Source organism: Pseudomonas sp. PDM20 (assembly GCF_014852575.3).
Taxonomy (GTDB): Bacteria; Pseudomonadota; Gammaproteobacteria; order Pseudomonadales; family Pseudomonadaceae; genus Pseudomonas.
In genome coordinates this window covers 1,866,019-1,979,297 of sequence record NZ_CM181224.1, presented here as the reverse complement: position 1 = coordinate 1,979,297, position 113,279 = coordinate 1,866,019, and the positions used below count along the sequence as shown (strand labels likewise).

The 113,279-nt window shown below is 64.8% G+C and carries 107 protein-coding genes, 1 tRNA gene and 1 pseudogene (2 of these 109 only partly in view); 51 read left to right on the top strand and 58 right to left on the bottom strand.

The annotated features are described in order from the left end of the window. The 5 genes from rplT to IB261_RS09365 all read right to left on the bottom strand — a co-directional run. On the bottom strand, positions 1-46 hold the 5' portion of the coding sequence (rplT, locus tag IB261_RS09385) for a 50S ribosomal protein L20 (RefSeq protein ID WP_003099086.1). 311 nt of this gene lie to the left of the window's left edge; only the first 46 of its 357 coding nucleotides appear in the window; the start codon lies at positions 44-46; its stop codon lies off the left edge, out of view. 21 nt (positions 47-67) lie between these two features. Then, positions 68-262, bottom strand: coding sequence for a 50S ribosomal protein L35 (gene rpmI / locus IB261_RS09380; protein WP_017516491.1), 195 nt, complete (start codon positions 260-262; stop codon positions 68-70). A 60-nt stretch (positions 263-322) separates the two neighbouring features. Then, positions 323-874, bottom strand: a complete 552-nt coding sequence (gene infC, locus IB261_RS09375) for a translation initiation factor IF-3 (RefSeq protein WP_174824622.1) — start codon at positions 872-874, stop codon at positions 323-325. Further along, positions 874-2,796: a threonine--tRNA ligase gene (thrS, locus tag IB261_RS09370; RefSeq protein WP_192382099.1), complete on the bottom strand. Its 1,923-nt coding sequence runs from the start codon at positions 2,794-2,796 to the stop codon at positions 874-876. Before thrS ends, infC begins: the two co-directional genes overlap by 1 nt. Positions 2,797-3,037: 241 nt before the next feature. After that, a complete protein-coding gene (locus IB261_RS09365) occupies positions 3,038-3,871 on the bottom strand; it encodes an alpha/beta fold hydrolase (RefSeq protein ID WP_192382097.1) in 834 nt (277 codons plus the stop codon). Between the two features lie 254 nt (positions 3,872-4,125). Between IB261_RS09365 and IB261_RS09360 the strand changes: the two genes are divergently transcribed. Both IB261_RS09360 and IB261_RS09355 read left to right on the top strand, forming a co-directional pair. Beyond that, on the top strand, positions 4,126-4,479 hold the full coding sequence (locus IB261_RS09360; protein ID WP_081518110.1) for a histone-like nucleoid-structuring protein, MvaT/MvaU family: 354 nt from the start codon (positions 4,126-4,128) through the stop codon (positions 4,477-4,479). Between the two features lie 443 nt (positions 4,480-4,922). After that, positions 4,923-5,147 carry a hypothetical protein gene (locus IB261_RS09355; protein WP_045217792.1) on the top strand — a complete coding sequence of 75 codons (225 nt, stop codon included), beginning with the start codon at positions 4,923-4,925 and terminating at the stop codon, positions 5,145-5,147. Positions 5,148-5,217: 70 nt separating this feature from the next. Here IB261_RS09355 and IB261_RS09350 read toward each other — a convergent pair whose 3' ends face one another. Further along, a complete protein-coding gene (locus IB261_RS09350) occupies positions 5,218-5,739 on the bottom strand; it encodes a DUF4946 domain-containing protein (protein ID WP_081518189.1) in 522 nt (173 codons plus the stop codon). Between the two features lie 734 nt (positions 5,740-6,473). Between IB261_RS09350 and IB261_RS09345 the strand changes: the two genes are divergently transcribed. Continuing rightward, complete coding sequence (locus IB261_RS09345; RefSeq protein WP_081518109.1) at positions 6,474-6,788, top strand: hypothetical protein; 315 nt, start codon at positions 6,474-6,476, stop codon at positions 6,786-6,788. A 286-nt stretch (positions 6,789-7,074) separates the two neighbouring features. Here IB261_RS09345 and IB261_RS09340 read toward each other — a convergent pair. Then, positions 7,075-7,151 (bottom strand) — tRNA-Val (locus IB261_RS09340). Between the two features lie 186 nt (positions 7,152-7,337). Here IB261_RS09340 and IB261_RS09335 point away from each other — a divergent pair. Beyond that, positions 7,338-8,621, top strand: coding sequence for an NAD(P)/FAD-dependent oxidoreductase (locus IB261_RS09335; protein ID WP_045217794.1), 1,284 nt, complete (start codon positions 7,338-7,340; stop codon positions 8,619-8,621). Positions 8,622-8,655: 34 nt separating this feature from the next. Here IB261_RS09335 and IB261_RS09330 read toward each other — a convergent pair whose 3' ends face one another. From IB261_RS09330 to moaA, 7 genes are all read right to left on the bottom strand, one after another. Continuing rightward, complete coding sequence (locus IB261_RS09330; RefSeq protein ID WP_192382095.1) at positions 8,656-9,615, bottom strand: formate/nitrite transporter family protein; 960 nt, start codon at positions 9,613-9,615, stop codon at positions 8,656-8,658. A 73-nt stretch (positions 9,616-9,688) separates the two neighbouring features. Next, complete coding sequence (locus IB261_RS09325; protein WP_192382093.1) at positions 9,689-10,633, bottom strand: PA2778 family cysteine peptidase; 945 nt, start codon at positions 10,631-10,633, stop codon at positions 9,689-9,691. Positions 10,634-10,644: 11 nt separating this feature from the next. Next, positions 10,645-11,040: a PA2779 family protein gene (locus IB261_RS09320; protein WP_192382091.1), complete on the bottom strand. Its 396-nt coding sequence runs from the start codon at positions 11,038-11,040 to the stop codon at positions 10,645-10,647. A 131-nt stretch (positions 11,041-11,171) separates the two neighbouring features. Then, entirely contained in the window at positions 11,172-11,657 is a 486-nt protein-coding gene (locus IB261_RS09315) for a hypothetical protein (RefSeq protein ID WP_192382089.1), read from the bottom strand. After that, positions 11,654-11,989, bottom strand: a complete 336-nt coding sequence (locus IB261_RS09310; protein WP_192382087.1) for a low molecular weight protein tyrosine phosphatase family protein — start codon at positions 11,987-11,989, stop codon at positions 11,654-11,656. Before IB261_RS09310 ends, IB261_RS09315 begins: the two co-directional genes overlap by 4 nt. 59 nt (positions 11,990-12,048) lie before the next feature. Further along, positions 12,049-12,813, bottom strand: a complete 765-nt coding sequence (locus IB261_RS09305) for a transporter substrate-binding domain-containing protein (RefSeq protein WP_192382238.1) — start codon at positions 12,811-12,813, stop codon at positions 12,049-12,051. A 131-nt stretch (positions 12,814-12,944) separates the two neighbouring features. Further along, complete coding sequence (gene moaA, locus IB261_RS09300; RefSeq protein ID WP_081518103.1) at positions 12,945-13,940, bottom strand: GTP 3',8-cyclase MoaA; 996 nt, start codon at positions 13,938-13,940, stop codon at positions 12,945-12,947. Between the two features lie 210 nt (positions 13,941-14,150). Between moaA and IB261_RS09295 the strand changes: the two genes are divergently transcribed. After that, a complete protein-coding gene (locus IB261_RS09295; RefSeq protein WP_081518102.1) occupies positions 14,151-14,804 on the top strand; it encodes a TetR/AcrR family transcriptional regulator in 654 nt (217 codons plus the stop codon). A gap of 113 nt (positions 14,805-14,917) precedes the next feature. Here IB261_RS09295 and IB261_RS09290 read toward each other — a convergent pair whose 3' ends face one another. Then, complete coding sequence (locus IB261_RS09290) at positions 14,918-15,349, bottom strand: GlcG/HbpS family heme-binding protein (RefSeq protein ID WP_081518101.1); 432 nt, start codon at positions 15,347-15,349, stop codon at positions 14,918-14,920. 357 nt (positions 15,350-15,706) lie between these two features. On the opposite strand from IB261_RS09290, the gene gcl reads away from it, so the two are divergent. From gcl to IB261_RS09235, 11 genes are all read left to right on the top strand, one after another. After that, positions 15,707-17,482 carry a glyoxylate carboligase gene (gene gcl, locus IB261_RS09285; protein ID WP_081518100.1) on the top strand — a complete coding sequence of 592 codons (1,776 nt, stop codon included), beginning with the start codon at positions 15,707-15,709 and terminating at the stop codon, positions 17,480-17,482. A gap of 132 nt (positions 17,483-17,614) precedes the next feature. Beyond that, positions 17,615-18,397, top strand: coding sequence for a hydroxypyruvate isomerase (gene hyi, locus IB261_RS09280; protein ID WP_192382085.1), 783 nt, complete (start codon positions 17,615-17,617; stop codon positions 18,395-18,397). 69 nt (positions 18,398-18,466) lie between these two features. Then, the gene (locus tag IB261_RS09275; protein ID WP_192382083.1) at positions 18,467-19,357 is read left to right on the top strand and encodes a 2-hydroxy-3-oxopropionate reductase; all 891 of its coding nucleotides are present in this window, start codon (positions 18,467-18,469) and stop codon (positions 19,355-19,357) included. A 284-nt stretch (positions 19,358-19,641) separates the two neighbouring features. Then, positions 19,642-20,913, top strand: a complete 1,272-nt coding sequence (locus IB261_RS09270; RefSeq protein WP_151186445.1) for a glycerate kinase type-2 family protein — start codon at positions 19,642-19,644, stop codon at positions 20,911-20,913. Further along, positions 20,910-22,340 (top strand): pyruvate kinase, encoded by a 1,431-nt coding sequence (pyk, locus tag IB261_RS09265; protein ID WP_192210239.1) that lies wholly within the window; start codon positions 20,910-20,912, stop codon positions 22,338-22,340. The genes IB261_RS09270 and pyk overlap by 4 nt, the downstream gene beginning before the upstream one ends. A 408-nt stretch (positions 22,341-22,748) precedes the next feature. Then, positions 22,749-23,666 carry an urea transporter gene (locus tag IB261_RS09260; protein WP_192382081.1) on the top strand — a complete coding sequence of 306 codons (918 nt, stop codon included), beginning with the start codon at positions 22,749-22,751 and terminating at the stop codon, positions 23,664-23,666. Between the two features lie 33 nt (positions 23,667-23,699). Next, a complete protein-coding gene (gene dapF / locus IB261_RS09255; RefSeq protein ID WP_192382079.1) occupies positions 23,700-24,536 on the top strand; it encodes a diaminopimelate epimerase in 837 nt (278 codons plus the stop codon). Between the two features lie 217 nt (positions 24,537-24,753). Beyond that, positions 24,754-25,998, top strand: a complete 1,245-nt coding sequence (sstT, locus tag IB261_RS09250; protein WP_081518093.1) for a serine/threonine transporter SstT — start codon at positions 24,754-24,756, stop codon at positions 25,996-25,998. 89 nt (positions 25,999-26,087) lie between these two features. Continuing rightward, positions 26,088-26,939, top strand: a complete 852-nt coding sequence (locus tag IB261_RS09245) for an ion transporter (RefSeq protein WP_081518092.1) — start codon at positions 26,088-26,090, stop codon at positions 26,937-26,939. A 147-nt stretch (positions 26,940-27,086) separates the two neighbouring features. Further along, positions 27,087-28,742, top strand: coding sequence for a mucoidy inhibitor MuiA family protein (locus IB261_RS09240; RefSeq protein WP_225605996.1), 1,656 nt, complete (start codon positions 27,087-27,089; stop codon positions 28,740-28,742). A 188-nt stretch (positions 28,743-28,930) separates the two neighbouring features. Then, a complete protein-coding gene (locus tag IB261_RS09235; protein WP_151186440.1) occupies positions 28,931-29,929 on the top strand; it encodes a sulfate ABC transporter substrate-binding protein in 999 nt (332 codons plus the stop codon). 165 nt (positions 29,930-30,094) lie between these two features. On the opposite strand, the gene IB261_RS09230 is transcribed toward IB261_RS09235, so the two are convergent. Both IB261_RS09230 and eutH read right to left on the bottom strand, forming a co-directional pair. Next, positions 30,095-30,451, bottom strand: coding sequence for a DUF1937 family protein (locus tag IB261_RS09230; RefSeq protein ID WP_081518089.1), 357 nt, complete (start codon positions 30,449-30,451; stop codon positions 30,095-30,097). A 67-nt stretch (positions 30,452-30,518) separates the two neighbouring features. Then, entirely contained in the window at positions 30,519-31,751 is a 1,233-nt protein-coding gene (gene eutH / locus IB261_RS09225) for an ethanolamine utilization protein EutH (RefSeq protein ID WP_081518088.1), read from the bottom strand. 376 nt (positions 31,752-32,127) lie between these two features. On the opposite strand from eutH, the gene IB261_RS09220 reads away from it, so the two are divergent. The 4 genes from IB261_RS09220 (at position 32,128) to IB261_RS09205 (ending at position 37,118) form a co-directional block, all read left to right on the top strand. Continuing rightward, positions 32,128-32,904: a DeoR/GlpR family DNA-binding transcription regulator gene (locus IB261_RS09220; RefSeq protein ID WP_081518087.1), complete on the top strand. Its 777-nt coding sequence runs from the start codon at positions 32,128-32,130 to the stop codon at positions 32,902-32,904. 222 nt (positions 32,905-33,126) lie between these two features. Continuing rightward, positions 33,127-34,461 carry an NAD(P)/FAD-dependent oxidoreductase gene (locus IB261_RS09215; protein ID WP_230986138.1) on the top strand — a complete coding sequence of 445 codons (1,335 nt, stop codon included), beginning with the start codon at positions 33,127-33,129 and terminating at the stop codon, positions 34,459-34,461. Continuing rightward, positions 34,448-35,680, top strand: a complete 1,233-nt coding sequence (locus IB261_RS09210) for an NAD(P)/FAD-dependent oxidoreductase (RefSeq protein WP_192382077.1) — start codon at positions 34,448-34,450, stop codon at positions 35,678-35,680. The genes IB261_RS09215 and IB261_RS09210 overlap by 14 nt, the downstream gene beginning before the upstream one ends. 22 nt (positions 35,681-35,702) lie before the next feature. Continuing rightward, the gene (locus IB261_RS09205) at positions 35,703-37,118 is read left to right on the top strand and encodes a glycerol kinase (RefSeq protein WP_192382075.1); all 1,416 of its coding nucleotides are present in this window, start codon (positions 35,703-35,705) and stop codon (positions 37,116-37,118) included. 253 nt (positions 37,119-37,371) lie between these two features. Here the strand turns inward: IB261_RS09205 and IB261_RS09200 are convergent, their stop codons facing one another. Next, positions 37,372-38,469 (bottom strand): DmpA family aminopeptidase, encoded by a 1,098-nt coding sequence (locus IB261_RS09200; protein ID WP_192382073.1) that lies wholly within the window; start codon positions 38,467-38,469, stop codon positions 37,372-37,374. 20 nt (positions 38,470-38,489) lie between these two features. Beyond that, the gene (locus IB261_RS09195; RefSeq protein ID WP_192382070.1) at positions 38,490-39,854 is read right to left on the bottom strand and encodes an APC family permease; all 1,365 of its coding nucleotides are present in this window, start codon (positions 39,852-39,854) and stop codon (positions 38,490-38,492) included. Positions 39,855-40,066: 212 nt separating this feature from the next. On the opposite strand from IB261_RS09195, the gene IB261_RS09190 reads away from it, so the two are divergent. The 3 genes from IB261_RS09190 (at position 40,067) to IB261_RS09180 (ending at position 43,159) form a co-directional block, all read left to right on the top strand. Then, on the top strand, positions 40,067-40,870 hold the full coding sequence (locus IB261_RS09190) for a helix-turn-helix transcriptional regulator (RefSeq protein ID WP_081518081.1): 804 nt from the start codon (positions 40,067-40,069) through the stop codon (positions 40,868-40,870). 171 nt (positions 40,871-41,041) lie between these two features. Beyond that, positions 41,042-41,626 carry an HD domain-containing protein gene (locus tag IB261_RS09185; RefSeq protein WP_081518080.1) on the top strand — a complete coding sequence of 195 codons (585 nt, stop codon included), beginning with the start codon at positions 41,042-41,044 and terminating at the stop codon, positions 41,624-41,626. 141 nt (positions 41,627-41,767) lie between these two features. After that, the gene (locus tag IB261_RS09180) at positions 41,768-43,159 is read left to right on the top strand and encodes an adenylate/guanylate cyclase domain-containing protein (RefSeq protein WP_081518079.1); all 1,392 of its coding nucleotides are present in this window, start codon (positions 41,768-41,770) and stop codon (positions 43,157-43,159) included. 462 nt (positions 43,160-43,621) lie between these two features. Here IB261_RS09180 and IB261_RS09175 read toward each other — a convergent pair whose 3' ends face one another. Next, positions 43,622-44,923, bottom strand: coding sequence for a dicarboxylate/amino acid:cation symporter (locus IB261_RS09175; protein ID WP_081518078.1), 1,302 nt, complete (start codon positions 44,921-44,923; stop codon positions 43,622-43,624). 365 nt (positions 44,924-45,288) lie between these two features. Between IB261_RS09175 and IB261_RS09170 the strand changes: the two genes are divergently transcribed. After that, complete coding sequence (locus IB261_RS09170) at positions 45,289-46,290, top strand: AraC family transcriptional regulator (protein WP_192382068.1); 1,002 nt, start codon at positions 45,289-45,291, stop codon at positions 46,288-46,290. A gap of 181 nt (positions 46,291-46,471) precedes the next feature. Here IB261_RS09170 and IB261_RS09165 read toward each other — a convergent pair whose 3' ends face one another. The 5 genes from IB261_RS09165 to IB261_RS09145 form a co-directional block, all read right to left on the bottom strand. After that, positions 46,472-47,815: an ATP-binding protein gene (locus IB261_RS09165; RefSeq protein WP_192225009.1), complete on the bottom strand. Its 1,344-nt coding sequence runs from the start codon at positions 47,813-47,815 to the stop codon at positions 46,472-46,474. Next, on the bottom strand, positions 47,812-48,489 hold the full coding sequence (locus tag IB261_RS09160; RefSeq protein WP_151186432.1) for a response regulator: 678 nt from the start codon (positions 48,487-48,489) through the stop codon (positions 47,812-47,814). The genes IB261_RS09165 and IB261_RS09160 overlap by 4 nt, the downstream gene beginning before the upstream one ends. 56 nt (positions 48,490-48,545) lie before the next feature. Next, entirely contained in the window at positions 48,546-49,157 is a 612-nt protein-coding gene (locus IB261_RS09155; protein WP_192225008.1) for an outer membrane beta-barrel protein, read from the bottom strand. Positions 49,158-49,340: 183 nt separating this feature from the next. Continuing rightward, positions 49,341-50,549: a lytic murein transglycosylase gene (locus tag IB261_RS09150; RefSeq protein ID WP_192382066.1), complete on the bottom strand. Its 1,209-nt coding sequence runs from the start codon at positions 50,547-50,549 to the stop codon at positions 49,341-49,343. After that, positions 50,546-51,217: a polysaccharide lyase family 7 protein gene (locus IB261_RS09145; RefSeq protein WP_192382064.1), complete on the bottom strand. Its 672-nt coding sequence runs from the start codon at positions 51,215-51,217 to the stop codon at positions 50,546-50,548. Before IB261_RS09145 ends, IB261_RS09150 begins: the two co-directional genes overlap by 4 nt. Before the next feature lie 207 nt (positions 51,218-51,424). On the opposite strand from IB261_RS09145, the gene IB261_RS09140 reads away from it, so the two are divergent. The 3 genes from IB261_RS09140 to IB261_RS09130 all read left to right on the top strand — a co-directional run bounded on the left by IB261_RS09140 (position 51,425) and on the right by IB261_RS09130 (position 54,779). Then, positions 51,425-52,225, top strand: a complete 801-nt coding sequence (locus IB261_RS09140) for a dienelactone hydrolase family protein (protein ID WP_081518071.1) — start codon at positions 51,425-51,427, stop codon at positions 52,223-52,225. A 237-nt stretch (positions 52,226-52,462) separates the two neighbouring features. After that, positions 52,463-53,185: a 4'-phosphopantetheinyl transferase family protein gene (locus tag IB261_RS09135; RefSeq protein ID WP_192382062.1), complete on the top strand. Its 723-nt coding sequence runs from the start codon at positions 52,463-52,465 to the stop codon at positions 53,183-53,185. 220 nt (positions 53,186-53,405) lie between these two features. After that, entirely contained in the window at positions 53,406-54,779 is a 1,374-nt protein-coding gene (locus tag IB261_RS09130) for an OprD family porin (RefSeq protein WP_192210216.1), read from the top strand. A 139-nt stretch (positions 54,780-54,918) separates the two neighbouring features. Here the strand turns inward: IB261_RS09130 and modC are convergent, their stop codons facing one another. The 3 genes from modC to modA are packed head-to-tail and all read right to left on the bottom strand — an operon-like array spanning position 54,919 to position 57,483. Continuing rightward, entirely contained in the window at positions 54,919-56,022 is a 1,104-nt protein-coding gene (gene modC / locus IB261_RS09125) for a molybdenum ABC transporter ATP-binding protein (RefSeq protein WP_192382059.1), read from the bottom strand. Positions 56,023-56,029: 7 nt separating this feature from the next. Further along, the gene (gene modB, locus IB261_RS09120; RefSeq protein ID WP_138212850.1) at positions 56,030-56,716 is read right to left on the bottom strand and encodes a molybdate ABC transporter permease subunit; all 687 of its coding nucleotides are present in this window, start codon (positions 56,714-56,716) and stop codon (positions 56,030-56,032) included. 11 nt (positions 56,717-56,727) lie between these two features. Beyond that, a complete protein-coding gene (gene modA / locus IB261_RS09115) occupies positions 56,728-57,483 on the bottom strand; it encodes a molybdate ABC transporter substrate-binding protein (protein ID WP_192210214.1) in 756 nt (251 codons plus the stop codon). 126 nt (positions 57,484-57,609) lie between these two features. Here modA and IB261_RS09110 point away from each other — a divergent pair, with 126 nt between their 5' ends. Continuing rightward, complete coding sequence (locus IB261_RS09110) at positions 57,610-58,038, top strand: TOBE domain-containing protein (RefSeq protein ID WP_081518066.1); 429 nt, start codon at positions 57,610-57,612, stop codon at positions 58,036-58,038. Positions 58,039-58,256: 218 nt separating this feature from the next. Here the strand turns inward: IB261_RS09110 and IB261_RS09105 are convergent, their stop codons facing one another. The 3 genes from IB261_RS09105 to IB261_RS09095 all read right to left on the bottom strand — a co-directional run bounded on the left by IB261_RS09105 (position 58,257) and on the right by IB261_RS09095 (position 61,383). Then, a complete protein-coding gene (locus IB261_RS09105) occupies positions 58,257-59,882 on the bottom strand; it encodes an ATP-binding protein (RefSeq protein WP_225605995.1) in 1,626 nt (541 codons plus the stop codon). Positions 59,883-60,120: 238 nt separating this feature from the next. Continuing rightward, positions 60,121-60,675 carry a GNAT family N-acetyltransferase gene (locus tag IB261_RS09100; RefSeq protein ID WP_151186426.1) on the bottom strand — a complete coding sequence of 185 codons (555 nt, stop codon included), beginning with the start codon at positions 60,673-60,675 and terminating at the stop codon, positions 60,121-60,123. A gap of 3 nt (positions 60,676-60,678) precedes the next feature. Continuing rightward, positions 60,679-61,383, bottom strand: a complete 705-nt coding sequence (locus IB261_RS09095; protein WP_081518063.1) for a response regulator — start codon at positions 61,381-61,383, stop codon at positions 60,679-60,681. 770 nt (positions 61,384-62,153) lie between these two features. Between IB261_RS09095 and IB261_RS09090 the strand changes: the two genes are divergently transcribed. From IB261_RS09090 to IB261_RS09075, 4 genes are all read left to right on the top strand, one after another. Further along, positions 62,154-65,042, top strand: a complete 2,889-nt coding sequence (locus tag IB261_RS09090) for a ribonucleoside-diphosphate reductase subunit alpha (RefSeq protein ID WP_081518062.1) — start codon at positions 62,154-62,156, stop codon at positions 65,040-65,042. Positions 65,043-65,280: 238 nt separating this feature from the next. Then, the gene (locus IB261_RS09085; RefSeq protein WP_081518061.1) at positions 65,281-66,528 is read left to right on the top strand and encodes a ribonucleotide-diphosphate reductase subunit beta; all 1,248 of its coding nucleotides are present in this window, start codon (positions 65,281-65,283) and stop codon (positions 66,526-66,528) included. Between the two features lie 232 nt (positions 66,529-66,760). Further along, the gene (locus IB261_RS09080; RefSeq protein ID WP_192382058.1) at positions 66,761-68,821 is read left to right on the top strand and encodes a P-loop ATPase, Sll1717 family; all 2,061 of its coding nucleotides are present in this window, start codon (positions 66,761-66,763) and stop codon (positions 68,819-68,821) included. Positions 68,822-69,188: 367 nt separating this feature from the next. Then, positions 69,189-69,656, top strand: a complete 468-nt coding sequence (locus IB261_RS09075) for a BRO-N domain-containing protein (protein ID WP_192382056.1) — start codon at positions 69,189-69,191, stop codon at positions 69,654-69,656. A 576-nt stretch (positions 69,657-70,232) separates the two neighbouring features. Here the strand turns inward: IB261_RS09075 and IB261_RS09070 are convergent. Then, positions 70,233-70,586: a hypothetical protein gene (locus tag IB261_RS09070; protein ID WP_427871367.1), complete on the bottom strand. Its 354-nt coding sequence runs from the start codon at positions 70,584-70,586 to the stop codon at positions 70,233-70,235. A gap of 89 nt (positions 70,587-70,675) precedes the next feature. Next, a complete protein-coding gene (gene ycaC, locus IB261_RS09065; RefSeq protein WP_192289130.1) occupies positions 70,676-71,305 on the bottom strand; it encodes an isochorismate family cysteine hydrolase YcaC in 630 nt (209 codons plus the stop codon). A 355-nt stretch (positions 71,306-71,660) separates the two neighbouring features. Here ycaC and IB261_RS09060 point away from each other — a divergent pair, with 355 nt between their 5' ends. Further along, a complete protein-coding gene (locus IB261_RS09060; RefSeq protein WP_024763117.1) occupies positions 71,661-71,882 on the top strand; it encodes a DUF1654 domain-containing protein in 222 nt (73 codons plus the stop codon). Between the two features lie 55 nt (positions 71,883-71,937). On the opposite strand, the gene IB261_RS09055 is transcribed toward IB261_RS09060, so the two are convergent. Beyond that, a complete protein-coding gene (locus tag IB261_RS09055; protein WP_081518058.1) occupies positions 71,938-72,261 on the bottom strand; it encodes a hypothetical protein in 324 nt (107 codons plus the stop codon). 157 nt (positions 72,262-72,418) lie between these two features. Between IB261_RS09055 and IB261_RS09050 the strand changes: the two genes are divergently transcribed. From IB261_RS09050 to IB261_RS09035, 4 genes are all read left to right on the top strand, one after another. Beyond that, positions 72,419-72,691 (top strand): hypothetical protein, encoded by a 273-nt coding sequence (locus tag IB261_RS09050; protein WP_081518057.1) that lies wholly within the window; start codon positions 72,419-72,421, stop codon positions 72,689-72,691. An 82-nt stretch (positions 72,692-72,773) separates the two neighbouring features. Beyond that, positions 72,774-73,658 (top strand): LysR family transcriptional regulator, encoded by an 885-nt coding sequence (locus IB261_RS09045; protein ID WP_151186421.1) that lies wholly within the window; start codon positions 72,774-72,776, stop codon positions 73,656-73,658. 187 nt (positions 73,659-73,845) lie between these two features. Continuing rightward, positions 73,846-74,682 (top strand): bifunctional allantoicase/(S)-ureidoglycine aminohydrolase, encoded by an 837-nt coding sequence (locus tag IB261_RS09040; RefSeq protein WP_151186420.1) that lies wholly within the window; start codon positions 73,846-73,848, stop codon positions 74,680-74,682. Positions 74,683-74,865: 183 nt separating this feature from the next. Next, on the top strand, positions 74,866-75,387 hold the full coding sequence (locus tag IB261_RS09035; protein WP_192382054.1) for a hypothetical protein: 522 nt from the start codon (positions 74,866-74,868) through the stop codon (positions 75,385-75,387). A 4-nt stretch (positions 75,388-75,391) separates the two neighbouring features. Here the strand turns inward: IB261_RS09035 and IB261_RS09030 are convergent, their stop codons facing one another. Continuing rightward, the gene (locus tag IB261_RS09030) at positions 75,392-76,240 is read right to left on the bottom strand and encodes a CAP domain-containing protein (protein ID WP_081518053.1); all 849 of its coding nucleotides are present in this window, start codon (positions 76,238-76,240) and stop codon (positions 75,392-75,394) included. Between the two features lie 244 nt (positions 76,241-76,484). Between IB261_RS09030 and IB261_RS09025 the strand changes: the two genes are divergently transcribed. Next, complete coding sequence (locus tag IB261_RS09025; RefSeq protein ID WP_318653048.1) at positions 76,485-77,924, top strand: sensor domain-containing diguanylate cyclase; 1,440 nt, start codon at positions 76,485-76,487, stop codon at positions 77,922-77,924. A gap of 7 nt (positions 77,925-77,931) precedes the next feature. On the opposite strand, the gene IB261_RS09020 is transcribed toward IB261_RS09025, so the two are convergent. After that, on the bottom strand, positions 77,932-78,225 hold the full coding sequence (locus IB261_RS09020) for a putative quinol monooxygenase (protein ID WP_192382052.1): 294 nt from the start codon (positions 78,223-78,225) through the stop codon (positions 77,932-77,934). 164 nt (positions 78,226-78,389) lie between these two features. Here IB261_RS09020 and mdaB point away from each other — a divergent pair, with 164 nt between their 5' ends. Further along, positions 78,390-78,980, top strand: a complete 591-nt coding sequence (gene mdaB, locus IB261_RS09015; RefSeq protein WP_192210195.1) for an NADPH:quinone oxidoreductase MdaB — start codon at positions 78,390-78,392, stop codon at positions 78,978-78,980. A 172-nt stretch (positions 78,981-79,152) separates the two neighbouring features. Then, complete coding sequence (locus IB261_RS09010; RefSeq protein WP_017516439.1) at positions 79,153-79,434, top strand: peptidylprolyl isomerase; 282 nt, start codon at positions 79,153-79,155, stop codon at positions 79,432-79,434. A gap of 70 nt (positions 79,435-79,504) precedes the next feature. On the opposite strand, the gene IB261_RS09005 is transcribed toward IB261_RS09010, so the two are convergent. Both IB261_RS09005 and IB261_RS09000 read right to left on the bottom strand, forming a co-directional pair. Continuing rightward, complete coding sequence (locus tag IB261_RS09005; RefSeq protein ID WP_081518050.1) at positions 79,505-80,137, bottom strand: LysE family translocator; 633 nt, start codon at positions 80,135-80,137, stop codon at positions 79,505-79,507. 205 nt (positions 80,138-80,342) lie between these two features. Beyond that, entirely contained in the window at positions 80,343-81,002 is a 660-nt protein-coding gene (locus IB261_RS09000) for a response regulator (RefSeq protein ID WP_192382050.1), read from the bottom strand. 27 nt (positions 81,003-81,029) lie between these two features. Between IB261_RS09000 and IB261_RS08995 the strand changes: the two genes are divergently transcribed. The 4 genes and pseudogenes from IB261_RS08995 (at position 81,030) to IB261_RS08980 (ending at position 85,482) form a co-directional block, all read left to right on the top strand. Beyond that, a complete protein-coding gene (locus IB261_RS08995) occupies positions 81,030-82,799 on the top strand; it encodes a hybrid sensor histidine kinase/response regulator (protein WP_192382048.1) in 1,770 nt (589 codons plus the stop codon). 79 nt (positions 82,800-82,878) lie between these two features. Continuing rightward, positions 82,879-83,664: pseudogene (locus tag IB261_RS08990) on the top strand (PAS domain-containing protein); the annotation flags it as partial. A gap of 9 nt (positions 83,665-83,673) precedes the next feature. After that, positions 83,674-84,252, top strand: a complete 579-nt coding sequence (locus IB261_RS08985; RefSeq protein WP_435674020.1) for a methyl-accepting chemotaxis protein — start codon at positions 83,674-83,676, stop codon at positions 84,250-84,252. A gap of 114 nt (positions 84,253-84,366) precedes the next feature. Further along, positions 84,367-85,482, top strand: coding sequence for a PilT/PilU family type 4a pilus ATPase (locus tag IB261_RS08980; RefSeq protein WP_081518047.1), 1,116 nt, complete (start codon positions 84,367-84,369; stop codon positions 85,480-85,482). A gap of 84 nt (positions 85,483-85,566) precedes the next feature. Here the strand turns inward: IB261_RS08980 and IB261_RS08975 are convergent, their stop codons facing one another. Beyond that, the gene (locus IB261_RS08975; RefSeq protein ID WP_192382046.1) at positions 85,567-86,799 is read right to left on the bottom strand and encodes an SGNH/GDSL hydrolase family protein; all 1,233 of its coding nucleotides are present in this window, start codon (positions 86,797-86,799) and stop codon (positions 85,567-85,569) included. Between the two features lie 105 nt (positions 86,800-86,904). On the opposite strand from IB261_RS08975, the gene IB261_RS08970 reads away from it, so the two are divergent. Both IB261_RS08970 and IB261_RS08965 read left to right on the top strand, forming a co-directional pair. Continuing rightward, a complete protein-coding gene (locus tag IB261_RS08970) occupies positions 86,905-87,813 on the top strand; it encodes a LysR family transcriptional regulator (RefSeq protein WP_192382044.1) in 909 nt (302 codons plus the stop codon). Between the two features lie 88 nt (positions 87,814-87,901). After that, positions 87,902-88,453 (top strand): hypothetical protein, encoded by a 552-nt coding sequence (locus tag IB261_RS08965; RefSeq protein ID WP_192382043.1) that lies wholly within the window; start codon positions 87,902-87,904, stop codon positions 88,451-88,453. Here IB261_RS08965 and IB261_RS08960 read toward each other — a convergent pair. Then, positions 88,450-89,355 carry a YihY/virulence factor BrkB family protein gene (locus IB261_RS08960; protein ID WP_151186412.1) on the bottom strand — a complete coding sequence of 302 codons (906 nt, stop codon included), beginning with the start codon at positions 89,353-89,355 and terminating at the stop codon, positions 88,450-88,452. The two genes, IB261_RS08965 and IB261_RS08960, sit on opposite strands and share 4 nt — an antisense overlap. 156 nt (positions 89,356-89,511) lie before the next feature. Beyond that, complete coding sequence (locus IB261_RS08955) at positions 89,512-89,946, bottom strand: PGDYG domain-containing protein (protein ID WP_192382041.1); 435 nt, start codon at positions 89,944-89,946, stop codon at positions 89,512-89,514. A gap of 206 nt (positions 89,947-90,152) precedes the next feature. Here IB261_RS08955 and IB261_RS08950 point away from each other — a divergent pair, with 206 nt between their 5' ends. The 3 genes from IB261_RS08950 to IB261_RS08940 all read left to right on the top strand — a co-directional run bounded on the left by IB261_RS08950 (position 90,153) and on the right by IB261_RS08940 (position 91,003). After that, a complete protein-coding gene (locus IB261_RS08950) occupies positions 90,153-90,590 on the top strand; it encodes a hypothetical protein (RefSeq protein ID WP_081518042.1) in 438 nt (145 codons plus the stop codon). Between the two features lie 21 nt (positions 90,591-90,611). Beyond that, the gene (locus IB261_RS08945) at positions 90,612-90,800 is read left to right on the top strand and encodes a hypothetical protein (protein ID WP_081518041.1); all 189 of its coding nucleotides are present in this window, start codon (positions 90,612-90,614) and stop codon (positions 90,798-90,800) included. A 74-nt stretch (positions 90,801-90,874) separates the two neighbouring features. Then, on the top strand, positions 90,875-91,003 hold the full coding sequence (locus IB261_RS08940; RefSeq protein WP_017516671.1) for a hypothetical protein: 129 nt from the start codon (positions 90,875-90,877) through the stop codon (positions 91,001-91,003). Between the two features lie 161 nt (positions 91,004-91,164). On the opposite strand, the gene IB261_RS08935 is transcribed toward IB261_RS08940, so the two are convergent. From IB261_RS08935 to edd, 10 genes are all read right to left on the bottom strand, one after another. Further along, positions 91,165-92,001 carry a D-hexose-6-phosphate mutarotase gene (locus IB261_RS08935; RefSeq protein ID WP_081518040.1) on the bottom strand — a complete coding sequence of 279 codons (837 nt, stop codon included), beginning with the start codon at positions 91,999-92,001 and terminating at the stop codon, positions 91,165-91,167. Between the two features lie 180 nt (positions 92,002-92,181). Continuing rightward, positions 92,182-93,540 (bottom strand): carbohydrate porin, encoded by a 1,359-nt coding sequence (locus tag IB261_RS08930; RefSeq protein ID WP_192382039.1) that lies wholly within the window; start codon positions 93,538-93,540, stop codon positions 92,182-92,184. A gap of 52 nt (positions 93,541-93,592) precedes the next feature. After that, positions 93,593-94,753 carry an ABC transporter ATP-binding protein gene (locus IB261_RS08925; RefSeq protein WP_192382037.1) on the bottom strand — a complete coding sequence of 387 codons (1,161 nt, stop codon included), beginning with the start codon at positions 94,751-94,753 and terminating at the stop codon, positions 93,593-93,595. A gap of 11 nt (positions 94,754-94,764) precedes the next feature. Then, a complete protein-coding gene (locus IB261_RS08920) occupies positions 94,765-95,610 on the bottom strand; it encodes a carbohydrate ABC transporter permease (protein WP_192382035.1) in 846 nt (281 codons plus the stop codon). After that, positions 95,603-96,529 carry a carbohydrate ABC transporter permease gene (locus IB261_RS08915; protein WP_192224989.1) on the bottom strand — a complete coding sequence of 309 codons (927 nt, stop codon included), beginning with the start codon at positions 96,527-96,529 and terminating at the stop codon, positions 95,603-95,605. Before IB261_RS08915 ends, IB261_RS08920 begins: the two co-directional genes overlap by 8 nt. Positions 96,530-96,631: 102 nt before the next feature. Next, positions 96,632-97,894 carry an ABC transporter substrate-binding protein gene (locus IB261_RS08910; RefSeq protein WP_081518035.1) on the bottom strand — a complete coding sequence of 421 codons (1,263 nt, stop codon included), beginning with the start codon at positions 97,892-97,894 and terminating at the stop codon, positions 96,632-96,634. 164 nt (positions 97,895-98,058) lie between these two features. Beyond that, entirely contained in the window at positions 98,059-99,480 is a 1,422-nt protein-coding gene (locus IB261_RS08905; protein WP_139791564.1) for an ATP-binding protein, read from the bottom strand. Between the two features lie 19 nt (positions 99,481-99,499). Further along, positions 99,500-100,234 carry a response regulator gene (locus tag IB261_RS08900; RefSeq protein ID WP_081518033.1) on the bottom strand — a complete coding sequence of 245 codons (735 nt, stop codon included), beginning with the start codon at positions 100,232-100,234 and terminating at the stop codon, positions 99,500-99,502. A gap of 47 nt (positions 100,235-100,281) precedes the next feature. Beyond that, positions 100,282-101,280: a glucokinase gene (locus tag IB261_RS08895; protein ID WP_225605994.1), complete on the bottom strand. Its 999-nt coding sequence runs from the start codon at positions 101,278-101,280 to the stop codon at positions 100,282-100,284. 116 nt (positions 101,281-101,396) lie between these two features. Then, positions 101,397-103,223, bottom strand: a complete 1,827-nt coding sequence (edd, locus tag IB261_RS08890) for a phosphogluconate dehydratase (RefSeq protein ID WP_081518031.1) — start codon at positions 103,221-103,223, stop codon at positions 101,397-101,399. 128 nt (positions 103,224-103,351) lie between these two features. Between edd and gap the strand changes: the two genes are divergently transcribed. Then, the gene (gene gap / locus IB261_RS08885) at positions 103,352-104,356 is read left to right on the top strand and encodes a type I glyceraldehyde-3-phosphate dehydrogenase (protein ID WP_192382033.1); all 1,005 of its coding nucleotides are present in this window, start codon (positions 103,352-103,354) and stop codon (positions 104,354-104,356) included. 262 nt (positions 104,357-104,618) lie between these two features. Here gap and IB261_RS08880 read toward each other — a convergent pair whose 3' ends face one another. Next, positions 104,619-104,801: a DUF1289 domain-containing protein gene (locus IB261_RS08880; protein ID WP_081518029.1), complete on the bottom strand. Its 183-nt coding sequence runs from the start codon at positions 104,799-104,801 to the stop codon at positions 104,619-104,621. A 176-nt stretch (positions 104,802-104,977) separates the two neighbouring features. Between IB261_RS08880 and IB261_RS08875 the strand changes: the two genes are divergently transcribed. Further along, entirely contained in the window at positions 104,978-105,757 is a 780-nt protein-coding gene (locus IB261_RS08875) for a hypothetical protein (protein WP_192382031.1), read from the top strand. Positions 105,758-105,816: 59 nt separating this feature from the next. Here IB261_RS08875 and bglX read toward each other — a convergent pair whose 3' ends face one another. From bglX to IB261_RS08845, 6 genes are all read right to left on the bottom strand, one after another. Beyond that, positions 105,817-108,114, bottom strand: coding sequence for a beta-glucosidase BglX (gene bglX / locus IB261_RS08870; RefSeq protein ID WP_318653055.1), 2,298 nt, complete (start codon positions 108,112-108,114; stop codon positions 105,817-105,819). 217 nt (positions 108,115-108,331) lie between these two features. Continuing rightward, positions 108,332-109,390 (bottom strand): SMC-Scp complex subunit ScpB, encoded by a 1,059-nt coding sequence (gene scpB, locus IB261_RS08865; protein WP_192382027.1) that lies wholly within the window; start codon positions 109,388-109,390, stop codon positions 108,332-108,334. An 84-nt stretch (positions 109,391-109,474) separates the two neighbouring features. Further along, positions 109,475-110,491, bottom strand: coding sequence for a segregation and condensation protein A (locus IB261_RS08860; RefSeq protein WP_192210162.1), 1,017 nt, complete (start codon positions 110,489-110,491; stop codon positions 109,475-109,477). 204 nt (positions 110,492-110,695) lie between these two features. Beyond that, on the bottom strand, positions 110,696-111,871 hold the full coding sequence (locus tag IB261_RS08855; protein WP_494515529.1) for a tryptophan--tRNA ligase: 1,176 nt from the start codon (positions 111,869-111,871) through the stop codon (positions 110,696-110,698). A 100-nt stretch (positions 111,872-111,971) separates the two neighbouring features. After that, complete coding sequence (locus IB261_RS08850) at positions 111,972-112,601, bottom strand: L-threonylcarbamoyladenylate synthase (RefSeq protein ID WP_081518024.1); 630 nt, start codon at positions 112,599-112,601, stop codon at positions 111,972-111,974. Continuing rightward, on the bottom strand, positions 112,598-113,279 hold the 3' portion of the coding sequence (locus tag IB261_RS08845) for a PHP domain-containing protein (RefSeq protein ID WP_192382023.1). Its footprint extends 194 nt past the window's final position; the window shows 682 of its 876 coding nt (coding positions 195-876); the start codon falls outside the window, past its right edge; its stop codon occupies positions 112,598-112,600. Before IB261_RS08845 ends, IB261_RS08850 begins: the two co-directional genes overlap by 4 nt.

Below are 113,279 nucleotides of genomic sequence, written 5' to 3'. Positions count from 1 at the left end.
TTTTGTGACGACGACGGGCAATCACGCCACGCTTAACACGAGCCATTTATTTATCCTCTACCAGAAATCAACGCAGACGCAGGGAGCGCGCTACACGGCGAACGTCGGAAGCAGCGAGCATCGAAGTGCCGCGCAGCTGACGCTTACGCTTGGTGGTCATTTTGGTCAGGATGTGGCTCTTGAAAGCGTGCTTGTGCTTGATGCCACCAGCAGTCACTTTGAAGCGCTTTTTGGCGCCACTCTTGGTTTTCATCTTTGGCATGTTTGGTACTCCGCATTCGTTAACAACTGATAACCATCAGGCCTGCCAGTGCCCGGGAGGTTATTTACGCTTCTTGGGAGCGATGACCATCATCAGCTGGCGTCCTTCCAGCTTAGGATGCTGTTCCACGGTGCCGACTTCGGCGAGGTCGGTTTCGACTCGCTTCAGCAGCTCCATGCCCAGCTCCTGGTGGGCCATCTCACGACCACGGAATCGAAGCGATACCTTGGCCTTGTCCCCTTCATTAAGGAAACGTACCAGGTTGCGTAGTTTTACCTGGTAATCCCCTTCTTCCGTCCCTGGACGAAACTTGATTTCTTTGATCTGTTGCTGGTGCTGGTTCTTCTTCGCAGCAGCGGCTTGCTTCTTCTTCTCGAAGAGGTGCTTGCCGTAGTCCATGATGCGGCAGACAGGGGGCACCGCATCAGCAGAAATTTCCACCAGGTCCAGCTTGGCTTCGTCAGCCAGACGGAGAGCCTCATCGAGGGAGACCACACCAATCTGCTGACCGTCAGCACCAATCAGGCGAACCTCACGGGCGGTGATGTTCTCGTTGATCGGCGGTTTCGGGACAGCCCGCTTATCCTGTCTCATTTCACGCTTAATAATGATTACTCCGAGTCTTGGCGACCACGCCGGGAAACCGCCTGAGCGAGCAGCTCAGCGAACTGGGCGACCGGCATCGAGCCGAGGTCTGCCCCTTCGCGCGTACGTACGGCGACGGCCTGCGATTCAACTTCTCTATCGCCGATAACCAGCAGATAGGGAACCTTGAGCAAAGTATGCTCGCGGATTTTAAAGCCAATTTTCTCGTTTCTCAAGTCAGACTTGGCACGGAATCCGCCTTGCTCGAGCTGACGCACCACTTCTTCAGCCCATTCGCCCTGCTTGTCAGTGATATTCATCACTACTGCCTGGGTCGGTGCGAGCCACGCCGGGAACAGGCCGGCATAGTGCTCGATGAGCATGCCGATGAAGCGCTCGAAGGAGCCTAGGATCGCGCGGTGTAGCATGACCGGGCGGGTACGGCTGTTATCCTCGGCGATATAGCTGGCATCCAGACGCTCCGGCAGGTTCGGGTCGTACTGCAGGGTGCCGCACTGCCAGTTACGGCCGAGGCAGTCCTTCAGGGTGAACTCGATCTTCGGACCGTAGAAAGCCCCCTCCCCCGGCTGGTATTCCCACTCCAGGCCGGATTCGTTCAGAGCGTCGGCCAGCGCACTTTCGGCGCGGTCCCACAATTCTTCGGAACCGACTCGCTTGGCCGGACGAGTGGACAACTTCATGGAAACATCGGTGAAGCCGAAGTCCGAGTAGACCTGCAGGGTCAGCTTGATGAAGTCGGCCGCTTCCTTCTTCACCTGTTCTTCGGTGCAGAAGATGTGGGCGTCGTCCTGGGTGAAGCCACGCACGCGCATGATGCCGTGCAGCGCGCCGGACGGCTCGTTGCGGTGGCAGGCACCGAACTCGGCAAGACGCAGCGGTAGGTCGCGGTAGGATTTCAGGCCCTGATTGAATATCTGCACGTGACATGGGCAGTTCATCGGCTTGACCGCGAAGTCACGGCTTTCCGACGAAGTGGTGAACATGTTCTCGGCGTAGTTGGTCCAGTGGCCGGAGCGCTCCCAGAGGATGCGGTCGACGACCTGCGGGGTGCGGACTTCCACATAACCGTGGTCGCGCTGCACCTTGCGCATGTACTGCTCGAGCACCTGGTAAACGGTCCAGCCGTTCGGGTGCCAGAAGACCATGCCAGGAGCTTCTTCCTGGAGGTGGAAGAGGTCGAGTTGCTTGCCGATGCGACGGTGATCGCGCTTCTCGGCTTCCTCGATGCGCTGGATGTAGGCAGCCAGTTGCTTCTTGTCCGCCCAGGCGGTGCCGTAGACGCGCTGCAGTTGCTCGTTCTTCGAGTCGCCACGCCAGTAGGCACCGGAAATCTTGGTCAGCTTGAAGGCCTTCAGGAAACGAGTGTTCGGCACGTGCGGGCCGCGGCACATGTCCACGTACTCCTCGTGGAAGTACAGGCCCATGGCCTTCTCGTCCGGCATGTCGTCGATGAGGCGCAACTTGTATTCCTCACCACGAGCCTTGAAGGTCTCGATGACTTCGGCACGCGGCGTCATCTTCTTGATGACGTCGTAGTCCTTCTCGATCAGCTCGGCCATGCGCTTTTCGATCGCAGCCATGTCTTCCGGCGTGAAGGGGCGCTCGAAGGCGATGTCGTAATAGAAGCCTTCGTCGATCACCGGGCCGATAACCATCTTGGCGGTCGGGTACAGCTGCTTGACCGCATGGCCCACCAGGTGAGCGCAGGAGTGGCGGATGATTTCCAGCCCGTCCTCGTCCTTCGGGGTAATGATCTGCAGGGTCGCGTCGCTGTCGATGATGTCGCAGGCATCGACCAGTCGGCCGTTGACCTTGCCGGCCAGGGTGGCTTTCGCCAGTCCCGCGCCAATGGATTGCGCCACCTCGGTCACGCTGACCGGATGATCGAAGGAACGCTGACTACCGTCGGGAAGAGTAATGATGGGCATGGCGCCTCCTCTCCTAGTGGTGACCCCTACGAAAGGCCACATGGGTTGGGATGTGCCAGTAAGCGTCGCCCGCCGGGTAAGCCTGCCTCACAGTGGCAGGCGCCTTGTCGGCACCCTGCGCATTCGCGCGCGGACGTAGATCACTGGAAGAAATCGAAAACCTGCCCGCAAACGATAGCGGGCAAGGCGTGGGATGTTACTGCAAGTTAAGGAAGCTGACGAGCGGCAAGCCTGACTTCGCTCAGTACTGCTCGACAAATTCCAACACGCTGCGATTGAACGACGCAGGGCGGATCACATTCATGCCGTGGGACGCACCAGGAATCGTCACCGAGCGCGCATCCACCAGTGTCGATTGCAATGCCTGGATGATTCGCGGAAACGGCTCCGGACTTTTTGCCCCGCCGATCAGCAATACCGGCAACTGCAATTGCAGGATCTGCTCATGTCTTATAGGCACGGGATGATCGGCGACCTGCCCAACCAATGTCATGGCATTAGCTGTCGCCATTTCGCGGAATTGCCGGGAAGACCGCGACCAGACTCCCGCACCACTGACAGTATCGACGAAGAGTTGCAGCCCCTCTTCCACCGCCCCTGCTCGAATCATCTCCAGCGCCTGCTGACGAAACTGATTACGCGCCACGGGAGATACTGGCGCTTCGATATTTACCCCCGCAAAAACATCATCGGCAAAGTCGCCGCCGGGATCGGCGAGCGTCAACGAGAGCAATTTCTGCGGAGCCGCCAGCGCCACACGCAGACAGATATTACCGCCCCGCGAATGCCCCAGCAGATGAACCGGACCGGGCAACTGATCGAGCAACGCCAACAGATCATCGACATGCTGCTGCGTTGTAAAACCCGGCCCCGCGCCATCCCACTGCTCGGGAAAATAGTGGCGCAGGCTGGGCACCAACACACGATAACGGGCAGACAACGCCTGAACCTGCCCCTGCCAGTAGCGGTAGTCACAGAGTGACCCATGCACAAGCAGCAGCGGCACGCCCTGCCCGGCGACCTGGCACGTCAGTTCATAATCATTGACCCGGTATTGCACTATCTCGTTATTCATCCAGCACTCGCACGCAACGCACCACAATAAAGCACACAGATTTCGCAGGGGTTATTGATCGACAAAAAATACCGCCACACCCTTTAGCCTGGGCATTATCCCTCATTGATCAATTAATCGACCAACCCTTCATGCGCCCTTAACATTTAAAGCGTGCCTCCCAATCGCAACAATTCATATATTCAGTTGACGCGAACAATCACAAGAACACAGAATCGCGCCGTACTAATCACCCTGCATACGGGAGCACCCAGATGTCCAAACTTGCGGAATTCCGCGAAGCCGAGCGCAAACTCCAGGAACAACTCGCCCTGCTCGAGAAACTCAAGAGCGATGGCGGCCTGAAGAAAGAACTGGAGTTCAAGGATCAACTGCAAGCCTTGATGGACCAGTACGGCATGAACCTGCGCAACGTCATCAACATTCTCGACCCGCAGAATTCCACCGAGCCGGCTGCCGCACAACAGCCGCGCCGCACCCGCCAACTGAAGGTCTACAAGAACCCGCACAACGGCGAGACCATCGAGACCAAGGGCGGCAACCACAAGACCCTGAAAGCCTGGAAACAACAATACGGTGGCGATACCGTGGAATCCTGGCTGCAGTAATGCTGATGTTCCGCGGAGCGCTCCCGCTCCGCGGAATCTCTCCCTCGCTCGGCGACTTCTGACAGACGGCTGTATAAAAACTAGCCATCGTTAGAAGAAATCCTTATACTGGCTGACAGCGAGCACCAAACCCAAGGTCGCCCCTCCCAGCACTCCCTACCTGATCCAGGGCAGAAGCTGGGCTCTACAGGGCCACGGCCAGCGCATCCTCCGCATCGATTCCAGAGCACGCCAACCGCGCCAGGAACATTTGCCCGAGCGATCAGCGCCCCACGTCAGATCCTCTGCTTTCACCCAACATCGCAGCCTGACGCGAACAGACCCTCAAGTTTCCAATCGCTGCCATATTCCGGTCATACGTTTTCTGCATTCTCAGATCGCACCCGGAGCTTTTGACGATTTCGACGGTCATAGGACCGTTACCTATTTGGAAAGACAAGACAATGAAAACCTCCCTGCAAATCCAGGAGGCGATTCGCACCCTCTCGGCGGCTTTCGCCCCTCTGAACTGCGTCATCCAGGCCAAGCGCAAGCACGGCTTCAGCTTCACCCTGGTGAACGAGCATGGCATCGCCAAGCACACCGAACGCCTCTACCCTCAGCAGTACCAGGGCGAGGCACCGCTGAGCGCGGTGATTCAGCGAGTGCAAGCCACTATCGCTGCCTGAGCCTGAAAACGAAAAAAGCCCCGCATGAGCGGGGCTTTTGCTTTTCTGCCTCTCCTATAGAGGCAGCACCTCAATTCAGACTGATGCCCGCCTTCACCGCTTCGATCTCCGCCATCAGTGCCGCATAGCGCTCCGATGGTGCCGCATAGGTCAGCGAGTACGCCGCCCCATCACCCAATGCGACCTGAACGGTCTGCTTGAGCACCTCGGTGCCGTTCTGGCTGATGCCGCAATGCACTTCCAGCCCCGCCAGCCCACCCAGCTTTGCATCCAGAGGCTTGCTGCACGCTGCCTGGAACCCCTGGCGCATGAAGTCCTTCTGGAGCGCCTTGCGCATCTCGACGATAACATTCTCGACACTGACCTGGGCGGCAGAGCCAAGTCGACTGCGGGTAACCTCCATGATCAGGTCCTGGGAGCCATCCTCCGCCATGCGCACCCCACGCTGACGAACCACGGGCGCATCAGCTGCCGCATCCATTGGCGAGCGCGAAACTTCCCAACCCTGCGGCCAGATCACCTGCATTTCCGCCAACGCCGGTAGCGGCACCCACAACACGCTGAGCAACAACCAGGATCGCAGACCGCTCATCACCACCTCCGGGCACACCTCAACGGACACCATAGCAGGCTCCCCTGTCATTTCGCGGGCCAGCCGCCCTTCGGAGAACCAACGGAAGGGCGACCCTACCGAACCGCCCATCCAGCGCCAAGTGCCACTGACGACACCTGACGAGCCAACCACTGGAAGGACGCCAGGCCGGAGCTACAGTCCACAGTGCAGCCGAAGGACCGGCCAGCTCGCAATCCCCTGAGTTGCCGTCTTGAAGCCCCGCTCTCTCCAGGTGCGGGGCTTCTCGTTAGTGCCGCCGGCACAATCCCTTCCATCGCCGCCGGTCATGCATCGGCGCCGACACAATACTTACCTTGCCGATACCAAATTCTTCGAGACACCCGCGCCGCCTGCGGGTCTACTTTGCGCCGTTTTTTCCCGCCTCATGGTGTCTCGATGTTGTCCAAGCTGACCAAAGCCGCTCTGCTCACCACCTTAGTATTGCTCTCCGGCTGCTGGCCGTTCTTCCCACCCTTCGGCGGCCCGGGCGGCGGCCCAGGAGGCGGAAGCAACCATGGAGGTGGCGGTCACGGCGGCGGCCCCGGCTTTGAAAACCACCGATAAGACGACGCCCGATGCACAGCATCGGGCGTTTTTTGTTTACGACCCGCCCCGCCCGATCCCCCTGAAGATGAGCCCCGCCGGACGAGCAGAAGACCGCAGCAGACTCCATACTGACAGGCAGAACCAAATTGCAGGCTCAGTGAGGCCAAATGAACAAGCTCACAGCGATGCTCCTGCTCATGACCCTCGCCAGCAGCGCTCAAGCGTCTGACTTCTGCACCGGCATCGGCTTGTTTGCACGTGCGGGAGCGCTGTACCGAAACGAGGGGAAAACCGAACAGCAGGCCATCGCAGCCATTCACGAGGGTAGCGCCAAGCTTGACGCTGATACGCAGGTGATCGTCAGGTACTTCGTGCGCTTCGGCTACCACGGCAACCAGACTCCCGATCAGGCGTCCGCCAACGCCGAACAGAAGTGCCGACAGTACGAAGCCTCCAGCGAACGCAGGAACGCCATGAACTAGGGCCGGCACCTTTAACCCTCGCCCCACACTCCTACTGCCGAAGAGCAGCACGGGCACACACACGAACTGCACGCGAATGAATTCAGGCTCTCTATATAAGGAAGGCTTGCCAAGCGAACAGACAGAAGCTCCGCCAAGCCGTACCAACCCAAATCAGAAGCAGCAGGCGCGCCAAGCCGAAGCAACGGAGCATGCAGGCGCTTCCCGACTCAGAAAAGAAACGCGCAAAACAAAAAGGGCGACCCTTTCGGATCGCCCTTTCTGAAATCGCCGAAGCGATTATGTTTGGTAGGCACAATTGGACTCGAACCAACGACCCCCACCATGTCAAGGTGGTGCTCTAACCAACTGAGCTATGTGCCTGTCGTGTGGGGCGCATTCTACGCGATCGTTTTAGAGCGTCAAGCACTTTTTTCAGCTAAGCCACTGAAAAAGTGAATTTTTTTATGTTCGACCGTCCGTAAATTATTTTGCACGGGCACTAGCCGGTCTGATTCGACTCAGGTAGCATCCGCACATCTCGTAAAAAATAACAAACACAGGTGCATTATGCCGCACACCTCCTACCCCTCCTCCTATTACGCAGCTTCGGCCAACCCGGTCCCGGCCCGTCCTGAACTGCAAGGCGAGGTGGAAACCGATGTCTGCGTGATCGGCGCAGGCTACACCGGCCTGTCGACCGCCCTGTTCCTGCTGGAAAACGGTTTCAAGGTCACCGTACTGGAAGCCGCCAAGGTTGGCTTCGGTGCCTCGGGCCGCAACGGCGGTCAGATCGTCAACAGCTATAGCCGCGACATCGACGTCATCGAACGCACCGTCGGCGCCAAGCAGGCCAAACTGCTGGGCGACATGGCCTTCGAAGGCGGCCGAATCATTCGCGAGCGCATCGCCAAGTACAACATCCAGTGCGACCTGAAGGACGGTGGCGTGTTCGCTGCCCTCAGCGCCAAGCAGATGGGCCACCTGGAGTCGCAGAAGAAGCTGTGGGAGCGCTTCGGCCATACCCAGCTGGAACTGATGGACGCCAAGCGCATCCGTGAAGTCGTCGGCACCGACAGCTATGTCGGCGGCATGCTCGACATGAGCGGCGGCCACATCCACCCGCTGAACCTCGCCCTGGGCGAAGCCGCCGCCGTCGAGTCGCTCGGCGGCGTGATCCACGAGCAGTCCCCTGCCGTGAAGATTGACCGCGGCGCCAACCCGGTCGTGCACACCCCGAAGGGTCGTGTGAAGGCCAAGTTCATCGTGGTAGCCGGTAACGCCTATCTCGGCGGCCTGGTGCCAGAGCTGGCTTCCAAGTCCATGCCGTGCGGTACCCAGGTGATCACCACCGAGCCGCTGAGCGCCGACCTGGCCAAGTCCCTGCTGCCGACCGACTACTGCGTCGAGGACTGCAACTACCTGCTCGACTACTACCGTCTGACCGGCGACAACCGCCTGATCTTCGGCGGTGGCGTGGTCTACGGTGCACGCGACCCGTCGAACATCGAAGCGATCATTCGTCCGAAGATGCTCAAGGTGTTCCCGCAGCTGAAGGACGTGAAGATCGACTTCGCCTGGACCGGCAACTTCCTGCTGACCCTCTCGCGCCTGCCGCAGGTTGGTCGCATCGGCGACAACATCTACTACTCCCAGGGCTGCTCGGGCCACGGTGTGACCTACACCCACCTCGCGGGCAAGCTGCTGGCCGAAGTGCTGCGCGGCCAGGCCGAGCGTTTCGACGCCTTCGCCACCCTGCCGCACTACCCCTTCCCGGGCGGCCGCATGTTCCAGGTTCCGTTCTCCGCGATCGGCGCCTGGTACTACACCATGCGCGACAAGCTGGGCATCTGACGCCTCGCTTCTCACCGCACGAAAAAACGGCGCCTCAGGGCGCCGTTTTTCTTTTCGGGGACTTCTCCGGCGGCGAAGTATCGCTGCGCACCTGGGCATGGCTCATCAAAGCGAAGATCAGGCTGCCGCCGACGATATTGCCCACCAGCGTCGGCAAGGCGAAATCGACGACGAACGCCGCCAGCCCAACTTCGCCGGCAAACATCAGGTAACCCACCTCGCAGGCGCCAACCACGATGTGGCTGAAGCTGCCCAACGCCATCAGGTAGGTAACCAGGAAGATGATCCACACCTTGGCGTTTTCCGCCGCCGGCACCAGCCAGACCATGGTGGCGATCATCCAGCCGGAAACGATGCCCTTGGAGAACATCTGCCAGTGGTCGTTCTCCATCACCTCGCGGCCGATGTCGAGGAAGGCCTGGTCGGCCTTCGTGTCGAAGATCGGCAGATGCAGCATGCCGTAGGCGAACAGCAGCGCGCCGACGACATTGCCCGCCAAGACCACCGACCACAGCCGCAGCAACTGGCCGAACTTTTCCAGCGTTGGTTCGCTCATCACCGGCAGCACTGCCGTCAGGGTGTTCTCGGTGAACAGCTGCTGGCGCGCGAGAATGATCGCCAGGAAGCCCACCGGATAACCCAGGCTGGTGGTGATCACCGCCATGTCGTGATCCGGCAGCCGAGCACGGAACAACCCCATGGCCATCAGCGACAGGCCGATGGTCAGCCCGGCCGCCAGCGCCGACCACCAGAGCGCCGCCAGGGTGCGGTCCAGTTCATGATTGCCCTGCAGGCGGATGACTTCATGCAGCACCAGCGCGCGGGGCGGCTGGCTTTTCTCGACCTTGCGGCGCTCCTCGGCGGAGAGATCGTCGGCCGTGTCACTTCCGGCTTTCGAGCTGCGGGAAGGATTGCGAGGCGCCGCCTTCTTGGCAGTCGACGCGCTCTCCTTGGCACGCGCGCCGCCGCGTGCCGGTGGTTTTTCGCTGGCCATGCCAAGCACCTCGCTGGGACATTGCAGGTTTAGGCTGTGCCCTTCCCGCTTCGGTTCCAGAAACCTTCGCGCCTCAGTTCGCCGGGCAGGCCGGAACCGCCTGGCAACTGCCACCTGCCGCGGCCGTACTGCCGATCTTCTGCGAGAAGCGCGCATCGTCCGGCGCGAGGTGCCGCGCACAACTCGCCGCTGCGCCAGCCTGCTGCGGACAACCACGCTCGCCCAATACGTTGGCCAGGTTGAACCAGCCCGCCGCAAACCCCGGCTTCGCGCCGACGCTGTGGCGCAGCGCATCCTCGGCATCGCCGAGATTTCCGTCGCTGTAGCGCGCATTGGCCAGGGCGAACCAGCCGAGCGACTCCTGCGGCCAGGCCCTGGTCGCGGTGCGGTAGGCCTGCTCCGCCAATGCCGGCTGACCGGTTTCCTCCAGATCGTGGGCCGCCCTCAACCAGGCCGTCGGCTCCGCCGTCGCCGGTAGCCGATCCGCCGGCACGGTCAGCACAGCCCAGCGCTGGCTGCGCTTCCAGGTCACGTCGAAGGCGGTGAAGTCGATCACCAGGCGCTCGGTGATGCCCGAGCGGAGGATCAGTTCGTGCCGATTGCGATCGAAGCCGACCACCACCGCGAAGTGCCAGACAGACAGCCAGTCCAGCCCCTGATTCTGCAGGATCAGCACCGGATTGCCCGCCGCCACTTCGGTCAGGATGTTCTCCAGGCGCGGCTTGAGCGGATAGACCAGCATGCCCTGCTCCCGCGCCGCCGCCACCAGTTCCACCTGCAGGCTACCCTCGCGTCCGGGGATGAACACCCGATCCTTCAGTTCGCGCGGCGTCACCCGCACGCCGCGCTGGTTAAGCATGGTCGCCAGCGCGGCCGGGCCGCACTGGAACTCCTGCTGCGGGAAGAACTGCACATCACTCAGTTCCACTCGCTCCGGCAACGCCTCCACGCTGGCTGGCAACGTCGGCGACTGCGAGCAGCCGCCGAGTGCCACGGCCGCCGCAAACGCGACGGCCATGGCCCAGCGTCTCAACGCTGGCACCTCACAAAGGTGAAGATGTGGGTGATACAGAGCAGGTCGGTGATCACGAAGATCAGCAGGAACAACAGGATGATGCCGATGATGCCGCCAGCGGGGGCCTCGTCCAGTTGCTGGTTGAACTGCGCCAGCTCATCATTGGACAGGCTCTTGATGCGCTGCTCGACCTTGCTGCGCTCGACGCCCATGGACTGCAGTTTTTTCTGCACGCCCTGGTCATCGAGCATTTTCAATAACTGTTCGCGGTCGACCTGTTGCTGCTGTGCCTGCAGCACTTCGCCGGTGCCAACCATGGCGGCCTGAGCCAACGGGACTTCCGCAACGACACCCAACTGCGCGAACACCAGGACTGCTGCAAGGCTCTTTACCCGTCTTGTTATGGTCATTCTGGGTCACCTCATCATGGACTGCATGCACTGGGCAGGAGGTGCAGGCCGCTCGCACGCGAGACAACCGACCATGACGCTCCCGCCATATCGGCGGCAACCGCAGGGCCGCTATCTAGTGTGATGCCGGCTCAGGAAAAGAGTTCGAAGCGTATTTGGCGCCAGTCGGCGTCCAGATGCCCCAGGTAGATGCAGGCATGGCCACGGGGAAAGAGGATGTGCTCCGGGCCGATGCCCGGACCTTCGAGACGCAGCAGGCGCCCCCAGGGATGGTGGCTGATGCGCCCGCGCACATCGTCGACCGTGCCGCCACGCCACCAGTGGATGGCGGCCTCGGCATCCTCGACGCCTTCGGGCTGCTCGATACGCACCGGCTCGTCGCGCCAGCCGATCACCCGCTGCGGGTCGAATCCGACCTGCTGGGCCAGCGGCAGCGGCGTGATCCACTGTGCGCCGTCACGCTCCTCGAGCGACACGGCCAGCGGGCACCACTGCGGCTGCTCCAGCGCCCAGAGCAGATCGCCGTCGATGGCCAGCGAGGGTTCGGGCTGGGCCTGGATGCGGAAACCGGGGCAGACCAGCGTGCCTTCGCGCAGGGGAATATGGAGCTCGCTCATGCACTCTCCTGCCGCAGGAGAGGTCCGACCTTGCGCTCCAGCAGGAGTACCAGCTCGGGCTGCAGATAGACGTAATCGTCAGGGATATCCAGGCACACCAGACGCTTGCCGCGCATCGCCACGGGGAAGCGGCGCAGCAGTGCCTGCCGATGGCAGCGCTCCATGACGAAGACCAGGTCGGCCCACTCCAGTTGCTCGGCGCTCAGCAGGACTTCCGCATCCGGCGCCAGCCCGGCGGAGTCGGTCTCGACCTCCGGCCAGCTGGCGAAGACGGTTTCGGCGGTGGGACTGCGCAGGCGATTGCGGCTGCAGATGAACAAAGCGCGGCGCACTTCATCCTCCCTACGGCTGGCGCGCAAACGGCAGCGGCGATTCTAGGGAAGAAGGCGGCTCACGGCGACTTCTGTTTCGCTTTCTGGCGCTCGAGGAAATCCACTTTCCACTGCTCGACGCCCAGGTGCTCGGAATCCAGGCTAGCCTCGACGCCGTACTTGGCCTTGAGCACGGCCACCTCCCTGGAATGGTCGACGAGGAAGCGGTCGAAGCGCTCGATCAGCTCGCCCTGCTTCACCGTGGACAGGTGGAAGGCGCTGCGCGTGTGTGGCAGTGAAGGATCGAACACCAGTGCCCCCGGCTTCGCACGGATGTTGTCCAGGTAGAAAGTGGCGACCACCACGTTGAAGTAGACGCCATCGGCCTGCTTCTTCAGCGCGGCATGGATCATCTGCTTGAGGTCGGCGCTGGGCGTGAGGGCAATCTGCCCGGCCTGCACCGACTGCTCGTAGCCACGCGGCGTCCAGCCGTCCACCAGCGCCAGCCGCTTCAAGGAGCCAACGCCTTGCCCCAGCCGCTCCGGCGCCACCAGCACGCCGTCGACGTACTCGGTCACCGGCTGACTGTAGCGCAGGGTTTTCCCGGCTTTCTGCTCGGGCGCCCAGTTCGGGTTGTCCGGGTACTTGAGATCGATCTGGCCCGACAGCAGCGCCGGCAGCAACTCATCCACCGGCAGCGGGCGATATTCCAGGGTGATGCCGCTGGTACTGGCGAACAGGTCCAGCACCTCGCGGGCGAAGCCCTGGTAACTGCCCTGCGCATCGGTGCTGTAATGGGGGGCGAACGCCAGGTTCTCGACGCCGACGACGTAGGTCTGCGCCATGGCGGCACTTGAAACACCGCTGGAAAAAATGCTGGCGAGCGCGCAGCAGAATGCCTTGAGCTTCAAACGACTCTCCTTGTTGCCTGTTGTTTTTGTTCTGTCCGGCGGGCCGGGCGCCCGCCGTGGCGGACTCAGCCGCCGGTCATGCTCATGAAGCGCAACACCTGCACCTGCTGGTCGGCTTCGAAATGATGGCGTTCGGGCTTGAGCTGCAGCGCCTGCATCAGCGCTTCGCGCAGGCGCGCGCCGTCGCCGGGGTGCTCGCGCAGCAGTTGGCGCAGGTCCAGCGCGCCCTCGTGACCCAGGCAGAGCACCAGCTTGCCTTCGGCGGTCACCCGCACCCGGTTGCAGTCGCCGCAGAAGTTGTGACTGTGCGGGGAAATGAAGCCGATGCGGCTGGCGTAGCCGTCGATGCGGTAGTAACGCGACGGGCCACCACTGCGCTCCGGCGTCGGCAACAGTTGCCAGCGCTCGGCGAGCTGCGCACGGACTTCGTCGCTGCTGCACAGAGTCTGCTTGCGCTCGTGGCTGCTGACGCTGCCCAGCGGCATCTCCTCAATGAAGCTGATGTCGATACCCTTCTCCAGGGCGAAAGCCACCAGGTCGCAGACTTCGTCGTCGTTGCGGCCCTTCTGCACCACGGCATTGAGCTTGATGCGCTCGAAGCCGGCCTCGCGGGCGGCGTCGATTCCGTCGAGCACCTGCTCCAGCTTGTCGGAGCGGGTGAAGGCGGCGAAGCGTTCGCGGCGCAGCGAGTCGAGGCTGATATTCAGCCGACGCACGCCGGCCGCGCGCAGCTCTGCTGCACGCTCACGCAGTTGCGAGCCGTTGGTGGTGATGGAGAGATCGTCCAGCTCCGAACGTGCGCCCAGTCTTGCCAGCAGACCGGTCAGGCCCTTGCGCACCAGCGGCTCGCCGCCGGTGATGCGGATGCGCTTCACGCCCAGGCCGATGAAGGCGTCGGCGACGGCTTCGAGTTCCTCCAGGCTCAATACCTGGTCGCGCGGCAGGAACTGCATGTCTTCGCTCATGCAGTAGGTGCAGCGGAAGTCGCAGCGGTCGGTGACCGACAGGCGCAGGTAGGTAATGCGTCGACCGAAGGGGTCGACCAACTGGGAATCGGACATGGGGGGTTCCGGATGGCAGGTGCCGAACGAAAGTGCGCTAGAAATACCTTAGAACGCCGTCGCTGTACACACAAAACCGACCCGCGAGTCAGGAAATTGCACGCAAGTACCCGCAACGGGGCCGAGTTGAGGGGCTCAAGAGCCCGGTGCTACCATGCCCGGCTCGGTGACAACAGCTATAACAGCAATAAAAGAAAAGAAGACCAGCCAATGACCAGCATCCGCGAGCGTAACCGTCGCCTCATCCTTCGCGCCGCCAGCGAAGAATTCGCCGAAAAGGGTTTCGCGGCGACCAAGACCAGCGACATCGCCGCTCGCGCCGGGCTGCCCAAGCCCAACGTCTACTACTACTTCCAGTCCAAGGAAAACCTCTACCGCTGCGTGCTGGAAAGCGTGGTGGAGCCGCTGCTGCAGGCCTCCGCGCCGTTCCGCGAGGATGACGAACCGAGCGAGGCGCTGCGCGCCTACATCCGTTCCAAGGTGAAGATTTCCCAGGAGCTGCCGCACGCCTCCAAGGTGTTCGCCAGCGAGCTGATGCACGGTGCGCCGCACCTGCCCAGGGAATACCTGGATGAGTTGAACGCCCAGGCACAGCGCAACATCGCCTGCCTGCAGAGCTGGATCGACCGCGGCCTGCTGGCGCCGGTGGACCCGCATCACCTGCTGTTCACCATCTGGGCGGCGACCCAGACCTACGCCGACTTCGACTGGCAGATCTCCATGGTCACCGGCAAGACCAGCCTCAGCGAGGCAGACTTCGAAGCGGCCACCGAGACTATCACCCGCCTGGTGCTGCGCGGCACCGCGCCGGACAATGGCGCCGAACACAAGCCGCAGGGGCGTTTGCGGCCGTTGTCGATCTGACGGTTATCAACCGCTGCTGCATGGGTATCGCTTCGCTCCACCCATCCTACGGATGCCCCGGAAACGCGTAGGAGCGAGGCGCGCGATGAGCCGCGCGCGCTGCCCTTCTTCGATCAGCCCGCGTCAGCGACCAGGCCCAGTGCCTGCACGCCACGGATCGCGCATTGCTCGTCGATGTCCGAGACGTCGCCGCTGATGCCGATGGCACCAATCACTTCATTGGCCGAATTGCGGATCAGCACGCCGCCGGGCGCGGGCACCACATTGCCTTGCGCCAGGGTGTTCACCGCGGCGATGAACGACGGCCGCTGCTGAGCGTCCGCCGCCAGCACGCGCGACGACTTGCCCAGCGCCACCGCGCCCCACGCCTTGCCGATGGCGATCTGCGGACGAAGCATGCTCGCGCCGTCCTCGCGCTGCAGGCTCAACAGGTGCCCGCCGGCATCCAGCACGGCGATGGTCAGCGGAGCGGTGGACAGCTCGCGGCTGGCGACCAGGGCGTGACGGGTGATGTCCAGTGCGGTTTCCAGACTCAGGGTGCTCATGAGGTTTTCCTCTTCAAGTTGATAAGGCGGTTCAAGGTCGACAAGCCGGGGCCACGCCATGCGCAGAGGTGAATGCTGCGCACACGCGCATCAGAAATCTGTACGCAATCTAGTAGCCGAAGGTCTCAACCAAAGCAACTGAAAAGGACAATCCACATCTATTTTTGTATACATTTTTTCAAACGACAGTTTGACCCAGCGTTCAGCTTTTTCTCGAAATCCCCGGAATACAAGGCCTACAGCGAAAAATGACCACTCAGTCCCTCGTATACAACCCGTCTTGACCTTCGTCGAATTGCCTGCCTAGAATCGCCTCAACTTTTGTACACAATCAGTATAAGAACCGAGGAACAAAATATGGCCAGAATGAGAGCAATCGAGGCTGCCGTACTCGTCATGCGTCGCGAAGGCGTGGATACCGCCTTCGGCGTACCGGGCGCCGCCATCAACCCCATGTATGCGGCCATGAAGAAACTCGGTGGCATCGATCACGTCCTGGCCCGCCACGTGGAAGGCGCCTCGCACATGGCCGAGGGCTACACCCGCACCAACGCCGGCAACATCGGCGTGTGCATCGGCACCTCCGGCCCCGCCGGCACCGACATGGTCACCGGCCTGTACTCGGCTTCCGCCGACTCCATCCCGATTCTCTGCATCACCGGCCAGGCTCCCCGTGCGCGCATGCACAAGGAAGACTTCCAGGCCGTGGACATCACCAGCATCGTCAAGCCGGTCACCAAGTGGGCGACCACCGTGCTGGAGCCGGGCCAGGTGCCCTACGCCTTCCAGAAGGCCTTCTTCGAAATGCGCAGCGGCCGTCCCGGCCCGGTGCTGATCGACCTGCCCTTCGACGTGCAGATGGCCGAGATCGAATTCGACATCGACGCCTACGAACCGCTGCCGGTGAACAAGCCCAAGGCCACTCGTGCCCAGGCCGAGAAAGCCCTGGCCCTGTTCAATGACGCCGAGCGTCCGCTGATCTGCGCCGGCGGCGGCATCATCAACGCCGACGCCTCCGACAAGCTGGTGGAATTCGCCGAGCTGACCGGCGTGCCGGTCGTCCCGACCCTGATGGGCTGGGGCACCATCCCCGACGACCACCCGCTGATGGCCGGTATGTGCGGCCTGCAGACTTCGCACCGCTACGGCAACGCCACCGTTCTGGAATCGGACATGGTGCTGGGCATCGGCAACCGCTGGGCCAACCGTCACACCGGTTCGGTCGACGTCTATACCGCTGGCCGCAAGTTCGTCCATGTGGACATCGAACCGACCCAGATCGGCCGTGTGTTCACCCCCGACCTGGGCATCGTTTCCGACGCTGGTTCCGCCCTCGACGTGTTCCTCGAAGTAGCCCGCGAGTGGAAAGCTGCCGGCAAGCTGAAGGACCGCAGCGCCTGGGTCGAAGCCTGCCGCGAACGCAAGCGCACGATGCAGCGCAAGACCCACTTCGACAACGTGCCGGTCAAGCCGCAGCGCGTCTACGAAGAGATGAACGAGTTCTTCGGCAAGGACACCTGCTACGTCAGCACCATCGGTCTGTCGCAGATCGCCGGCGCGCAGTTCCTGCACGTCTACAAGCCGCGCCACTGGATCAACTGCGGCCAGGCCGGCCCGCTGGGCTGGACCATTCCGGCAGCGCTGGGTGTGGTCAAGGCCGACCCGAGCCGTCAGGTCGTCGCGCTGTCGGGCGACTATGACTTCCAGTTCATGATCGAAGAACTGGCCGCCGGTGCGCAGTTCAACCTGCCGTATATCCACGTGCTGGTGAACAACTCCTACCTCGGCCTGATCCGTCAGGCGCAGCGCGGCTTCGAGATCGACTACTGCGTGCAGCTGGCCTTCGACAATGTCAACGCTCCGGAGCTCAACGGCTACGGTGTGGACCACGTCGCGGTGGTGGAAGGTCTGGGTTGCAAGGCGATCCGCGTATTCGACCCGAACCAGATCGGCGCCGCCTTCGCCCAGGCTCGCGAGCTGATGCAGCAGCACCGTGTACCGGTGGTGGTCGAGGTCATCCTGGAGCGCGTCACCAACATCTCCATGGGTACCGAGATCAACGCGGTCAACGAGTTCGAAGAGCTGGCCCTGAAAGGCGTTGATGCGCCGACCGCCATCTCGCTGCTGGACTGATAGATCCGAACGACTCCTCCCTTCGGGGAGGAGCAGGGGGTGGATATTTCCTGGCGGAGAGTCCCCCACCCCCTGCTCTCTTTCATCAGGAAGCCGAGCGCCACGCACCACCCGTTCAACAGGAGTGACCCCATGCCCCGTTTCTGCGCCAACCTGTCCATGCTGTTCACCGAGGTGGACTTCCTCGACCGCTTCGAAGCCGCCGCGCGCGCCGGTTTCAGCGGTGTCGAGTACCTCTTTCCGTATGACGTCGAGGCCGAGGTGATCAAGGCCCGCCTGGACGCCAACAAGCTCGAACAAGTGCTGTTCAACCTGCCGGCCGGCGACTGGTCAAAAGGCGAGCGCGGCATCGCCTGCCACCCGGACCGCGTCGAGGAATTCCGCGCCGGCGTCGACAAGGCCGTCGCCTACGCCAAGGTGCTGGGCAACACCCAGGTCAACTGCCTGGCCGGCATCCGCCCGCAGGGCCACGACTGCGCGACCATCGAGAACACCTTCCTGAACAACCTGGAGTACGCGGCGGGCAAGCTCGAAGCCGCGGGCATCAAGCTGGTCATGGAAATGATCAACACCCTCGACATTCCCGGCTTCTACCTGCAGACCACCAAGCAGGCCCAGGACATCCGCGAGAAGGTCGGCAGCGCCAACCTGTTCCTGCAGTACGACATCTACCACATGCAGATCATGGAAGGTGACCTGGCGCGGACCATCGAGAAGAACCTCGCCTCGATCAACCACGTGCAACTGGCCGACAACCCCGGCCGCCACGAGCCGGGCACCGGCGAGATCAACTACCGCTTCCTGTTCGATCACCTGGACCGCATCGGCTACCGCGGCTGGATCGGCTGCGAATACAAGCCCAAGACCACCACCGAAGCCGGCCTCGGCTGGCTCAAAAGCCACAACGTCATCTGATTCGCCGGCCGGCGCGGTGGGTACGCACTGCGCCAGCCAGCCTAACAAGAACAACCAGGAGAACTCCTCATGGCCAAAATCGGATTCATCGGCACCGGCATCATGGGCCTGCCCATGGCGCAGAACCTGCAGAAAGCCGGTCACCAGATCTTCGTTTCCACCCACCACGACGCAGCCCCGGCGGCCCTGGTCGAAGCCGGCGCCATCGGCCTGGCCAACCCCAAGGAAGTCGCCCAGGAAGCCGAGTTCATCATCGTGATGGTCCCGGACACCCCGCAGGTCGAAGACGTGCTGTTCCGCAAGGACGGCATCGCCGAAGGCGTGGGCCCGAACAAGGTGGTGATCGACATGAGTTCGATCTCCCCCACCGCCACCAAGACCTTCGCCGAGAAGATCAAGACCACCGGCGCGCAGTACCTGGACGCCCCGGTCTCCGGCGGTGAAGTCGGCGCCAAGGCTGCTTCCCTGAGCATCATGGTCGGCGGCTGCCCGAACACCTTCGAACGCGCCCTGCCGCTGTTCCAGGCCATGGGCAAGAACATCACCCGCGTCGGCGGCAATGGCGATGGCCAGACTGCCAAGGTGGCCAACCAGATCATCGTCGCCCTGAACATCCAGGCTGTTGCCGAAGCCCTGCTGTTCGCCGCGAAGAATGGCGCCGACCCGGCCAAGGTACGTGAAGCCCTGATGGGCGGCTTCGCCTCCTCGCGCATTCTCGAAGTGCACGGCGACCGCATGGTCAAGGGCACCTTCGATCCGGGCTTCCGCATCAGCCTGCACCAGAAGGACCTCAACCTGGCCCTGGCCGGTGCTCGCGAACTGGGCCTGAACCTGCCCAACACCGCCAACGCCCAACAGGTGTTCAGCACCTGCGCGGCCATCGGCGGCAGCAACTGGGACCACTCCGGCCTGATCAAGGGCCTGGAGCACATGGCCAACTTCTCCATCCGCAAGGACTGAGAATCTGCGCCAGTGTCTCGGCGGATAAAGCGTTCCGCTTTATGCGCCCTACGCGGGACTCCAACGTAGGGCGCATAACGCCAGCGGCGTTATCCGCCAGACAGAGCAAAGTGACGGGCGAAGTTATGGGAGTGGCCTCGCCCGCCACGCTGCAAAGCGACTCGAACACCCGGCCGTAGGGAATACGGCCTCGCCGGCCGGGATGTTCGATTCCATCGCTGAGCCTTCTGCAAGACAGAAGCCTGAGCCATGGAACACCACAACAAGAATCATCGGAGCCTGTCATGAGCCTCGACCCACGCGCCTTCCTGCGCGAGCTGTTCGACACCGCCATTGCCGCCGCGCATCCGGCCCAGGTACTGGCGCAGCACCTGCCCACCGACAAGGGCGGCCGCACCATCGTCATTGGCGCCGGCAAGGCCGCCGGAGCCATGGCTGAAGTCGCCGAGAAGCACTGGAATGGTGACGTCCAGGGTCTGGTGGTGGCGCCTTATGGCTATGGCGCCGAGTGCCGCAGCATCGAGGTGGTGGAAGCCTCACACCCGGTGCCGGACGACGCCGGCGAACGCGTCGCCCGTCGCGTGCTGGAACTGATCAGCGGCCTGTCCGAGAACGACCGGGTGATCTTCCTGCTCTCCGGCGGCGGCTCCGCCCTGCTCGCCCTGCCGGCCGAAGGTATCAGCCTCGACGACAAGCGCAGCGTGAACAAGGCGCTGCTGAAATCCGGCGCCGCCATCAGCGAAATGAACTGCGTGCGCAAGCACCTCTCGGCCATCAAGGGCGGCCGCCTGGCCCGCGCCTGCTGGCCGGCCAGCGTGTACACCTATGCGATTTCCGACGTGCCCGGCGACGAGGCCACGGTGATTGCCTCCGGCCCGACCGTGGGCGACCCGACCACTTCCGCCGATGCCCTGGCCATCCTCAAGCGTTATGCCATCGACATCCCGGCGAACGTGCGCGCCTGGCTGGAAGACCCGCGTTCGGAGACCGTCAAACCCGGCGACGAATGCCTGTCGCGCAGCCACTTCAAGCTCATCGCCACGCCTCAGCACTCCATTGACGCGGTAGCTGCCAAGGCCGAAGCCGCCGGCATCCCGACGCTGATCCTCGGCGACCTGGAGGGCGAATCCCGCGAGGTCGCCAAGGTCCACGCCGGTATCGCCCGGCAGATCCGCAAGCATGGCCAGCCGCTGAAGGCGCCGTGCCTGATCCTTTCCGGTGGCGAGACCACCGTGACCGTGCGCGGCAACGGCCGTGGCGGACGCAATGCAGAGTTTCTCCTCAGCCTCACCGCCGACCTCAAGGGCGAACCGAACATCTGGGCCCTGGCGGGGGACACCGACGGCATCGACGGCATGGAAAGCAACGCCGGTGCCCTGATGAGCCCGTGCAGCTACAGCCGCGCCCTCAAGGCCGGCCTGAATCCGCTGCACGAACTCGACAACAACAACGGCTACGGCTTCTTCGCTGAACTGGGCGACCTGGTGATCACCAGGCCGACCCGCACCAACGTCAACGACTTCCGCGCCATCCTGGTCCTCGAGAACGACAAATGACTCCGGATAAAAAAGTAAAGATCCTCGCCACCCTGGGCCCGGCGATCAAAAGCCGCGACGACATCCGCGCCCTGGTGGAAGCCGGCGCCAACCTGTTCCGCCTGAACTTCAGCCACGGCGAATACGACGACCACGCCCAGCGTTTCGCCTGGGTGCGCGAAGTGGAAGCCGAACTGAACTACCCCATCGGCATCCTCATGGACCTGCAAGGGCCGAAGCTGCGCGTGGGTCGTTTCGCCGACGGTGCGGTCCAGCTGCAGAAGGGCCAGACCTTCACCCTCGACCTGAACGACGCACCGGGCGACGACAAGCGCGTCACCCTGCCCCACCCGGAAATCATCCAGGCGCTGGAGCCGGGCATGAGCCTGCTGCTGGACGACGGCAAGATTCGCCTGCAGGTACTCAACGCCCATAGCGACGCCATCGAGACCCGCGTGATGAACAGCGGCGAGCTGTCCGACCGCAAGGGCGTCAACGTCCCCGAAGCGGTGCTCAAGCTCAGCCCGCTGACCGCCAAGGATCGCCGCGACCTGGCTTTCGGCCTGGAGCTGGGCGTGGACTGGGTGGCCCTGTCCTTCGTGCAACGCCCCGAAGACATCGAGGAAGCTCGCGAGCTGATCGGCGACAAGGCCTTCCTCATGGCCAAGATCGAGAAGCCCTCGGCGGTGCAGTCCATCGAAGCCATCGCCAGGCTGTCCGACGCGATCATGGTTGCCCGTGGCGACCTGGGCGTGGAGATGCCGGCCGAGAGCGTACCGGGCATCCAGAAGCGCATCATCCAGGTCTGCCGCCAGCTCGGCCGCCCGGTGGTGGTCGCAACCCAAATGCTCGAATCCATGCGTTTCTCCCCGGCGCCGACCCGCGCCGAGGTGACCGACGTCGCCAACGCCGTCAGCGAAGGCGCCGACTGCGTGATGCTCAGCGCCGAGAGCGCCTCGGGCCAGTACCCGCGTGAAGCGGTGGAGATGATGGCGAAGATCATTCGCCAGGTCGAAGCCGAACCGGACTACCAGGCCACGCTGGAAATCAACCGCCCGGAACCGGACGCCACCGTCTCTGACGCCATCAGCTGCGCGATCCGCCGGATCAGCCGCATCCTGCCGGTGGCGGTGCTGGTGAACTACACCGAGTCCGGCGCTTCGACCCTGCGCGCCTCCCGCGAGCGGCCCAAGGCGCCGATCCTCAGCCTGACCCCGCAACTCAAATCCGCCCGCCGCCTGACCGTGGCTTGGGGCGTCCACTCGGTGGTCAACGCGCAGCTCGCCCACGTCGACGAGATCTGCTCCACCGCCCTGGACATCGCCCTGGCCCAGCGCATGGCGCGCCGTGGCGACACCGTGGTGATCACCGCCGGCGTGCCCTTCGGCCAGCCGGGCAGCACCAACATGCTGCGCATCGAGACCGTGGCGCCGGCATTGCAGGCGTAAGCGTGAAAGCCCCTTTCCCCTTCGCGGGAGAGGGCAACCGAGTTCAGGAGCCACGCCCAAGCGCGTGCCTCCGCACCGAGTCACTCCCGGACGGACGGGGCCGGGAATACGGGGCCGCGTCCCCGTCCGTCCGGGATTGACCTTTGTTCTGAGTGCTTGCGCACCAGCAACATGAGTACCGAATGCTTGTCGGTCCATGGCCCCCACGCAGCAACTCCCAATGCTGGCCATGGAATTTCGAGGTTGCCTGCGGTGATCCCGCCGGCAGCCTCTTTTCTTTTTCCAGACCCGTGGCGCAGCCCCGTATGGCGGCGTCACAAGATTCTCACGCAGCGCCCGCCGATGGGGCCTCGATGCCCCACACCCAACGAGGCGCTGCGGAGTCACTTTCAACTGCCCAGAACCAAGATGCCCCTGACCCTCTTCTCGCAGAAACGGCTCCTCCCCAACCGCCTGATCGGCTTCGGCCAGATCTACCTGCAGGCCGACGCCCGCTTCGGCCTGATCCTGCTGCTGACCATCGCCTGGTCCGCGCCGCAACTGCTGCCCGGTGCCCTGCTCGGCGCACTGCTCGGCCCGCTCACCGCGCGCTTCGTGCGCGAGCCGCAGGCGGACATCGACGCCGGCCTGCACGACTACAACCCGATCCTCATCGGCCTGCTGCTGCCCTTCCAGTTCCAGTGGTCGCTGGGGCTGGTGATGCTGACCGTTGCCGCCATCCTCACCAGCGTCGCCGTGCAGGCCGTGCTGCTGCGCCAGTCGCGCCGGCGCTTCGGCCTGCCGGCCTACACCTCGGCCTTCGTGCTGCTGGGCTGGGTCTCGGTGGCGCTGGGCAAGGCGCTCGGTTTCGCGCCGGCCAGCGGCGTCGCCTGCCTGTCCTGCGGCGCTGCCAATCCGCTGCTGGATTCGACCGCACTGGGCTTCGGCGAAGTGATCTTCCTCGGTGAACCACTGGCCGGCCTGACCATCGCACTCAGCCTGCTGCTGGTGGAGCGTCGCGCCGCGTTCTGGGCACTGGCCGGCGCCGCCGGTGCGCTGGCCATGGCGCCGCTGTTCGACCTGCCGACAGCCTCAGCGCAGGCCGGCCTGCTCGGCCTGAACGGCGCGCTGGCCGGTATCGCCCTGTCGCTGCGTTTCCGCAGCCCGCTGGCGCCGCTGTGCGGCATCGTCCTGGCGGTGCTGCTACAACCCGGCTTCGCCCTCGTCGGCCTGCCCGCGTTCACCGCGCCGTTCATCCTCGCCTGCTGGCTGGTGATCCTCGGCCAGCGCGCGCTGGAAGCGCTGCTGCACGATCCGCGAAGGGAAAACAGCGGCCCGCGTGTATAGTCAGGAGCCTTCTTCCGGCGACGGATCGCATCGATGAACTTCGTGAAATACCAGGCCCTGGGCAACGACTACCTCGTCTATGCCAGCGACGCACCTTTTGCCCTGACCGCTGCGCAGATCGGCCGCGTCTGCGACCGCCACCACGGCATCGGCTCCGACGGCATCCTGGTGGCGAGCCACAGCGACGCCGCCTTCGGCCTGCGCATCCTCAACCCCGACGGCTCCGAGGCGGAGAAAAGCGGCAACGGCCTGCGCATCTTCTCCCGCTACCTGTGGGACTGCGGGCTGGTCGCCGGGCAGCCGTTCGACATCGTCACCGCCGGCGGCACCGTCACCAGCCAGGTGTCCGACGAGGGCCGCACCGTGGAGGTGTCCATGGGCCGCGCCGAGTTCGCCTGCGCGAAGATCCCGGTGCAGATCGATGCTCCCGAGGCGCTGGACTTTGCGCTGGAAGTCGACGGCGTGGCGCTGAGGATCAACGCCGTCTCCATGGGCAACCCGCACTGCGTGGTGTTCGTCGAACAGACCAGCCGCGAGCTGGCCTGCCGCCTCGGCCCGCTGCTGGAAAACCACCCGCTGTTCCCCCGCCGCACCAACGTGCAGTTCGTCCAGTGGCTATCCCGCGATGCGCTGCGCGTGGAAATCTGGGAGCGCGGCGCCGGCTACACGCTGTCCTCGGGCACCAGCAGCTGCGCCGCCGCTGCGGTGGCGCGCCGGCTCGGCCTGTGTGACGGGCACATCGACCTGCACCTGGCCGGCGGTCTGCTGAAAATCCGCGTCGAAGACGACTTCCAGGTGACCATGCGCGGCGCCGTACAGCGGGTCGCCGGCATCGACCTGGACCCGGAAGCCTTCGCCGACCTCGGCTGACCCGCCGGCTGGTTCCTCGGGAATTGCCGACGCGACCGGCATGGATCAATGCCGGTCCGCTCGCGCCCGTCCAGACTGCGACCTGACACCTGCCGAAGCAAAGCCTGACCGATCAATCGACGGGTAACCGCGCATTTCCCGGCATCAGACGGCATAATCCGCGACCTTTCGCACCCGGCCCGCCGGGGCGATCCCACTTCCAGCAGCGAAAGACGTCATGACGCTTCCAACTCCCACCCTCCTGCAGCGCCTCAAGGGCACCAGCCTGGTCCTGCGGATCTTCATCGGCATGCTCTGCGGCATCGCCCTCGCCGTACTCTGGCCGCAGGGCGCGGCGGCGGTCAGCCTGCTCGGCAAGCTGTTCATTTCCGCCCTGAAGGCCGTGGCGCCAGTGCTCGTCCTGGTGCTGGTGATGGCCTCCATCGCCAACCACAAGCAAGGCCAGCGCACCCACATCCGGCCGATCCTGCTGCTGTACCTGATTGGCACCTTCTCGGCTGCCGTGGTCGCGGTGATCGCCAGCTTCACCTTCCCCTCGACCCTGGTGCTCAGCGCCCCCACCAGCGAACTGGCGCCGCCCGGCGGTATCGGCGAAGTCATGCGCTCGCTGCTGTTCAGTGTCACCACCAACCCGGTGAAGGCGCTGCTGGAGGCGGACTTCATCGCCATCCTGGCCTGGGCCATCGGTCTGGGCATCGCCCTGCGCCACGCGCGCCAGAGCACCCGCGACCTGCTCGATGACATGGCGGGCGGCGTGACCCTGATCGTCCGCGTGGTGATCGCCTTCGCCCCGCTGGGCATCTTCGGCCTGGTGGCCGGCACCATCGCCGAATCCGGCTTCGACGCACTGCTGGGCTACCTGCACCTGCTGGCCGTGCTGCTGGGCTGCATGCTGTTCGTGGCGCTGGTGGTCAACCCGCTGATCGTCTTCGCCAAGATCCGCCGCAACCCCTACCCGCTGGTCCTGCTGTGCCTGCGCGAGAGCGGCATCACCGCTTTCTTCACCCGCAGCTCGGCGGCCAACATCCCGGTCAACCTGCAACTCTGTGAACGCCTGGGCCTGCACGAGGACACCTACTCGGTGTCGATCCCGCTGGGCGCGACCATCAACATGGCCGGTGCAGCGATCACCATCAGCGTGCTGACCCTGGCAGCGGTGCACACCCTGGGGATAGCCGTGGACCTGCCCACCGCCATCCTGCTCAGCGTGGTCGCCTCGGTCTGCGCCTGTGGCGCCTCCGGCGTGGCCGGCGGCTCGCTGCTGCTGATCCCGCTGGCCTGCGGCCTGTTCGGCATCTCCAGCGAAGTGGCGATGCAGGTGGTGGCGGTCGGCTTCATCATCGGCATCCTCCAGGATTCGGCCGAGACCGCGCTGAACTCCTCCACCGACGTGCTGTTCACCGCCGCGGCGTGCATCGCCGAAGGCGACGTGGACGAGCCGCAGGAAGGCGAGCGCGCCTGAACCTGCTTTCCCGGATGTGAACCGGGGCGGCTGCGGCCGCCCCGGTGCATCTCGGCTAAGGTGTCTGAATCCCTTCCGTGGATTCCCCCATGGCCGACTCCCCCAGCTGGCGCCAGCGTCTCTACGTCGTCATCTTCCAGTCCGACACCATTGCCGGCCGGCGCTTCGACAGTGCGCTGCTGATAGTCATCCTCGCCAGCCTGCTGGTAGTGATCCTCGACAGCGTCGACGACATCAGCCACGCCTACGGCGGCCTGCTCAGCGACATCGAGTGGGTGATCAACGGCCTCTTCCTCATCGAATACCTGCTGCGCCTGTACTGCTCGCCCAAACCGCTGCGCTACGCGCTGAGCTTCTACGGGCTGGTCGACCTGCTGGCAGTGCTGCCGGGAGTGATCGCCATCTTCTATCCCGACGCGCAGTACCTGCTGGCGGTGCGGGTGATCCGCGTGCTGCGCATCTTCCGCATCCTCAAGCTGCGCCAGTACCTGCGCCAGGCCGACTTCCTGCTCACCGCGCTGCGCGGCAGCCGGCAGAAGATCACGGTGTTCTTCGTCTCGGTGATGAGCCTGGTGACGGTGTTCGGCTCGCTCATGTACGTGGTCGAAGGCCCTGAGCACGGCTTCACCAGCATCCCGCGCGGTATCTACTGGGCCATCGTCACCCTCACCACCGTGGGCTTCGGCGACATCACGCCGAAGACGCCGCTGGGCCAGGCCATCGCCAGCCTGGTGATGCTCACCGGCTACTCGATCATCGCCGTACCCACCGGCATCTTCAGCGCCGAACTGCACAACGCCATGCGCCAGGAACGCCCAGCGGGCGCGCTGGACAAGCCTTGCCCCGCCTGCGCCAAGGCCAGCCACGAGGCCGAGGCGGCGTTCTGCTCGCGCTGCGGAAACCCGCTGTTTCCTCGAGCGGACGACGCCACCCAACGCTGACTGCCGATGACCGCTCGTCGTCCATGACGGCATGACCTCCCCCGTGCTCAACCCGTTTCCACCGCCCTCTTCGTCACACGCTGCATGGACGGACGCCGTGGTGGCGTTCCGCAGTGCCGGCCGCCTTCCAGGCCGCGAGGTGAGCACATGCCCTTTCGATTCCACCCACTGATCCTCGCCATGGCCGGCGCGCTGGCCAGCCCTTCGCTGCTGGCCGCACCGCAGGTGGCCGACAGCCGAATCAGCGCGGTCACCGTCTACACCGACCGCGCCATCGTCACCCGCACCGCCACCCTGCAATTACCTGCCGGCCAGCATGAAATCGCCCTGGAGCAGTTGCCCCTGCGCATCGACGACAACAGCCTGCAGGCCTCGCTCAGCGCCAGCGCCGCCGCGACCCTGCTCGATGTCAGCAGCGCGCCGCAGGTGTCGCCGCCCTCCGCGGACAACCGCTTGCAACAACTGGACGCACAACTGCGCGACATCGAGCGGCAGGAGCGTGAGATCAGCGACCGAGGCAGCGTGCTGGAGAACCAGAAGCAGTTTCTCGCCGACATCCAGGCCAGCAGCACCAAGCCGGGCAAGAACCAGGCACTGCCGAGCATCGACGAACTGAAGAACCTGCTGCAGATGAGCGAGGGCAACCTCGGCCGCATCCTCGACGAGCAGCGCAAGCTCGACCAGCAGGGCGAGGAGTTGCAGCAGCGCAAGCAGGAGCTGGAGAACCAGCGCAGCCACCTGGCTGGCGACGGCACCCACTACAAGCGCGCGATCCTGCGCGTAGCGCTGGAGAAGCCCGCGCAGGTCCAACTGCAGCTCAGCTACACGCTCTATGACGCCTCCTGGCGCCCGGCCTACGACGCCCGCCTGCGCGATGGCGAAGAGCAGATCGAAATGACCTACCAGGGCATCGTCCGGCAGAGCAGCGGCGAAGACTGGACCGACGTCGACCTCACTCTGTCCACCGCCCGCCCCAATCTGGGCAGCAGCGTACCGGCACTCTCGCCGTGGTTCGTCGATACCTTCGACCCGCGCACGGTGATGGCCGCCCGCCCCGCCCCGGCGCCAGCCGCGCCGATGATGGCGCTGGAGGCGAAGAAGGCCCAGCGCTTCGCCGCCGACGAGATGGCCGTTGCCGGTTCGCTGGAAGAGATGCCGGTGGCCGTCGCCGAAGTCAGCGGCGCCACCACCAGCGCCTCCTTCCATATCCCGACCCGTGCCACACTGAACAGCGACGGCAGCTCGCAGAAGGTCTCCATCGCCCAGTTCAAGCTACCGGCGACCTTCCGCTACCTGGCCACGCCGTCGCTGCGCGAAGCCGCCTACCTGCAGGCCGACACCCGCAACGCCAGCGACTATCCGCTGCTGCCGGGCACACTCAACACCTACCTGGGCAACACCTTCGTCGCCAGTGGCCAGCTGCGCGCAGTGATGCCGGGCGAGACCTTCGAGCTGGCCCTGGGCGGCGACGAGGCGATGTCGATCAAACGCAAGCTGGTCAACCGCTACACCGACTACACCGGCCTCACCGGCGGCCGCAAGCGCGTCACCTACGAGTTCCGCATCGACGCGCAGAACAACCACAAGACGGAGCAGCGCCTGCAGTTCAAGGACCAGTTGCCGGTCTCGCGCAACGAGCAGATCAAGGTGGCCCTGCTGGCGCCCGAAGACCAGTCCGCCACCCGCGAGGACGACGGCAAGCTGCTGTGGGACTGGCAACTGAAGCCGGGCGAGAAACGCAGCACCACCTTCAAGTTCAGCGTGGAGTATCCGAAGGAGCTGGAAGTCAGCGGGCTGGACTGACGTCCGTCGGGGCAGTCATTGCCCGGCAGGCCTGCTAGGCTGCCGGGCAAGCTTCCCCTTCGTTGGGTGCGGAATTCGCGGAACCGCGAACCGGGTCCCCGCATAAGCAAATAGCCTTTAAGTATTTAAGTGCCATATAACCTGTCGGCATAATCGACACCCAACAACACTGCCAAAAGGAACTGCTCGTGAAACGTCTGTTCAGCGCCTCGCTGCTGGCCGCCGGCCTCGCCCTGGCCTCCACCGCCCAGGCCGCCCAGCCCCTGCTCAACGTCTCCTACGACGTGATGCGCGACTTCTACAAGGACTACAACGCCGCCTTCCAGAAACACTGGCAGGCCGAGAAAGGCGAGAAGATCACCATCCAGATGTCCCACGGCGGCTCCAGCAAGCAGGCCCGCGCAGTGATCGACGGCCTGCCGGCCGACGTCATCACCATGAACCAGGCCACCGACATCGACGCCCTGGCCGACAACGGCGGCCTGGTGCCCAAGGACTGGGCCACCCGCCTGCCCAACGACAGCGCACCCTTCACCTCCGCCACCGTGTTCATCGTGCGCAAGGGCAACCCCAAGGGCCTGAAGGACTGGAACGACCTGGTGAAGCCGGGCGTGCAGGTCGTGGTGCCGAACCCGAAGACCTCGGGCAATGGCCGCTACACCTACCTATCCGCCTGGGGCTACGCGCAGAAGCACGGCGCCGATGAAGCCAAGGCCAAGGAATTCGTCGCCCAGCTGTTCAAGAACGTCCCGGTGCTGGATACCGGCGGCCGCGCAGCGACCACCACCTTCATGCAGAACCAGATCGGCGACGTGCTGGTGACCTTCGAGAACGAAGCCGAGATGATCGCCCGCGAATTCGGCCGTGGTGGCTTCGAAGTGGTCTACCCGACCGTCTCCGCCGAAGCCGAGCCGCCGGTGACCGTGGTCGACAAGGTGGTCGACAAGAAAGGCACCCGCGCCGAGGCCGAGGCCTACCTGAAGTACCTGTGGTCCGACGAAGGCCAGACCATCGCCGCGAACAACTACCTGCGCCCGCGCAACCCGGAAGTGCTGGCCAAGTTCTCCGACCGCTTCCCGAAAGTGGACTTCTTCTCCGTGGTGAAGACCTTCGGCGACTGGCGCACCGTGCAGAAGACCCACTTCGCCGACGGCGGCGTGTTCGACCAGATCTACACCCCGAACTGATTCCGCTCCCGCGAAAATGTGAAAGCCGGAGCTGCCCAGCAGCTCCGGCTTTTTTCATGGCTCGGCAATCCCCTGCAGGAACGCGCCGCGTTTTAGAAGGCATTTGGGGCGCACCCGCGGGCGTGGCCCGCTCCTGCAAGAAGCCACTGGCTCGCTCGCGTCGGCTCAGTGAAACTCGTGCTTCACCTCGCTCCACAGACTGACCCGCAACCCACGTGCCTCGAAGAACTCGATCTCGCGGCGAATACCGGCGCTCTGGTCCCAGCCCTCCAGGTCCAGCACCACCAATTCCTCCAGCGCTTCCATGAAGAACGCATCCACCGGCCCCCACATCTTGCCGATGGCCGCCCGGTCCAGTTCCGGCAGGCAGCGATTGATCGGGTGGGACATGGACACCTGGCTGTAGACCGCATGGCCTGACTTGACGATTTCGGCAGCTACCTGATTGCAGGCCGCGAAGCGTTGCTCGACCACTGCGGCGTCCGCATGGCTGTAGGGGCAGGCCAGGAATATCTTGCGCATGAATACCTCTTGCAGAGAAAAACGCCCCGGCCGGCATCACCGGCGCGGGGCTATGGGAAGGGTTGGATCAGGCGGTGCGCAGTGCGCCGTCCTGTTCCTCGGGCTGCGGGTCCTGCAGGGCAAAACGCTCAGCGGCAGGGACCGAGATCTTGATGGCGATGAAGACGGCGAACAGACCACCAAACAACTTGCCGAGCAGGATCGGCAGAATCAGCGTGGGCTGGAAGTTGGCGGTAAAGGCCAGGTGATCGCCGATGGTGGCCTGGGCGCAGACTCCCAGCGCCACGCACAGCACCTTGTCGCGCGCGTTCATGTACTTGAACAGGTGGTAGGTGGCGATGATGTTCGCCAGCACCATGACGAAGGCCGTGGCGCCGATGCGCGTCAGGTTCAGCTGACGGCCGAGCAGCTCCATGGGCTTCCTGCAGTAACGCTGGAACAGGTAGCAGATGGGGAAGGTACCGGCGAGCATGATGCCGATGTAGCCGGCGATCTCGATGGCGCGGATCAGCTCCTTCTCGTCGGCGAACATCGGGTCGAGCCCCCAGCTGCCGAAGACCTTGGCGAATACCCCGGTGAAGTGCTCGACGATGGACAGGGCCAGGGCGATCTTGATGAAGGCATCCATGATCTTGCCGAACACCAGGAACCCCGAAACCATCATGTTGGCGCGGTACTTCAGCCCCGCCGCCAGCAGGAAGCAGAAGACGAACAGCGGCGCCAGCAGCTTGAGCATGCCGATGAAGTCCAGCGCCAGATAATGCGTGGCCGGCGAAGAGGTGGAGACCAGCTCGCGGACCGGCAGCTCGCCCAGGGTGATCAGCAGCAGCGCCGCCAGCACCGCGAAGGGAATGCTGATCAGCCCGGCCATCGCTCCCAGCGCCAGGTACTTGTGATCCTTGCGCTCGAGCATCGTCAATCCGACCGGGATGAGATAGACGATGGTGGCGCCCGAGGTGTAGCCCACCAGCATCGCCGTGATCCACATGTCACGATTGGCTGTCAGGGCATCAGCCAGCTGATAACCGCCCATGTCGACCGCGATGATCGATAGCGCCGCAATGGATACATCCGAGCCCAGGGCGTGGAAGAACGGCCCCAGCACATGGGAAATCAGCTTCGACAGGTAAGGGATCGCCACCATGATCCCGGCCTGGGCCAGGAACACCGGGCCAATGGAGTGAATGCCATTGACGAATTCGCGCCCCAGCCCACTGTCGGGCCGCAGTATCGATGCCAGCGCGCCGATGACGGCCCCCAGCATGATCAGATAGATCACGTAATTTCCGAACTCGGCCATCTGCCGTGCACTCCCCTCATCGAGTCTTGTAATGGACGCGTTCAGCGTCGCTGCTTGCCGACCAGTCAGGCGAATGGTCGTTCTGGCTGTGGTTGCTTCGAATACTCTCTCGCACGCAGCGTGCCAACGCTTGGTTTTAATGTTGATTTGAGGTTTTAAACTGCCTAAATTAATGGAAAAACCACAGCCAGCGACTTCCGCGTCTGAGCAGGGAAAAGCCTTACAGAGCTGTGGGAGATTTTTTCCAAACGTACAGAAGACATGTCTTGCACACCCCACCTGGTGCAAAGCGCGGCGGGCCGGGCGCCCCAATGGTGTGCCTTGGTAACAGTCACGGCCCCAGTGGGTGGCAAGACAATGATCCGGAGAACGGCGCATGCGCCCCAATGAAAGACGGCAACAGATTCTCGAACTGCTCCGCCAACGCGAACGCGTGTCGGTGGATGAACTGGCGCACCTGCTCGCCACATCCCAGGAAACCATTCGCCGCGACCTCGCCGAACTCGCCGCCGGTGGCCACGTCACCAAGTTCCATGGCGGCGCCTCGCTGCCTCCCAGTGGCGAGCACGAGAACGCCTTTCAGACCCGACTGAACGAGCATGCCCAGGAAAAGCGCGCGGTGGCGCGCTATACGGCCGGCCTGTTCGCTCCCGGCGACAGCATCTTCGTCGATACCGGCACCACCACACTGCTGCTGGGGCGGGAACTGGCGCGGCTCAATCGCCTGACGGTCATCACCAACTCGCTGCTGATCGCCAACGAGGCGGCGGCGTCCGGCAATCGGGTGTTCATGATCGGCGGCGAATTCCGCAGCGAATCGCAGCAGAACGTCGGCGCCCTGGCGCTGGAGCAGATCAGCCGGTTCAACGCCGAGCACGCGGTGATCACCATCGGCGCCCTGGACTGTGACGGCGCCATGGACTTCTCCATCGAGGAGGCCGAAGTGGCGCGCGCCATGATTGCGCAGGTGCGTACCCTGACGGTAATTGCCGACTCCTCGAAAATGGGACGTCGCGCACTGTTCAAGGTGTTTCCCCTGAACCGGATCGACCGCCTGGTAGTGGACCGCTCGCCGACTGGCGCGCTGCTCGAAGCCTTGCAGGAAGCGGGTGTCGAGATCCACGTGCCGCCCGTTCGCAACCCGATCAGCTGAGCGGAGCCTGAGGCGAAGGGAATGACCGGCTGTTGACTGAGTTGAAATTAAAAGCCACATTAAAACAACATAATTTCAACACCATTCCGCTAATACGGTAACAAAACCTCCTAAAATGGAGTGTTACCACAGGAAACAGTCAATAAAATGACCGATCATACCGCGAAGGCCGAAACGGCCTTCGACATCGCCGTCATAGGTGGCGGTGTAGTGGGCTGCGCCATGGCGCGCCGCTTCACCCTCGAGGGTGCGCGAGTGGTGCTGCTGGAGCGTGGCGCCGATATCCTCTCAGGGGCCAGCAAAGGCAACAGCGCGATCCTCCACACCGGCTTCGATGCGCCGCCGGGCAGCGTCGAACTGGCCTGCATGCAGGAGGGTTACCAGGAGTACCTGGAGATTCACCGCAAGATGAATCTGCCCCTGCTGGAAACCGGAGCCCTGGTGGTGGCCTGGAGCGAAGAAGACCTCGCCCGGCTCGACGGCATAGTCGCCCAGGCCCACGCCAATGGCGTCATGGACACGGTCAGGGTCGACGGCAGGGAACTGCTCACCTATGAACCCGCGCTGGCGCGCAGCGCGCTGGCTGCCGTGCGGGTTCCCGGCGAACACCTCATCGACCCCTGGTCCGCACCGCTGGCCTACCTGCGCCAAGCCGTTTTGCATGGCGCCGAGGTTCGCCTGGGCACGGAAATCCTCGGCGGCGAGTTCGATGGCGAGTGCTGGTCCCTGCGTTCGGCCGACAGCACGCTGAAGGCCCGCACCGTGATCAACTGCGCCGGCCTGTTCGGTGACGTACTCGAAGAGCGCCTGCTGGGCGAGGCAGCCTTCCGCATCCATCCCCGCAAGGGTCAGTTCGTGGTGTACGACAAGGCGGCCTCAAGCCTGATCAATCACATCATCCTGCCGGTGCCCAACGAGCGCACCAAAGGCATCGTGTTCACCCGCACCATCTTCGGCAACCTGCTGGTCGGCCCGACCGCCGAGGAGCAGGACGATCGCGTACACGCTGGCCTGGAAACGCCAACCCTGCAGCACCTGATGGAGGCCGCCGAGCAGCGCATTCCCGGTCTCGTCGGCATGCCGGTCACCGCGACCTACGCCGGGCTGCGCCCCGCCAGCGACAAGAAGGAGTACCGCATTCGTGATCTGCCCGAGCGCCACTGGATCACCGTCGGCGGCATTCGCTCGACCGGGCTCACGGCGGCGCTGGGTATCGCCCGGCATGTCCATCGACTCTATGCCCAGCGGCAAACCCATTTACCGCCGGGCGACCTCCAGTGGCCGCAGCTGCCCAACCTCGCCGAACACCTGCCGCGCGACTGGCAGCGAGCCGGCTATGGGGAAATTGTCTGCCACTGCGAAATGGTCACCGAACGGGAGATCCGCGAGGCGCTCGACGCCCCGCTGCCTCCGGGAGACTTCGGCGGACTGAAACGGCGCACCCGTGCCTGCATGGGGCGTTGCCAGGGCTTCTACTGCGGCGCGCGGGTTGCCGAACTGAGCGCGGGCCGACTGGCCCTGCCACTTGCCACCGGGGCCTGCCATGAACCGCACTGAGACCACCGACATCGCCATCATCGGCTCCGGCCCGGCGGGCCTGGCTGCCGCCATCGAACTCAAGCGCCTGGGTGTTGCCCGGGTCATGGTACTGGAGCGCGAGAGCGAAGCCGGCGGCATTCCACGCCACTGCGCTCATCCGCCCTTCGGCTTTCGCGAATATGGCCGGTTGCTGACCGGCCCCGCCTATGCCCGTTTCAATGCCGAGACCGCCCGAAATGCCGGAGTGGACATCCGCCTGCGCCACAGCGTCGTCAGCCTGGGGCTGCTGGGGCATCTGGAAGTCGCCACCCCGGAGGGCCCGCTGAAGGTGGAGGCCAGGCGCGTCCTGCTGGCCACCGGCGCGCGGGAGACGCCCCGCTCGGCACGCCTGGTCGGCGGTGACCGCCCCTTGGGCGTGATCAATACCGGCGCCCTGCAATCCTACCTCTACCTGCAAGGGCTCAAGCCTTTCGAACGCCCGCTGATCGTCGGCACCGAACTGGTCAGCCTGTCATCGGTCCTCAGCTGCCGGCGCGCCGGCATCCGTCCGGTGGCGATGATCGAGGAACGTGACCGCGCCACCGCACGCTGGCCGCTGGGCCTGTTCCCGAAACTCTGCGGCGTGCCGATGCACTTCGGCTGCGAGCTGCTGGACATCCAGGGAGCCGGCCGCGTGGAGTCCGCGCGGGTACGGCAGGCCGACGGCAGTATCCGCGAGATCGAATGCGATGGCGTGCTGCTGACCGGGCGCTTCACCCCGGAGTCCAGCCTGGTGCGCCTGAGCCACCTGCACCTGGACCCGGCCAGCGGCGGCCCGAGCATCGACCAGTTCGGGCGCTGCTCCGACACCAGTTACTTCGCAGCCGGCAACCTGTTGCGCCCCATCGAGACGGCCGGCTGGTCGTATCGCGAAGGCAAGCGGCTTGCCGGGCTGATTGCCGAAGATATCCAGCGGTCGCTACCGGCTCCCGGCGACTTCATTACCGTGAAGTGCTCGGCGCCCCTGAAGCTCTGCGTGCCGCAGCGCCTGGTACCCAGCGACAAGGTCGGCCTGCAGCAGTTGCAATTGCGCGTGGACCAGGCCGTCAGCGGCGAGCTGCAGGTCTGCCTGGATGGCCGCGAGATCTGGCGCCGCCGGACCTCCTGCCTGCCGGAGCGACGCCTGCTGATCCCGCTGGGCGAGCTTCCGCTGAGCGCGAGCGCCCAACGCCTCGATATCGCCTTCCTGCCACGCTGAACATCGTCCAAGAGAGCACGCCATGCGCATTGCAGCACTCGACCAGGGAACCACCAGTACCCGCGTCCTGGTCGCCCACCAGGATGGTTCGGCCGATATCCATCTTTCGTTGCGCCATCGGCAGCACCACCCGCAATCCGGCTGGGTCGAGCACGACCCGCTGGAGCTGCTGGCCAATCTGCAGAGTTGCCTGGAGGCCGCCGGCCCGGTCGACGCCATCGGCCTCGCCAACCAGGGCGAAAGCTGCATGGCCTGGGATGCACACAGCGGCGAGCCGCTGTCGCCACTGATCGTCTGGCAGGACAACCGCACCACCGGGCGCATCGAGGAGCTGCGCGCCCAGGGCGGCGAAGCACTGACGCTGGAGCGGGCAGGCCTGCCGCTGGACGCCTACTTCTCGGCCAGCAAGCTGGCCTGGATCATCGAGCATCTGCCCGCCGCGCGTGACGCGCTGGCGACAGGGCGACTGCGCCTGGGCACCAGCGATGCCTGGTTCCTCGACCGCCTGACCGGGGTTTACGCCACGGACGTCACCACTGCTTCACGCACCTCGCTGATGAATCTCTCCAGCGGGCAATGGGACCCGGACTTGTGCGCCCTGTTCGGCGTGCCGATCGTGGCGCTGCCGGAAATCCGCGATACCGTCGGGTACTTCGGCGACATCGGTGTGACGCCGGTGACCGCCTCGGTGGTCGACCAGCAAGCGTCCCTTTACGGGCACGGTTGCCGCCAGCCCGGCGATGCCAAGATCACCTTCGGCACCGGCGCCTTCGCCCTGACGCTCAGCGGCGACCGCATCATTCGTTCGCCGGAAAACGGCCTGCTCGCCACCATCGCCTGGCAGCTCGACGGCAAGCCCGTCTATGCCATGGATGGCGGCGTGTACGACGCCAGCGCCGCCGTCGAGTGGGCCGGGCGGCTGGGGTTGTTCAGCGATGTCTCCGAGATCGCCGGATTCGACCAGCCGGCAGCCATCAGTCGCGGGCTGGCGTTTGTCCCTGCGTTGTCCGGGCTCGCCTGTCCGCACTGGGACCGCAGCGCCGGAGCACTCTGGCTGGGCATGAACGCCGCCACCACCCGCGAGGACATGTGCCAGGCACTGCTGGAGGGCGTCGCCCTGCGCAGCGCGGAGGTGATCCGCTCGATGGATGGTTTCCTGACCGTCACCGACCGCCTCTCCATCGACGGCGGCCTGGCCCGGAGTCCCTACTTCGCACAGTTCCTCGCCGATATTCTGCAGCGCCACATCACCACGCAACGCTTCGACGAGCTCACCGCGTTCGGCTGCGCCGCGCTGGCGGCGCGCGGCCTGGGCGTTGAGCTGAAAGCTCCGCGCAACACCTGCACCGAGTTCCGCCCGAAGATCGACAAGGCGACTGCGGAGCAGTGGCAGGCGCGCTTCAGCGATGCCATCGGCCGTAGCCGCGGTTGGCGCTGACGGCGCGACAATGAAAGCCGGAGCTGCCCAGCAGCTCCGGCTTTTTTCATGGCACGGCATACCCCTGCAGGAGCGCGCCATGCGCGCGATCGCGCCCCTGCATTTCTAATAAGCGGCCCGCTCCTACAGGGATGCTCGCCGCCAACTGTTTTTCGTAGGAGCGAGCTTGCTCGCGAACCCGCCCAGCTCTGGAGCCGCCGGAAAATCCGTTCGCGAGCAAGCTCGCTCCTACACATCCTGCAAATGCATCACGTCATCCCTTCCAACCGACCTCGCGCAGCGCGGCCAGCAGGCGCTCCCCACTCAACGCCGGCACCAGCACGCCGTCATCGGTGCGCATGTCCTTGCCGGCCAGCAGCACGTTGACGATGGCTTCTTCCACTGCCTCGGCGGCGGCGGAGAACAGCGGCGAGATGTGGTCGTTGTTGAGCATTTCCAGCGCCGTGGCGAAAGGCAGGTCCTTGCGCCCATAGTCTGCCGGCGGCAGGTCGCGGTTGCCGGTGGCGAAGGCCAGGAAGATGTCGCCGCTGGAGTCGTCGGTGCCGCCCCCCGTGCGGGCGATCCCCAGCGAAGCACGCTGCGCCAGGCGCTGGCACTGGTGCGGCAACAGCGGCGCGTCAGTGGCGAGGATCACCACGATGGAGCCCATGCCCGGCGTGCCCTGCTCGGCGAAGGGTGACGGCAGGTCACCCAGCTGGCGGCCGACCGGGTAACCATCCACCCGCAACTCGCGACGCTGGCCATGGTTGGCCTGTACCAGCGCGCCCACGGTCCAGCCGCCCTGCTCCATCGGCAGCTTGCGCGAGGAGGTGCCAATGCCGCCCTTGAACTCGTGGCAGATCATCCCCGTGCCGCCGCCCACCGGCCCCTCCCGCACCGGACCGGATTCAGCTGCGGCCAGCGCCTCGCGCACCTGTTCGGCGCCGATGTGCTGGCCCCAGATGTCGTTGAGCAGCCCGTCGTAGGTTTCCATCACCACCGGCATGCACCAGTAGATGGACGGGTCCGCCAGTTCGGCATGTTCGGCGGCGATCAGCGCATCGCGCACCGTGCCCACGCTGTGGGTGTTGGTGATGGCGATGGGCGTGGTCAGCAGCCCAGCCTCGCGAATCCACTCAAGTCCGGTGGCGTCGCCGTTGCCATTGAGCACGTGGCAGCCGGCGAAGCAGGGTTGCTGGCGCGCTGCGCCGTCACGGGGTTGCACTACCGTGACGCCGGTGCGCACGGCCTTGCCGTCATGCTCGCCGATCAGGGTGTTGTGGCCGACGCGGATGCCGGGAACATCGGTGATGGCGTTGAACTCGCCGGGAGTGCCCAGGCCGAGGGTGATGCCGAGTTGACGAGCGCGCATGCTGTCTCCTTGGAGGGGTATCAGAGCTTCTGGAAGGCCGGACTGAGCTTGCCGTAGGTGCTGTAGAGAATCACCGACACGGCCAGTATCCCGACAATGATCATGACGTCCCGCGAAGAGGCGTCCAGTAGCAGGTTGAGCAACAGGTAGCCGGCGCCGACCACCGCCAGCATCGCCGGCAGCGGCCACAGCGGCATGCGGTAAGGGTGTTCACGGTCGCGGCGCAGTACGCGGCTGAACAGCGCGCAGAGCGCCACCACCAGGTAGACCATCACCAGCAGCAGTACGGTGAAGGAGGTCAGCTCCTCCAGGTTCGAGCTGAAGCTCAGCCCCGCCGAGGGCACGCCGAGGAACAGCGTGGCGATCCACGGCGATTCCCAGCGCGGGTGGATGCGGGTGAAGGCGCGGTTCATCAATGGCGTCCACAGCTCGTCGCGGCCGCTGCTGAAGATCACCCGACCGACCTGGATGACGATGGCGACGATGGCGTTGAACACCGAGAGGAAGATGCCGGCGCTGACCAGCCGCGACAGCGTTGCATTGCCGTGGGCGGTGAGCAGGTAGCCGACCGGATCGGGGCTGGCGATCATCTCCTGCAGAGAAGGCGCGCCCAGCAGCAGCGCGGTCAGCGGGACGATCTCGATCGCCACCACCAGTACCAGCGACCAGATCACCGCGCGGTGCACGTTACGCCCGCCGCACTTCATGTCCTCGGCCAGCAGCACTGCGCCGCCGAAGCCGTTGTAGGAGAACAGCGCGGTGCCCACGGCGCCGATCACCAGCGCCCAGGGCGCGGCGGCCAGTATCCCGCCGTCGATGTGCTGTGGCTGCACCAGCACGCTCACCGGCTGGCTGACGTGGCCGAAGCCGAGCACCACGATCACCAGCAGCGCCGCCACTTCGCAGAGCAGGAACACGCCGGTGATCCAGGCGTTCACGCGGATGTTGAGGATGCCCAGCACGTAGCTGGCGGCGACTATCACCAGGGCGACGGTCTGGGTGTCGAAGCTCGTCCCCAGGGCGTTGTTCAGGTAGGTCGCCGCGCCCGTCGCCAGTACCGGCGGGATGAACAGCAGCGAGACCAGCACGGTAAGGAAGGTGGCGTAGCCGGCGAGACCACCGAACACGCGCTTGGCGTAGACATACTCGCCGCCAGCGGAGCTGTGCGCGCGGCCGAGTTCGGCATAGCACCAGGCGAACATCAGGGCCAGGAAGCCGGCGAAGACGAAGGCCAGGAAGGCGCCGCTGCCGGCCTGCTGGATGGCGAAGGGAGCGATGACGAAAACGGAGCTGGCGGGGGTGACCGCCGAGACGGTGATCGCGACTACGTCGAGCACGCCCAGGCTGGGCTTGAGCGCGCTCGCTGGCGCAGGGGAAGCGCTCATATCGTTGTTTCCTCGTGTTGTTATTGGTGGCTGAGGCAGGAACGAAAACCTTGTTGCGCCCTCTTGCTCGGGGCGTCAGGTGGCGCTGAGTCTGTGCGTGGCAGGCAAAGCGGCCAATCACCATTTGGGGTTACGCCCCCTTGACGGCGAACCGGTAAAAGGAGGAAACCGTGGGCCGAACCCACGCCGCCTCTTTCGGAGAAACGCCGCCGATGCACACCCTGTTCCGCGAGGTCGGCATGCACGCCAACCTCGGCCGCGCCATCGAGCAGATCGGCCAGCCGCGCTTCTGGAAGCAACTGGTCCTGCTGCTGCACCAGTGGTTGCCGTTCGACAACGCCCTGGCGATGTTCTACCCGGCCAGCGGCACCCCGGTGGCGCTGGAGGAGTACGACGCCGAGCCCACCGCCGGCCCGGCCGCCATGGCCATCTACCTCGACGGCCTGTTCCAGCTCGACCCGTTCTACCAGGCCTGCCGCGAGGGCGTGCCCAGCGGGCTGTACCGGCTGGAGGAAATTTCCCCGGACCAGTTCCGCCAGAGCGAGTACTTTCTCAGCTACTTCCACGACAACGTGCTGGAGGACGAGGTGCAGTTCATCCTCCAGCTTCCCGGCCAGGGCGCGCTGTCGCTGTCACTGGGTATGCGTCGGCTGTTCGATGGCGAGCAGACCGGTCTGCTGGCGATGCTCTGCCCCTGGGTGCTGGCACTGATGCAGCAGCACTGGCAACAGCGCAGCCAGCGCCTGCTGCCGGGCACAACCGACGGTGTGGCGGTGCAGGTGCGCGACGCCCTGAGCCACTTCGGTGCCGGCGTGCTTTCCGAGCGTGAGCTGGAGATCGCCCGGCTGATCCTGCGGGGTTACTCCTCCAAGGCCATGGCCGAGCGCCTGGCGATCTCGCCGGAGACCATCAAGGTCCACCGCCGCCACCTGTACAACAAGCTCGATATCTCCTCGCAGCCGGAGCTGTTCTCGCTGTTCCTGCAGTCGCTGGGGCACGACCCGCAGAATCCCTGAGCGTCGCTTCAGGCCAGAGCAGCCGCCATCCGCGCGGCTGATGCCAAGCCATTCGCGCCCACCGGGACACCCCGCTGGCGCTGCACGGACACTACCGCGTGCCCGTCAGGCTTCTAGACTGGACCCGTGCCATCCAGACACGCCACGACAATCACAAGAGAGCACAGCCTGATGAACGCACGCGCCAACTTCACCCACATGGAAGACGGCAGCGCCGAGGACTGGGCGATCATCGCCAAGGACTTCGGCCAGTACGCCGCGCTTCTGCCCGACCGGATCATGACCCACCTGCGCCTGCTCGACGGCGACTTCGGCGGCTTCCCGGTGGACCGCCTGACCCACTCGCTGCAGACCGCCACCCTGGCCCACCGCGACGGTCGCGACGAGGAGTACGTGGTCTGCGCCCTGCTCCACGATATCGGCGACACGCTCGGTTCGTTCAACCACGCCGACATCGCCGCGGCCATCCTCAAGCCGTTCGTCAGCGAGGCCAACCTGTGGATGATCGAGAAGCACGCGATCTTCCAGGGTTACTACTTCTTCCATCACCTGGGCCTGGACCGGCACCTGCGCGAGCAGTTCAAGGACCACCCGCAGTTCGAGCAGACCATCGAATTCTGCGCGCGCTACGACGCCGCCGCCTTCGATCCGGACGGCGAAGTGCTGCCCCTGGAGTTCTTCGAACCCATGCTGCGCCGGGTCTTCGCCCAGCCCCGCCGTTCGATCTACCAGAAGCCCGACGGCACGATGGCCTGAGGGTCCCGTGGTGACCGGCGGTCCGCGACGAAGAGTGGCGAACCGCCGCTGGCCCGGGGGCTGCGCATGGAATAAGATTCCTCCCAAAATCAGACGCGCAATTGGCCACGAGCCTACGCGCACCAGGGAAGTTTCTTGCGCATGAAGCCTAACGTTCTTGAGCGTTCCAGCAGTCCGCTCACCCCCGCCCCTCTGCGCGAATACCATTCCCGCGTGCTGGCGTATATCGCCGTCGCCGCGACCATCACCGCCGGCACCTTCGCCAGGTACTTCGGCTACGAGATCCTCTGGATGATCCCGTACGCCCTGCTCTACCCGCACCTCGCCCAGCAGGTCAGCCGCCGCTTCAAGCGCGACAACCCGCAGCGCACCCGCCTGGTACTGCTGTTCATCGACGCCCTGCACGCCGGCATCGCCACCACGCTGCTGGGCTTCTCCGAAGTGCCCAGCCTGATGCTGGTGCTGATCCTCGCCTTCTCCGCGCTGATCATCGGCGGCCTGCGTTCCCTGGGCCTGGCACTGCTGGTGGCGCTGAGCGCCGCGGTCCTCAGCGCCGCGCTGATCGCCCCGGCCTACAAGGGCCAGACGCCGAGCATCGTCGCGCTGGTCAGCGTGCTGTTCTCCACCCTGTACATCTGCATCACCGCCTTCTTCGTGCACCAGCAGGGCCTGCGCCTGGCCCAGGCCCGCTCGGACATCACCCTGGAGCAGGAAAAGGCCGCGCGCCTGGCCAGCAACCTGGCCAAGTACCTGTCGCCGCAGGTGTGGGAATCGATCTTCAGCGGCAAGCGCACGGTGCGCCTGGAGACCCAGCGCAAGAAGCTCACGGTGTTCTTCTCCGACATCAAGGGCTTCACCGAGCTGTCCGAAGAGCTCGAAGCCGAAGCCCTTACCGACATGCTCAACAACTACCTCAACGAGATGTCGAAGATCGCCCTGAAGTACGGCGGCACCATCGACAAGTTCGTCGGCGACTGCGTGATGGTGTTCTTCGGCGACCCGGCCACCCAGGGCGCGAAGAAAGACGCCGTGGCCGCCGTGTCCATGGCCGTGGCCATGCGCAAGCACATGAAGGTCATGCGCCAGCAGTGGCGCGCCCAGGGCATCACCAAGCCGCTGGAAGTGCGCATGGGCCTGAACACCGGCTACTGCACCGTGGGCAACTTCGGCGCCGACACGCGCATGGACTACACCATCATCGGCCGCGAAGTGAACCTCGCCAGCCGCCTGGAAAGCGCCGCCGAAGCCGGCGAGATCCTCATCAGCCACGAGACCTACTCGCTGGTCAAGGACGTGCTGATGTGCCGCGACAAGGGCCAGATCGCCGTGAAGGGCTTCAGCAAGCCGGTGCAGATCTACCAGGTGGTCGACTTCCGCCGCGACCTGGGCTCCAACCCCAGCTTCGTCGAGCACGAGGTGCCGGGGTTCTCCATGTACCTGGACACCAACAACGTGCAGAACTACGACAAGGAACGAGTCATCCAGGCGCTGCAGCAGGCGGCGGAGAAGCTCAAGGACAAGATCATTCTTTGATCGTCCCGATTTCCTCGCCGGCAGCTCGAATTCGCAGAATTGTTCGCTCTTCGCTGACACCTCCCCTATCGCGGACGGAGACCGCTCCTGCGCTCACCGGGTGCCATCTGCCGTCCGGCAAGGCTGACGCCTTGCGTCGCGGGCATGGCTCGCTCCTACACCACACCGGATAGCCCCGCGCCAGCCCCCCTGCAGGAGCGGGCCATGCCCGCGATCCGTCGCCTGGCGACGGCCATCCCAACCACAACTGCTGGGCCATGCGCGCCGCCGTGGCCTGGCTTGCGAACCCGCCCCACTCCGCAATTGCCGGGAAAGGCTTCGCGAGCAAGAGCTGGCGCCCCCTCGCTCCTACGAAGAGCCGCCGTCTTTCACCCGCCCATAAAAAAGCCCGCTCAATCGAGCGGGCTGGAAAGGCTCCGGCGCTTCACGTTCACCGGGCCGAATTGCTCGTTGAGGAACTCGTCAGGAGGGCTGAAGCTCCGCGGAGTTGCCCGGGCCGGCGGCCAGTTCGGTGGACAGGGTCTTCTCGTCCAGCTGCTTGCACCACTTGGCGACCACGATGGTGGCCACGCCGTTGCCGACCAGGTTGGTCAGGGCGCGGGCCTCGGACATGAAGCGGTCGATACCCAGGATCAGCGCCAGGCCGGCAACCGGCAGGTGGCCGACGGCGGACAGGGTGGCGGCCAGCACGATGAAGCCCGAACCGGTGACGCCGGCAGCGCCCTTGGAGGCGATCAGCAGCACGACCAGCAGGGTCAGCTGGTGGGTGATGTCCATCGGGGTATCGGTGGCCTGGGCGATGAACACCGCGGCCATGGTCAGGTAGATCGAGGTGCCGTCCAGGTTGAACGAGTAGCCGGTGGGGATCACCAGGCCGACGACGCTCTTGTCGGCGCCCAGCTTCTCCATCTTGGCGATCATGCGCGGCAGGGCCGATTCGGAGGACGAGGTGCCCAGCACGATCAGCAGTTCTTCGCGGATGTAGGAGATGAAGCGCAGGATGCTGAAGCCGTGGGCGCGGGCGATGCCACCCAGCACGATCAGCACGAACAGCAGGCAGGTGATGTAGAAGCACAGCATCAGCTGGCCCAGCTGCACCAGCGAGCCGAGGCCATAGGCGCCGATGGTGAAGGCCATGGCACCGAAGGCACCGATGGGAGCGACCTTCATGATCACGTTGATGATGTTGAACATCACGTGGGTGATGCGATCGATGAACTCGAACACCGGCTTGCCGTAGTCACCCAGGCGGTGCAGCGCGTAGCCGAACAGCACGGAGAAGAACAGCACCTGGAGGATGTCACCGTTGGCGAAGGCACCGACCACGGTGCTGGGGATGACGTTCATGAAGAAGTCGATGGTGCTCTGCTTCTCGCCCGAAGCGATGAAGCCGGTGAGCGCCGCGTTCTTGTTCATTTCGGCGGTCAGCGTGGCGACGTCGGCGTGCATGCCGGCACCCGGCTGGACGACGTTGACCACGACCAGGCCGATGATCAGCGCGACGGTGGAAACGATTTCGAAGTACAGCAGCGCCATACCGCCCGTCTTGCCCACGGCCTTCATGCTCTGCATGCCGGCGATGCCGGTAACCACGGTGCAGAAGATGATCGGCGCGATGGCCATCTTGATCAGTTTGACGAAGCCATCGCCCAGCGGCTTCATCAGTTTGGCGGTGTCGGGGTAGAAGTGGCCGAGTGCGATACCGATGGCGATGGCGATCAGTACCTGCACGTACAGGCTTTTGTAGAAGGGTTGCTTGGTCATGGCAGCTCTGTCCTCACGGGCGAGTGCTCCCTGGGAGGAAACACAAGACCGAACGCGTTATCTCCCTGCAATGGGAGAATTTGTTTTCAGGGCATGCCAGAAGGCAGGCCTTGATCGCATATGGCAAGTGCTGTGCCAGACCTTTAAAAAATATGTAATCCCTTTAAATTCAATAGCTTCCGTAAAAAGTCGCGGCACGGAAGGCCTCAGAAATGGCGGAAACCCGCCTCCGTACTGGCGGGTTTCCCGCCCTCTGGCGGGTATCCGCCACGGCCTTCGTACCGTAGATTGTAGAACTCCGATCAGGTTCGATCGGGTTAACCGCGCGGCTGTTGGACGTGCGGCCAGAACAACAAGGACCGCTCATGCGTGAACGCACCATTGCCAGCCATTTCGTCCGCGCCGCCGTCCACGGGGCTCAGCGCAAGGGGCTGGATGTCCAAGTCCTGCTGCGTGACGCCGGTATCGCCCCGGCCATCCTCGACGAGCCCCGCGCACGCATCGATCCGTCGCAGTTCACCTGCCTGATGCAACGCCTGTGGGAAGTCCTCGACGACGAGTACATGGGCTTCGGCGCCATGCCCAGCAAGCGCGGCACCTTCGCCATGATGTGCAACGCGATCATCCACTGCCGCACGCTGGAAAAGGCTCTGGGACGCGGCGCGCTGTTCTACGGACTGTTTCCCGAGGCGCCACGGATCGAGCTGGTGCGCGACGGCGACCGCGCCCGCCTGACCCTGGATGAAACGCACCTGCGCGACCCGGACCACTTCCTCGCCGAGAGCCTGCTGCTCATCTGGCACCGCCTGGCCAGCTGGCTGATCGGCCAGCGCATCCGCCTGGAGGAAGCTACCTTCAGCTACCCGGCGCCCGAGCATCAGGCCGAGTACGACCTGCTGTTCCCCTGCCCTCGCCGCTTTTCAGCCGGCAGCACCAGCCTGCTCCTGCAGGCGCGCTACCTGGACATGCCGCTGCTGCAGGACGAGCGCACGCTCAAGCACTTCCTCAAGGACTCGCCCGCCGACCTGCTCGCGCGCCCCGATGGCGGCGACAGCCTGACCAGCCAGATCCGCCGCCTGCTCGGCCGCGACTGCCGCAGCTGGCCGGACCTGGAACAGGTCGCCACGCAACTGCACATGAGCCCGCAGACCCTGCGCCGCCACCTGCGCGAGGAAGGGCCGAACTTCCAGGAGCTGAAGGACCAGCTGCGCCGCGACCTGGCGATCTACTACCTGGGCCGCGCCGAACTCTCGATCCAGGACATCGCCGACCAGCTCGGTTTCTCCGAGCCTTCGGCGTTCCACCGGGCGTTCAAGAAATGGACGGGGCTGACGCCGGGGGCCTACCGGGCGCAGCAGGGGGAATAGCTCGGTTTCAACCTGTAGGAGCGCCGGCGCCCAGGCCGTAGGGCGCATAACCCGGAACGGGTTATCCGCCGATTGCTCTCACGGCGGATAACGCTGGCGCGTTATGCGCCCTACGACCTAGAACGAAACTCCGGTGCGTGGGCGTTCGCGAGCAAGCTCGCGAACCCGAACCGGCTCCCGATCACCCCGGCAGGCGAATGCGGAAACACGCCCCGCCCAGCGCGGAATCCTCCAGCGCCAGCTCGCCGTCGTAGCTGTCGATGATGTCCTTCACCACCGCCGTGCCGATGCCCTGGCCGGGGTGCTGGGTGTCCAGGCGCTCGCCGCGCTTGAGGATACGTTCGCGCTGGCTGGCCGGCACGCCGGGGCCGTCGTCCTCGATGATCAGCTCGAACAGCCGGCCGTTCTTGCGTGCGCTGACCTTTACCGTGGTCAGGCACAGGCGGTAGGCGTTCTCCAGCAGGTTGCCGAGCATCTCCAGCAGGGCGCCCTTCTCCAGCGGCAGGGAAAAGCCCGGCGGAATCTCCCGCTCCAGCTTCACACGCTTGTCGCGGTAGACCTTGTCCAGCGCACCGCCGATGGTGTCCAGCAATGGGTCGAGTGCCGCGCGGTGGCGGATCAGACCGCTCTTGCGCATCGTTGCGCGCTGCAACTGGTAGCCGATCTGCTGGCTCATGCGCTCGATCTGGGTCTGCAGCACCTGCACCTGCTCGCGGTTCTTCGGCTCGTCGGCGAGGGTTTCGCTGACGCCCTGCAGCACCGCCAGCGGCGTCTTCAGGCTGTGGGCAAGGTCGCCCAGGGAGTTGCGATAGCGCTCGCGCTGGGCTCGCTCGCTTTCCAGCAGGCGGTTCACCGAGTCGGTCAGGCGCAGCATCTCGGCGGGGTGATCGTCACTCAGGCGCTCGCGGTCGCCGGTCTCGATCTGGTCCAGTTCCGAACGCAGGCCGCGCATGGAGCGGAAGCCCCAGCCGAGGCCGAGCCACAACAGGCCCAGCAACAGCAGCAGCGCACCACCCAGCCAGAGGTAGAGCTGGTCGCGGAAACCGCTGACCAGCTCGCGGAACTCGCTTTCCGGCTGCATGGTGACGATGCTGTAGGCCGCACGCTTGCCACCGAGCAGGTCGATCTCCACGTCGTAGACGAAGAACTCCTGGCCGGTGGCGTCGCGGATGCGGGTGAACTCGTCGATCAGGCCGTCATACTTGGGCGAGTAACTGACGCTCTCGTCCTGGGCCGAGGTGGAGCGCCACACCAGCCTGCCGGACTGGTCGTAGATGAAGCCCAGCAACTTGGACTCGGGGAGGTTGAAGTCCTCCACCGGCAGGTGCTCGGGCATGCTCAGGACATTGCCCTCGATGCGCGCCGAGGACACCAGGGTCGCCACGTCCGCCGCCAGGCGCTGCTGGATGGCGTTCTCCAGGGCGATGCTGAACGCACGCTGGAGAGCCGGCAGCAGCGCCGCCATGAACAGCACGGCGAGAATCGCCGCACCGATCATCAGCCGCAGCCGTAGCGAGCGGATCATTTACACAGCTCGTTGAAGATATAGCCCTGGCCGCGCACGGTATCGATCGGCTTGAAGCCCGCGGCACTCTCCAGCTTGCGGCGCAGGCGGCCGACCAGCACTTCGATGACGTTCGGATCGCGCTCGTCGTCGTCCGGGTAGAGCTGCTCGATCAGGCGCTCCTTGGCCACCACCTGCTGGTGATGGCGCATGAGGTATTCAAGGATGCGGTACTCGAAGGCCGTCAGCTGCAGCGACTCGCCGTTGACCAGCGCCTGCTTGCGGTTGGTGTCCAGCACCAGCGGGCCGGCCTCGATGCTCGACTGGGCGAAGCCGCTGGAACGGCGCAGCAGCGCGTTCAGCCGGGCCTCCAGCTCTTCGAACTGGAAGGGCTTGACCACGTAGTCGTCGGCGCCGGCGGCCAGGCCTTCGACCTTGTCCTGCCAGTTGCCGCGAGCGGTGAGGATGAGAATGGGGAAGGTCTTGCCCTGGCTGCGGAATTCGCGGATCAGGTCCAGGCCGCTCATGCCCGGTAACCCGAGGTCGATCATCGCCAGGTCGTGATGGTATTCGCTGGCGCGGTACAGCGCCTCTTCGGCATTGGCGACGGCATCGACCACATGGCCTTGCTCGCCGAGCCGGGTATACAGGTGATGGCGCAACAGCGCCTCGTCTTCCACCACCAGCAGTTTCATGCGCGTGCTCCCTGAGTCAGGCAACCGGGCCACGCGGGGCCCGGTTGCGGTACCGGTCAGAACTTGTAGTTGGCACCCAGGTAGAACTGGGAGCTGCTGTGCAGGTCAAGGGATCCCACCTTGCCGCCGCCGTGCGGGCTCATCTCGGTACTCGCGTTGGTACGCAGGTAACGGTAGCCGCCTTCTACGGATGCGTTCTTGCCGAGTTCCTGGAGGATACCGGCTTGGGCGCCGATGGCGTAACCCACATCGCTGTCGCGGCTGTAGCCCTTGGAGTCCTGCTCCAGCTTGACCAGGCCGGCGGTGCCGCCGCCGAACAGCTTGGTGCCCTGGTCGCCCAGCGGCAGGAAGGCGTCGTAGCTGCCGAGCAGGTTCTGCTGGCGCAGCTTCAGGCCATTCTCGGTGTCGGAGACGTTTTCATAGGTGACGTAGTAGCGACCCTGCTCCATCTGCTGGCCGGCGCGTACGCCCCAGGTGCCGCTGTTGTTGATCACGCTGTCGAATTTCGGGTTGCCGAGGTTGCGGTTCAGCGCGTCGGACTTCTGGATGTTGTTGCTGGTTTCACCCCAGGTCATACCGACGAAAGTGTCGGCGGCATTGGCTGCGGTAGCGGCGACACTGGCACCGAGAATGGCGGTGGCGAGGGCGATTTTCTTCATGGCTTTCATGGGGATTCTCCCGTCAAGGATGTCTGTAATGTGTTGACGGGGAGTAGGTTACGAGGGGGGCACTGAACCGAACCTGTCGGACTGCTGAACCAATGCTGAACGACTTGGCTGAAGGAAATTTCGCTCCTACAGAAATGCAAAGCCCCGGCACAGGCCGGGGCTTTGCTGGAGCTGACGGGATGCTCAGCCGCCCTGCAACGCCTTGAGGATCTTCTGCCCCGCGCGACCGTCCGCTGGCGTCATACCGCGCTTGTTCTGCTCCTGCTGGATCGCCTTGCGCGTCACGTCGCCGATCATGCCGTCGGGCTGGCCGATGTCGTAGCCACGCTGGATCAGCAACTCCTGCAGCTCCTTGCGCTGTGCCCGGCTCAGGCCCGGATCGTCGGTCGGCCACGGCGTGCGCAGGCCCGGCTCGCCGCGCAGGCGATCGGACAGCAAGGCAATGGCCAACGCGTAGCTTTCCGCCGCGTTGTAGGAATAGATCGCGTCGTAGTTGCGCAGCACCAGGAAAGCCGGGCCGTTGGCGCCCGCCGGCAGCAGGATCGCCGCCTTGGAATCGATGCTCGGGATCGGCTTGCCGTCGACGCGCTTCACGCCGCGGCTGGTCCAGTCGGACAGCGCACGGCGCTTGGTGCGCCCGGCCAGCGAGGCGTCGAAGCCCGCCGGCAGTTTCACTTCGTAGCCCCACGGCTGCCCTTCGCGCCAGCCGGCCTTGCGCAGGTAGTTGGCGGTGGACGCCAGGGCATCGGCGGTGCTGCCGACGAGGTCGCGATGACCGTCGCCGTCGAAGTCCTCGGCGATGCGCGCGTAGGTCGAGGGCATGAACTGCGTCTGGCCAAAGGCGCCCGCCCAGGAACCGGTGATACCGCTGTCGCGGATATCGCCCTGCTGCAGCAGCTTGAGGGTGGCGATGAACTCACCCTGGAAGAACGACTGGCGCCGCCCGTAGCAGGACAGCGTCGACAGCGACACCAGCAGCGGGCGCTTGCCGGTGATGCGCCCGTAATCGCTTTCCACGCCCCACACGGCGACTACCGTGGCCGGGTCGACCTGATAGCGCGCCGCGACCTTGCGCAGCAGGTCGGCATGCTCGGCCATGCGCGCCTTGCCGTCGGCCACGCGCTGGTCGTCCACCAGCCCGGCCAGGTAGTCCCAGATCGGCGTGGTGAACTCGGGCTGGGCGTCCAGCAGCGGCAGCACGCTCATGTCCGGCTGCAGGCCCTGGGTGAACTGCGCGAAGCTGGCGGCGCTGACGCCCTTGGCCTGGGCTGCGCCCTGCAGGCGGTTCAGGCAGGAGCCGAAATCGTCGCCCGGCGCTGCCTGCGCCAATGCCGCCGGGAGCAGCAGGGACAAGGCCAGGGACGCGCGGCGCGCGATGGAGGAAGTCTTCATTGGTGTCGAATGCTCAGATCGGTGAAGGTGGCGCGCCCGCCCTCGCTGGCGGGCCCGCGATTGTCCTGCAGGTAGAGCCCTGCCTTGAAGTACAGGCCCTGGTAGGCCCATTTCGTATCCAGTTGCTGGCTGACCTGGCCGCCCTCGACCTGCACGCTCAGCACCCCGCTGCTGGACACGCCCAGCCGGTAGGTAAAGGTATCGCCCAGCGCAATGCCGTCATAGACGGTATAGGTGCGCGTGGTGATGTCGTCCGGCCGATCGCGAACCAGCGCCTGTACCCGCGCCTTGTCCAGGCGCTGCTGGTAGACCAGCTTGACCAGCGGCAGGGCCTCGGCGCTGCCGCTGCCGTTGCTGTGGATCTGCCCGATGACCATGCGCCGGCTGGAGGGCACGGATTCCACGCGCAGGGTGGCGACCATCAGGTTCTCCGCCAGAGGATAGCGCCAGGTCACCAGGCGGCCGTCGGGCTTGGTCTCGCGCAGCTCGGTACGGGGATATTCGCTGCCGCTGGTGTGGGCGCCGTTCACCGGCACCCAGAACTCCACGCCATCGGCGCTGCGGCGGAAATACGGGCTCTCGTAGTCACGGCCGAGTTTCGCCGTGGAAATGGTCGCGGCCGGGCCGCGTTGGGGAATGGTCAGATTCCAGGTGCTCAGGTCCAACATCGGCCTATCGCTTCGCGGGTCAGGACATGGGCGCAAGGGTAGACGAGGCTGTCGGACTTTTCATCCATACGGCTTCCCCATCTTCTGGCGGACAACCGCGCCCTTGAGCGGCCGCGTACAGGCTGCACAGGCGTTTTCCGCATCAGCGGCTATCGTCATGGTTTCCGCCATCCGCCATCGCCACGGCCAACGCCACGGAGAAACCTCATGCGCCTGCTCACTGCCCTGCTGCTGTTCGCCTTCGCGGCCAGCGCTTCAGCCGCGATCAAGACTCAGGAAATCCCCTACGAATCCACTGACGGCACGAAGATGATCGGTTACTTCGCCTACGACGACGCCAAGTCCGGCATCCGTCCCGGCGTCATCGTCGTCCACGAATTCTGGGGTCTGAACGACTACGCGAAAAGCCGCGCGCGGCAGCTCGCCGAACTGGGCTACAGCGCCCTGGCCATCGACATGTACGGCGAAGGCAAGCACACCGACCATCCCAACGATGCCAAGGCCTTCATGGCCGAGGCGCTGAAGAATGCCGACGCCGCCAAGGCGCGCTTCCAGGCCGGCCTGGAGCTGTTGAAGAAACAGCCGCAGACCGACCCGAGCAAGATTGCCGCCATCGGTTACTGCTTCGGCGGCAAGGTGGTACTGGACATGGCCCGCGCCGGCCTGCCGCTGGCCGGCGTGGCCAGCTTCCACGGCGTGCTGGCGACCCAGACGCCGGCGCAGCCTGGGCAGATCAAGGCGAAGATACTGGTCGAGCACGGCGGCGCCGACACCCTGGTACCGGCCGAGAGCGTTGCGGCATTCAAGACAGAAATGGACAACGCCAAGGCCGACTACAAGCTGGTGATCCAGCCTGGGGCCAAGCACAGCTTCACCAGCCCGGACGCCGACAAGCACAAGGGGCACGGCCTGGACGTGGGCTACGACAAGACCGCCGACCAGAAGTCCTGGGCGGACCTGCAGGCGTTCTTCAAGGAAATCTTCGACGTCAAACCGGACGCGTCATAAATCGCAGGCAATAAAAAACGGGAGCCCATTCGGGCTCCCGCACTCAATCAAGTGTCTAAGGTCAGAGCCCGCCTTGGCGGCACTCCAACAACAACCTCACCTGCGTCCCCTAGGGAACGCGGCGTGCAGTGTGACAAAGCTTGTCAGACGAATCCGTACGCCTTTGGTGAAGGTTTGCAAACGAATGTAAGTGCCGCGTGACTGGTGAGCCACGTTCTGGCGCGGCAGAATGCTCCCATGACTGCCCTCCCCGACTTCTGCACCCCCCTCGATGCCGACTGGCCCCTGCCCACCCCGCTGGCAGGCATTCAATTGCGCAGCACCCGCTTCGACCGCCAGCGCCTGCAGGCCGGGGACTTTTCCCTGAGCCAGGTCGAGGCGCCGGCCAACATCCAGCGCTCCGTCGCCAAGCGCCAGGCCGAGTACCTGGCGGGGCGCATCTGCGCCCGCGCGGCATTGCTGGCCGCAGGCTCGACGGCCTGGGTACCGGGCACCGACGAGGAACGTGCGCCGGTCTGGCCGACGGGCTTCTGCGGCTCGATCACCCACGGTGACGGCTGGGCGGCGGCCATTGTCGCCCGTGACAGTTGCTGGCGCGGGCTCGGCCTGGACGTGGAGAACCGCCTGGAAACCGCACGAGCGGAGCGACTGGCCGCTGAAATCCTCACGCCGGACGAACTGGCGCGCCTCGATCCGCAGCAGGCGGCGCTGCAGGTCACCCTGACCTTTTCCCTCAAGGAAAGCCTGTTCAAGGCGCTCTTCCCGCTGGTACGCAAGCGCTTCTACTTCGAGCACGCCGAGCTGCTGAGCTGGTCCGCCGGGGGCCATGCGCGCCTGCGTCTGCTCACCGACCTGTCGGAGGAATGGCACCACGGCAAGGAGATCGACGGGCAGTTCAGCCTGTTCGATGAACGTCTGCTGAGCCTGGTGGCCATTCCTTCGGTCAAGGGCAGCTCCTGATCGCTGCGACTGACAGACACATCTGAAAGTCTTGACTTAAAAGTCAGAATTTGGCGTCATGCACGCCATCCAGACGTCTCCGTACCTCTTTTGATCCTCAGATTTTGCCTTCAGAGGAATCGTCAGCAGGCCTATCGGTATATAAAATCATATACAGCCAAACGGCAACGTCTGGTTCTTGGGGTCCCCACAAAAAGAAATGACCATCGGAGCAAACGTAATGACCAGAAACACCCTGGCGCTCGCCATTGCCGCCAGCTCGCTCGGCCTCATCGCGCAATCGGCACACGCCGGCGGCTTCATCGAAGACAGCAAGGCCAGCCTGACCCTGCGCAACTTCTACATCAACACCGACAACCGCAACGGCCCCGCCTCGCCCAGCAAGCAGGAAGAATGGGGCCAGGGCTTCATGCTCAACTATTCCTCGGGCTTCACCCAGGGCACCGTGGGCTTCGGCGTCGACGCCCTGGGCCTGCTCGGCGTGCGCCTGGACGGCGGCGGCAAGTCCGGCAAGGCCGGCGTGGATCGCCAGCCCGGCACCATCTTCCCGCTGGAGAGCGATGGCAGCGCCGTCGACGAATTCAGCAGCCTCGGCATGACTGCCAAGGCGAAGATCTCCAAGACCGAATTCCGCTACGGCACCCTGCAGCCCAAGCTGCCGGTGGTGGTCTACAACGACGCCCGCCTGCTGCCGATGACCTACGAAGGTGGCCAGGTCACCTCCACCGACATCGACAACCTGACCCTGACCGGCGGCCAGCTGACCCACACCAAGGGCCGCAACTCCACCGACTGGCGCAGCATGTCCATCGCCGGCGCCAACGGAAGCTCGGCAAGCTCCCGCGACAGCAACAAGTTCTACTTCGCCGGCGGCGACTACAAGGCCAGCAAGAACCTGACCCTGTCGTACTACTACGGCGAGCTGGACAACTTCTACAAGCAGAACTACCTCGGCCTCGTCCATAGCTTGGCTGTAGGAACGGGTACCCTGAAGTCCGACATCCGCGTCTTCATCAGCGATTCCGACGGCAAGAACGGCAGCGCTTCCGGCCGCGCCGACGGCTACGTCAGCAGCGGTTACTACGGCGGCAACAGCCTGAAGGGCGAAGTGGACAACAACGTCTACAGCGGCATGTTCACCTACTCCCTGGGCGGCCACAGCATCGGCGCCGGTTACCAGACCATGACCGGCGACAGCGACTTCCCCTACCTCAACCGCGGCGACGGCGAAGGCACCAGCACCTACCTGATCTCCGACGCCCAACTGCTGAAGTTCAACCGTGCCGGCGAGCGCACCTGGATCGGTCGCTACGCCTATGACTTCGCCGACCTCGGCATGCCCGGCCTGACCTTCAGCGTGCTCTACCTGAACGCCGACAACATCGACACCAAGCAAGGCGACAAGGGTGAGTGGGAACGCGATATCGCCCTGGGCTACGTGGTCCCGGAAGGCACTTTCAAGGGCCTGGGCCTGGCCTGGAAGAACGCCGCCATGCGCAGCGGCCTGCCGGCAACCAGCACCGCAGGCGTGCCGAGCCAGCGCGATCAGGACGAGAACCGCCTGATCGTCAGCTACACCATTCCGCTGCTGTAAGGCGTGGAGTGAAACGAAAAAGGGCGGCCACTGGCCGCCCTTTTTGTTTCTGATCTATCCGCAAAGCTGGACGTCAGGAGGCATCTGCAGGATGGCGTGGAGCGCAGCGATACCCATCCTACGAGAGGCAGGCGCAGTCTCAGGCCAGCAACGCCACCGATTTGATCTGCGCCCAAACTTCCTGCCCGGCGTGCAAGCCGAGTTGGTCGTGGGAGTAGCGGGTGATCCGCGCCAGCAGCGGCGTGCCGGCCACATCCAGCTTCACCAGCAGGTGCGCCGGGTTGTCCGTCGGCACTATCTCGACCACCGTCGCCGGCAGCACGTTGAGAATGCTGCTGTGGGCCGCCGGCTCCAGGCTCAGGCTGACGTCCCGCGCCTGCACCTTGATGCGCAGCGCCCTGCCCTTGTCCATCGGCGCGTGGGCCAGGCGAATGCGCTGCTCGCAGTGCGGCAGCGCCAGGGTCAGCAACCCGTAGTCGGCGTTGTGCCCCAGCACCTGGCCGTCGATTACCACGCCGGCGTCTTCCAGATGGGAGATGGGCAGGTCGGTGCGCGCCAGGGTTTCCACTACCGGGCCACTGGCGATGGCCTTGCCCTGGTCCAGCAGCACCAGGTGATCGGCCAGCCGCGCCACTTCATCCGGCGAGTGGCTGACATAGAGAATCGGGATATCCAGCTCGTCGTGCAGGCGCTCCAGATACGGCAGGATTTCCGCCTTGCGCTTGAGGTCCAGCGCCGCCAGCGGCTCGTCCATCAGCAGCAGGCGCGGGCTGGTCAGCAACGCGCGGGCCATGCCGACACGCTGGCGTTCGCCGCCGGAGAGGTGACCCGGCATGCGCTCCAGCAGATGACCGATGCCCAGCAACTCGGTGGCCTGCTCCAGCTCGACTCGGTGCTGGTCGCGCGGCACGCGCTTCATGCCGTAGGTGAGGTTGCGCTTCACCGACAGGTGCTCGAACAGGTTGGCATCCTGGAACACATAGCCCAGCGCGCGCTGGTGCGGCGGCAGGAACACGCCGCTCGCGCTGTCCTGCCAGACCTCGCCGTTGACCACCAGCCGGCCGAGCGGCGCGCGCTCCAGGCCCGCCACGCAGCGCAGGCAGGTGGTCTTGCCGGAGCCGGAATGGCCGAACAGTGCAGTCACACCCTTGCCCGGCAGCTGCAGGTCGACGTCGAGGCTGAAGCCCGGATAGGCGATCTGGAAGCGGGCCTCGATGGCACGCGCGGAAAGCTCTTGCGACATGCCCACCTCAGGCCCAGGCCGACCGGCTGCGGCGACTCGCGTAGAGCGCCAGCAGGACGAAGAAGGAGAAGATCACCATGCCGCCGGCCAGCCAGTGCGCCTGGGCGTACTCCATGGCCTCGACGTGATCGAATATCTGCACCGACACCACGCGGGTCTTGCCCGGGATGTTGCCACCGATCATCAGCACCACCCCGAACTCGCCCACCGTGTGGGCAAAGCCGAGGATGCTGGCGGTGATGAAGCCCGGCCGCGCCAGCGGCAGGACCACGGAAAAGAAGGTATCCAGGGGGCTCGCGCGCAAGGTCGCGGCGGCCTCCAGCGGCTTGTTGCCGATGGCCTCGAAGGCGTTCTGCAACGGCTGCACCACGAAGGGCAGCGAATAGAACACCGAGCCCACCACAAGCCCGGCGAAGGTGAACGGCAGACGCCCCAGCCCCAGGCTCTCGGTCGCCTGGCCGATGACGCCGTGAGGCCCCATGGTGATCAGCAGGTAGAAGCCGATCACCGTCGGCGGCAGCACCAGCGGCAGCGCCACCACCGCTCCCAGCGGACCTTTCAGCCAGGAGCGGGTGCGCGACAGCCACCAGGCGATCGGCGTGCCGATCAGCAGGAGGATCAAAGTGCTCAGGGCGGCCAGCTCGATGGTGAGCCGAATGGCCAGGAAATCCTCCTGCGTGAGGGGCATCGCTATTCCTTGAAGACTTAGAGTTCGTAACCGTAGGACTTGATCACCGCAGCGGCCTTCGGCCCTTTCAGGTACTCGACCAGCGCCTTGGCGGCGGCACTGTCCTTGCCCTTGTTGAGGATCACCGCGTCCTGGCGGATCGGGTCATGCAGGTCGGCCGGGACGATCCAGGCGGAACCGCTGGTCACCTTGCCATCCTTGTAGATCTGCGACAACGCCACGAAGCCCAGCTCCGCGTTGCCGGTGGAGACGAACTGGAAGGCCTGGGTGATGTTCTGGCCTTCGACGATCTTGCCGGCGACCTTGTCCTTCAGGCCGAGCTTGTCGATCACCTGGGTCGCTGCCAGGCCGTAGGGCGCGGCCTTCGGGTTGGCGATGGACAGGTGCTTGTACTCATTCTTCTTCAGCACGTCGCCCTTGGCGTCGACGTAGCCGTCCTTCGCCGACCACAGCGCCAGGGTGCCCACGGCATAAGTGAAGCGCGAACCGGGGACGATTTCCTTCTCTTCCTCGAGTTTCTTCGGCGTGGTGTCGTCGGCGGCGAGGAAGACCTCGAACGGCGCGCCGTTCTTGATCTGGGTGTAGAACTGGCCGGTGGCACCGTAGGCGGCGACCAGCTTGTGGCCGGTGTCCTTCTCGAAGTCCTTGGCGATCGCCTGGATCGGCGCGGTGAAGTTGGCGGCGACGGCAACCTGCACTTCATCGGCCAGGGCCGAGTGCAGGGTGAAGCAGGAAGCGACCAGCAGGGAAAGACTTGCGAAGCGGTGTTTCATCGTGAGGCTCCAGTGGGTGTTGTTTTAAAACTTCGATCTGTCAGGACTGGTCTATAAACTCGGTTCAGCCCCGTGTTACGTCCGGCGATAAGTCGGCCATTCAAAACGTTCAAGGAGAGTCAGTTCATGAAGGTCAGTGCACGCAACGTGTTCAAGGGCAGCGTCAAGCAACTGCGCAACGGTGCGGTCAACGCGGAAGTCGTGGTTGCCCTGCCCGGCGGCAGCGAGCTGGTGGCGATCGTCACCGAGGAAAGCGTGAAGAGCCTGAGTCTTGCCCAGGGCAAGGAAGTCATCGCGCTGGTCAAGGCGCCCTGGGTGATGCTGATGACCGAGGCCGACGGCATCCGCCTGTCCGCGCGCAACTGCCTGGCCGGCACGGTGAAATCGGTCACCGACGGCGCGGTGAATGCCGAAGTCGTGCTGAGCCTGCCGGGCGGCACCGAAGTGGTGGCCGTGGTCACCCGCGATGCGGTCAGCGAGCTGGGCCTGGCGGCCGGCGTGAAGGCGACTGCAGTGATCAAAGCGTCCCATGTGATCCTCGGTGTTCCTGCCTGAAACCCTGTGCGGGCCTGTCGCTGACAGGTCCGCCTGCCGTGCCTGCAAGCGATCGTTATAGCAAAAATTACATAACGATACCGGTGACTCTGCAATACCCCCTAAGAGAGAGTGATCCCGGAAGGGCTATTTACCGTAGGGAAGGCATGCAGAGTGACGCGGCGACTGCCATCCACCCGTGATGGCACCGCAGCATTCTGCATTTTTTGACTTCAAGGTCAAATACTGTCTTCGACCTTCGGCGCCTGGCGGCGTGGCCACATCAGCGTGAAGCACGCGCCACCCAGCACTTCGCTTTTGGCGATCTGCGCGCGGCCGCCGTGCCAGTGGATGATCCGCCGCACGATGGACAACCCCAGCCCATGCCCGCCGGTAACCCGCGCGCGGCTGTCGTCGGCACGGAAGAACGGCTGGAACAGCCGGTGCCACTGCGCTTCCGGCACGCCGGGCCCGTCGTCTTCCACGTCCACCTGGCAACGGTCCACGCTCACCCGGTAACTGATGCGCACCCGCCCTTCGGCGTAGCGCAGCGCGTTGGTCATCAGATTCTGCAGCGCGCGATGCAGGTAGCGCGGCTCGGCCTCGATCCAGCTGCCCTGGTCGAACGGCACCAGCGCACCCGCCTCGCAGGTGACGGTGATTTCCCGGCGCAATGGAGCGATCTCCGACACCACCTGCTCCACCAGCGCACCCAGCTCTATACGCTGGTAGCTCAGCGCCGGCGAGCCCTGCTCCAGCCGCGCGTAGGTGAGCATCTCGTCCACCAGCTGGTCGAGGTCCTGGATGTCGCCATCCATGCCTTCCATGTACTTGCGCCGTGCCTTTTCGGTCTCGGCGGACTCGATCATCTCCAACCCGAAGCGCAACCGCGCCACTGGCGTGCGCAGCTCGTGGGACACCGCGCGCACCAGCTCGCGCTGCACCGTCAGCAGCAGGTGCAATTGCTCGGCCATGTGGTTGAAGGCCCCGGCGAGGCGCCCCACCGAGTCCGCGCCGCGCACTTCCACGCGGGTATCCAGGCTGCCGCGGGCGATGCGCGTGGCAGCAGACTCGAGGCCGCGCAGGCGCTGCTCCAGGCCGCTGATCAACAGGTACAGGGTCAGGCCGATCAGGGTCAGCGCGACCACCACGATGATCGTCAGCAACTGCGGCGGGTACGGGTTCATCTGGTAGATCGGCCCCAGCTCCAGCACCCAGGGCGTATCGAGGATGCCGGAGAGCACGCGGATCGAATCGCCGCCCTTGCCCAGCGCCATCACCGTGTCGCCCTCCTCCACACGACGGCTCTGGTCGTCGTCCAGATCGACTTCCTTCAGACGCAGCAGGTGCACCTCGAAGCCGAAACGCTTGTCGCGGACGATGCGCGCCAGGTGATAGGGCTGCTCGCTGGCCGGGTAGCGCTTGAGCTCGTCCATCAGCAGGTAGATGGTGGCGCGCGCCAGCTGCTCGCTGACCTGCTCCACCTCGCCGGTGAGGACCAGCCCTTCCGCTGCGCTCACCTGGGTCATCACCTTCACTTCATGGGGCGCACCGGCCTGCACCAGCACCTGGTCGTTCATCAGCCGCGCCCGGCTGCGCCCTTCCATGCCCAGCGCGTCCAGGCTGGTGAGCTTCAGCGGGATACCCAGCAGGCGGCTCCACTGGCTCAGCGCACGCTTGCGGTCCACCTCGCTCATGGGCAGCAACTCATCCGCCATCAGGCGGAAGGTGCCGCGCGCCAGGTCCTCGCGGTAGCGCTCACCACGCACGTCGTTGACCAGGTGCAACGTCAAAACCGCCAGCGCGGCGACCGCCACCAGGGTCAGCAGCATGCCGCCGTAGATGCGCAGGAAGATGGATTTCATTGAGGGCTGTTCCGGGGTGACACGGTGCAGGCTGGGAGCACCCTCACCCTAGCCCTGGCTGCGCGCCCCGCTCCAAGGGAGAGGGGACTGTGCGGAGTACGCGTGAAGATTGGCGCCCTGCTCGACTGGCTCGGCTGGCATCGATCACGACAGGACAACACCGAATCGGCAGCTCGCACGGACGGCCCCCTCTCCCCCTGGGAGAGGGTTGGGGTGAGGGCAGGCCCGAGCACCGGACTCACCCTGCCTCCTCCGAGTTGAGCAACCCATAGTTGTCCAGGCTGAGGAACGCCCCGTCCTTCACCTCGCACTCGCGGCGCCGGCCTTCCAGCGTGAACCCCTGGCGCAGCAGCAGGCGGCCGCTGGCAAGGTTCTCCGTTTCCACCTCGGCCTCGATGCGGTGCACGTTCATTTCGCGGAAGGCGTGGCGGAAGATCAGCGGCAGGCACTCGCCCATCACGCCCTGCCCCCAGTGCTCGGGCAGCAGCCAGTAGCCCAGTTCCAGGCGCCGATGTTCCTGCTGCCAGTTGTTGAAGCCGCAGCCGCCGAGGATGTCCTCGGGCGCATCCGGCCGGCAGATCGCCCACCAGATGCCGCTGCTTTCCTTATAGATGCGCTCGAACCATTCCATCTGCTCGCGGGTGGCTTCCAGCGTCGCGTAGGAGACGCCGTAGTAGCGGATCACCTCGGGATGCGACAGCGCGCGGAACACCGCCGGCTGGTCGGCATCGGTGAAAGCCCGCAGGCGGAAGCGTTCGCCGTGCAGCTCGGGGAACGGTGGCACGGCGCTCACGGCTCAGAGTTCCCCGACGAACAGGTAGCCCTTGCTGCGCACCGTCTTGATCAGGCGCGGGTGCATCGGGTCGTCGCCGATCTTTGGGCGGATGCGCGAGATACGCACGTCGATGGAGCGGTCCTGGCCGTCGTACTCGATGCCGCGCAGGGAGTTGAAGATTTCCTCGCGGGAGAGGATGCGCCCGGCGTTGGCCGCCAGCAGCCAGAGCAGGTCGAACTCGGCGCTGGTCAGCTCGATGGTCTGCTCGTCCAGCCAGGCCTCGCGCATCGCGTTGTCGATCACCAGCTTGCCGAAGGTCAGGCGCTTGCCGCCCACCACAGGCGCGGCTTCGGCCGGCTCGCTGCGGCGCAGCAGGGCGCGGATGCGCGCCAGCAGCACGCGCGGGCGCACCGGTTTGCACACGTAGTCGTCGGCGCCCATCTCCAGGCCCTGCACCTGGTCCATGTCGTCGGTACGCGCGGTGAGCATCAGGATCGGCCCGTCATAGTCCGGGCGCAGGCGCTTGCAGATGGACAGCCCATCCTCACCCGGCAGCATCAGGTCGAGCACCACCAGGTCCGGACGTTCGGCCAGCACCCGCTCCACCGCCTTGCCGCCATGGGACTCGATGGACACCGCCAGGCCGTTGCTCTCCAGGTAATCCTGGGTCAACTCGGCCAGTCGCTGGTCGTCCTCGACGATGAGAATGCGCGCTTCTTGTTCCACCTTGCCTCCTGATGCGCCATGAGCGAGCACGGGCCCCCTTACTATAGAGAGCCCGCAAAAGCGGCCGGCATTGTAGCCAGATTGCCAGCGCCGCCGCACGCCAACGGCGTAAACAGGCATTACGCAAAAAGGTCAAGGGCTGCTGCGCCAGAAACACTACATATTGTGGTAGTGTTCCTCCCCGTGCAGCGCCCCCTACGCGTGTGAAAAATCTGTCGCCAGGCACGACGAACGGTGAAAGGCAGACAGCATCAGGGATAGCGCGAGTTACCCCGCTTCACCCACATTCCATGCACATTTTATCCACAGCTTTTCCCCGTCTCCCCGCCTTGCAAACACCCCCTTAGCGCATTATCTTGTATCCCCGTTGCGGTATACCCCTACATCTTGGGGTTGCAGCAGCGAACCGGACACAAGAAGAAAGTCGAAATCCCGAGCCTGTTCCACGGCTCCTCCGGTTCCACCACAACGTATTCCAGACGTACTGATGTGCCAGGCGGGCCCACCCGCAAGGAGCGATTCATGTCGATGGAAATGCGGTACGGGTGTTGCAACGTAACGTTCAACACCACTAGGTATTGTGGTCCCGGCCCGTAAAGCCGGCACCCGAGATGGGCCAGGGAGGCGCTTCGGGTCATTCCCCCTGTTCCAGAAGAATTCCAGCTCGCGGCTGCAATCGCGGGCGACTGCTCTTTTTGCTCTTTTTATCTAGGAACGGCGCCCCGGCGTCAGCAACACACCAAATTACGAGAACGTGGAGACAACCACCCATGCAAATCGACACCACTCGCGAGAACCCGCAGGCCGCAGCGCCCACGGCCGCCGAATCCGCTCAGGATCTGGCTGCCACTGCGCCCGGCCAGCTGCGCGTGATCAAGCGCAACGGCACCGTAGTTCCCTACACCGATGACAAGATCACCGTAGCCATCACCAAGGCGTTCCTCGCCGTGGAAGGCGGCACCGCCGCCGCCTCGTCGCGCATCCATGAGACCGTGCGCCGCCTGACCGAACAGGTCACCGCGACCTTCAAGCGCCGCATGCCCTCCGGTGGCACCATCCACATCGAAGAAATCCAGGACCAGGTCGAACTGTCCCTGATGCGCGCCGGCGAGCAGAAAGTCGCCCGCGACTACGTGATCTACCGCGAAGCCCGTGCCAACGAGCGCAAGACCGCCGGCACCGCCAGCGACATCGCCCAGCCGCACCCGAGCATCCGCATCACCAAGGCCGACGGCAGCACCCAGCCGCTGGACATGGGCCGCCTGCAGACCATCATCCGCGAAGCCTGCGAAGGCCTGGCCGAAGTCGATGGCGCCCTGATCGAACGCGAAACCCTGAAGAACTTGTACGACGGCGTAGCCGAGAAGGACGTCAACACCGCCCTGGTGATGACCGCCCGTACCCTGGTCGAGCGCGAGCCGAACTACTCCTACGTCACCGCCCGCCTGCTGATGGACACCCTGCGCGCCGAAGCCCTGGGCTTCCTCGGCGTCGCCGAGAGCGCCACTCACCACGAGATGGCCGACCTCTATGCGCAGGCCCTGGTTGCCTATGTAGAGAAAGGCTCCGAGTTCGAGCTGATCGACAGCAAGCTCAAGGGCTACGACCTGGCCAAACTGGGCGCCGCGATCAACCACGAGCGCGACCAGCAGTTCACCTACCTCGGCCTGCAGACCCTGTACGACCGCTACTTCATCCACAAGGACGGCATCCGTTTCGAACTGCCGCAGGTCTTCTTCATGCGCGTGGCCATGGGCCTGGCCATCGAAGAGAAGGACCGTGAAGCTCGCGCCATCGAGTTCTACAACCTGCTCTCCTCGTTCGACTACATGTCGTCCACCCCGACCCTGTTCAACGCCGGCACCCTGCGTCCGCAGCTCTCCAGCTGCTACCTGACCACCGTTCCGGACGACCTGTCGGGCATCTACAACGCCATCCACGACAACGCCATGCTGTCCAAATTCGCAGGCGGCCTGGGCAACGACTGGACTCCGGTCCGCGCGCTGGGCTCCTACATCAAGGGCACCAACGGCAAATCCCAGGGCGTGGTTCCGTTCCTCAAAGTGGTGAACGACACCGCCGTCGCCGTCAACCAGGGTGGCAAGCGCAAAGGCGCCGTCTGCGCCTACCTGGAAACCTGGCACCTGGACATCGAGGAATTCCTCGAGCTGCGCAAGAACACCGGTGACGACCGTCGCCGCACCCACGACATGAACACCGCGAACTGGATTCCGGACCTGTTCATGAAGCGCGTCTTCGACGACGGCAAGTGGACCCTGTTCTCCCCGTCCGAAGTACCGGACCTGCACGATCTGACCGGCAAGGCCTTCGAAGAGCGCTACGAGTATTACGAAGCCCTGACCGAGTACAACAAGATCAAGGTGTTCAAGGTCGTCCAGGCCAAAGACCTGTGGCGCAAGATGCTCTCCATGCTCTTCGAGACCGGCCACCCGTGGCTGACCTTCAAGGACCCGTGCAACCTGCGCAGCCCGCAGCAGCACGTGGGCGTGGTCCACAGCTCGAACCTGTGCACCGAGATCACCCTGAACACCAACAAGGACGAGATCGCCGTCTGCAACCTGGGCTCGATCAACCTGGTCAACCACATCGTCGACGGCAAGCTGGACACCGCCAAGCTCGAGAAGACCGTGAAGACCGCCGTGCGCATGCTCGATAACGTTATCGACATCAACTACTACTCGGTCCCGCAGGCTCGCAACTCGAACCTCAAGCACCGCCCGGTTGGCCTCGGCATCATGGGCTTCCAGGACGCGCTGTACCTGCAGCACATCGCCTACGGCTCCGACGCTGCCATCGAGTTCGCCGACAAGTCCATGGAAGCGGTGAGCTACTTCGCCATCCAGGCTTCCTGTGACCTGGCCGACGAGCGTGGCGCCTACGAGACCTTCGACGGCTCCCTGTGGTCCAAGGGCATCCTGCCGCTGGACTCCCAGCAGATCCTCATCGAAGCCCGTGGCCAGAAGTACATCGACGTCGACCTGACCGAATCCCTCGACTGGGCTCCGGTACGTGCCCGCGTACAGAAAGGCATCCGTAACTCGAACATCATGGCCATCGCGCCGACCGCGACCATCGCCAACATCACCGGCGTATCGCAGTCCATCGAGCCGACCTACCAGAACCTGTACGTGAAATCGAACCTCTCCGGCGAGTTCACCGTGATCAACCCCTACCTGGTTCGCGACCTGAAAGTGCGCGGCCTGTGGGACCCGGTCATGGTCAACGACCTGAAGTACTACGACGGCTCCGTGCAGCAGATCGAGCGCATCCCGCAAGACCTGAAGGACCTGTACGCCACCGCCTTCGAAGTCGAGACCAAGTGGATCGTCGACGCCGCCAGCCGCCGCCAGAAGTGGATCGACCAGGCCCAGTCGCTGAACCTCTACATCGCCGGCGCCTCGGGCAAGAAGCTGGACGTGACCTACCGCATGGCCTGGTTCCGTGGTCTGAAGACCACCTACTACCTCCGTGCCCTGGCCGCTACCAGCACCGAGAAGTCCACCATCAACACCGGCAAGCTCAACGCCGTGTCGGCCGGTGGCAACGAAGGCCTGCAAGCCGCCGCTGCCGAGCCGCAGCCGGCTCCGGTCCCGCAAGCTTGCTCCATCGACAATCCCGATTGCGAAGCCTGCCAATAAGGTGAGCGCGCCGCGAAAGCGGCGCTGACACCGAAACGGCAGACCGCACGGACTGTCCCCTCTCCCTCTGGGAGAGGGCTAGGGTGAGGGGCTCTTCCGGGCCCCTTTTCCCCACCGAACAACAGCCTCCTCCGCCGCGCACCGCGCAGGACGGAAGACGCACAAGCTCTTAGCGTGCACCACACGCCACCAGACATCAGGCCGCCCTAGAACGGCCATCCAGAACAGGAGAGGACCCATGCTGAGCTGGGACGAATTCGACAAAGAAGACGCCACCGAAGCCAAGGCCGCCCCGGCCGTCGCCCAGGCCGCTGCGCAGAACGCTGACAAACTCGACGCCGACGCCGCTGGCTCCGTCGAAGAAGCGCGCGCCGTATCCGCCGACGACTCCGACGCCGTCGCCCGCGCCAAGCAGGCCCTCGACGCCCTGGACATCCAGGAAGGCCTGGACGATCTCGAAGGCTCCGCCGCCCGCGTACAAGTCGGCGACAAGCAGATGATCAACGCCCGCGCCGACCTCAACCAGCTCGTACCCTTCAAGTACGACTGGGCCTGGCAGAAGTATCTGGATGGTTGCGCCAACCACTGGATGCCCCAGGAAGTGAACATGAACGCCGACATTGCCCTGTGGAAGAGCAAGGACGGCCTGTCCGAAGACGAGCGCCGCATCGTCATGCGCAACCTCGGCTTCTTCTCCACCGCCGACTCCCTGGTCGCCAACAACCTGGTGCTGGCCGTCTACCGCCTGATCACCAACCCCGAATGCCGCCAGTACATCCTGCGCCAGGCCTTCGAAGAAGCGATCCACACCCACGCCTACCAGTACTGCATCGAGTCGCTGGGCATGGACGAGGGCGAAATCTTCAACATGTACCACGAGATCCCGAGCGTCGCGAAGAAAGCGTCCTGGGGCCTCAAGTACACCCGCTCGATCTCCGATCCGAAGTTCGAAACCGGCACCCCGGAGACCGACCGCCAGTTCCTGCGCAACCTGATCGCCTACTACTGCGTCCTGGAAGGCATCTTCTTCTACTGCGGCTTCACCCAGATTCTCTCCATGGGCCGCCGCAACAAGATGACCGGCACTGCAGAGCAGTTCCAGTACATCCTGCGCGACGAATCCATGCACCTGAACTTCGGCATCGACGTGATCAACCAGATCAAGATCGAAAACCCGCACCTGTGGGATGCCCAGATGAAGGACGAGGCCACCCAGATGATCCTCCAGGGCACCCAACTGGAGATCGAATACGCTCGTGACACCATGCCGCGTGGCGTACTGGGCATGAACGCCGCGATGATGGAGGACTACCTCAAGTTCATCGCCAACCGTCGCCTGACCCAGATCGGCCTCAAAGAGGAATACCCGGGCACCAGCAACCCGTTCCCGTGGATGAGCGAAATCATGGACTTGAAGAAAGAGAAGAACTTCTTCGAGACCCGCGTGATCGAGTACCAGACCGGCGGCGCGCTGAGCTGGGACTGACGGAAGTAGTAGCACCACCGCAAGTCAAGACCATTAGAAACGCTGTAGACCGAAATGGATTTTTGGGGCAGTGATAAAGAAAGACGAAAAGCCCCGCCTTGTGCGGGGTTTTTTTTGAGCACTTAAAATACCCCGACTCTCAGCAGTTGCTTTTCAGTTATATTTTAGATATGAAGAACCTAGAAATATAAAAACTACCCGTGCCAACTTCCACGAAGGACATTACAGATCCATGAAAGGAAATGTATTAGGCGATATCAGAGCAGAGCATGATTCGAAAATGCTTGAATCCTCCTTCTGGGAGACGTCCGACTACAAGTCCCTCTTAGAGTCAAATGACAGACCAATAGTCGTTGGAAGACGAGGCACGGGAAAAAGCGCATTAGTTCACATGCTTTCGAAGCACTGGTCGCACAAGCCCAAGACCAGGGTTATGAAAATTTCCCCCGAGGAAGAACAAATTATCGGGCTTCGCGATACATTTGAGCTCTTTGGCGACAAATATCTCCACATTAAAGCCGGTACAAAAATGGCGTGGAGATATGGGGTTTATATGGAAATAATAACGGACCTACTTAACCACTACAAACTCCAAAAAGACCTTGACGTCGCCTCCATCAACCATCACATACAAGCATGGGGCTCTCGCAGGCAGAGTATCTCAACAAAAATCAGAAGAAAACTCAAAGAAATATTAAACATAGAGAGCACACCGCAATCAAGGATCGCAGACCTCTCTGACACTCTCGAACTTGACCTTATTGAAGAGGTTCTCTTCGAAGCGCTAGAAAAATCCCGAACTCAATATGTAATATTTGCAGACAAACTAGATGAAGGATATAGCCCAGACGATCTAGGCGTCGCCATTGTCGATGGGTTCATTCAAACAGTTATTGACATAAAAAGTCGATCCAACGAGTCCGTAATTGCCTTTGCCTTTGTCCGCGACAATATTTACAGATCAATATCAAAACTTGACCCAGACTTCACCAGAAATATTGAGGGCCAAACTCTTCGCCTTCACTGGGACGAATACAACCTATTCAACCTGATCTGCAACAGAATGCGCATTGCATTTGAGTGCGACATCGAAAATAACACTCGCGTTTGGAACCAATTTTCCGCTAACGGACTAAAAGGGAAAGAGGGATTCAGAACAGCACTAAAACTGACGTTATATAGACCTAGAGACATTTTAGTTCTACTAAATGATGCTTTTCTCCGAGCGAACTCACAGTCACGAAAGGAAATTATCCTCGAAGATATAGAATCCACAGCAAAGACCATTTCAACCAACCGACTTAACGACTTACACAAAGAATATGAGTCAATATTTCCAGCGCTAGAGGAGTTCACAAAATCATTCAACGGCAGTCAGCCAGAGATCACAATCACTGATGCCGTAACGATGGTTGAGTCCGTCTTACATACAGACATACTCGACAAAGTAAAACTCCAAGACATCTACCTTTTTGAAAACGGAATCCAGGTATTACAGCGATTATATAGCGTAGGATTCATTGGCATATACAATGAGAACTCAGCCTCCTTCGTTTTCTGCCACGACGGAAAAGAACCTGACCGAAGCTTTGTGGCAAATTCAAGGTTATTAATTCACCCTTGTTACTGGCTAGCTCTAGGTACTTCACAAGCAGAAATCAGCCTCGGAGAGGCCGAAGACATTCATGACGAATATGACATAGAGGTAAGCTCCGCCACAATTGAACAGAGAAACCAACGAATTGGCGCACTCTTACAAGAGCTATCTGAAATCCAGGAAGGGAAGCCCGGTGCAGTAGAGTTCGAAGCATGGTGCCTCAAGGCGATAAAGGTAATATTCGCCGGTTCACTATGCAACGTTGAAATCCATCCAAACAAAAATGGCCTTCAACAGCGCGACATAATCGGAACCAATCTTGCGGAAACAAAGTTCTGGAAAAGAATATTGGAAGACTATCAATCCAGACAAATTGTCTTTGAAATCAAGAACTATCGCGAACTCAACGCAACTGAATACAGGCAAATAAACTCGTATCTATGCAACGACTACGGAAGAATTGCCTTCTTAATAACCCGCGATTTCAACAACAACCTTTCAAAGGACAAAGAGCTAAACTGGGCAAAAGAACTGCACAGCAATCATAAAAAAATAGCAGTTAAGCTTTCAGTCAAGTTTTTGGAAAAACATCTAAGAAAGGCGCGCAGCCCTCAGAAACATGATGCCTTAGATAAAGAACTAAACAACCTGCTCGACACATATATCCGACAATACCTTATTATAAAGGCGCGATAAACATGAAGGCGGCGGGGATAACACTCACTCTTGACCCCGCCCTTCACAGCACCTACCCTCGCACCCGGCGCCTAAGAAACGCCTCAACCAGAGCGGTTCACCGCACCCGATAGCTTTTGCGGCTTTTTTGCGCCCGTAGGTCTAACCACGTCCGCAGAAAAGGTCACTCGCGCTGTCGGGAGTGGGCTAATACAAGACCCGCAAGGGGAATACGTCCGGCCCGTCTCTGGTGGGTTTCTTAGCTCCCGACTCCAATTACGCCCTAAGAAGCGACCAGAGGTAATGGAAATGCCTTTCACCCCCAGCCTTCGCCCCGAAGGCGCTTCGCTGTACCCGCCCTCTTCGCCCTCCTTCCCGGAGGTGCGCCATGTCTGAAGAGTTCCTGATCCCCACCGAATTCATCCGCCACAAACGCCTGCTGCGCGCCGTGCTACTGGAGGACCAGTGCTGGTTCTGCGCCCACGACCTGGGTCGGCTGATCGGCGTTCCATGGCTGGCCGAGCGCGTGGAACGCAACCTGGACGACGACCAGTTCCGCCGCGCCTGGGTGCGCGATGGCAGCGGCGATTACGTCGATGAGCTGCTGATCAGCGAGTCGGCGGTTTATGCGGCGCTGATTCACTACTTCCATCCGGAGAATCGCAGCGTCCGGCAGTGGTTGTCGCTGCATGTGATTCCGGCGTTGCGGGACCAGCATCGGCTGGATGCTGGCGAGCCGAGACGGGAGCTCCTGCGGGGGACGACGACGTTGTCGGTGTTGAAGTGGCAGGGCGTGACCTGGGTGCCCTACCAGAACTGGCCCGAGCTGAGCCTCGGGCCGGAGAGCAAGACGTAGGATGGTGTGGAGCGGAGCGATACCCATCGCTCTGCTCTTCCGTTGACCGGCTGACTCCCCTGTAGGAGCGGGCCATGCCCGCGATCCGCCGGCAGGGCCGGCGTCTGTTTCTGCGCCGGTGTTGGTCGGTTGCTTGGGAATGGGTGTTTCTGCGCCGCTTCGGCGTGCGCACGGACTCCGTGTTTCGCCCCCTCGGGCGAGTTACTTTCTCAAACGCCAGAAAGTAACCAAAGGTCTTGCCCCTGCCATCCGGCTTTTCGCTTCGCGAAAAGTACCCTCGGTTCCTCGGAGTTTCAGGGGGCCGCCGCGAAGGGCCATCCCTGGCCAGTCGCGGCTTCCGCGGCATCCATGCCGCTCTCCCCCTGAAACTCCGATCACCTTCGGCCTCCTGAAAGGGGCACTTCGGCGCGTGTGGATAGTTCTCTGGAAGACATTAAAAGAAAGTGCAGGAGCCAAAAGCTGTTCGCGAGCAAGCTCGCTCCTACGAAAAGCCCAACCTGCCAATCCCCGGCTCTGGCTTTGGCTCTGGCTCTGAAGGCTTCCAGAGAAATACCAGCGCACTCCGACCTGCCCCGTTCAGGAGGCCTCGTTGAATTGGAGTTTCAGGGGTTGAGCGACATGGATGTCGCGAGAGCGCTGTCGGGCCAGGGATGGCCCGTCGAGGGGGACGCCTAGTTCGTGCCCCTGAAACTTCAATTCAACGAGGGAATTTTTCGCCCCAAGCGAAAAACCGGATGTCCGGGGCAAGCCTTTTTGGTTCCTTTTGTGGCGTTTGACAAAAGGGACTCGCCCGAGGGGGCGAAACACGAAGCCCGAGCGCACACCGAAGCGGCGCTGGAATACCCAAGCCAACGCAGCAGCAGCAGCAGCAACAGCCCTGCAACACCACAGCAAAAGAAAACGTCGGCCCTGCCGACGGATCGCGGGCATGGCCCGCTCCTACAGGGAGCTCCATGCAAACCCGCAACGAAAAAACCGGAGCCCCCAAAGGAGGCTCCGGTTTTCATTTCAGCGAGCTGTTACTTGCCAGCCGCAAACGCGTTGTAGCTGGTCATCAGATTCCGGTAATCCGGGATGTGGTTGGAGCACAGCGCCGCCAGCCCTTCGATATCGTTGCGCCAGTCACGGTGCAGCTCACAGGCCACGCCGAACCAGGTCATCAGCTGCGCACCGGCCGCTTCCATCCGGCGCCAAGCCGCATCACGGGTCATTTCGTTGAAAGTTCCGGACGCATCCGCCACTACGAACACATCGAAGCCTTCCGCCAGCGCCGACAGCGCCGGGAACGCCACGCATACCTCGGTCACCACGCCGGCGATGATCAGCTGCTTCTTGCCGGTGGCCTTCACCGCTTTCACGAAGTCTTCGTTGTCCCAGGCGTTGATCTGACCGGGGCGAGCGATGTACGGCGCGTCCGGGAACTGTGCCTTCAGCTCGGGAACCAACGGGCCGTTGGGGCCGGTTTCGAAGCTGGTGGTGAGGATGGTCGGCAGGTTGAAGAATTTGGCCAGGTCACCCAGCGCCAGCACGTTGTTCTTGAACTTGTCCGGATCGATATCACGGACCAGCGAGAGCAGACCGGCCTGGTGGTCGACCAGCAGTACGGCGGCGTTGTCTTTGTCCAGGCGGTTGTAGGTGGCGTTGGTCATGGTGAAATCCTCGATTTGCTTTCAGTGGGTGCCGGCTGGGCCGGGAAGGTTTGGACTCGTTTGCAGTGCGTCACTGCATGGAACAAAGATTAAATTCGACACCCTTGATCCACCAGACGGCAAAAATTGCTTCTAGCGTTCCATTTTCAGAACGATAGCAACCAGATACCCCGCAAACCCACGGCTCCCAGAGGCTGCGCCTCTGAGCAAACGCCGACCATCACTCCAAGCACCGCCCCAGAGCTCCCGATTTAACGTCCTTCAGAAATCAGCTTACCGACGATCACCCAGGCCTTTACAAGAAATACTGTATTTACATACAGTATTTCCATCCACCCCGAACCGGAGGCCTCCCATGCACGCCGCAACCTACAACCAGCTGTCCGCCCGCGTGAACGCCCTGCTGGCAGACCCGACCACCCTGAAGAACCTCGGCATCACTCTGCGCCGCGAACCCAGCGACGACTCCGCCGCCTGGAGCCAACTGGTCACCGACCTGCGCCAGGCCCCGAACCTGACCCTGCTGCCCCTGCAGGACGGCGCGATCCGGCTGGCCTGGCACAGCTGGCTGGATTGATCGGCGACTAGGAAAGCGAATCTGGATGGACCACAAACACCCCATCCCAGGTGACTTACGGCGAACTGGTCCGCGCCGTATCGGCGATGGCGTTGCAGGTGGTGGGGTTGAGGCAGTAGGTGATGTAGGTCGCCTGCTTGTTACAGCCGCGCACGCCGATGGTGTATTCGGTGCGCTCCATGGCACGGCGCACCTGGGTGACCTTGCTCGACAGCACGCTGCTGGTGACCGACTCGCAATTGAGCTCGAACTTCGCCCGTGATTCGGTGGCACTGATCGCGGCCTGCTGGTTCGAGGCAAGGAACTCTTCGTTACTCATGCAACCGGACAACGCGGCGACAGCAGCCAGCACCGGCAGGGACAGCGGTAGACGTTTCATGAAGACGCTCTCCGTGTGATTCCCCCGGTAGGGTCAGCTTCTGGAGTCTAGATCGCGCTGAAGGAAACGTCTGACGTGCAGTCCGTCGGCTGATACGGCGCAACGCCACTACGCTTCTACGCTCACCTCTGAGGGTATTGCAGTGGAGCGACGCGTGATGAATCTCGACGACGATTTCGACCTCAGTGATTTCAACTTCGATGACCTGAACAGTGACGAACTCAGCCTGGTTCCCATGGAACCCGCCGCGGCGCCCGTTGCGGCGATGCCGGCCAAGCCCAAGGCCAAGTTCCAGATCGACACCCGCCACACCGAACGCCGTTGCAGCGCCGACCGACGACAAACCATCCGCTTCGAAGACGACCGCCGCAAGGGCGACCGGCGCGGTAGCAGCGTCAGCGATCCCTGGGCGAAGACAGTCGACTTCTGAGCGTCGGCGGCGCCAGGTGATTTGCCGGGGCTCGGGCTGAGCTGCTAGAAAGCGGTATCGCATTCAGATTTCCGATACTGCCATGAGCGACAGTGATAAACCGAATACCCGCCTCTTCGACCTCGACCTGCTCCGCGCCATCGTCACGGTGGCCGACTGCGGCAGTTTCACCACGGCCGCTACGCGCCTGCATTCGACCCAGTCCACCGTCAGCCAGAAGATCCGTCGGCTCGAGGAAATGGCCGGGCATCGCCTGCTCGAGCGCGGCAACCGCGATGTGCTGCCCACCGATGCCGGCGACACGCTGCTGGGCTATGCCCGGCGCCTGCTGGCGTTGAATGACGAGATGCTCGAGGCGCTGTCCGGCGCCACGGTGGCGCTGACAGTGCGCATCGGCGTGCCGGACGACTTCGCCACCGGGCGCACCACCGAGCAACTGGCCGCGTTCAACCGCCGCTATCCGCAGGTGAAGCTGGAAGTCACCAGCGGGCTGAGCCGTGATCTGTCCGCCAGCTATGACCGTGGCGAGCTGGACCTGGTACTGCTCAAGCAGCGGCAGAACGCCCGCGAGGCGGTGGCCTGCTGGCCGGAGAAGACGCGCTGGGTGGATAGCGCGAAGAACGCCTGCATCGAGCTGGACCCGCTGCCCATCGTGACCTTCCCGCCGCGCGGGGTGTACCGCGACGAGATGATCGCCGCGCTGGAATCCATTGGCCGGCGCTGGCACATCAGTTTCACCAGTTCGAGCCTCTCCGGCATCCAGTCGGCCATCGCCGATGGCATGGGCATCGGTCTGCTGCCGCAGCGCGCGGTGACGATGGAGCACGCCGTGCTGCCGAAGAATATCGGGCTACCCTCGGTGGACGTGTTCGAAGTGGCGATGCTCCACCGGCCGGCGGTGGACCCGATGGTGAAGGAGCTGGCGCGGGTGCTATCGCGGGTTCTGGCGCAGGACACGAAAGGCTGAGCTCCACCACCATCGCATTCATAAATTGAATACAGCGGATTCCAACATTTAATTTGTGCATGAACACGCTGCTGGATATCGTGGTTTCCAGCGACGGCCAGCGCACCGACAGCGCGCCGCTCTGCACCAATTGCTCACCACGGCGCCGCACGCGCCGGGCAGCAAGACAACAATGAGGAATTACCCCATGGCCAAATCCACTTATTACGCGCCGCACGGCGGGCACCCGGCACAGACCGAGCTGCTCACCGACCGCGCCATGTTCACCGAAGCCTATGCCGTGATCCCCAAGGGCGTGATGCGTGACATCGTCACCAGCCACCTGCCCTTCTGGGACAACATGCGCATGTGGGTCATCGCCCGCCCGCTGTCGGGCTTCGCCGAGACCTTCGCGCAGTACATCGTCGAACTGGCGCCCCAGGGCGGCAGCGACAAGCCCGAGCAGGACATCAACGCCGAAGCGGTGCTGTTCATCGTCGAAGGCGAGCTGACCCTGACCCTGCAGGGTGAAGTGCACAAGATGCAGCCGGGCGGCTATGCGTTCATTCCGCCGGGCGCCGACTACAAGGTGCGCAACACCAGCGGCCAGCACACCCGCTTCCACTGGATCCGCAAGCACTACCAGAAAGTCGACGGCGTACCGCTGCCCGAGGCCTTCGTCACCAACGAGCAGGACATCGAGCCGAAGGTGATGCCGGACACCGAAGGCCGCTGGAGCACCACCCGCTTCGTCGATATGGCCGACATGCGCCATGACATGCACGTGAACATCGTGAACTTCGAGCCGGGCGGCGTGATTCCGTTCGCCGAGACCCACGTGATGGAACACGGCCTGTACGTGCTGGAAGGCAAGGCGGTGTACCGCCTGAACCAGGACTGGGTCGAAGTGGAAGCCGGCGACTTCATGTGGCTGCGCGCCTTCTGCCCGCAGGCCTGCTACTCCGGTGGCCCCGGTCGCTTCCGCTACCTGCTGTACAAGGATGTGAACCGTCACATGCGCCTGACCCTGAACCAGCCGCACTGAGTGGCAGGCTCAGCCGGGAGCTGACTCCGGTTTCCGCAGCGACACCCGAAAGACCGGCGCCCAGGCGCCGGTTTTTCTTTTGCGCGTAGCCCGCAGCGTGACCGGTCTCGCGTGGCAAGCATGGCCTGGTCTGCTAAAACGTCTGGCTGGGAAATGTTTTGCAGTCGCCGAGGAAACAGGTACATGGAAGTCCGGTTCTTGCCGCAGACCGAGTTCGACAACGTCCATTTCTACCGCGCCGCCACGCTGCTGATCCTGCTGGCGATGGCCGCCTTCACGCTGATCAAGATGTTCAGCGGCGTCGTTCCCCTGTTCTCCGCCCTGCCCCTCTGCCTGCTGCTGCTCGGCGGGCGCTTCGCCGTGGAGTGGCGGCGGGTGTCGAAGGCGGAACCGGCCTTCATCGACAAGGGCGAACTGGTGCTCTGCGGCCAGGAAAGCCACCGGAACATCGCCCTGGAGAAGATCAGCTCGGTACGCAGCCGCCACAGCCTGTTCATGGTGCGGCGCTATCGCTCCTGGTCGGAGCACCTGGCGTTCGTGGAATTCACCCTGGACAGCGGCGAGCGCGTCTCCACCCTCGCCGAGAGCCGCGTGTTCGAACTTCCCGCGGCCTCGGGCACGCTGGCGGCGGTCGAGTCGGCCATCCTCGCGGCGAAGGTGAAGCGCCAGGGCGGCGAGGCCGACGCCGTCAGCGGCGGTCGATGACGGCTCAGGGCGAGCCAAACATGGCCGTCCAGTAGATGCCTGCGTCGCTCTTCGGGTCCGCCGCGTAGGCCGCGCCCAGTTCGCTGTACTGCGGGTTCATCAGGTTGGCGCAATGCCCGGGGCTGGCCAGCCAGCTGTCCACCACCTTCTGCGCGTTGCCCTGCCCGGCGGCGATGTTCTCGCCGATGCGCTGGCCGGCGTAGCCGTCCAGTTCCGCGCGGTCGCCCGGCGTGCTGCCGTCGCGGCCCTTGTGGTCGAAATAGTTGTTGTTGGCCATGTCGCGGCTGTGGGCTTCGGCGGTGCCGCCCAGGGTGGCGTTCCAGCTCAGCGCAGCGGCCGGGCCGAATGCCTGGCCGCCGCACTGGCGGCCCTTGCCGCGTGCCGCGTTGATCGCCTGCAACAGTTGCTGGCCTTCGGCTTCCCAGGTGCCCAGCTTGCCCTGCAGCAGCGGGCGGCCGAGCAGCACGCGCCAGTCATCACCCTCGCGGACGATGCCGACATCGACGAACTGCGGGTCCAGCAGCACCTGGCAGAAGCTTTCCTGCAGCGCCTTCATGGCCGCCGTCACGTCGCGCGGGCCGGTGAGGCTGAGCATGCGCACGCTGCTCATCGGGTAGCCGGCCTGGTTCAGCGCGGCCTTCCACTCCCCCGCAGAAGCGGGCAGCGCCAGGCGCGGGTCCGGCGACAGTGGCGGCAGCACCTGGGAGGCCTGGCCACCGCAGGACTGCACGTCGCCACGGTAGGCGTTGATAGCTTCGAGCAGTTGATCCTGGTCGGCCGCGCCGGCATTGGCGGCGGCCAGCAGGCCGAGCGACAACAACAGGCTACGCGGAAGGAACGACTGGCTGGGCATGGATGGCTCCGATGGTCGAAAAGGGCTCAATGATGCGTGATTTCTCGGCGTTTGGCTGCGGCCGGGACGTTCCGGTTCCCTTTGCGGAAAAAACCGGCAACGTTTGCCACCACCCCGCCGCAAAAGAAATCGTGACGCGCCTGACATAGGACAAGGGAGTCCGGGACTGCGATTGAAGGCCGCGCGCCAGCACGGACAATTCAGGTACCTGAATGAATCCTGAATCGCCCGGGAGGTGGGCATCGTGCTCAAACCGCTGCATGTCTTCGCCCTGACCTTCCTCCTGGCCGTGCTCGCCACGCTGCTGGCCGGCTGGCACATGCTGCAGATGAAGCAGGACGCGCTGATGTACGCCCGCGCCAGCGGCACCAACACCCTGCTGCTGGTGGAGCGTGAATTCCACCGCGACCTCGACGTCCACGCGCAGACGTTGCAGACCCTCGCCAATGTCATCACCGGCCCCAGCACACCGGCCATGACCCAGCAGGTGCTGCAGGAACTGGTACAGGGGCACGCGGCGGGCGCGCTGCAGTCCGGCACCCTGGTGGTGACCAACGCCAAGGGGCAGTTGCTGGTGGACCTCAACCATGCCGGCGAAACCCGCCGCGACCTGTCGGCCCGCGAGTACTTCACCGCGCAGCGCGCCAACCCGGGGCATCTCTACCTCAGCCACCCGTTCCTGCCGTCCTATCCCGGCTCGGGGCCGAGCATCGCGCTCAGCCGCGCCATCGTCGGCAAGGACGGTCAGTTCCAGGGCGTGGCCGTGGCGATCAAGGACCTGCATCACCTGGACGCCTTCGTCCACGGCCTCGACCTGGGCCAACGCGGCGGGGTCGCCATTCGCCTGCTCGACGGCACACCGCTGACGCAATGGCCGCCGCAGCACCCCATGCACGAGGACGAGAGCGGCACCTTCCATGACTTTGTCGCGTCCGGCCGCGCCGAAGCGATCGACGAGAGCATCGGCGGCGCCAGCGCCCACTGGCGCGGCTACCGGCGCATCGGCGATTACCCGGCGGTGGTCTCGGTGGAGTTGTGCCGCGAGGAAATCTTCCACACCTGGACCGGGCGCACCTGGATCACCGCGGGCCTGCTGCTGGCGATCAATGCCGCGACCATCTATTTCGCCTACCGCCTGACCCGCCACCTGAAGCGCCGCAATGCCAAGGAGAACAAGCTGCGCATCCAGGCCGACACCGACCCGCTGACCGGCCTGCACAACCGTCGCTGGTTCGATGAGAAGGCGCAGCACGAATGGCAGCGCCGCCGTGCCGGGGATGGCCACCTGGCGGTGCTGATGATGGATATCGACCAGTTCAAGGCCTACAACGACCACTACGGCCACCCGCGCGGCGACCTGGCGCTGATCAATGTCGCGCACCTGGTGCGCAAGGGCTGCCGCCGCGAGGAAGACGGCGCGGCGCGCTACGGCGGCGAGGAGTTCGTGATGATCCTCCCCGGCTGCGACAGCGCCGCCGCCGCCCAGGTCGCCGAATCGATCCGCCGCGACGTGGAGGAAACCGCGCTGCCCCACGAAAAGAGCCAGCGCGGCGTGGTGACTATCAGCATCGGTGTGGTCAGCACCTCGGACACACCGGCGGACAGCCTGCAGGCGCTGATCGATGCGGCGGACGCCAACCTCTACAAGGCCAAGGAAGCCGGGCGTAACCAGGTGGTGGCCTGAGCGCCGGTCAGCGCGGCTGCATGACCTCGACTTCCTGAATATCGAAATCGCGGCGCAGGTATTCCATGCGCCGCTCGTGGAACTCGCGCATGTGCGGTAGCGAGGAGTGGATGGCCAGGTGCTCGCGGCTCTGCCAGACCTCGAAGAAGGTGAACAGGGTCGGGTCTCTGGCGTCGCGCAGCATGTGGTACTGGATGCAGCCTTCCTCGGCGCGGCTGGGGATGAGGTAGGTACGGAACAGGTCCTCGAAGGCCTGGGATTTTTCCGGAAGGGTGTGGGCCTGGAGGGTGAAGGCGTACATCGGATTGGCTCCTGGGGGGCGAAAAGATTGCCTAATCCTGACGCAAATCAATCCTCTTCATTCTTGATTCTCACGCACGGATCATTTGTCCGAGAACGGGTTTTTCCGCCCCGCTGCGCTCGATATTCTGCCGCCATCCAATTTCTCACCTCAGGGCCCACACCATGAAAAAGATCCTGCTGATCAATGGCGGCAAGCAGTTCGCCCACTCCGATGGCCGCTACAACGCGACCCTGCATGAAGCCGCCATCGCGCATCTGGACCACGCCGGTTTCGACGTGAAGGAAACCTTCATCGACGGCGGCTACGACATTCAGGAAGAAGTGCAGAAGATGCTCTGGGCCGACGTCATCGTGTACCAGATGCCCGGCTGGTGGATGGGCGCGCCCTGGACCGTCAAGCAGTACCTCGACGAGGTGTTCACCGCCGGCCACGGCAGCCTCTACGCCAACGACGGCCGTACCCGCTCCGACGCTTCGCAGAAGTACGGCAGCGGCGGCCTGCTGCAGGGCAAGCAGTACATGATCTCGGCCACCTGGAACGCACCGCAGCAGGCCTTCGACGACCCGACCGATTTCTTCGAGGGCAAGGGCGTGGACGCGGTGTACTTCCCCTTCCACAAGGCCAACCAGTTCCTGGGCATGAGCCCGCTGCCGACCTTCCTCTGCGTGGACGTGATGAAGCGCCCGAACATCGAGAATGATGTGGTGCGTTATCAGCAGCACCTGAGCGAAGTGCTGGGCGGCAAGGCCTGATATCCCGAAGCCCGGGCGCCGGCCTTAACCTGTAGGAGCGCGCCACCCGCGCGATCGCGGGCATTGCCTGCTCCTGCAGGGGAACGCCGTACCGCTTGGCCAACAGCATTGGGTTCGAGCCTGGAATCGGCTAGGCTTCGCCCTTTCCTACTGCCTGTTCAGGAGTTATCCCATGGCCCGTGCATCCGCCCGTCACATCCTGGTTTCCAGCGAAGCCAAATGCAATGAACTTAAAACCGCCATCGAAGGCGGCGCCGACTTCGCCCAGGTGGCGCGCGACAACTCCACCTGCCCGTCCGGCCGCAGCGGCGGCGACCTGGGCACCTTCCGCCCGGGCCAGATGGTTCGCGAGTTCGACCAGGTCGTGTTCAGCGCCCCGCTGAACGTCGTCCAGGGTCCGGTGAAGACCCAGTTCGGCTACCACCTGGTGGAAGTGACCAGCCGCGAGGACTGATCCACTTCGCCCGCGCCGCGCCCTTTTCCGGGGGCGGCGCCTGCTCTGCTTTGCGCTCCAGATCCCCGCGTCACACCGGCCCGCCCCGCGCCACCAGCATCACGCCCAGCCCTACCAGAATCGAACCGCACACCCGCGGCATCAGCCGCTGTCCGCGTCCCTTGCCCAGTGCGCCCAGCAACAGCGAGGCGAACAGCACGGCGAGCACGTCGGCGGTGGAAAACACCAGGTTGACGATCATCCCGAGGATGAAGAACTGCAGGCCCACCGGCAGGCTCGCGGTCGGGTCGACGAACTGCGGCAGGAAGGTCAGGAAGAAGAGCGCCGTCTTGGGGTTGAGCACCTCGACGATGATGCTGTCGCGCAGCACCTTCGGCCGTGCCTCACCTGCGCCCTGCTCGTTCCCGAGCAGGCGGCGCCCGCCGAAGATCATCGTGCCGCCAAGCCAGATCAAGTAGGCCGCGCCGGCCAGCTTCAGCGTGAGGTACAGGTTCGGCGCGTGGTGCAGCAGTGCGGCGAGGCCGGCGCTGGCGGCGAGGATGTGTGCGTAGCAACCCAGGTGAATGCCCAGCGCGGCGTGCAGGCCGGCGCGGCGGCCGTGGGCGAGGGTCTGCGAAGTCATGTAGAGGATGGCCGGGCCCGGCATGCAGGCGAAGGCCAGCGTCGCCACGGCGAACGAGGCCCAGTAGGCAGGCAGTGTCATGGTGTGATCCTTCCCTTGATCGGGTGTCGGCCGGCGCTCATCGAGGCGGCGTCTGGTCCGTGACGGGAAAGGTTAAGCAGCGCGGGCGGCCGGGCACATACGGCAGTTGCCGTATTTTTTCCCGGCGTGTGGGACGCTAGTCTCTGCCAGAAGATTCACCCACGGGACGCGCCGCATGCGCACGCAGGCAAGGCACAGGTTCGACTCAGGCGCTGGGCAGGCCCAGGCGCACAGCGAAGGCAGCCAGCTCCGCAGGGCTGTGCAAGTCGAGCTTGCGCATGAGGTTTTCGCGGTGCTTGCGCACGGTCAGCGGGCTGATGCTGAAGTGCTCGGCGATTTCCCGCGCGCTGTGCCCCTGGGCGGCGAGGATGAGAATCTGTCGCTCGCGCCTGGTCAGTTCCACGGCCGACAGCAGGCTGGAATCAACCGGGGCGCGCGCGTTCGGGCTGTCCAGCAGGACGCGCAGGCTGTGCGCCAGGAAGTGCCGGCCGCCGCGCAGGGCATCGATGGCTTCGAGCAGCTCGCCGGTATCATCGTTCTTGCTCAGGTAGCCGTGTACGCCGGCGTCGAGCACCGAGCGCACCGTGGCCGTCTCCGTGTTGGCGGTGAGCACCAGTATCTTCAGCCGGGGGTGACGCTGGCGCAGTTCGTGGATGAACTGCAGCCGGTTGAGGCCGGGCATGTTCAGGTCGAGCAGGAGCAGGTCCGCGCCCTGTTCTTCCAGCAGGGCGTGCAGGCGCATGCCGTCCCCCGCCTCGCCCACCACCTGGATGCCGTCCTGGGTCGACAGCAGCAGGTGCAAGCCGTCCCTTACGATGCCGTGGTCATCGGCGATGACCACCCGCAATTCGCGCTTCCCGTCCATCTTTCGTCTCCCTGAGGCATTCCGGATATGCACAACAGCCTGCAGCAGCGCGATCTGGTCGATCTGTTGTTCCGCCAGTCCTACGCCGTGCTCTTTGCCAACCTGGTGATACCCCTGCCGGTGCTGTACATCTTCCGCAACGCCCTGTCGCCGACGACGATGGTCTTCTGGTTGGTCGCGCTCTACGCGCTCACGCTGGGGCGGATTGTCCTGGCACGCACGTACTTCCGGCAAGCCCCGGCGCGCACGCGGGAAGAAAAATGGTTGTGGAGCAATACGCTGCTGTCCTGGGCCAGCAGCCTGCTCTGGGGATGGCTGGGCTGGGCCGGCTTCGCCCATGGCGATCCGCAGCTCTTCGCCTTCACCTGCATCGTGCTCACGGGCCTGGTGTGCGGCGCGGTGCCCTCGCTGTCGGCCTTTCCGCCGGCCTACATCGGCTCGCTCACCGCCATGCTGCTGCCCATGCTGGTACGCTGCCTGAGCATTGCCGATGAACAGCACACCACCTACAGCTTCTTCATCGTCTGCCTGGCCGCGGTCAACCTGTACTACAGCCGGGTGACCTACCGCAGCCTGTGCGAGACCATCCGCCTGCGTCAGGAAAACTCCGAGCTGGTGCACGATCTGCGCGAGCAGCGCGACCGCGCCCGCGCTGCCGACCAGGCCAAGACGCGCTTCCTCGCCGCCGCCAGCCACGACCTGCGCCAGCCGATCCACGCCCTCGGGCTGTTCGTCGGAGCGCTCTCCGCCCTCGCCGAGCGCGGCCCCGTCGATGCCCGCCAGGCGCGCGATATCGCCTCGCGCCTGCGCGCCATGCTCGGCAACCTGAGCGACCTGCTCAACGGCCTGCTGGATATCTCGCGCCTGGACGCCGGCGTGGTGCCGGTGGCGCGCGAGCCGATCTCGCTGCACAAGCTGTTCGCCGACCTTCGCGAGGCATTCGCCGGCACCGCCTGCGAGCACAATCTGCGCTGGCGGGTGCAGGACAGCCGGCTGTGGGTGGATAGCGACCCGCTGCTGCTCAAGCGCATCCTCGACAACCTGCTGAGCAACGCCTTCCGCTATACGCCCAAGGGCAGTGTGCTGCTGGGCTGCCGGCGGCGCGGCGACGAGCTGGAGATCCAGGTGATCGACACCGGCGTCGGCATCCATGCCAGCCAGCAGGAGGTGATCTTCGACGAGTTCGTCCAGCTGCATAACGCCGAGCGCGACCGCAAGCAGGGGCTCGGCCTGGGCCTGGCCATCGTGCGCCACACCGCGCGGCTGCTCGGGCATCCGCTGGCGCTGACCTCCGAGGCCGGCCGGGGCACCTGCTTCAGCCTGCGCGTGCCAGTGGCCGAAGCGCCGTTGCAGGCTCCGCCCCTGCCACTGCCGACGGCCGCCCGCGGGCCCGGCCTGGGCATCATGGTGGTGGAGGACGAAGTCGACGTGCTGCACGCGCTGTGCAGCCTGCTGGAGGTCTGGGGCCATCGCGTCTATCCCGGCACCAGCGCCCTGCTCGCCTGCCAGCGGCATATCGAGGCCAGCCACACTGGCCGCGCGCCGGTGGACCTGATCCTCAGCGACTACCGCCTGGGTGAGGGCCAGACCGGCGCCGACGCCGTCCGCCGTATCCGCAGCTACCTGTCGCGCGGGCAATTGGAAGAGGTGCCGGCGCTGATCATCACCGGCGACACCTCCCCCGAGCGCCTGCGCGAGGCCGCCGCCAGCGGCAGCCAGCTGTTGCACAAGCCGCTGGACACCGACCAGCTGCGCGCCGCCATCGCCAGCAGTCAGGATGTGACCAGCACCGCCTGAAAACTGGCGCCAGGCCTTGTGGCATGGGGGCTACGCCGATTCATCCGGGGCTAAAGTCGCGGCTGGATCGGCCGATGCAATGGGTGAAACGAATCGGCAGCAGCCTTCGTGCCTCACCACTAGAGAAAGCCCTCGCATGTTCAACTCGCGTCTGAAGCAGGAAATCGCCACCCTGCGTGAAGAACTCGCTTCCATCGAAGAGATCCGCGCCAGCCTCGACGAGGAAATGCTCGTGCTGTTCCTCGACCCCCGAGGGCGCATCGAGTCGGTGAATGCCAACTTCGAGAAGGAAATGCTCCACCGCGGCGAACAGCTCAAGGGCCGCCCGCTGCTCGACCTGATTCCCGACCATGTACGCGGGCTGGACTTCCACCTGAAGGTGAAGCACGCCATCGAACGCGGCGAGCACCTGGCCGGAGTCATTCGCCTGCTGCGTGGCGACGGCGAGGAAGCCTGGCTGCGCTCGATCCTGCAGCCGGTGCACGACAGCGCCGGGAAGATTCAGCGCTTTTCGATCTACGCCAGCGACCTGACCCGCACCATCGAGAACTCCCGCGAGCACGAGAACCTGATCGAGGCGCTGCAACGTTCCACCGCGGTGATCGAATTCAACCTGCAGGGCGAAGTGCTCGCCGCCAACGACCGCTTCCTCAACGCCATGGGCTACAGCCTGACGCAGATCCAGGGCAAGCATCACCGGATGTTCTGCGAGCCGGCCGAATACAACTCGTCGAACTACGACGCCTTCTGGGCCAAGCTGCGCCGTGGCGAATTCGTCACCGGCCGCTTCAAGCGCCTCGACAGCCGCGGCCACGAGGTCTGGCTGGAGGCCTCGTACAACCCGATCATCGACGCCCACGACCGCCTCTACAAAGTGGTGAAGTTCGCCACCGTGATCACCGAACAGGTGCACCGCGAGAACGCCGTCGCGCAGGCGGCGACCATTGCCTTCGACACCTCGCAGACGACCGACGACAGCGCCACCAAGGGTGCGGCCGTGGTGCAGCAGACCGTAGATGTGATGCGCGAGCTGGCGGATCGCATGCAGGAGGCCGCCCAGGGCATCGAGGCACTGGACCGCCAGTCCCAGGCCATCGGCGCGCTGGTGCAGAGCATCCGCAGCATCGCCGACCAGACCAACCTGCTGGCCCTCAACGCCGCCATCGAAGCCGCCCGCGCGGGCGACCAGGGACGCGGCTTCGCGGTGGTCGCCGACGAGGTGCGCCAGCTCGCCTCGCGCACCAGCGCTGCCACCGAGGAAATCACCCGCGTGGTGGAGCAGAACCAGCACCTGGCGGGTCAGGCCGTGGCCATGATCGACCGCGGCAAGCAGCAGGCCGAGCTGGGCCTGGAGCTGTCCGGGCAGGCCGGTACGGTGATCATCGAGATCCAGGACAGCGCCCAGCGCGTGGTCAACGCCGTCGGCCAGTTCGCCAACCAGCTGTCGACCTGAGGTGCTTCCCTGCGGCACGTCAACACGGCGTGTCGCAGCCTCCCCTAGGCTCCCGTCCGGCATTGCAGCTAGGCTCAATGCAGATGCGCACCCTCGCCATCGAAGGACGATCCCATGAGCGACACTCCCCTCCCCGACGTCATCCAGTACCTGCGCCTGCTGCCCGAGCGTGGCGGCTCGGACATGTTCTTCAGTGTCGGCGCGCCGCCGCACCTGAAGGCCGAAGGCCACAGCCAGCCGGCGGATGACCGCGTACTGCAGAACGGCGAAGTGAAGACCCTGGCCTGGCAACTGATGTCGCCGGCGCAGGCCCAGGATTTCGAGCGCGACCTGGAGATGAACCTGGCGCTGAGCGTGCCGGACGTCGGGCGCTTCCGCGCGAACATCTACTACCAGCGTGGCGAAGTGGCCATGGTGGTACGCCTGATCAAGCAGGTGATCCCCGACGTCACCTCCCTCGGCCTGCCGTCGATCCTCGACAAGCTGGCCATGCAGGATCGCGGGCTGATCCTGGTGATCGGCGCGGCCGGCGCGGGCAAGTCGACGACCCTGGCGAGCATGCTGGACTTCCGCAACCGCCACCGTTCCGGGCACATCGTCTGCATCGAGGACCCCATCGAGTTCCTCCACACGCACAAGAAGTCGATCATCGACCAGCGCGAGGTGGGCCTGGACACCCACAGCTACGAGGACGCCCTGCGCAACGTGCTGCGTGAGGCACCGGACGTGATCATGCTCGGCGAGATCCGCGACGCCGCCACCATGCAGCACGCCCTGCACTACGCCGAGACCGGCCACCTGTGCGTCGCCACCCTGCACGGCACCAGCTGCCGCCACGCCATCGAGCGTATCACCCGCTTCTTCCCCGACGAGGCGCGCCCGCAGGTGCTGGCCGACCTGTCGCAGAACATCCTCGCGCTGGTCGGCCAGCGCCTGGTGCCCGGCACTCACCAGCGGCGCGCCGTGGCGGTGGAACTGGTGCTGGGAACGCCGCACATCCGCGGCATCATTCAGCGCGATGAACTCCCCGAGCTCAAGGGCGCGGTGGAGCGCGCGCTGGAAAGCGGCATGCAGAGCTTCGACCAGAGCCTCTACAAATTGCTCGAGGAAGGCCGCGTGAGCGTGAGCGATGCACTGAAGTTCGCCGACTCGCGCACCGACCTGGCGCTGAAGATCAAGCTGGAGCGCGGCATGGACGACGACAGCGTCGGGCCGGTGTTCGGCAGTTGAGTTGACCCGGCTCGCTCCTACAGGTGTGGTGCGTGGAACTTGCAGGAGCGGGCCATGCCCGCGATCAGCGCCTGCAGGGCGCTCCTACAGGATGCCCTTGAGCAACGCATCGATATCCACGCTCTGGGCCATCGCCCGGTTCCCCGCATCGTTGGGGTGCAGGTGGTCGCCGCTGTCATAGGCCGGCAGCAGGCGCAGCGGATGGGCGGGATCGCGCAGGTGCGCATCCAGGTCCACCACCGCATCGAACTCGCCGCTCTCGCGAATCCACTGGTTAACCCGCTGGCGCAGCGCTTCCTTGTTGGCGGCGTGATAGTTCTCGATGGGCGACCCGCTGAGCGCACGCTCGAACGGCAGAAGGGTCGCGCCGATGAGACGCACACCACGCACATGGGCCTGGGCGATCAGCTGGCGGTAACCGGCGACCAGGTCCTCGTACTGCACCAGCGGGTTGTTCGGCGCGAAGGTACTGCCGGGCCAGGAGATGTCATTGATCCCCAGCGCCACGATGGCCGCCTTCACACCCGGCTTGCCCAGCACGTCGCGCTGGAAGCGCACCAGGGCGCTCTGCCCCATGCCGTCGGAGAGCAGGCGCGCGCCGGAGATGCCGGCATTGATCACACCCACGTCACGCGACGCCAGCCGCTGCGCCAGCACGTCCGGCCAGCGCTGATTGCCATCCAGGCTGGCACCACGGCCATCGGTGATCGAGTCGCCGAGCACCGCTACCACCGGGCGCGCTGCGGAGCTTTCCACCAGCACGTCGGCGAGGAACAGTCGCGCTTCCATCTTGCCGTCCGCCGGCAGGCGCACGGCGTCGAGCTGTTCGCCCGGACCACCGTAGACGCGCTGCTTGCCGTCCCAGTGGAAGCTTTCGATGGCGGTGGTCTGCGGCAGATAGATCGACACGGCCAGTTCGCCCAGCGCCGGAACGGCGAGGTCCAGCGGATCACTCAGCAGCTCGGCGCCCGGTGCGATGTACGCCGTGGGCTGACCGGCGAAGGTGAGGCGGCGGCTCGGGCCATCGAGCTGGCCGGCGGGCGCGGCGCGTGCGACCGCGACACCACCGATGGCCACCGGCTGGCTGCCATAGGCGTTGGACAGCGCGATGCGCACGCGCTGGCCACCCAGGCTGAGCTTCACGCTCTGCCGCAGTGTGTGGTTGCCGATCACCGAGGGCACACCCAGCGGCAGCGGTACTTCCTTGCCCCAGGTGCGTTGCGGGCTGGCGCTCCAGGTCGCCTGCCAGTGTCCTTCTTCGGCCTGCGCCAGCGGCAGGGCCAGGGTGATCAGGGCGGCGAGCAGCAGTCGTTTCATGGCATTCCTCGAGATCGGTGATGGGATGACCACAGGCTCGGCCATTCCCAATCACGGCGGTAGACGGCATATTTGCAGACCCGTCATTCGATAAACGAATAAGACATGGATACTCTCAAGGCGTTGCACTGTTTCGTCCGCGCCGTGGAGCTGGGCAGCCTATCCGCTGTGGCCCGCGAGTCCGGCAGCAGCCAGCCGACGGTGAGCAAGACCATGGCTGCGTTGGAGCGGCAGGTCGGCGCGCAACTGCTGATCCGCAGCACCACCCGCGTGCAGCCCACCGAACAGGGCCGGCGCTTCTACGAGCATGCCCGGCAGACGCTGGAAAGCTACGCCGAAGGCGTCCGCGAGGCCCGTGGCGAGACCGAGCAGGTGCGCGGCCGCCTGCGGGTCAGCGCACCGGTGAGCCTGGGCGTGCTGCGCCTAAATGCACTGCTGCTGGAGTTCATGCAGTTGCACCCGGAGGTCGAGGTGGAATTGCTGCTCAACGACCGCTTCGTCGACCTCGCCGAAGAAGGCATCGACCTCGCCCTGCGCCTGGGCGGCGAACTGCCGGACCAACTGATCGCCCGCCCGCTGGCGCGCTCGCCGCGTTATCTGGTGGCCGCCCCGGCATGGCTTGCGCGGCAGCCCGGACTGCAGGCTCCCGACGACCTGCCGCTGGCCGACTACCTGCGCTTCGCCTGGCTCGACGCCGGGCAGAACCTGCTGCTGCGCCACGCCGACGGGCGCGAGCTGAACCTCGCCACACGCAGCCGCTACACGGTGAACAGCTCCCTGGCGATCCGCGAGAGCTACTGCCTGGGCGCCGGCTTCGGCCTGACGCCGGCCTGGCTGGTGGCCGACCTGCTGGCCGACGGCAGCCTGCAACGCCTCCTTCCGGGGTGGCGCGGGCCTACCCAGGAGGCCAGTCTGCTGTATCCTTCGCGGCTTTTTCTGCCGGCCCGGACCCGTGCGCTGATCGATTTCCTCATCGAGCGCCTGCCGCGCCTGCCTGGTTTCGAAGCTCTCTGACGGGCAGCGGCTATGCTTTTCGCCAATGAGCAGAACCGGCGCGCCCACCGACCGGTCGAACCCTGACACCCGCTCCCGAGGGACTTGCATGGGCAAGCAACACATACCTTACCTGCTGGCCGCCCTGGCCCTGCCGCTGCTGCTCGCCGGTTGCTCGACGAACGCCAGCAACCCCTGCGACGAGCCACTGAGCGGCGAGGCCTGCCGGCAGGAGCACCTGCTCTACCAGAACGACATGCTGCAGGCGAAGCTGCTGATCGCCAGCGGCGACCTGGCCAACTACGAGCTGGCCGAGGCGCTGCTCGCCCGTTCCATGGAAAAGGACGTGCGCGGCGAGGCGAGCTTCTACCTGGCGCTGCTGAAGATCAAGGAAGGCCCGCAGGTGGACGAGGTGCTGCCGCTGCTGGAGAAGGCCGCCGACGCCGGCCAGCCCTACGCCGTGGCGCTGCTCTACAAGATCTGGTCCGAGCCCTTCCTGGTCGAGCAGGCCGACCCGGCCAAGGCCCGGCAGTATCTTGAGGACTACGGCAACCTGGACGTCGCCAGGAGCGGCTACCCATCGTTCGAGAAGGCCACCGCACTGGTCAACTCACTGCTCAGCGAACCACCCGCCGTCGCCGACCAGCCGGCCCAGCCCTAGCCCTCATCGGGCGCCGGAGCGGCCTGCTCGAAGGTCTTCTCGCCCTCGTCCTTGCCGTGGGGCAGATGGTGCTCGATCACCGCATTGAGTTCCGCGCCCAGCAGCAGCACCGCAGACGAAATGTAGAAGTACAGCAGCAGCACGATGATCGCCCCGACGCTGCCGTACATGGCGTTGTAGTCGGCGAAGTTCTTCACGTAGTAACCGAACCCCAGCGACGCGGAAATCCACAGCACCACGGCGAGCACCGAACCGGGGGTGATAAAGCGGAATTTCTGCTGCACGTTGGGCGTGACGTAGTAGATGATCGCCACCGCCATCATCATCAGCAGCACGATCACCGGCCAGCGCAGGATGCTCCAGAGGATCACCACGAAGTCCTCCAGGCCCACCTTGGCGGCGATCCAGCCCATCACCTGGGGCCCGAGGATCATCAGCGCGGCGATCAGCATCAGCATGGCCACCAGGCCGAAGGTGTAGAACAGCGACAGCGGGATGCGCTTCCACGCCGGGCGTGCTTCGCGCACGTCGTAGGCGGCGTTGAGCGCGATCATCAGCGAACGCACCGCCGCCGAGGACGACCACAGCGCCACCACGATACCGATGGACAGCAGCCCGCCCTGGCGCTGCTGCAACTGGTCGATGACCGGGTTGACCTGATCCAGCGCCTGCGCCGGCAGCACGTAGTCGGCCTGCTGGCGGAGGAAGTCGAAGAACTCCGGCAGGTGCAGGAAGCCCAGCAGCGCGATAAGGAACAGCAGGAAGGGAAACAGCGAGAACAGCCCCTGGTACGCCAGCGCGGCGGCATAGGTGGGCATCTCGTCGTCGAGGAACTCCTTCACCGTCAGGCTGATCAGCTTCCAGGGCCCCAGACTGAGCCCGCGCATGTCCATGAATCGCATCCCGCACCGTCCTCCCGATGAGCGTCCCGCTCGCCAGCGGGCTGCAGGGTGGACCTGCGCAACGCCGGCAAAGTTGCAACAAAAGCGCGACGCAGAGCGCCCGCCAGCACAGACCATAGCCGCTGGCGGGGCGTGGAAGCCAGTGCGGGGACGGTTTCAGTCGGCCAGGAGATAGACCTTGGCGAAGCGCTCGGCCTTCACCACGCCGTAGTCGCCGGGGGCGTATTGCATGACCCAGTCGCCAGCGGCACCGGTGAGGCGGTCGCCACCGGCCGAGCGCAGCAGGGTGAAGGGTTCGTCCATGCGCCGGGCCAGCACCGGACTGGGGATGTTGCGGTAGGCACCCGGCTCGCCGTGGGTGAGCGCGGCGTCGGCGGGCCGGTATTTCGGATCGAAGCGCTCGCGGGAAACGACCCAGCGCTCGCCGGTCGCGCCGCTGATGATCGCGTCGCCGACGGCATAACGGTTCGGGCCTTCGAGGCTCATCAATTCGCCGGGCACCGCAGCGAATTCGACGGTGACGGTTTCGTCCTTCACCACGCGCTGCGCGGCGGGATCGGTGCGGAGGTCGACCTGGGTCAGTTCGATCATGGCGGGACTGCGGACCTGCGGAAAAGGTGGGGGGAGAACGGGGGCAAGCCTACTCGCAAAAGAATCGCCCTGCGAGAAGCCAGCCGCTGGTGGTGCTCTACACTCACTGACCATGCGTGCCGTCACGACACTCCCGGCCGAACCCAGCCCGCTTTCCGGCGGTCGCACCTACTGAGCCAACCCCATCAGCCGTACAGGAATCTCCCATGCCGTTTGCCCGTCTCGCCCTGCCCTTCCTGTTGCTCACCAGCCTTGCCGTCCACGCCGAAGACACTCCCGAAGAAGCGAAATTCCTCAAGGAATCGGCGGACTATTTCGACCAGGTGACCAAGTCCAACCTGCCACGCCAGGTAGACAAGGTGACCACCCTCAACAGCGTGCAGCTCGACCCGGCGAAGAAGATGCTGTATTACCGCTACGCCATCTCCAACCTGCGCCTGGACGCCATGGACCTGGGTGCCCGCGCCAAGTTCGAGAACGGGCTGAAGAAGCAGCTCGAAGGCACCACCTGCGAGCAGCCCGACCTGCTGCAGCGCTTCCGCGAGCACCACCTGAGCGTCACCCACGAGTACGCCGGCAGCGACGCCAAGCCGCTGGCCAGCATCACCATTGATCCGCAGACCCTGAGCTGCGCCAAGACCTGACGTTGCACCGAAGAACCGCCGATGAGCCGTGCCGACTACCACCAGGAAAACGCCCAGCGCGCCGAAGCCGAAGCCCGGCGCCTGCTGGCCGAACGCGACCAGCTCGGCGCCCGCTGGCTGCCCTGGGTGGCCGGCGAGCTGTACCGGCTGAGCCCGCCGCACTACGCCAACATGGTGCGCCGCGAGCTGGAGCGCCTGACCGCCGGCTGAACAGCCGCCTGCCACGGGACTATGCTGAAGCAGTCAGCTCTCGGCCCGAGGGCGTCCCGTTGGAGGACAGGCTCGTGAAAGGTCTCGACGCGAAGAAACAGGCGAAGAAGAAGCCGCTGAAAACCGCGCACGAAAAACGCATGGCCAAGCGGCAGAAGAAAACCGGCAAGTCGCTGCTGGGTACTCCGCAGCAACCGTCCTGAGGGCGCGCCCCTCGTCCTGCGGATGGCCTCGGTGAGGCTGTCCGCTCACCTCTCTCCCCGAGACTCTGCAGGAGCGCGCCATGCGCGCGATCGCGGGCATGGCCCGCTCCTACAAGTGTGTTCCTACGCTCCCCAGGTAGGGGGCGCGACACCAATCCTGATCAGATCAATCCCGCGCGCAGATTCAGCAGCATCCGCTCGCCCTGGGCGAGAATCAGCCCGCCGGCGCGATAGCCGGCGGCGCCGATGCACAGGAAGCGCTCCGCTTCACCCGGCTCCACCTGCTCCACCGCGCGGCTGCCGGGGTGCCAGATGACACTGCCGGCGCTGGTGTTCTTGTCGATGCGCAGGCGCCGCTGCCAGCCGGCATCCTCCAGCACCAGGGAACCGGTGTTGTAGAGCACCTGCTTGACCGCGCCACGGGGAGCCCAGGTGTTGGGCAGGCCGCTGGCCTTGCCGTCCAGCTCCATCCCATGGACCACCGAGCGGCGCAACGAACCCACGCGCCAGTAAGGCTGCAGGGCGAAGCTGAAGAGACAGTCGCTGTCATCCTCGTGGTAGCTGGAGAGTTCGATGTCCAGGTCCTGGCCCAGGCGCGCTTCCAGGCGCACGTGCCAGTCCTCGATATCCAGCTGCCAGCTGACCACCACCTTGCTGTCGTCGGCCCAGGCATCGAGCATGCGCCACTCGCGCTGGCGCGCCCAGCCGTGCTGCGGCCAGTCGGCTTCCACCGGGTGGCTGCCGAACCAGGGCCAGCAGACCGGAATACCACCGCGGATCGGCGCCGTGCTCAGGCTCGGCCACTGGCTCGAACACCACAGCAGCGGGCGCGCGCCGCGCGGCTGGAAGTGCAGCAGTTGCGCGCCCTGGCGGCTGAACACCGCCTGGCACTGCGGGTGATCGATGAGCAGCAGGTCGCGACGCTGGAAGCGCACCCAGTCGAAGGGGCGCTTGCCCCGCATGGAATGAAAAAAGCGCTGCAGCGGATGCTCGAGCATTGTCCGGATGTCCTGATCCAATCCCTGCCCGGACATTCCGGGGCGTGAAGATCTCTGTAGTTTCACTACATCTTACAGAAAAGGCGGCGATTCTAACCGCAAAGCCTAGTCACGCGCAGCGCCCGCGCCAATGAAAAAAGGCCCGTCGCAAGGACGGGCCAGGTTCGCACCAGGGAGCAATCAGAAGCTGGACTGGATCTTCAGGCCGGCCACCACGGCGTTGTTGACCTCGTCCACGCCGCCCGGGTGGCGGATGTACTGCAGGTTCGGCCGCACGGTGAGCCAATTGGTCACATGCACGCCGTAGTACAGCTCGGCGTTGTACTCGGTGTCCTGGATGGGCTGGTACAGCGGGTTGTCGTAGTCGTCGACGCCGTTGACCTGGTTCACCAGGCGCTGGCGATCCTGCACGTCGTCGTTGACGTGGATGCGCGCCACGCCAAAGCCGATGTCATCCTTGGGCCGCGCGTCGAACGGGCCTTTGTAGACCACGCCGAGCTGCTGGTAGTTGTCGACGGTGTTGGTGGCCTTGTCGTGCACGGTGAAGTTGGCGAACAGGCTCAGGCCGCGCGAGGTGTCGCCGTCATGGGCGGTGACCTGCTGCTGCGCCACCACCCACCAGCCGTGCTTGCCGCTGTGGGTCTTGGCCGGCTCGCCGGTGAGCGCCTGCGGGTTGCCGTTGACGTCGTCGTACACGTCGTCGGCCTCGGCAGTGCTGTAGTAGTAGCCCAGGCGGTATTCGCCGGGCAGTTGCTGGGCGCCGACCTTGGGCATCCACACCAGCTCCACCGGCAGGATGGTGCCCTTGGTGCCGCTGCCGTTGAGCTTGAAGCCGTTGCCGGTTTCCAGGTTCGACGGGTTCTGGTTGTACGCGCCGACCTGGGCGTACCACTCGTCGTTGAAGTTCCACTTCACGCGGGCCGCCCACTGGCTGACCGGCCAGTTGTACCAGATACCGCCGACCCAGTTGCCCACCTGCGAGCCGCAGAAGGCCAGGTTCTGGAAGTCGCAGGGGAAGCTGTTGAAGTCCTCGCCCTCGCCGAAGCGGCCGACTTTCACGTCCAGCGCGCCATCGAAGTACTGCTGCTTGATCCACATCTGCGTCAGGCGCCAGGTCTGGCCACGGCCCCAGACTTCCTGCACCGAGCTGAACTGCCCGGCGCGCGGGTCGCTGATGCGGTCGTTGGAGAGGTTGCGGCCGCTACGCTCGGTGACCGTCAGCTGGAACTCGGTGGCGTCCCAGCCGAGGATCTTCTGCAGGTCCAGGTGGGTGCCGAGGGCGAACTGGTCGGAGTAGCGCGCCGTGGTGTGCTGGTCGTAGCCGCCGCCCAGGTTGCTGGCGGCCTCGCCGACGTAGTCGAGCTTGAAGTCGTAGCCCTTCTCCAGCAGCTCGGTGCGCTTGCCGCCCCAGTCACCCAGGCCCCACTTGGACTCGGATGAGAAGGCATCGGCGGCATGCGCGACGTTGCCCGCGCAACCCAGTGCGAGCAGGCAGCCCAGGGTTCGTGCTGCAGGCCGGTTCTTGTTGTTCTTGTGCATCTCCAGCGTCCTCGTTGTCTTGGTTTCTAGCGTAGTTACAGGCAGGGGTGTTTCAGGAATGCTTCTGGCGGGCCAGCGGCGTCACCTTGTTCGCGCCGTCGCCGCGCGGCTCGGCGCGCAGGCGCTCGCCGCTCTGCGCGTCGAACAGCAGCGCGCGGGAAGGATCGAAGCGCAGCTGCAGTGACGAGCCCGGCTGGGGCGCCTGGTCCGGCGCGAGGCGGCAGCAGACCTTGGCGCCATTGAGCGTGACGAACGCCAGGGTGTCCGGGCCGGTGGGCTCGACCACCTCGACCTCGGCGCGCAGGTCGCTGGGACCGTTGGCGCCATCGCTGGCCAGCTGCACCTGTTCCGGGCGCACGCCGAGGATCAGCTCGCGGCCCTCGATCAGCCCGGCCTCCAGTTGCAGCGGCAGCTCGCAGCGGTCCTGGCCGCTGTCCAGCAGGCCGACCAGCCGGCCGCCCTGCTGCTGGACCTTGAGCGGGATGAAGTTCATCGGCGGCGAACCGATGAAGCTGGCGACGAACAGGTTCGCCGGGTCGTTGTAGATCTGCTGCGGTGTGCCGAATTGCTGGACGATGCCGTCCTTCATCACCGCCACCTTGTCACCCAGGGTCATGGCCTCGATCTGGTCATGGGTCACGTACACCGTGGTGGTCTTCAGGCGCTGGTGCATCAGCTTGATCTCGGTGCGCATCTCCACGCGCAGCTTGGCGTCGAGGTTCGACAGCGGTTCGTCGAACAGGTAGATCTTCGGCCGCCGCGCCAGCGCCCGGCCCATGGCCACGCGCTGCTGCTGGCCGCCGGAAAGCTGCGAGGGCTTGCGTTCGAGCAGGTGCTCGATCTGCAAGAGCTTGGCCACGCGAGCCACCTCGGCGTCGATCTCGGTTTTCGGCAGCTTGCGGATCCTCAGGCCGAAGGCGATGTTCTCGCGCACGCTCATGGTCGGGTACAGCGCGTAGGACTGGAACACCATGGCGATGTCGCGGTCCTTCGGGCTCATGCCGCTGATGTCCTGGCCGTCCACCAGGATGGCGCCGCTGGTGACGTTCTCCAGCCCGGCGATGCAGTTCATCAGGGTGGATTTGCCGCAGCCGGAAGGGCCGACCAGGATCAGGAACTCGCCCGAGTCGATCGACAGGTTGATCGACTTCAGGGTGTCCGCCAGGCCTGCGCCGTAGGACTTGTGCAGGTTGTGCAGTTCAAGGGTGGACATCGGTGCTTACCTCAACCTTTGACGGCGCCGGCAGTGAGCCCGCGCACGAAGTACTTGCCGGCCAGTACGTAGACCACCAGCGTGGGCAGCGCCGCGATCATCGCGGCCGCCATGTCGACGTTGTATTCCTTCACGCCCGTGCTGATGTTCACCAGGTTGTTCAGAGCCACCGTGATCGGTTGCGCATCGCCACTGGCGAACACCACACCGAAGAGGAAATCATTCCAGATCTGGGTGAACTGCCAGATCAGGCAGACCATCACGATGGGGGTGGACATCGGCATCAGAATGCGTAGGAAAATGGTGAAGAACCCCGCGCCGTCCAGGCGCGCGGCCTTCACCAGCGCATCCGGGATCGCCACGAAGTAGTTGCGGAAGAACAGCGTGGTGAAGGCCAGGCCGTAGATGCAGTGCACCATCACCAGGCCGGTGGTGGTGTTGGCCAGGCCGAGCTTGCCGAGGGTGAAGGACATCGGCAGGAGGATCACCTGGAACGGCAGGAAGCAGCCGAACAGCAGCGCGCCGAAGAACAGCTGCGAACCGCGGAAGCGCCACATCGACAGCACGTAGCCGTTCATGGCGCCGATGAAGGTGGAGATCAGCACGCCCGGCACGGTGATCTTCACCGAGTTCCAGAAGTAGTCGCCCACTGCGCCCCAGGCTTTCACCCAGCCGATCGCGGTGAACACATCCGGCAGCGCCAGCAGGTTGCTGCTGCGGATGTCCTCGGGCGACTTGAAGCTGGTCAGCAGCATCACCAGCAGCGGGATCACGTACAGCGCCACGGCGCCCCAGAGGGTCGCGTGCACCGCCAGGCGGCTCAGGCTGAACGACGGTTTCAGGGTCGAGTCATGCATGGCGCTTGCCCCGCAGTTCGGAGTACAGGTACGGCACGACGATGGCCAGCACGGCGCCCAGCATCAGCATTGCGCTGGCCGCGCCCAGGCCCATCTGGCCACGGGTGAAGGTGTGGGCATACATGAACATCGCCGGCAGGTCGGAGGAGTAGCCGGGGCCGCCGGCGGTCATCGCGGCGACCAGGTCGAAGCTCTTGATGGCGATGTGCGCGAGGATCATCAGTGCGCTGAAGAACACCGGGCGCAGGCTCGGCAGGACGATGCGCAGGTAGATGGTTGGCAGGCTCGCACCGTCCACCTGGGCGGCGCGCACGATGGCCGGGTCGACCCCGCGCAGGCCGGCGAGGAACAGCGCCATGACGAAGCCCGAGGCCTGCCACACGGCGGCGATCACCAGGCAGTAGACCACCCGTTCCGGGTCCACCAGCCAGTCGAAGCGAAAGCCGGTCCAGCCCCAGTCGCGCAGCAGCTTGTCCAGGCCCAGGCCGGGGTTGAGCAGCCACTTCCAGGCGGTGCCGGTGACGATCATGGACAGCGCCATGGGGTACAGGTACACCGTGCGGATGAAGCCTTCGCGACGGATGCGCTGGTCCAGCAGCACCGCGAGGAACACCCCGAGCACCAGGCAGACGCCGATGAACAGGCCGCCGAACAGCAGCAGGTTCTTGCTCGCCACCCACCAGCGGTCATTGTCCCACAGGCGCAGGTACTGGGTCAGCCCGGCCCAGCTGTAGGCCGGCATGAAGCGTGAGTTGGTGAAGGACAGCAGCAGCGTCCAGCCGATGTAGCCGTAAACGCAGACCAGCACCACGAGCATGCTCGGGGCCAGCACCAGCTTCGGCAGCCAGGCCTGCAGGCCATCGAGCAGCGAAGCGCGGGGCGCGGCGGCGGGAGTGAAAGTCGGAGATCGGGTCGCCATCTGCTTTCTCGAGGATGAGTGAGCCCACCCGGGCTGCCATGGCGGCCCGGAGTCGTTCAGTTGGGGAGAGAGGCCGGCTCCGCGACGGAGCCGGCGAGCGCCTTACTGCGCGGCGGCCTGGATGGCGGCGCCCAGTTGCTGCGCGGCCTTCTGCGGGTCGGCGGCGGGGTCGTTGAAGAAGTTGGTGACCACGTCGAAGATCGCGCCCTGCACATAGCTGGAGGCGGCCATGCTGTGGGCCATGCTTGGCACCAGGTTGCCGCTGGCGGAGGCTGCCTTGAAGTCCTTCATCGACTGCTGGGCGCAGCTGTCGAAGGGCGTCATGTCGACGTCCAGGCGCACCGGGATCGAGCCCTTGTTCAGGCTGAAGTCCTTCTGGAAGGACGGGTCGAGCACCGCGCGCGCCAGGTCTTCCTGGGCCTTGCGGTTCTCCTCGTTGCTCAGCTTGAACATCACCAGGGAGTCGATGTTGTAGTCGAAGGCCTTCTGCGTGCCGGGGAACGGCAGGCACTGGTAGTCCTTGCCCGCCACCTTGCCGGCGGCGGTGAACTCGCTCTTGGCCCAGTCGCCCATGATCTGCATGCCGGCCTTGCCATTGATGACCATGCCGGTGGCGACGTTCCACTCGCGGCCGGCGGCGTCGGCGTCAACGTAGCCGTGCAGCTTCTTCAGCGCGGCGAAGACGTCGGCCATCGGCGCGCCGGTGAGGGTTTCCTTGTCCAGTTCGACGAAGGCCTTGCGATAGCCCTCCGGGCCCATCTTGCTGAGCACCAGGTTCTCGAACAGGGTGCCGTCCTGCCAGGGCTGGCTGCCGTGGGCCAGCGCCGTGAAGCCGGCAGCCTTGAGCTTGTCGGCGGCGGCGAAGAATTCATCGAGGGTGGTCGGCGGCGTGGCGCCGGCCTTCTTGAAAACTTCCGGGTTGATGTACAGCCAGTTCACCCGGTGCACGTTGACCGGCACGGCCACGTAGTCGCCCTTGTACTTCATTATCTGCGCCACCTGCGGCGGCAGCAGCTGGTCCCATTTGCCTTCGGCGGCGACGTCGTTGAGGTCGGCGAGCAGCCCCAGCTCGCCCCACTCCTGGATGTCCGGCCCCTTGATCTGCGCGGCGGCCGGCGGATTGCCGGAGACGGCGCGGGTCTTCAGCACGGTCATGGCCGCTTCACCACCGCCACCGGCGACGGCGAAGTCCTTCCAGGTGTGCCCCTTGGCTTCGACGAGTTTCTTCAGGGTTTCGGCGGCGCGCTTCTCACCGGGGGAAGTCCACCAGTGCAGCACTTCGACTTCACCGGCGTGGGCCAGCAGGGGGGAGAGACAGAGGGAGGAAAGACAGATGGCGGCCGACAGGCGACGGATCGCATTCATGGGGAGCACCTTGTTCTTGTTATTGGAGGCAAGTCTTCGCTTGCGATGGTCCGAGTCTATCCAAGGCATTCTGGTCTCCGGGTAACGAAGCGATCTTTGATTGTCACCGGCCGGTGACATTGGGCGAATGTTCATGGCGAAAGATGACGGGAGCACGAAGCGCCCTACTCCACTTCCAGCCGCGGCAGCCTCAACGTCACCCGCAGCCCACCCTCACGGCGGTTCTGCAAGGTGACTTCGCCGCCGTGGGTATGCGCGATGTTGCGCGCGATACCGAGGCCAAGGCCGTACCCCTGGCCGCGTTCGGACAACCGGAAGCGCGGTTCGAAGACTTTCTCCAGGCGCTGTTCCGGCACGCCTGGGCCCTGGTCGTCGACGTGCAGGACCACCGCGTCGGGATCATCCTCGATGCTCAGCTGGGCGCGGCCGCCGTATTTCAGGGCGTTGTCCAGCAGGTTGCCGATACAGCGCTTGAGCGCCAGCGGCTTGCCCGGATAAGGCTCGAGCGCCGCGCCCAGTACCTCGACACGGCCGTCGGCGATGTAGGGCCCGGCGACGTATTGCAGCAACTGGTTGAGGTCCACCGACTCGACGTTTTCGTGGATGTCGGTGTCCTTCACGCATTGCAGCGCGCCCTTCACCAGCAACTCCAGTTCGTCGAGGTCGTGGCTGAACTTGTCCTGAGCCTGTTCATCCTCCAGCAGTTCCACGCGCAGGCGCAGGCGGGTGATCGGCGTGCGCAGGTCGTGGGAGATGCCGCTGAACAGCTGGGCGCGTTCGTTGACGTAGCGGTCGATGCGCTCGCGCATGGTGTTGAAGGCGCGGGAGACCTCCACCAGCTCGCTCGCGCCGCTCTCCTCCAGCGGCTGTTCCTCGCCGCCCAGGGCGATGTCGCGGGCGGCGCGGGCCAGGCGCTTGAGCGGGCGGCTCTGCCAGTGCACCAGCAGGCCGGTGAACAGCAACAGCAGGAGGCTGGTGAAGACGATGGAGATGACCTGCTGCGGCGGCAGGCCTTCGGGTTCCAGGGTGACGTAGGGCGCCGGCATCAGGCTGGCGATGTACAGCCATTCGCTTTCGCCGATGCGGATCTGCGTGACCAGCACCGGTGGGTTCACCGGCTCCAGGGTCAGCGCGTAGTGCGCCCAGGAACGCGGCAGTTCCTCCAGCTTCAGCTCGCCGTTGAACAGCCGCAAGTCGTCCGGGCTGACAAACTCCACCTGCAGCTCGACGTCCTTGCCCAGCTTCTGGTGCAGCACGTCCTGCACGATGTCGATCACCGCCTGCTTGTTGGTGGTGTCCGGCAGCGCGCGCAGGTTCAGCGGGCGTTCGTTGAGCGAGACGAAGAAGCGCGTACCGCCCATGCTGCGCAGCTGGTCGAGCACCAGCGGACGGTAACCGATGGGCAGCGAGCGAAAGTAGCTGACGCTGGCGGCCATGGAGTAGGCCAGGCTGCGCGAGCTGGTGAGCAGGCCGTCGCGCTGGCTGGTGCGCAGGTGGGATATCCAGAACAGGCTCGACAGGCCCTGGGCGATCAGCACCGCCAGCAGGGTGAGCAGCAGCATGCGGCCGAGCAGCGAGCGCGGCACCAGGGCCCAGCGGCGGCGTTCACTCATGGCCGGCGAGGTGCGGGCGAACCTGGGCGGCCAGCAGGTAGCCGCTGCCGCGCACGGTCTGGATCAGCCGCGCCGGTTTCTCGGTGTCGCGCAGACGCTGGCGCAGGCGCGACACGGCCATGTCGACGATGCGCTCCAGCGGCATCACCTCGCGGCCACGGGTAGCGCTGGCGATGGTGTCACGGTCGAGAATCTGCCGGGGATTGTCGAGGAACAGCTTGAGCAGGGCGAAGTCGGCGCCGCTGAGGAAATGCTCCTCGCCGTCCTCGTGGAACAGTCGGTGGCTGATGGTATCCAGCCGCCAGTCGTCGAAGGCGATGACTTCGCCGCCGCGCACCTGGGTGAACTGCGCGCGGCGCAGCAGCGCCTTGATCCGCGCCAGCAGTTCGCGGGGGCTGAAGGGTTTGCCGAGGTAGTCGTCGGCGCCCAGTTCCAGCCCCACCACGCGGTCGGCCTCGTCGGAGCTGGCGGTGAGCATGATCACCGGCATGCAGGCATGGCGCTGGTGCGAGCGAATCCAGCGGCACAGACTGAAGCCGTCTTCGTCGGGCAGCATCACGTCGAGGATCGCCAGGGCGGCGTCCTCGTCGCACAGCGCCCGGCGGAAGCTCTCGCCATCGGCGACGCTGCGTACCTGAAAGCCGGCACGGCTGAGGTAGGTTTCCAGCAGCTCGCGGATTTCCTGGTCGTCGTCCACCAGCAGGATGGATCGGGCAGGCTGGTTCACTTCGGGCGTCCTTTGTTCTTGTTGTTCTTCAGGGATGAAGCGGGGTGTCAGCCTTCGTTGCGCAGCGCCTGCTCCAGGGCCACGCCCGCGCCGAACAGGCCCGGATGATCCGCCGTCATGACCCACACCGGAACCGGGTCGAGGTACGGCCCGCTGGTCTTGCCACGGGTGCGGAAGGCCTCGGCGAAGCCGCTGCGCTGGAAGCGTTCGAGGAAGCGCGGGACGATACCGCCGGTGATGTACACGCCACCCAGCGCACCGACCGTCAGCACGGCGTTGCCGGCGACGCGCGCCAGCCAGACGAAGAACTGTTCCAGCACCGCGTCGGCATAGGCGTCGCCGGCCATGGCGCGTTCGCCGATCTCGGCGGCAGTCGCGCACTGCGGCTCCACACCATCGAGCTGACAGCTCATGCGGTAGAGGTTTTCCAGGCCGCTGCCGGAGAGCACGCGCTCGGCCGAGACATGGCCGTACTTCTCGCGCAGCAGTTGCCAGAGGGCGAAGTCACGTTCGGAGGTCACCGGCAGGTCGACGTGGCCGCCTTCGCAGGGCAGCACTTCCCAGCCGCCACCCGGCAGCGGCATCAGGCTGCCGACACCCAGGCCGGTGCCCGGACCGATGATCAGCTTGGCGCGGCCTTCCAGTGCCTTGCCGGGGCGCACCTGCACCAGATGTTCTTCGGAGAGACGCGAAGCCGCCCAGGCCATGGTGCTGAAGTCGTTCACCAGCAGCAGGTGACTCAGGCCCAGTTCGGCACGGAAGGCGTCGCGTTTGATCACCCAGTGGTTGTTGGTGAACTTGAAGTCGCCTGCGCCAACGGGGCCGGCGCAGGCCAGGCAGACGTTGTCGACGGCCGACAGCGGCTGGCCGACGCGCTGCAGGTAGTCGCGCACGGCATCTTCCGGGCGCGGGTAGTCGGCGCAGGCCAGAACCTCGATGGACTCGAGGACTTCACCGCGCCACAGGGCGAAGCGGGCGTTGGTGCCGCCGATGTCGCCGACCAGGGCGAAGCCGTTCGGGGCGGGCTGAGCGTTGTTGGAAATCATTGTGGGCTCGGGCCTGGAAGTGGGGGGAAAGATTCAGCGTAGGACAGCACCGGAGGCTCTCCCGCGCGGCGGACAGGCAGTCAACGCCGCGCAGAAGATTCCATCAGGTGAGCGTCTCAGCGCAAGCCGTCGAGCTCGGCGGTGAAGCTGCAGGCGCCCTGCTCGGCCGAACTGAAGGCATTGCGCATGAAGGCGAACAGCTCGCGGCCCATGCCCATGTTATCCAGCGCGGGGGTTTCCACGAGCGGACGGGCATCCCATTGCGCGGCATCCACCAGCACGCGCAGCTCGCCGGTAGTGCCGTCGACGCGCACCACATCGCCGTCGCGCAGTTTGGCCAGCGGGCCGCCGTTGAGCGCCTCCGGTGACACATGGATCGCCGCCGGCACCTTGCCGGAAGCGCCGGACATGCGCCCATCGGTGACCAGCGCCACCTTGAAGCCACGGTCCTGCAGCACGCCAAGGAACGGCGTGAGCTTGTGCAGCTCCGGCATGCCATTGGCGCGCGGGCCCTGGAAGCGCACCACGGCCACCAGGTCTCGCTCCAGCTCGCCGGCCTTGAAGGCGGCAGCCAGACTCGACTGGTCATGGAAGATGCGCACCGGGGCTTCGACGATCTGGTGCTCCAGCGCCACGGCGGAGACCTTCATCACGCCGCGCCCGAGGTTGCCTTCCATCAGGCGCAGGCCGCCTTCGGCCGAGAACGGCTTGTCGATGGGGCGCAGGATGTTCTCGTCCAGGCTCGCCGCCGGGCCTTCGCGCCAGACCAGCTTGCCGTCGTCGAGGAAAGGCTCCTGGATGTAGCGACGCAGGCCCTTGCCGACCACGGTCTGCACGTCTTCATGCAGCAGGCCGCCGTCGAGCAGCTGACGGATCAGGAAGGACATGCCGCCCGCCGCCTGGAAGTGGTTGATGTCGGCCTGGCCGTTGGGATAGATGCGCGCCAGGGTCGGCACGATTTCGGAGAGGTCGGCCATGTCCTGCCAGGTCAGCTGGATGCCGGCGGCCTGGGCGATGGCCAGCAGGTGCAGGGTGTGGTTGGTCGAGCCGCCGGTGGCCAGCAGCGCCACTACCGAGTTGACCATGGCCTTCTCGTCGACGATCTCCGCCATGGGCACGAACTGGCCGTTCTCCGGCGCCAGGCGCGCGGCCTGGCGCGCGGCTTCGCGGGTCAGCTCGTCGCGCAGCGGGGTGTTCGGGTTGACGAAGGAGGCGCCCGGCAGGTGCAGGCCCATCACTTCCACCAGCAACTGGTTGGTGTTGGCGGTGCCGTAGAAGGTGCAGGTGCCCGGCGCGTGGTAGGAGGCCATCTCCGAGGCCAGCAGCTCCTCGCGGGTGGCCTTGCCTTCGGCGAACAGCTGGCGCACCGCGGCCTTCTCCTTGTTGGAGATGCCGGTGGGCATAGGGCCGGCGGGCACGAACACCACCGGCAGGTGGCCGAAGCGCAGCGAGCCGATCAGCAGGCCGGGGACGATCTTGTCGCACACGCCCAGGCACAGCGCGGCGTCGAACATATTGTGCGACAGCGCGATGGCGGTGCCCATGGCGATCACGTCGCGGCTGGCCAGGGACAGTTCCATCCCCGGCTCGCCCTGGGTCACGCCGTCGCACATGGCGGGCACGCCGCCGGCGAACTGGCCGACCGAGCCGATCTGCCGCAGGGCGTCCTTGATCAGTTCCGGGAAGCGCTCCAGCGGCTGGTGCGCGGAAAGCATGTCGTTATAGGCGGAGACGATGGCGACGTTGGCCTGGTTCATCAGCCGCAGCGCCTGTTTGTCGGAATCACCACAAGCCGCGACGCCGTGGGCGAGGTTGCCGCAGGGCAGCGTGCCGCGGTGCGGACCCTTGGTGGCGGCTGCCTTGACCAGATCGAGGTAGCGCTGACGCGTGGCCGCGCTGCGGGCCTGGATGCGCTGGGTGACTTCAAGCACACGAGGGTGCATGGCAGCATTCTCCTACAGACTATCGGTTGTTGTTTTTACAACATTATCGTTGATTACTCGGTGTTTACTTTTCATCAACGTGGAAATTTAATTGTTTTTACCACAACAAAAGAAAAGAGACGACCTTCATGACTATACGCCTGGCAATCAACGGATTTGGCCGCATCGGTCGGAACGTACTCCGCGCGCTCTACTCGGGCCCCTACCGCCAGCACCTGCAAGTGGTGGCGATCAACGACCTGGGCGACGCCGCGATCAACGCCCACCTGTTCCAGTACGACAGCGTGCATGGGCGCTTCGCCGGCCACGTCGAGCACGACGCCGAAAGCCTCAGGGTAGAGGGCGACCGCATTGCCGTCACGGCGATCCGCCATCCGGCCGAGTTGCCGTGGAAGGCCCTGGGGGTGGATATCGTGCTGGAGTGCACCGGCCTTTTCACCTCCCGCGACAAGGCTGCGGCGCACCTGCAGGCCGGCGCGCGCCAGGTGCTGATCTCCGCGCCCGGCCAGGACGTGGACGCCACCGTGGTGTTCGGCGTCAACGAAGGCATCCTGCGCGCGGAGCACCGCATAGTCTCCAACGCCTCCTGCACCACCAACTGCCTGGCACCGGTGGCCCAGGTGCTGCACCGCGAGCTGGGCATCGAACACGGGCTGATGACCACCATCCACGCCTATACCAACGACCAGAACCTTTCCGACGTCTACCACAGCGACCCGTACCGCGCGCGCTCGGCCACCCAGTCGATGATCCCGACCAGAACCGGCGCCGCCGAAGCCGTTGGCCTGGTGCTGCCGGAACTGGCGGGCAAGCTGACGGGCCTGGCGGTGCGGGTGCCGGTGATCAACGTGTCGCTGGTGGACCTCACGCTGCAGGTCGCCCGCGACACCAGCGCGCAGGAGGTCAACGCGCTGCTGGAGCGTGCCAGCGAAGGCTCGGCGATCCTCGGCTTCAACCGCCAGCCGCTGGTCTCGGTGGACTTCAACCACGACCCGCGCTCGGCCATCTTCGACGCCAGCCACACGCGGGTGAATGGCCGGCTGGTGAAGGTGATGGCCTGGTACGACAACGAATGGGGCTTCTCCAACCGCATGCTGGATACGGCGCGGGCGATGGCTGCGGCACGCGGCTGACATTCTGTAGGGCGCATAACGCGCCAGCGTTATCCGCCGTGGAGGATGCGGCGGATAACCCGTTCCGGGTTATTCGCCCTACGTCTGTAACTCCTGCATTCGCCTTTGACCACCCTCTCCCTAACCCTCTCCCTGAAGGGAGAGGGGACCGGATCGGAGCAGGTTGAAACCATGGCATCAGCCGGTAGGGACCGCTCCCTCTCCCTCCGGGAGAGGGCTGGGGTGAGGGAAAACCCCTGCACGGCGCCTCAGGAGACGCCTCTCAGCGATACAGCCTTTTACCCTGCGCCTCCAGCACCAGCAGGCGCATGTCCGCCTCGGCCAGGATCGCCTCCTGGCCCAGGTGGTCGACACGCTTCCACGCCTTGATTTCCTCACGGCTGCGGCCGCAGCCCAGGCAAATGCCCTCTTCGAACTCGCAGACCTTGATGCACGGACTCTTCACGGACTTCCTCTCGATTCGATGGGTGAACGTCAGTGGGCCTGCACAATGGACACCCGCGCGGCGCCAAGGTCCAACTCGATTTCCCCATCGGCGCCATCGACGCGGGTTATCGAAGCGGGCAATCGAAGCCTGCGCGCCTTGCTAGAATCCGCCCTCCACGCCTTCCGGCCTCGCCCATGCTCGCCCTCAAGCTCACCCTGGTTCCGCTGTTCCTGCTACTGGTGTCCCTCTCCGGGCGCTGGTGGGGGCCGACCGTTGCCGGCTGTCTCGCCGCCCTGCCCGCCATCGCCGGTCCCATCCTGTACCTGATCACCGTGGAGCACGGCCACGACTTCGGCGCCCAGGCCGCGTTGCTGGCACTGGCGGCGATCTTCGCTTCGGAAGCGTTCAACTTCGCCTATGCCTGGTTATGCCGGAAACACCGTTGGACGCTGGCCCTGAGCGGCGCGATGCTCGCCTGGCTGGTGGCTGCCTGGGCCCTGACGCAACTTCCAGCCGCGCCCGCCTGGGCGCTAAGCGCCGCAGCACTGGGCGCGCTGACCAGCCAGCTGTTCATGCCCCGCGCCGAGTTGCCGGGCACGGTCGCTGCGTTGGGCCGCTTCGAGCTGGGCCTGCGCATGCTCGCCGGTGCGTTGCTGACCCTGGCCGTCACCGCCCTCGCCGGCTGGGCCGGGCCGAGCTGGAGCGGCCTGCTGGCGGTCTTTCCGCTGCTCTCCATCGTGCTCTGCGTGTCATCGCAGCGCTTGCACGGCGCGGGCTTCGTCATCGCCCTGCTGCGCGGCATGGTCAGCGGGCGCCCGGCCTTCGCAGCGTTCTGCCTGTGGCTGGCGTTGCGCCTGCCGGCCAACGACACCCTGCCGAGCTTCGCCGAGGCGGCGCTACTGGCCGTGCTGGTGCAAGGCGCGGTGCGCTGGCTGATCGGGCTCCGCTCCCGCAAGGCAGCCAAAGCTGCCTGAAAGCAAAACGCCACGGCTGGGTCAGCCGTGGCGTTCTAGTTTGCAGCAGCGAGTGACGCTTAGAGCAGCGTGAAGCTCTGCTCTTTCACGTTGTCCGAATCCAGGCCGACGTAGACCTTGAACTCGCCCGGCTCCGAGGCGTAGCGCAGCTGGCTGTCGTAGAAGCGCAGGTCTTCCTCGCGGATCGGGAATTGCACCACCTTCGACTCGCCCGGCTGCAGCAGGATCTTGCTGAAGCCCTTGAGCTCCTTGACCGGGCGGCTGATGGACGCGGCGACGTCGCGCAGGTAGAGCTGCACGGTGGTTTCACCGGCGACCTTGCCGGTGTTCTTCACGCTCACGCTGGCCGTCAGCTGGTCACCCTTCTTCAGCTTGCTGCCCGACATCTTCACGTCCGAGACGCTGAAGTCGGTATAGCTCAGGCCGTAGCCGAAGGGGTACAGCGGGCCGTTCTGCGAGTCGAAGTAGCGCGAGGTGTACTTGTTCGGGTGCTCATGGTCGAACGGGCGGCCGGTGTTCAGGTGGTTGTAGTAGATCGGCACCTGACCCACCGAGCGCGGGAAGGTCATGGTCAGCTTGCCCGACGGGTTGTAGTCGCCGAACAGCACGTCGGCAATGGCGTTGCCGCCCTCGGTGCCGCTGAACCAGGTTTCCAGCACGGCGTCGGCGTTGGCGCTTTCCCAGCGCAGGTCCATCGGCCGGCCGTTCATCAGCACCAGCACCAGCGGTTTGCCGGTGGCCTTGAGGGCCTTGAGCAGCTCGATCTGGCTCTGCGCGATGTGCAGGTTGGTCTTGCTCGACGCCTCGTGGGCCATGCCCTGGGATTCGCCGACCACGGCCACCACCACGTCAGCCTGTTTCGCCTTCTCGACGGCTTCGTCGATCATGGCTTTCGGGCTGCGCGAGTCGACCTTCACGTCTTCGCTGTACTCGTTGAGGTATTTGACGATCTCCGGATCGTCGGTGACGTTGGCGCCCTTGGCGTAGAGCAGCGCGGCATGGCCACGGGTGGCGGCGCCCATGCCCTCGAGCACGGTCACGGCCTGGAAGGCCTTGCCAGCGGCGGACCAGCTGCCCATCACGTCGCGCTTGCTGTCGGCCAGCGGGCCGATCAGGGCGATCACGCCGTCGCGCTTGAGCGGCAGCACGCCGCCTTCGTTCTTCAGCAGGACCATGCCCTTGCGCGCGATCTCGCGAGCGTCGGCGCGGTGCAGGCGGTCCTCGGCGTCGGTGTCGACCGGGTCCTTGCCCTGCAGGTAGCGGTACGGGTCGTGGAACAGGCCCATGTCCCACTTGGCGGCGAGCACGTCGCGGCAGGCACGGTCGATCTCGTCCTGGCTGATCAGCCCGGCCTTGAGCAGCTCGGGCATGTGCTTGCCATAGAGATCGTCGTTCATGTTCATTTCGACGCCGGCGTTGATCGCCGCCTGGGTGGCGTCACGCTCGGTGGCGGCCACGCCGTGCTTGATCAGCTCCAGCACCGCGCCGTGGTCGCTCAGGGTCAGGCCCTTGTAGCCCCACTGGCCACGCAGCAGGTCCTGCAGCAGCCACTTGTTGGCAGTGGCCGGCACGCCGTTGATGCTGTTCAGCGAGACCATCACCGCGCCGGCGCCGGCGTCGATGGCCGCGCGGTACGGCGGCAGGTAGTCCTGGAACATGCGCTGGGGGCTCATGTCCACGGTGTTGTAGTCGCGGCCGCCTTCGCCGGCGCCATACAGGGCGAAGTGCTTGACCCCGGCCATGATGGTTTGCGGCTGGTTCAGGCCCTGGCCCTGGTAGCCCTTGACCACCGCGGCGGCGACCTTGCTGGTCAGCCAGGCGTCTTCGCCGAAGCCTTCGGAGACACGGCCCCAGCGCGGATCGCGGGCGATGTCGACGGTGGGCGAATAGGTCAGGTTGAGGCCGTCGGCGCTGGCCTCGATGGCCGCGACGCGGGCGCTGCGCTCGATGGATGCCATGTCCCAGCTCGCCGCCAGGCCCAGGCCGATGGGGAACACGGTGCGATGGCCGTGGACCACGTCATAGGCGAAGAACAGCGGGATCTTCAGCCGGCTTTTCATGGCCGCGTCCTGCAGGTCGCGGATGCCCGGACGGACCACGGTGTTGAACACCGCGCCGGTGGTGCCCTCGGCGATTTCCTTCAGCAGTACCGGCTTGAGATGGTCCGGCCCGACACTGACCAGGCGCAGCTGGCCGATCTTCTCTTCCAGCGTCATGCGCTGCATCAGGCTGTCGATGAAGGCGTCCTTCGACTGCCCGGCCAGCGGCACGGCGGGTGCAGCGGCAGGTGCCTGGGCGGCGGAAAGCGAAGCGCTGCCAAGGCCCAGCAGGAGGCCGAGCCAGCAGATACGGCTGATTGGAGTTCTTTTCATATGGGTACTCAGCAGCCTGCGCGCAGCGCCAGGCCACTGTGGATTGTTGTCGAGAGACGTCGTCAGGGCGGTCGATCGGGCGGCATCCCCGGGTGTTGCCGCCAGCGCCTTGCGAACGCGGCACATAAGGTCGTCGCGCCGAGGGCGGAAGTCAATCACCGAACGGCTGGAAAGCCTCGGTCAGATGCGCCAAAGGCCGGGCTCAATGGTCGCGATTGCGCGCGTTGAACTCCATTTCCTCGAGCATGGCTTCGCGCAGGGCGCGCTCTTCGTCCCATTCGTCTGCCGCGGGCGCGGACGGCGCAGGTGCTGGCGGCGGCACGGGCGCTTCAGGCTCGGCTGCCGCTTCGGGCTGGCCTTGTGTTTCGGGCGGGGCATTCGCTTGGGCTTCGTCCTGCGGCTCGACCTCCGGCAGCGCGTGCACGCCGCTGAAGTCGGCATCCACGCCGGTGTCTTCGTCGTCGCTCGGCGGACGGTCGATCAGGTCGTCGAAGTCGGTCTTCAGGCCCTGCTCCATCTCGTCGAGCTCGGCGAGCAGGCTGCGGAAGCTGGTCTCCTCCTTCGGCTCCTCCGGCGGCGCGGGCTCCGGCTCCTCGCCGGCATCGCGCACGGCCTGGTCGGCCAGGGCCTGCAGCGACGGCGGCACGTAGTCCTCGTCGTATTCCTCGGGGCTCGGCAGGCTCGCCACTGGCGCCATGTCCTCGAGGATCGGCTGTGGCTCGGGCTCCATCAGTTTCAGCTCGGCCAGCGGCGGCAGGTCTTCCAGGCTCTTGAGGTTGAAGTAGTCGAGGAAGGTGCGGGTGGTGGCGAGCATGGCCGGGCGGCCGGGGACTTCGCGGTAGCCGACGATGCGGATCCACTCGCGCTCCATCAGCGTCTTGACGATCTGGGTGTTCACCGCAACGCCACGGATTTCCTCGATCTCGCCACGGGTGATGGGCTGGCGATAGGCGATCAGCGCCAGGGTTTCCAGCAGCGCACGGGAGTAGCGCTGCGGACGTTCCTCCCAGAGCCGGCCGACCCAGGAGGCGAACTTCTCGCGCACCTGCAGGCGGTAACCGGTGGCGACTTCCTTCAGCTCGAAGGCCCGCCCGGAACAGGACAGGCTCAGTACCGCCAGCGCATCGCGGAACTGCTGCGGCTCGGGGCGCTCGGCCTCCTCGAACAGCTCGCCGAGGCGCTCCAGCGACATGGGCTTGCCGGCAGCCAGGAGGATGCCTTCGAGCAGGGTCGCCAGTTCTTGCGGGTCGGAGAGATTCATCGGGGGCTCGGGTCGGGGGTTGAAGGATTCGCCGTTCAGGCGGGAAAGCTACTCAAAGCGCGGCGCCAGGGCAACGCTGGCGGATCAGAGCGGCTCGTCTTCCGGCTCGCCGTCCAGGGCCTGGTCGAGCGCCGACTCGCCTTCGGGGCCGTCGAAGTGGCCGTCCTCGAAGGTCAGCTCGGCCGGCGGCTCTTCGCGCGGTTCGAAGACGTCTTCGTCGCCCTCTTCCAGTACATCTTCCGGCACTTCCCCGAAGCGCGCGGCGCCTTCCTGTACCTCGGTGCGGGCGCGGACGTGGATGGGCGCGAAAGCTTCGTTCTGCACCAGTTCCACCAGCTGTTCCTTGACCAGCTCCAGCACCGCCATGAAGGTCACCACCACGCCGAGCTTGCCCTCCTCGACACGGAACAGGCTGATGAAGGGCACGAAGCCCTCGCCCTTCAGGCGTTCGAGGATTTCGGTCATGCGCTCGCGGGTGGAGAGCATCTCGCGGGTGACCTGGTGGCTTTCGAACAGGTCGGCGCGGCGCAGCACCTCGGCCATGCACAGCATCAGTTCCTGCATGTCCACTTCCGGCAGCAGCCGGCGCGCCCGCGCATCCGGCGCGGCGACAGTGGGCACCACGTAGTCGCGGCCCAGGCGCGGCAGGTCGTCGAGGTCCTCGGCGGCCTTCTTGAAGCGTTCGTACTCCTGCAGGCGGCGAATCAGTTCGGCGCGCGGGTCTTCCTCTTCTTCCTCGGCCTCGGCCGAGCGCGGCAGCAGCATGCGCGACTTGATCTCGGCGAGCATGGCGGCCATCACCAGGTACTCGGCAGCCAGCTCCAGGCGCACCGATTTCATCAGTTCGACGTAGCCCATGTACTGGCGGGTGATTTCCGCCACGGGGATGTCGAGGATGTTGATGTTCTGCTTGCGGATCAGGTAGAGCAGCAGGTCGAGCGGGCCTTCGAAGGCTTCGAGGAAGACCTCCAGGGCGTCCGGCGGGATGTACAGGTCCTGCGGCATCTCCGTCAGGGCCTCGCCGTAGACGAGCGCCAGCTGCACCGGCACCTGGTATTCAGGGGCGGCGGCGGGGGCTTCCGGCTCGGTCAGGTCACTCATCGGCCACTCGTCAGGCGCTGGGGTTCGAAGGCGGCATTATCCCTGCTTTTGCCGGCGGCGCGAGGGGCTTTTGGCTCAAGGGATGGGCGGTGTCACATCACAGGCAGGCCGTGCTCTGACAGAAAGCATCGCGGCGGAATCGGTTCGGTTCGGCAGAACACCTGCGTGCGGCGCTCCTACACCGTCAGTTGATCCGCACACCCTTCAGCGGTAGGACAGCCCCATCGCATGCCGCACTTCCACCAGCGTCTCCCGCGCGGCCTCGCGGGCGCGCTCGGCGCCTTCGGCGAGGATGCTGCGCACCAGTTCGGGATTGTCCTCGTAGTCCAGCGCACGCTCCTGGATCGGCGCCAGTTCGTGGAGGATCGACTCGATCACCGGCCGCTTGCAGTCCAGGCAGCCGATCCCGGCGCTGCGGCAACCTTCCTGCACCCACTGGCGGCAACTCTCGTCGGAGTAGATCAGGTGCCACTGCCATACCGGGCAGTGCTCCGGGTCGCCCGGATCGCGGCGGTGCACGCGCGCGGGGTCGGTGGGCATGCGCGCGATCTTTTCCTCGACCACCGCCGGGCTGTCGCGCAGGGCAATGGTGTTGTGGTGCGACTTGGACATCTTCTGCCCGTCCAGCCCCGGCATCTTCGGCGCGTGGCTGGTGAGGGTCTGCGGCTCGGGCAGCAGCATGCGACTGGTGCCTTCGAGGTAACCGAACAGCCGGTCACGGTCGCCCAGGGTCAGGCTCTGCTGCTCCATGAGCAGCGCACGGGCGGTCTCCAGCGCCTCGGCGTCACCCTGTTCCTGCCAGGCGCGGCGCAGGCTGCTGTAGAGCTTGCCGGTCTTCTTGCCCAGGCGGGCGATGGCAGTCTGGGCGCGGTCTTCGAAGTCCACCTCGCCGCCATAAAGATGGTTGAAGCGGCGGGCGATCTCGCGGGTGAATTCGACGTGGGCGAACTGATCCGAGCCTACCGGCACCAGGCCTGCGCGGTAGATCAGGATGTCCGCGGCCTGCAACAGCGGGTAGCCGAGGAAGCCGAAGGTGGAGAGGTCCTTGTGGACCAGCTTTTCCTGCAGTTCCTTGTAGGTCGGCACGCGCTCCAGCCAGGACAGCGGGCAGATCATCGACAGCAGCAGCTGCAGCTCGGCGTGCTCGGGCACCTGGGACTGGATGAACATCGTCGCGGCGCTGGGGCTGACGCCCACTGCCAGCCAGTCGATGGCCATGTCGCGCACGTGCTGGCGGATGCTGGCGGTCTCGTCGTACTCGGTGGTCAGGGCGTGCCAGTCGACGATGGAGAAGTAGCATTCGTACTCGTGCTGCAGTTTCACCCAGCTCTGCAGCACACCGTGGTAATGGCCCAGGTGCAGGCGCCCGGTGGGGCGCATGCCGGACAGCACACGGCGCAGGGATTCGACGCTGGTCAAGCGGTCAACCTCGCGGGTTCGGCGATGGGACGAGGGAGTATAGCCAGCACGCCGGGCGTGTTCAGGCGTTGACCATGAAGGGTTCCGGGTCGCCGCAGCCGACGCGCACGACCACCGGGTCTTCGTCGGTCAGGGCGATCACGGTGGAGGCCTCGCCGCCGCCGAAACCGCCGTCGATGATCAGGTCGACCAGGTGCTCCAGCGAATCGCGCATCTCGTACGGATCGTTCAGCGGCTCGCTCTCACCGGGCAGGATCAGGCTGACGCTCATCAGCGGCTCACCCAACTCCTCCAGCAGCGCGAGGGCGATCGGGCAGGCCGGCACGCGCAGGCCGATGGTGCGGCGCTTGGGATGCAGCAGCATGCGCGGCACTTCGCGGGTGGCGTTGAGGATGAAGGTGTAGGGGCCGGGCGTGTGCGCCTTGAGCAGGCGGAACAGGCCCGTGTCGACCTTGGCGTAGAGGCCCAGTTCGGACAGGTCGCGGCAGACCAGGGTGAAGTTGTGCTTGTCGTCGAGCCGGCGGATATGGCGGATACGCTCCACCGCGGACTTCTCGCCGATACGGCAGCCCAGCGCGTAGGAGGAGTCGGTGGGATAGGCGATCACCCCACCCTGCCGGACGATCTCCACCGCCTGCTTGATCAGGCGCGCCTGGGGATTTTCCGGATGGATCTGAAAGAACTGGCTCATGGAGTCTCCTTGGTCCCGATGGCGCTCTCGGCGCTGGCGAAGCGCGGCCAGAGCGGCGCCAGGTCTTCGGGCACGCTCCGGTAAAGGCCCAGCTCCGACCAGTCGCTGGGGCCGTGGAAGTCGCTGCCGGCGGTGACCATCAGGCCGAATTCACGGGCGAGGATGCTCAGCACGCCGACCTGCTCGGCCGGCTGCGGGCCGTTGCAGACTTCCAGCGCATGCCCGCCGGCGGCGATGAAGTCGGCCACCAGCTTGCGCCGCTTGGTGCGGGTGAAATCGTACTGATAGGGGTGCGCCAGGCTGATCCAGGCGCCCGCCGCGCGCAGCGTGCCGACGGCATCGGCGAGGCTCGGCCAGTGCTGCTTGACGTCGCCCAGCTTGCCGGCGCCCAGCCACTTGCGGAAGGCCTCGGCGCGGTCCTTGACGTAGCCCTGGCGCAGCAGGAACTCGGCGAAATGCGGGCGTGCCGGGGCGTTCTCGCTGTCGCCCAGTTCGGCCTGAATCGCCCGCGCGCCCTCGAAGGCACCGGGCATGCCCTTAGCCTCCAGGCGCCGACCGATTTCCTCGGCGCGGGTCCAGCGGGCGCGGTGCAGGTCGTCCAGCGCCTGCACCAGCGGCTCGGCCGTCACATCGAAGCCGTAGCCGAGCACGTGGATGGTCGCCCCGCCCCAGGTGCAG

Excerpts from the sequence above, each read along its gene's own strand:
- rpmI (WP_017516491.1), bottom strand. The coding sequence starts at position 262 with ATGCCAAAGATGAAAACCAAGAGTGGCGCCAAAAAGCGCTTCAAAGTG.
- thrS (WP_192382099.1), bottom strand. The coding sequence starts at position 2,796 with ATGCCCATCATTACTCTTCCCGACGGTAGTCAGCGTTCCTTCGATCAT.
- IB261_RS09365 (WP_192382097.1), bottom strand. The coding sequence starts at position 3,871 with ATGAATAACGAGATAGTGCAATACCGGGTCAATGATTATGAACTGACG.
- IB261_RS09360 (WP_081518110.1), top strand. The coding sequence starts at position 4,126 with ATGTCCAAACTTGCGGAATTCCGCGAAGCCGAGCGCAAACTCCAGGAA.
- IB261_RS09355 (WP_045217792.1), top strand. The coding sequence starts at position 4,923 with ATGAAAACCTCCCTGCAAATCCAGGAGGCGATTCGCACCCTCTCGGCG.
- IB261_RS09350 (WP_081518189.1), bottom strand. The coding sequence starts at position 5,739 with ATGAGCGGTCTGCGATCCTGGTTGTTGCTCAGCGTGTTGTGGGTGCCG.
- IB261_RS09345 (WP_081518109.1), top strand. The coding sequence starts at position 6,474 with ATGAACAAGCTCACAGCGATGCTCCTGCTCATGACCCTCGCCAGCAGC.
- IB261_RS09335 (WP_045217794.1), top strand. The coding sequence starts at position 7,338 with ATGCCGCACACCTCCTACCCCTCCTCCTATTACGCAGCTTCGGCCAAC.
- IB261_RS09330 (WP_192382095.1), bottom strand. The coding sequence starts at position 9,615 with ATGGCCAGCGAAAAACCACCGGCACGCGGCGGCGCGCGTGCCAAGGAG.
- IB261_RS09325 (WP_192382093.1), bottom strand. The coding sequence starts at position 10,633 with ATGGCCGTCGCGTTTGCGGCGGCCGTGGCACTCGGCGGCTGCTCGCAG.
- IB261_RS09320 (WP_192382091.1), bottom strand. The coding sequence starts at position 11,040 with ATGACCATAACAAGACGGGTAAAGAGCCTTGCAGCAGTCCTGGTGTTC.
- IB261_RS09315 (WP_192382089.1), bottom strand. The coding sequence starts at position 11,657 with ATGAGCGAGCTCCATATTCCCCTGCGCGAAGGCACGCTGGTCTGCCCC.
- IB261_RS09305 (WP_192382238.1), bottom strand. The coding sequence starts at position 12,813 with ATGGCGCAGACCTACGTCGTCGGCGTCGAGAACCTGGCGTTCGCCCCC.
- moaA (WP_081518103.1), bottom strand. The coding sequence starts at position 13,940 with ATGTCCGATTCCCAGTTGGTCGACCCCTTCGGTCGACGCATTACCTAC.
- IB261_RS09295 (WP_081518102.1), top strand. The coding sequence starts at position 14,151 with ATGACCAGCATCCGCGAGCGTAACCGTCGCCTCATCCTTCGCGCCGCC.
- IB261_RS09290 (WP_081518101.1), bottom strand. The coding sequence starts at position 15,349 with ATGAGCACCCTGAGTCTGGAAACCGCACTGGACATCACCCGTCACGCC.
- gcl (WP_081518100.1), top strand. The coding sequence starts at position 15,707 with ATGGCCAGAATGAGAGCAATCGAGGCTGCCGTACTCGTCATGCGTCGC.
- hyi (WP_192382085.1), top strand. The coding sequence starts at position 17,615 with ATGCCCCGTTTCTGCGCCAACCTGTCCATGCTGTTCACCGAGGTGGAC.
- IB261_RS09275 (WP_192382083.1), top strand. The coding sequence starts at position 18,467 with ATGGCCAAAATCGGATTCATCGGCACCGGCATCATGGGCCTGCCCATG.
- IB261_RS09270 (WP_151186445.1), top strand. The coding sequence starts at position 19,642 with ATGAGCCTCGACCCACGCGCCTTCCTGCGCGAGCTGTTCGACACCGCC.
- pyk (WP_192210239.1), top strand. The coding sequence starts at position 20,910 with ATGACTCCGGATAAAAAAGTAAAGATCCTCGCCACCCTGGGCCCGGCG.
- IB261_RS09260 (WP_192382081.1), top strand. The coding sequence starts at position 22,749 with ATGCCCCTGACCCTCTTCTCGCAGAAACGGCTCCTCCCCAACCGCCTG.
- dapF (WP_192382079.1), top strand. The coding sequence starts at position 23,700 with ATGAACTTCGTGAAATACCAGGCCCTGGGCAACGACTACCTCGTCTAT.
- sstT (WP_081518093.1), top strand. The coding sequence starts at position 24,754 with ATGACGCTTCCAACTCCCACCCTCCTGCAGCGCCTCAAGGGCACCAGC.
- IB261_RS09245 (WP_081518092.1), top strand. The coding sequence starts at position 26,088 with ATGGCCGACTCCCCCAGCTGGCGCCAGCGTCTCTACGTCGTCATCTTC.
- IB261_RS09240 (WP_225605996.1), top strand. The coding sequence starts at position 27,087 with ATGCCCTTTCGATTCCACCCACTGATCCTCGCCATGGCCGGCGCGCTG.
- IB261_RS09230 (WP_081518089.1), bottom strand. The coding sequence starts at position 30,451 with ATGCGCAAGATATTCCTGGCCTGCCCCTACAGCCATGCGGACGCCGCA.
- eutH (WP_081518088.1), bottom strand. The coding sequence starts at position 31,751 with ATGGCCGAGTTCGGAAATTACGTGATCTATCTGATCATGCTGGGGGCC.
- IB261_RS09220 (WP_081518087.1), top strand. The coding sequence starts at position 32,128 with ATGCGCCCCAATGAAAGACGGCAACAGATTCTCGAACTGCTCCGCCAA.
- IB261_RS09215 (WP_230986138.1), top strand. The coding sequence starts at position 33,127 with ATGGCGCGCCGCTTCACCCTCGAGGGTGCGCGAGTGGTGCTGCTGGAG.
- IB261_RS09210 (WP_192382077.1), top strand. The coding sequence starts at position 34,448 with ATGAACCGCACTGAGACCACCGACATCGCCATCATCGGCTCCGGCCCG.
- IB261_RS09205 (WP_192382075.1), top strand. The coding sequence starts at position 35,703 with ATGCGCATTGCAGCACTCGACCAGGGAACCACCAGTACCCGCGTCCTG.
- IB261_RS09200 (WP_192382073.1), bottom strand. The coding sequence starts at position 38,469 with ATGCGCGCTCGTCAACTCGGCATCACCCTCGGCCTGGGCACTCCCGGC.
- IB261_RS09195 (WP_192382070.1), bottom strand. The coding sequence starts at position 39,854 with ATGAGCGCTTCCCCTGCGCCAGCGAGCGCGCTCAAGCCCAGCCTGGGC.
- IB261_RS09190 (WP_081518081.1), top strand. The coding sequence starts at position 40,067 with ATGCACACCCTGTTCCGCGAGGTCGGCATGCACGCCAACCTCGGCCGC.
- IB261_RS09185 (WP_081518080.1), top strand. The coding sequence starts at position 41,042 with ATGAACGCACGCGCCAACTTCACCCACATGGAAGACGGCAGCGCCGAG.
- IB261_RS09180 (WP_081518079.1), top strand. The coding sequence starts at position 41,768 with ATGAAGCCTAACGTTCTTGAGCGTTCCAGCAGTCCGCTCACCCCCGCC.
- IB261_RS09175 (WP_081518078.1), bottom strand. The coding sequence starts at position 44,923 with ATGACCAAGCAACCCTTCTACAAAAGCCTGTACGTGCAGGTACTGATC.
- IB261_RS09170 (WP_192382068.1), top strand. The coding sequence starts at position 45,289 with ATGCGTGAACGCACCATTGCCAGCCATTTCGTCCGCGCCGCCGTCCAC.
- IB261_RS09165 (WP_192225009.1), bottom strand. The coding sequence starts at position 47,815 with ATGATCCGCTCGCTACGGCTGCGGCTGATGATCGGTGCGGCGATTCTC.
- IB261_RS09160 (WP_151186432.1), bottom strand. The coding sequence starts at position 48,489 with ATGAAACTGCTGGTGGTGGAAGACGAGGCGCTGTTGCGCCATCACCTG.
- IB261_RS09155 (WP_192225008.1), bottom strand. The coding sequence starts at position 49,157 with ATGAAAGCCATGAAGAAAATCGCCCTCGCCACCGCCATTCTCGGTGCC.
- IB261_RS09150 (WP_192382066.1), bottom strand. The coding sequence starts at position 50,549 with ATGAAGACTTCCTCCATCGCGCGCCGCGCGTCCCTGGCCTTGTCCCTG.
- IB261_RS09145 (WP_192382064.1), bottom strand. The coding sequence starts at position 51,217 with ATGTTGGACCTGAGCACCTGGAATCTGACCATTCCCCAACGCGGCCCG.
- IB261_RS09140 (WP_081518071.1), top strand. The coding sequence starts at position 51,425 with ATGCGCCTGCTCACTGCCCTGCTGCTGTTCGCCTTCGCGGCCAGCGCT.
- IB261_RS09135 (WP_192382062.1), top strand. The coding sequence starts at position 52,463 with ATGACTGCCCTCCCCGACTTCTGCACCCCCCTCGATGCCGACTGGCCC.
- IB261_RS09130 (WP_192210216.1), top strand. The coding sequence starts at position 53,406 with ATGACCAGAAACACCCTGGCGCTCGCCATTGCCGCCAGCTCGCTCGGC.
- modC (WP_192382059.1), bottom strand. The coding sequence starts at position 56,022 with ATGTCGCAAGAGCTTTCCGCGCGTGCCATCGAGGCCCGCTTCCAGATC.
- modA (WP_192210214.1), bottom strand. The coding sequence starts at position 57,483 with ATGAAACACCGCTTCGCAAGTCTTTCCCTGCTGGTCGCTTCCTGCTTC.
- IB261_RS09110 (WP_081518066.1), top strand. The coding sequence starts at position 57,610 with ATGAAGGTCAGTGCACGCAACGTGTTCAAGGGCAGCGTCAAGCAACTG.
- IB261_RS09105 (WP_225605995.1), bottom strand. The coding sequence starts at position 59,882 with ATGAAATCCATCTTCCTGCGCATCTACGGCGGCATGCTGCTGACCCTG.
- IB261_RS09090 (WP_081518062.1), top strand. The coding sequence starts at position 62,154 with ATGCAAATCGACACCACTCGCGAGAACCCGCAGGCCGCAGCGCCCACG.
- IB261_RS09085 (WP_081518061.1), top strand. The coding sequence starts at position 65,281 with ATGCTGAGCTGGGACGAATTCGACAAAGAAGACGCCACCGAAGCCAAG.
- IB261_RS09080 (WP_192382058.1), top strand. The coding sequence starts at position 66,761 with ATGAAAGGAAATGTATTAGGCGATATCAGAGCAGAGCATGATTCGAAA.
- IB261_RS09075 (WP_192382056.1), top strand. The coding sequence starts at position 69,189 with ATGTCTGAAGAGTTCCTGATCCCCACCGAATTCATCCGCCACAAACGC.
- IB261_RS09070 (WP_427871367.1), bottom strand. The coding sequence starts at position 70,586 with ATGCCCGCGATCCGTCGGCAGGGCCGACGTTTTCTTTTGCTGTGGTGT.
- ycaC (WP_192289130.1), bottom strand. The coding sequence starts at position 71,305 with ATGACCAACGCCACCTACAACCGCCTGGACAAAGACAACGCCGCCGTA.
- IB261_RS09060 (WP_024763117.1), top strand. The coding sequence starts at position 71,661 with ATGCACGCCGCAACCTACAACCAGCTGTCCGCCCGCGTGAACGCCCTG.
- IB261_RS09055 (WP_081518058.1), bottom strand. The coding sequence starts at position 72,261 with ATGAAACGTCTACCGCTGTCCCTGCCGGTGCTGGCTGCTGTCGCCGCG.
- IB261_RS09050 (WP_081518057.1), top strand. The coding sequence starts at position 72,419 with ATGAATCTCGACGACGATTTCGACCTCAGTGATTTCAACTTCGATGAC.
- IB261_RS09045 (WP_151186421.1), top strand. The coding sequence starts at position 72,774 with ATGAGCGACAGTGATAAACCGAATACCCGCCTCTTCGACCTCGACCTG.
- IB261_RS09040 (WP_151186420.1), top strand. The coding sequence starts at position 73,846 with ATGGCCAAATCCACTTATTACGCGCCGCACGGCGGGCACCCGGCACAG.
- IB261_RS09035 (WP_192382054.1), top strand. The coding sequence starts at position 74,866 with ATGGAAGTCCGGTTCTTGCCGCAGACCGAGTTCGACAACGTCCATTTC.
- IB261_RS09030 (WP_081518053.1), bottom strand. The coding sequence starts at position 76,240 with ATGCCCAGCCAGTCGTTCCTTCCGCGTAGCCTGTTGTTGTCGCTCGGC.
- IB261_RS09020 (WP_192382052.1), bottom strand. The coding sequence starts at position 78,225 with ATGTACGCCTTCACCCTCCAGGCCCACACCCTTCCGGAAAAATCCCAG.
- mdaB (WP_192210195.1), top strand. The coding sequence starts at position 78,390 with ATGAAAAAGATCCTGCTGATCAATGGCGGCAAGCAGTTCGCCCACTCC.
- IB261_RS09010 (WP_017516439.1), top strand. The coding sequence starts at position 79,153 with ATGGCCCGTGCATCCGCCCGTCACATCCTGGTTTCCAGCGAAGCCAAA.
- IB261_RS09005 (WP_081518050.1), bottom strand. The coding sequence starts at position 80,137 with ATGACACTGCCTGCCTACTGGGCCTCGTTCGCCGTGGCGACGCTGGCC.
- IB261_RS09000 (WP_192382050.1), bottom strand. The coding sequence starts at position 81,002 with ATGGACGGGAAGCGCGAATTGCGGGTGGTCATCGCCGATGACCACGGC.
- IB261_RS08995 (WP_192382048.1), top strand. The coding sequence starts at position 81,030 with ATGCACAACAGCCTGCAGCAGCGCGATCTGGTCGATCTGTTGTTCCGC.
- IB261_RS08980 (WP_081518047.1), top strand. The coding sequence starts at position 84,367 with ATGAGCGACACTCCCCTCCCCGACGTCATCCAGTACCTGCGCCTGCTG.
- IB261_RS08975 (WP_192382046.1), bottom strand. The coding sequence starts at position 86,799 with ATGAAACGACTGCTGCTCGCCGCCCTGATCACCCTGGCCCTGCCGCTG.
- IB261_RS08970 (WP_192382044.1), top strand. The coding sequence starts at position 86,905 with ATGGATACTCTCAAGGCGTTGCACTGTTTCGTCCGCGCCGTGGAGCTG.
- IB261_RS08965 (WP_192382043.1), top strand. The coding sequence starts at position 87,902 with ATGGGCAAGCAACACATACCTTACCTGCTGGCCGCCCTGGCCCTGCCG.
- IB261_RS08960 (WP_151186412.1), bottom strand. The coding sequence starts at position 89,355 with ATGCGATTCATGGACATGCGCGGGCTCAGTCTGGGGCCCTGGAAGCTG.
- IB261_RS08955 (WP_192382041.1), bottom strand. The coding sequence starts at position 89,946 with ATGATCGAACTGACCCAGGTCGACCTCCGCACCGATCCCGCCGCGCAG.
- IB261_RS08950 (WP_081518042.1), top strand. The coding sequence starts at position 90,153 with ATGCCGTTTGCCCGTCTCGCCCTGCCCTTCCTGTTGCTCACCAGCCTT.
- IB261_RS08945 (WP_081518041.1), top strand. The coding sequence starts at position 90,612 with ATGAGCCGTGCCGACTACCACCAGGAAAACGCCCAGCGCGCCGAAGCC.
- IB261_RS08935 (WP_081518040.1), bottom strand. The coding sequence starts at position 92,001 with ATGCTCGAGCATCCGCTGCAGCGCTTTTTTCATTCCATGCGGGGCAAG.
- IB261_RS08930 (WP_192382039.1), bottom strand. The coding sequence starts at position 93,540 with ATGCACAAGAACAACAAGAACCGGCCTGCAGCACGAACCCTGGGCTGC.
- IB261_RS08925 (WP_192382037.1), bottom strand. The coding sequence starts at position 94,753 with ATGTCCACCCTTGAACTGCACAACCTGCACAAGTCCTACGGCGCAGGC.
- IB261_RS08920 (WP_192382035.1), bottom strand. The coding sequence starts at position 95,610 with ATGCATGACTCGACCCTGAAACCGTCGTTCAGCCTGAGCCGCCTGGCG.
- IB261_RS08915 (WP_192224989.1), bottom strand. The coding sequence starts at position 96,529 with ATGGCGACCCGATCTCCGACTTTCACTCCCGCCGCCGCGCCCCGCGCT.
- IB261_RS08910 (WP_081518035.1), bottom strand. The coding sequence starts at position 97,894 with ATGAATGCGATCCGTCGCCTGTCGGCCGCCATCTGTCTTTCCTCCCTC.
- IB261_RS08895 (WP_225605994.1), bottom strand. The coding sequence starts at position 101,280 with ATGATTTCCAACAACGCTCAGCCCGCCCCGAACGGCTTCGCCCTGGTC.
- edd (WP_081518031.1), bottom strand. The coding sequence starts at position 103,223 with ATGCACCCTCGTGTGCTTGAAGTCACCCAGCGCATCCAGGCCCGCAGC.
- gap (WP_192382033.1), top strand. The coding sequence starts at position 103,352 with ATGACTATACGCCTGGCAATCAACGGATTTGGCCGCATCGGTCGGAAC.
- IB261_RS08875 (WP_192382031.1), top strand. The coding sequence starts at position 104,978 with ATGCTCGCCCTCAAGCTCACCCTGGTTCCGCTGTTCCTGCTACTGGTG.
- scpB (WP_192382027.1), bottom strand. The coding sequence starts at position 109,390 with ATGAATCTCTCCGACCCGCAAGAACTGGCGACCCTGCTCGAAGGCATC.
- IB261_RS08860 (WP_192210162.1), bottom strand. The coding sequence starts at position 110,491 with ATGAGTGACCTGACCGAGCCGGAAGCCCCCGCCGCCGCCCCTGAATAC.
- IB261_RS08855 (WP_494515529.1), bottom strand. The coding sequence starts at position 111,871 with ATGCGCCCCACCGGGCGCCTGCACCTGGGCCATTACCACGGTGTGCTG.
- IB261_RS08850 (WP_081518024.1), bottom strand. The coding sequence starts at position 112,601 with ATGAGCCAGTTCTTTCAGATCCATCCGGAAAATCCCCAGGCGCGCCTG.